The organism is Streptomyces glaucus (assembly GCF_039533365.1).
Classification (GTDB): domain Bacteria; phylum Actinomycetota; class Actinomycetes; order Streptomycetales; family Streptomycetaceae; genus Streptomyces; species Streptomyces glaucus.
In genome coordinates this window covers 1-115,343 of the sequence record NZ_BAAATK010000003.1, presented here as the reverse complement: position 1 = coordinate 115,343, position 115,343 = coordinate 1, and the positions used below count along the sequence as shown (strand labels likewise).

Sequence of the window (115,343 nt, the reverse complement as noted above, 5' to 3'; positions counted from 1 at the left end):
GACCACCCCCGACCGGTGGTCCTACGCGGTCGCCGAGGGCACCGCCGACCTCTCGCCGGTCGCCGCCGACCCGCACGACGCCACGGTCGAGGAGCTGATCCGCCTCTACCGCGACGTCCAGGGCGAGCACCCCGACTGGGACGACTACCGGGCCGCGATGGTCCGCGACCGCCGCCTCGTCCTGCGGCTGCGGGTGGAACGGGTCTACGGGGTCTCCCGGGGTTAGGCCCCCTCCGGCGCACCCCGGGGCCCCGCGGCCGGCACGGCTCACGGGGCCCCGCACGGCGGGCGCGGTCAGGCCGTCGCCGTCTCCGGCCGCGCCGCCTCGGCCCGGTCCCGCTCGCCGAGCCGCTCGGTGGGCACCTCGTGGGTCTCGCGGGCGGAGAGCGCGGCGATCACCGGCGGGACGCACAGGGCCGCCGTGAACAGGGCCACCGCCGACCAGTCGTCGCCGTCGGGGCCGGCGATCCGCGCGGCGAAGGTGACCGCGAACCCGGCCACGGCGAAGCCGATCTGCGTGCCGATCGCCACCCCGGACAGCCGGACCCGGGTGGAGAACATCTCGCCGTAGAAGGCGGGCCACACCCCGTTCGCGGCGCTGTAGACGACACCGAAGGCGACGATGCCCAGGAGCAGGGTCAGCGGGTAGGAGCCGGTCGAGATCGCCCACAGGTACAGGAACATCGTCACCGCGCTGCCGGCGGCGCCGACCAGGAACACCGGGCGGCGGCCGATGCGGTCGGAGAGGGCGGCCCACAGCGGGATCGCGGCCAGCGCGACCAGGTTGGCCAGCGCGCCCACCCACAGCATCGAGGAGCGGGACATCCCCACCGAGTCGCCGGTCGCGTACGCCAGCGCCCACACCGTGAAGATCGTGCTGACCGAGGCGATGAGCGCGCCCGCGACCACCCGCAGCACGTCCGCCCAGTGCTCCCGCACCAGCACCGCCAGCGGCAGCTTCACCACGCCCTCGCGCGAGGCCTGCTGCGCGAAGGCGGGGGTCTCGTCCAGGTTGCGGCGGATGGCGTAGCCGACGACGGCGACCGCGACGCTCAGCCAGAACGGGATCCGCCAGCCCCAGGACAGCAGCTGCTCCTCGGGGAGCGCGGCGATCGGGAGGAAGACCAGGGTGGCCAGCAGCTGGCCGCCCTGGGTGCCGCTGAGGGTGAAGCTGGTGAAGAAGCCGCGCCGGCCCGGCGGCGCGTGCTCCAGCGTCATGGAGTTGGCGCTGGCCTGCTCGCCCGCCGCGGAGACGCCCTGCAGCACCCGGCACAGCACCAGCAGCACCGGCGCGAGGGTGCCGACCTGGTCGCGCGTGGGCAGACAGCCGATGAGGAACGTCGACAGGCCCATCAGGATCAGGGTGAACACCATGATCTTCTTGCGGCCCATCCGGTCGCCGTAGTGGCCGAGGAAGAACGCCCCGAGCGGCCGGGCGGCGTACGCGACGCCGAACGTGGCCAGGGACAGCAGGGTCGCGGTGGCCGGGTCCGACTCGTCGAAGAAGACCTCCGGGAAGATCAGGGCGGCCGCGCTGCCGTAGATGAAGAAGTCGTAGTACTCCAGGGCGCTGCCGATCCAGGCGGCGGTCGCGGCTTTCCTCGGCTGTCCGGGCGGGGCGTCGGGGGCGGGGACGGACACGGCGTGCTCCTTCGGGGGAGTCCGGCGCAGGCGGACGGGGATGCGGGGGAGGGATGCCGGTTCCCTGGGGTGACGGGTCGGCCGTGCCGGGCGCGACCCGGCTAATTAACCCACTGGATAGTTAGTAGGGGTTGGGTAGGGATGTTGCGCCCGCGTTTCCCGGGTGTCAAGGGGCCGTGCCGTGGGCGTGCGGCGCGGCTCAGTCCGCCGCGCGCTCCGCGGTCAGGTAGGCGATCACCATGTCGCCGAGCATGGCGCGGTAGTGCTCGCGCTGGGCGGGATCGACCAGGTCACGGCCGAACAGGGCGCCGAAGGTGTGCCGGTTGGAGACCCGGAAGAAGCAGAACGCGCTGATCATCGCGTGCAGGTCGACGGCATCGACGTCGGCCGTGAACAGCCCCGACCTGCGTCCCTCCGCCAGGATCCGGCGGATCACCTCCAGCGCCGGCGAGCCCATCCTCCCGAGTTCCTCCGAGGCCGCGATGTGCTCCGCCTCGTGGATGTTCTCGATGCTGACCAGGCGGATGAAGTCGGGGTGCTGCTCGTGGTGGTCGAAGGTCAGCTCCGCCAGGCGCCGGATGGCCGCCACCGGGTCCAGGTGCTCGACGTCGAGCTGCTGCTCGGCCTCGCGGATCACGCCGTACGCCCGCTCCAGCACGGCCGTGAACAGCTGCTCCTTGCCGCCGAAGTAGTAGTAGATCATCCGCTTCGTGGTGCGGGTGCGGGCGGCGATCTCGTCGACGCGGGCCCCGTCGTAGCCCGCCCGCGCGAACTCCCGGGTGGCCACGTCGAGGATCTCGGCCTTGGTGCGGGCGGCGTCACGGGTGCGCCCGCCTGGTCGTACCGGTTCGTCGACGCTGGTCATCGGATTCCTTCGGGCAAGGGGCCAGTGCCGGTGATTGTAGAAGCCCGGCTCCGCCGCCGTGCCGGGCGAGGGGTTCCCGGAGGCTTCCCAAGGGCGCGGACTTGCTGCTATGACTAACTCACCAGTTCGTACATAACCGAGCCGCTCTGGAGGTCCGCGGTGGCCAAGGACTCGTATCTCGTCGGCCTGATCGGTTCCGGCATCGGCCCGTCGCTCAGCCCGGCCCTGCACGAGCGGGAGGCCGACCGCCAGGGGCTGCGCTACCTGTACCGGCTGATCGACATCGACACCCTCGGCGTGCCGCCCGAGGCGGTGGGCGACCTGGTGCGCGCCGCCCGCGACCTGGGCTTCGACGGCCTGAACATCACCCACCCGTGCAAGCAACTGGTCGTCGGGCACCTGGACGAGCTGGCCCCGCAGGCCGAGGCGCTGGGCGCGGTCAACACCGTGGTCTTCGACGGCGGCCGGGCGATCGGCCACAACACCGACGTCACCGGCTTCGCCGCCTCCTTCGCCCGCGGCCTGCCCGACGCACCGCTGGAGCGGGTGGTGCAGCTCGGCGCGGGCGGCGCGGGCGCGGCCGTCGCGCACGCCCTGCTCACCCTGGGGGCCGGGCGGATCACCGTCGTGGACGCGCTGCCCGAGCGGGCCGCCGCCCTCGCCGCGGCCCTGAACCGGCACTTCGGCACCGGCCGGGCGGCCTGCGCCGCCCCCGACGCCCTGCCGAAGCTGCTCACCGGGGCCGACGGCGTCGTCCACGCCACCCCCACCGGCATGGCCGCCCACCCCGGACTGCCCCTCGCGGCCGAACTGCTGCACCCCGGACTGTGGATCGCCGAGGTGGTCTACCGGCCGCTGGAGACCGAGCTGCTGCGCACCGCCCGCGCGCGGGGCTGCCCCGTCCTCGACGGCGGCGGCATGGCCGTCTTCCAGGCCGCGGACGCGTTCCGCCTGTTCACCGGGCGGGAACCGGACACCGCGCGGATGCTCGCGGAGTTCGCCGGGCTGGCGGACGCCGTGGGAAGCCCCCGGTGACGCGCGGACCACGGCAGACGACCGCAGAGAAAGGCACCGACGTGCGCACGTCCATCGCCACCGTCTCCCTGAGCGGATCCCTCACCGAGAAGCTCACGGCCGCCGCCCGGGCCGGCTTCGACGGCGTGGAGATCTTCGAGGACGACCTGCTGGCCAGCCCCCTCACCCCCGAGGAGGTCCGTGCCCGCTGCGCCGACCTCGGCCTGACGATCGACCTCTACCAGCCGATGCGGGACGTCGAGGCCGTGCCCGCCGACGTGTTCGCCCGCAACCTGCGGCGCGCCCGGCACAAGTTCGAGCTGATGAACAGGCTCGGCGCCGACACGGTCCTGGTCTGCTCCAGCGTCGACCCGCTCGCCGTGGACGACGACGCGCTCGCCGCCGAGCAGCTGAACCGGCTGGCCGGCCTGGCGCAGGACTTCGGCGTCCGCGTCGCCTACGAGGCACTGGCCTGGGGCCGGCACGTCAGCACCTACGACCACGCCTGGCGGATCGTCGCCGCCGCCGGCCACCCCGCGCTCGGCACCTGCCTGGACAGCTTCCACATCCTCTCCCGCGGCTCGGACCCCCGGGGCATCGAGGACATCCCCGGCGAGAAGATCTTCTTCCTCCAGCTCGCCGACGCCCCGCTGCTCGCGATGGACGTGCTGCAGTGGAGCCGCCACTACCGCTGCTTTCCCGGACAGGGCGGCTTCGACGTGGCCGCCCTGGTGCGGCACGTCCTGCGCACCGGCTACGACGGCCCGCTCTCGCTGGAGGTCTTCAACGACGTCTTCCGGCAGGCCCCCGCCGCCCCGACGGCCGTGGACGCCCGGCGCTCCCTGCTGCTGCTCCAGGAGGCCGTCGGCGCGGCGACGCCGCCCGCGCCCGTGGTGCCCACCGGCGTCGCCTTCGCCGAGCTGGTCACGCCCGACGCCGCGCCCGTCTCCGCGCTGCTCGCCGCGCTGGGCTTCGCCCGCACCGCGCGGCACCGGGGCAAGCCCGTCGACCTGTGGCAGCAGGGCGAGGCCCGCGTCCTGGTCAACACCGGACCGGCCGTCTCCCGCGACGGCACCCGGCTCGCCGCCGTCGGCCTGGAGTCGCCCGACCCCGCGGGCGCCGCCCGCCGTGCCGAGGCCCTGCTCGCCCCCGTGCTGCCGCGCCGCCGCGGCCCCGAGGACGTCCCGCTCGACGCGGTCGCCGCCCCCGACGGCACGGAGCTCTTCTTCTGCGCCACCGGCCGGCCCCGCCTGCCCGACTGGCGGGCCGACTTCGCCGACGTGCCGCACGACCCGCCGGGCGCGGCCGTGTCCCGGATCGACCACCTCGCCCTCACCCAGCCCTGGCACCACTTCGACGAGGCGGCCCTGTTCCACCGCAGCGTGCTCGGACTGCGCGCGCAGGAGAGCGTGGACCTCGCCGACCCCTACGGCCTGCAGCGCAGCCGTGCCGTCACCAACGCCGACGGCAGCGTCCGGATCGCCCTCGGCGTCGGCGCGGCGCCCGCCGACGACACCGTGCACGCCCAGCACGTCGCGCTGGCCACCGACGACGTGGTCGCCGCGGCCCGCCGCTTCCGCGCGGCCGGCGGCCGTCCGCTGCCGATCCCCGGGAACTACTACGACGACCTCGCCGCCCGGTACGAGTTCGCCGACGGGGAGCTGGAGACGTACCGCGAACTGGGCATCCTCTACGACCGGGACGCGCACGGCGTGTTCCGGCACTGCTACACCCACACCGTCGGCCGGGTCTTCTTCGAGCTGGTCCAGCGCGACGGCGGCTACCGCGGCTACGGCGCGCGGAACGCGCCCGTGCGGCTGGCGGCGCAGCACGCCGTGAAGGGGTTCACCGGCGGCTGACCGCCCCCGGCACGCCCGCGGCGGCCGTCGTCACCGGGCGCGCCCGGTGACGACGGCGGGTACGCCGGGACCGGCCGGTCCCGGCGTACCCGTGTCACGCCCTGGTGTTCCACTCCGCGATCACGGGCCGCCCGTGCTCCGTCGACAGGCGGCTGAGGGTGCCCGTCTCCAGCCGGAACAGCCGGCCCTCGGACGGCGGCAGGCCCAGCCGGCGGGCGGTGAGGACGCGCAGGAAGTGGGAGTGGGCGACGAGGACGACGTCGCCGCCGGGGAGCGCCGCGGCCACCCGCGACAGCACCCGGTCGGCCCGCCGTCCGACCTGCTCCGGCGACTCGCCCAGGTGCCCCTCCGGGCCGGGCGGCACCCCGTCGGTCCACAGGTCCCAGTCCGGGCGCGTCCGGTGGATCTCGTCGGTGGTGACGCCCTCGTAGCCGCCGTAGTCCCACTCGTGCAGGTCCGCGTCCCGCACGGCCCCGGTCAGCCCCGCCAGTTCGGCGGTGCGCGTCGCGCGGCGCAGCGGGCTGGTCAGGACGAGCGCGAAGGCGTGGTCGGTCAGCAGCGGGGCGAGCGACTTGGCCTGCGCCTCGCCGGCCGGGGTGAGGGGCAGATCGGTGAAGCTGGTGTGCTGCCCCGATCTGCTCCACTCGGTCTCGCCGTGGCGGACCAGAAGGATGTCCCCCACGGCCGTCACGCCTTCTTCGCCGACTCGACGGCGTGGCCGCCGAACTGGTTGCGCAGCGCGGCGATCATCTTCATCTGCGGCGAGTCCTCCTGACGGGAGGCGAACCGCGCGAAGAGGGAGGCGGTGATCGCGGGCAGCGGCACCGCGTGGCCGATCGCGGCCTCCACCGTCCAGCGGCCCTCGCCGGAGTCCTCGGCGTAGCCGCGCAGCCCCGTCAGGTGCTCGTCCTCGTCGAGGGCGTTGACCGCCAGGTCCAGCAGCCAGGAGCGGATGACGGTGCCCTCCTGCCAGGAGCGGAAGACCTCGCGGACGTTCTCCACGGAGTCGATCTTCTCCAGCAGTTCCCAGCCCTCGGCGTAGGCCTGCATCATGGCGTACTCGATGCCGTTGTGGACCATCTTCGCGAAGTGCCCGGCGCCCACCTTGCCCGCGTGGACGTAGCCGTAGGGGCCCTCCGGCTTGAGCGCGTCGAAGACCGGCCGGAGCCGGTCGACGTGCTCCTTGTCGCCGCCGACCATCAGGGCGTAGCCGTTCTCCAGGCCCCACACGCCGCCGGAGACGCCCGCGTCGACGAAGCCTATGCCCTTGGCGCCCAGTTCGGCGGCGTGCTTCTCGTCGTCGGTCCAGCGGGAGTTGCCGCCGTCGACCACGATGTCGCCGGGCTGGAGCAGCTCGCCGAGTTCGTCGATGACGGACTGGGTGGCGGGGCCCGCCGGGACCATCACCCACACCGTGCGCGGCGCCTGCAGCTTGTCGACGAGGTCGGCGAGGCTCGCCGCGTCGGAGAGCTCGGGGTTGCGGTCGTATCCGATGACGGTGTGGCCGGCGCGGCGGATCCGCTCACGCATGTTGCCGCCCATCTTCCCCAGACCGATGAGACCGAGTTGCGTCGCTGTCATGTCAGTTCACTTCTCCTTGGGCGTTCCCGGTGTTCCGCAGCGAGCGGTAGGCGGCCACGAGGGCGGTGGTGGAAGGGTCCAGGCCGGGGACGTCGGCGCCTTCGGTCAGGGCGGGCTCGACGCGCTTGGCGAGGACCTTGCCGAGCTCGACGCCCCACTGGTCGAAGGAGTCGATGTTCCAGACCGCGCCCTGGACGAACACCTTGTGCTCGTAGAGGGCGACGAGCTGGCCCAGCACGGACGGGGTCAGCTCGCGCGCCAGGACGGTGGTGGTGGGGCGGTTGCCCTGGAACGTCCTGTGCGGCACCAGCTCCTCGGGCACGCCCTCGGCGCGCACCTCCTCCGGCGTCTTGCCGAAGGCCAGCGCCTGGGTCTGGGCGAAGAAGTTGGCCATCAGCAGGTCGTGCTGGGCCCTGAGGTCCTCGCTCAGCTCGCCGGCCGGGCGGGCGAAGCCGATGAAGTCCGCCGGGATCAGCTTCGTGCCCTGGTGGATGAGCTGGTAGTAGGCGTGCTGGCCGTTGGTGCCGGGCGTGCCCCACACCACCGGCCCGGTCTGCCAGCCGACCGGGGTGCCGTCGCGCTGCACGGACTTGCCGTTGGACTCCATGTCCAGCTGCTGCAGGTAGGCGGGGAACTTCGACAGGTGGTGGCTGTAGGGCAGCACCGCGTGCGACTGGGCGCCGAAGAAGTTGGTGTACCAGATGCCCAGCAGGCCCAGGATCAGCGGGGCGTTGGCCTCGGCCGGGGCGGTGCGGAAGTGCTCGTCGACGATGCGGAAGCCGTCCAGCATCTCCCGGAACCGGTCCGGGCCGATGGCGATCATCAGGGACAGGCCGATGGCGGAGTCGTAGGAGTAGCGCCCGCCGACCCAGTCCCAGAACTCGAACATGTTGGCCGGGTCGATGCCGAACCCGGCGACCTTCTCGGCGTTGGTGGACAGGGCCACGAAGTGCCGGGCGACGGCCTTGTCGTCCCCGTCCAGCCCGGCCAGCAGCCAGGCGCGGGCCGCGGTGGCGTTAGTGATGGTCTCGATGGTGGTGAACGTCTTGGACGCGACGATGAACAGCGTCTCGGCCGGGTCCAGGTCGCGCACCGCCTCGTGCAGGTCGGCGCCGTCGACGTTGGAGACGAACCGGACCGTCAGGGAGCGGTCGGTGTAGGCGCGCAGCGCCTCGTAGGCCATCGCCGGGCCCAGGTCGGAGCCGCCGATGCCGATGTTGACGACGTTGCGGATGCGTTTTCCGGTGTGGCCGGTCCACGCCCCGGAGCGCACCCGGTCCGCGAAGTCGGCCATCCTGTCCAGCACCGCGTGCACCCCGGGCACCACGTTGCGGCCGCCGGTCTCGATCACCGCCTCGCGCGGGGCGCGCAGCGCGGTGTGCAGCACCGCCCGGTCCTCGGTGGTGTTGATCCTCTCGCCGCGGAACATCGCCTCCCGCAGGCCGAAGACGTCGGTGGCGGCGGCCAGCTCCCGCAGCAGCCGCAGCGTCTCGTCGGTGACCAGGTGCTTGGAGTAGTCGATGCGCAGATCGCCGACGTGCACGACGTAGCGCTCCGCCCGTCCCGGGTCGGCGGCGAACAGCTCGCGCAGACTCGGCTCCCGCAGGTCGCGGGCGCGGTGCTCTTCCAGGGCGGCCCACTCGGGACGCCGGTTCAGCTGGGGAACGTCAGACATGGGCAACGGCCTCCTTGGCGCCCTCGCCGCGCAGGGCGACGGCGTACATCTCGTCCGCGTCGAGGCGGCGCAGCTCCTCGGCGATGAGTTCGGAGGTGGGCCGGACCTTCAGCGCCAGGGTGCGCGGCGGCTGCCCGGGCAGGGACAGCGTGGCCAGCGGGCCCTCGGGCCGGTCGATGACGATCTCGCCCTGCTCGGTGCCCAGCCGCACCCCGGTGACGACCGGCCCGGCGGTCTCCACCCGGTCCACCGGCACCTGCAGCCGCGCCTGGAGCCAGCGCGCCAGCAGCTCGGCGCTGGGGTTGTCGGCCTCGCTCTCCACGGCCGCCGAGGTGACCGTCAGCCGGGCCTGGTCCAGGGCGGCCGCCAGCATCGAGCGCCACGGCGTCAGCCGGGTCCAGGCCAGGTCGGTGTCGCCCGGCGCGTAGTGCCGGGCCCGGGCCTCCAGCTCCCGCAGCGGCCGCTCGACGGCGTACAGGTCGGTGATCCGGCGCTGGGCGAGGGCGCCCAGCGGGTCCTTCGCCGGGTTCTCCGGCGCGTCCACCGGCCACCACACCACCACCGGCGCGTCCGGCAGCAGCAGCGGCAGCACCACCGAGTCGGCGTGCTCGGACACCTCGCCGTACATGCGCAGCACGACCGTCTCGCCGGTGCCCGCGTCGGCGCCCACCCGGACCTCGGCGTCGAGGTGGGAGCGGGTGCGGTCGCGCGGGGTGCGGGCGTGCCGCTTGATGACGACCAGGGTGCGCGAGGGGTGCTCGTGCGAGGCCTCCTCGGCCGCCCTGATCGAGTCGTAGGCGTTCTCCTCGTCCGTGACGATCACCATCGTCAGGACCATGCCCACGGCCGGCGTGCCGATGGCGCGGCGGCCCTGCACCAACGCCTTGTTGATCTTGCTTGCCGTGGTGTCGGTCAGGTCGATCCTCATGGCCTGCGCCAGCTCCGTCCGTCTCGTGCGAGCATCTCGTCGGCTTCCTCGGGTCCCCAGCTGCCCGCGGCGTACTGCGCGGGCCTGCCGTGGGCGGCCCAGTACTCCTCGACCGGGTCGAGGATCCTCCAGGACTCTTCCACTTCCTGGTGACGGGGGAACAGGTTGGCGTCGCCCAGGAGGACGTCGAGGATGAGCCGCTCGTACGCCTCCGGGCTGGACTCGGTGAAGGACTCGCCGTAGGCGAAGTCCATCGACACGTCCCGGATCTCCATCGACGTGCCCGGCACCTTGGAGCCGAACCGGACCGTCATGCCCTCGTCGGGCTGGACCCGGACGACCACCGCGTTCTGGCCCAGCTCCTCGGTGGCGGTGGAGTCGAACGGCGAGTGCGGGGCGCGCTGGAAGACCACCGCGATCTCCGTCACCCGGCGGCCCAGCCGCTTGCCGGTGCGCAGGTAGAACGGCACCCCCGCCCAGCGGCGGTTGTCCACCTCCAGCTTGATCGCCGCGTAGGTGTCGGTGGTGGAGTTCGGGTCGATGCCCTCCTCCTCCAGGTAGCCGCGCACCTTCTCGCCGCCCTGCCAGGCGGCCGTGTACTGCCCGCGCACGGTGTGCCTGCCCAGGTCCTCCGGCAGCTTCACGGCCTGGAACACCTTCAGCTTCTCGGTGAGCAGCGACTCGGCGTCGAAGGAGACGGGCTCCTCCATCGCGGTCAGCGCCATCAGCTGCAGCAGGTGGTTCTGGATGACGTCCCGCGCCGCGCCGATGCCGTCGTAGTAGCCCGCCCGGCCGCCGATGCCGATGTCCTCGGCCATGGTGATCTGCACATGGTCCACGAAGGACCGGTTCCAGATCGGCTCGAACAGCTGGTTGGCGAAGCGCAGCGCCAGGATGTTCTGGACCGTCTCCTTGCCCAGGTAGTGGTCGATGCGGAACACCTGGTCCGGTTCGAACACGTCGTGCACGAGCGCGTTCAGCTCGCAGGCGCTCGCCAGGTCGTGCCCGAACGGCTTCTCGATCACCGCCCGGCGCCAGGAGCCCTCCGGGGCGTCGGCCAGCCCGTGCTTCTTCAGCTGCTGGACGACCTTGGGGAAGAACTTCGGCGGCACGGAGAGGTAGAAGGCGTAGTTGCCGCTGGTGCCGCGCGCCCGGTCGAGCTGGTCGACGGTCTCCCGCAGCTGCTTGAACGCGGTGTCGTCGTCGAAGTCGCCGGGGATGAACCGCATCCCCTCGGCGAGCTGCTGCCAGACCTCCTCCCGGAAGGGCGTGCGGGCGTGCTCCTTGACCGCGTCGTGCACCACCTGCGCGAAGTCCTGGTCCGCCCACTCCCGGCGGGCGAAGCCCACCAGGGAGAAGCCCGGCGGCAGCAGGCCGCGGTTGGCCAGGTCGTACACGGCCGGCATCAGCTTCTTGCGGGACAGGTCGCCGGTGACGCCGAAGATGACCAGACCGGACGGGCCCGCGATGCGGGGCAGCCGGCGGTCGCGCGCGTCGCGCAGCGGGTTGGTCCAGTCGGTGGCGGGCAGGGCGGGCAGGGTCACGGCGGTCCGCTCCGCCTTCCCCCCGGCCGCCGGGGCGCCCGTCCCGGACAGCTTCTTGTTCATTCCCCGTCAACTCCCTTGCTGGTGAGGGACTTCGTGACCGCGTCCAGCAGGTCCTGCCAGGCCGCCTCGAACTTGGCGACGCCCTCCCTCTCCAGCTGCTCGACGACCTCGGCGTAGGAGATGCCGAGCCGCTCGACGGCGGCGAGGTCGGCACGGGCCCGGGCGTAGCCGCCGGTGACGGTGTCGCCGGTGACGGCGCCGTGGTCGGCGACCGCGTCCAAGGTGGCCTCCGGCATGGTGTTGACCGTGCCGGGCGCGACCAGCTCCTCCACGTACCGGGTGTCCCGGTACGCCGGGTCCTTCACACCGGTGGAGGCCCACAGGGGCCGCTGCTCGGTGGCGCGGTCGCCGGCCAGGGCGCGCCAGCGCCCACCGGGCGGCGTCCGGCCGTCGGCGGAGCCGAACACCTCCTCGTACGCCTGGTAGGCGAGCCGCGCGTTGGCCAGGGCCGCCTTCCCCTTCAGCGCGAGGGCCTCGTCCGTGCCCAGCAGGGTCAGCCGCTTGTCGATCTCGGTGTCGACGCGGGAGACGAAGAAGGACGCCACGGAGTGGATCCGCGACAGGTCGAGCCCGGCCGCCCGGGCCTTCTCCAGGCCGGCGAGGTAGGCGTCCATGACCGCGCGGTAGCGCTCCAGCGAGAAGATCAGCGTGACGTTGACGCTGATGCCGGCGCCGATCACCTCGGTGATCGCCGGGAGTCCGGCCCCGGTCGCCGGAATCTTGATCATCACGTTGGGGCGGTCCACCAGCCAGGCCAGCTGCCGGGCCTCGGCGACGGTCGCGGCGGTGTCGTGGGCGAGGCGCGGGTCGACCTCGATGGAGACCCGGCCGTCCCGGCCGCCGGTCGCCTCGTACACCGGCCCTAGCACGTCGGCGGCGGCGCGGACGTCGGCGGTGGTCATCATGCGGACCGCCTCGTCGACGGTGACGCCCCGCACCGCCAGGTCGGCGAGCTGCTCCTCGTAGCCCTCACCGGAGCCGATGGCGGCCTGGAAGATGGACGGGTTGGTGGTGACGCCGACGACGTTCCTCGTCTCGACCAGGCGGGCGAGGTCGCCGGACTCGATCCGCCGGCGCGACAGGTCGTCCAGCCAGACGGAGACGCCCTCGTCGGAGAGGCGCTCCAGTGCTCCCGCGGTGGCGGTCGCTTCGGTCACAGTGATCATCTTCTTTCGGCGTCTCGATCAACCGCGGGCGGCGGCCAGGGATTCCCGGGCCGCGGCGGCGACGTTCTCGGGGGTGAAGCCGTACTCGGCGAACAGGGTCTTGGCGTCGGCCGAGGCGCCGAAGTGCTCCAGGGAGACGATGCGGCCGGCGTCCCCGACGAACCGGTGCCAGGTCAGGCCGATGCCGGCCTCGACCGCGACGCGGGCCCTCACCGACGGCGGAAGGACCTGTTCGCGGTACTCGCGCGGCTGCTCCTCGAACCACTCCACGGACGGCATCGACACCACCCGGGTGCCGATCCCCTCGGCCTGCAGCTGCTCCCGCGCGGCGACGGCGAGCTGGACCTCCGACCCGGTGGCGATGATGATCACGTCCGGGGTGCCGGTGTCGGAGTCCCGCAGGACGTAGCCGCCCCTGGCCGCGTCCGGGTTCGGCTCGTACGTCGGCACGCCCTGGCGGGTGAGGGCCAGGCCGTGCGGCGCCGGGCTGGCGGCGTGCCGCTTGAGGATCTCGGCCCAGGCGACGGCGGTCTCGTTGGCGTCGGCCGGGCGCACGATGTTCAGGCCCGGGATGGCGCGCAGCGCGGCCAGGTGCTCGACGGGCTGGTGGGTGGGGCCGTCCTCGCCCAGGCCGATGGAGTCGTGCGTCCACACGTACGTCACCGGCAGCTGCATCAGGGCGGACATGCGCACGGCGTTGCGCATGTAGTCGGAGAACACCAGGAAGGTGCCGCCGTAGACGCGGGTGTTGCCGTGCAGGGCGATGCCGTTCATCTCCGCGGCCATGGAGAACTCGCGGATGCCGAAGTGGATGGTGCGGCCGTACGGGTCGGCCTCCGGCAGCGGGTTGCCCTTCGGCAGGAAGGAGCTGGTCTTGTCGATGGTGGTGTTGTTGGAGCCGGCCAGGTCGGCGGAGCCGCCCCACAGCTCGGGGATCACCGCGCCGAGTGCCTGGAGCACCTTGCCGGACGCGGCACGGGTGGCGAGCGCCTTGCCCGCCTCGAAGACCGGGATCTTCTCCTCCCAGCCCGCGGGCAGCTCGCCCTTGCTGATCCGGTCGAACAGCTCGGCCCGCTCGGGGGCGGCGTCGCGCCAGGAGGCGAGCCGCTTGTCCCAGGCGGCGTGCGCCTCGGCGCCCCGGTCCAGGGCCTTGCGGGTGTGGGCCAGCACCTCCGGCTCGACGGCGAAGCTCTGCTCCGGGTCGAAGCCGAGGACCCGCTTGGTGGCCGCGACCTCGTCCTCGCCCAGCGCCGAGCCGTGCGCGGCCTCGGTGTTCTGCGCGTTCGGCGCCGGCCAGGCGATGATGGTGCGCATCGCGATGATCGAGGGACGTTCGGTCTCGGCCTGCGCGGCCCTCAGCGCCGCGTACAGGGCGTGCACGTCGATGTCGCCGTTGCCGGCGGGCTCGATCCGCTGCACGTGCCAGCCGTAGGCCTCGTAGCGCTTCAGCACGTCCTCGGAGAACGCGGTCGCGGTGTCGCCCTCGATGGAGATGTGGTTGTCGTCGTAGAGGAAGACCAGGTTGCCGAGCTTCTGGTGGCCGGCCAGGGAGGAGGCCTCGGCGGAGACGCCCTCCTGCAGGTCGCCGTCGGAGACGATCGCCCAGACGGTGTGGTCGAAGGGGGACTCGCCCGCGGGCGCGTCCGGGTCGAACAGGCCGCGCTCGTAGCGGGCGGCCATGGCCATGCCGACGGCGTTGGCGACGCCCTGGCCGAGCGGGCCGGTGGTGGTCTCCACCCCCGCGGTGTGCCCGTACTCGGGGTGACCGGGCGTCTTCGAGCCGTGCGTGCGGAACGCCTTCAGGTCGTCCAGCTCCAGCTCGTAGCCGGCCAGGTACAGCTGGGTGTAGAGGGTGAGCGAGGTGTGGCCGGGGGACAGGACGAAGCGGTCACGGCCGGTCCACTCGGGATCGGCGGGATCGTGACGCATCACCTTCTGAAAGAGCGTGTACGCGGCGGGAGCCAGGCTCATCGCCGTCCCCGGATGGCCGTTGCCGACCTTCTGCACGGCATCGGCCGCCAGCAGGCGGGCGGTGTCGACGGCACGCCGGTCGAGGTCGGTCCATTCGAAGCTGTCCGATGTCTGCGTGCTCATCTTCAAGAAGTCCTCGATCGAAGCGAAGTGGCTGGTCTGACGTGTTCAAAACTAAAAGTCTGACTTTTTTGCGGGAAGGTCGAGGTGTGCCAGCCTGTGGTGAAAGTGGGACACCCCACCACGGCATGACGCACCAGCAGGACGGCACGAGAAGGACATGGCGGACGAAACCCCCCAGGACGACGGCGATGGCGGCGACGGGATCAGAACGTTCCCCTTCCCGGTCGATCGGAGCGTCCTCGGCGTCGGCATGCAGGTCGGCCCGATGGGCACCGGCCGCACCTGGCCCACCGCGGCCCCGCTGGGCCGGGTGCACCGCATCGACTTCCACGTCGTCATGCTCTTCACCGGCGGCCCGGTCCGGCACATGATCGACTTCGCGGAGCACGAGGCGACGGCCGGCGACCTGCTGTGGATCCGCCCGGGGCAGGTCCACCGCTTCTCGCAGGAGAGCGAGTACCGCGGAACCGTCCTGACCATGCAACCCGGCTTCCTGCCCCGCGCCACCGTGGAGACCACCGGCCTCTACCGCTACGACCTGCCGCCCCTGCTGCGTCCCGACCCGGCGCAGCGGGCCGGCCTGGAGGCCGCCCTCGCCCAGCTGCGGCGCGAGTACGAGGACACCGCGACCCTGCCGCTGGGCCTGCACACCGCGGTGCTGCGGCACTGCCTGACGGCGTTCCTGCTGCGCCTGGCCCACCTCGCGGCGAGTTCCGCGCGGACGGCGGGCGGGCAGACCGACACCGCCTTCACCCGGTTCCGGGACGCGGTGGAGCGGGGTTTCGCCACCAACCACAGCGTCAGCGCCTACGCCGACGCGCTCGGCTACTCCCGCCGCACCCTGGTCCGCGCGGTCCGCGCCGCCACCGGCGAGACCCCGAAGTCCTTCATCGACAGGCGCGTGATCCTGGAGGCCAAGCGCCTCCTCGCCCACACCGACCTGCCGATCGGCCGGGTCGGCGCGGCGGTCGGCTTCCCCGACGGGGCGAACTTCTCCAAGTTCTTCCACCAGCACACGGACATGACCCCGGCGGCGTTCCGGGCGGAGCTGCGCTGAGGGCGGCGGCATGCGAAAGGGGCCCCACGCACGCGTGGGGCCCCAGCCAGACCCGACTTTTCGACGATGTCCTTCTGCAGGGGCCCCACGCACGCGTGGGGCCCCACCGGAGAGGACCGGGCGGGGTTCCGGGGAGCGGGACCCCGCCCGGGCCGGTCAGCGCCCGAAGGTGAACCAGTTGACGTTCACGAAGTCCGCGGGCTGTCCGCTGGTGAAGGTCAGGTACACGTCATGCTTTCCGGTGACCGGGCCGATGTTCGCGGGGATGGTCCGCCACGACTGCCAGCCGCCCGTGCTGCCCACCGCGAAGCTGCCGACGGGCGCGCTGGTGCGGCTGTCCAGGCGCACCTCGACCAGGCCGCTGACGCCGGACGCGGCCCCGCTCGCGACCCGCGCGGAGAACTGCCGGGCCGCGCTGGAACCGAAGTCGACGCCCTTGTACTGGACCCAGTCGCCGTTCGCGAGGGCGCCGATGTTCTGGCCGCCGCCGGAGTCGGAGGTGGCCTCGGTGATCACCCCGGACTGGCCGTCGAACGACTCGGCCTGGATGGTGCCGTAGGCGTCGCGGCTGCCGGTCGGCGGAGGCGTGGTACCGCTCCCACCGGCCGACAGCACCTGGACGTAGTCCACGAGCATCGGGTGGCCGGGCTGGGTGCCGCCGTCCGGGCCGCCGCCGAAGGCGTTCGGGAAGCCGCCGCCCATCGCCACGTTCAGGATGATGTAGAAGCCGTGGTCGGTGGCGTTCGCCCAGGTCGTCGCGTCGACCTGGTTGGCCCGTACGGTGTGGTAGTTGACGCCGTCGACGTAGAAGCGGATCTCCTCCGGGCTGGTCGAGCGGTCCCACTCCATCCGGTAGGTGTGGAAGCCGGCCGTGCAGGCGGTGCCGGGACAGGCGGTGCTGCCGCCGATGCCGCTGGTCTCGTTGCACGGGCCGCCCGGCGAGGTGCCGCAGTGCATCGTGGCCCACACCGTGTTCAGGCCCTGGGTGTTCTCCATGATGTCCAGCTCGCCGACGGCGGGCCAGTTCCAGTAGTTGCCGCGGTAGGGCGCGCCCAGCATCCAGAACGCCGGCCAGTAGCCCTTGGCGGCGGCGCCGGTGACGTTCGGCACCTGGATGCGGGCCTCCACGCGCAGCTTGCCGCCGGCCGGGGGCTGGAAGTCGGCGCGGTTGGTCTCGATGCGGCCCGAGGTCCAGTTGCCGGCCGCGTCGCGCAGCGGCGTGATGCGCAGGTTGCCGTTGCCGTCGAGGGAGACGTTGTTCCTGCTGGACGTCATCGTCTCGACCTCGCCGGTGCCCCAGTTGGCGGGGCCGCCGGGATAGCCGGTGCCGGTCGCGTACTGCCAATCGGCCGTGTCGACGCCGGATCCGGCGGCGCCGTCGAAGTCGTCCAGGAAGACCTGCGTCCAGCCCGACGGGGGCGGGGGAGCGGAGGCGCTCGCGGACGGCGTGGCGACGGTGGCGCCGGCGACCGCGAGGCCGAGGGTGCCGAGTACGGCGACGAGCGCGCGGCGCAGGGGCCGGCGTCTGCGGGGCGTGCCGGAGGTTTCGCTCATGTGGGGATGCCTCCCGGGTACGGAACGGGGTGGTGCGGGTGTCCCAGGAGAGCGCTCCCGGCTGCGTGAGAGCGCTCTCAAAGTGCCGCCAATGTGCTCCGAGCCCATCCGGTCGTCAAGAGGTGAAACCGATGAAGTCCCGCCGCGCCAGGGGAGTTCATCCCGTGAAGGACCCGAATGCGGCAAAGAACGCCGCGCGTCGGGCCGTACGGCCGAAGGCGTGCCCCGCGCCGCACCCGGGGGGCGTGCGTTCCCGTCGCGCGGGCGCGACGGCCGTCGAGGGCCGGCCGGGCGTGCCATGATCGAGGCCGGCGGACGGGGCGTGCCGCGCACCGGCGCGGCGGGGCTCCCGGGCACGGGGACCGCGCGGTCCACGGCCCCGGGACCCGGACGCGGTGAGGACGGACGAGCCGGCCGGCACGGCGCCGCGGGCCTTCCCGCGGGAGGCGGGCGCCGAGGCGGCCGTGGCGGGAAGGGTGCAGAGGTGAAGCTGACGATTCTGGGCGGCGGCGGATTCCGGGTGCCGCTCGTGTACGGGGCGCTGCTGACGGACCGGGCGGAGGGCCGGGTCACCCGGGTCGTGCTGCACGACCTGGACGCCGGCCGGCTCTCCGCGGTGACCCGCGTGCTCGCCGAGCAGGCGGCCGGCGTGCCCGGCGCGCCCGAGGTGAGCGCCACCACCGACCTGGACGAGGCGCTCACCGGCGCCGACTTCGTGTTCTGCGCGATCCGCGTCGGCGGCCTGGAGGGCCGCGCGCACGACGAGCGGGTGGCCCTCGCGGAGGGCGTCCTCGGTCAGGAGACGGTCGGCGCGGGCGGGATCGCCTACGGCCTGCGGACGGTCCCGGTGGCCGTGGACATCGCCCGGCGGGTGGCCCGCCTCGCCCCCGACGCCTGGGTCATCAACTTCACCAACCCCGCGGGTCTCGTCACCGAGGCCATGTCCCGCCACCTCGGCGACCGCGTCGTCGGCATCTGCGACTCCCCGGTCGGCCTCGGCCGCCGCGTCGCCCGGGTGCTGGGCGTCGACCCGCGCGAGGCGTTCGTCGACTACGCCGGCCTCAACCACCTCGGCTGGGTGCGCGGCCTGCGCGTCGACGGCCGCGACGAACTGCCGCGCCTGCTCGCCGACCCCGAGCTGCTGGGCTCCTTCGAGGAGGGCAGGCTCTTCGGCGCCGACTGGCTGAGGTCGCTCGGCGCGATCCCCAACGAGTACCTGCACTACTACTACTTCAACCGGGAGGCCGTCCGGGCCTACCAGCGGGCCGAGAAGACCCGCGGCGCCTTCCTGCGCGACCAGCAGGCCCGCTTCTACGCGCGGATGGAGGACCCCGACGCCCCGGCCCTGGAGATCTGGGACCGCACCCGCGCCGAGCGCGAGACCACCTACATGGCCGAGAACCGCGAGACCGCGGGCGCCGGCGAGCGCGACGAGGAGGACCTGTCCGGCGGCTACGAGAAGGTGGCCCTCGCCCTGATGCGGGCCGTCGCCCGCGACGAGCGCACGACGCTGATCCTCAACGTCCGCAACCGCGCCACCCTTTCGGTCCTCGACGCCGAGGCCGTCGTCGAGGTGCCGTGCCTCGTCGACGCCAACGGCGCGCACCCCGTCGCGGCCGACCCGCTGCCCGGCCACGCCACCGGCCTGGTCTGCGCGGTGAAGGCGGTCGAGCGCGAGGTGCTCGCCGCCGCCGAGTCGGGTTCCCGCGCGGCGGCGGTCAAGGCGTTCGCGCTGCACCCGCTCGTCGACTCCGTGACCGTGGCCCGCCGCCTCGTCGAGGGCTACACCGCCGTCCACCCCGGTCTCGCGTACCTGCGGTAGGGCGTGTCCGGTGCCGCGCCCGGCGGACACCGCCGGGCCGAGGGCGGGCCGGGCCCGCAGACCGCGCCGGCGGTGTTCCCGCGAACCGCCGGGGGAGCGAGGGACGCGCAGGCCGGAGCGCGGCCACGGTGGACGCGGAGGCCGCCGTGACGTGTCGCCCCCGCCCGCCCGGCACCGCGGCCGGCGCGCGTCTACAGCGGCAGCGCCTCGGCGGCGGTCCCGACGGCGCGCACCGGGGCGGGAGGGACCGGCAGCAGCTCCCCCTCCTCCACGGGCCGCGGCGGCGTCGCGGCCCGCAGCGGACGCGGCCCGGACACCACCGTGTAGTCCTGCCCGAGGAACGGCGGCACGATCTCGCCCGGGTCCTCGCCGAGCGCCAGCCGCACCGCGGCCCAGGGGGCGTTGACCCCGCACAGCGACAGCTGGTGCAGCCCGCCGGCCGGGCGGGTGTTGACGTCCATCAGGACCGGCCGCTCGCCGTACATCCGGAACTGGATGTTGGACAGGTGGTGCAGCCCGAAGCCCTCCGCGATCCGCCGCGCGGGCTCCAGCCACCGCTCGTCCAGCGTGAAGCCCCGGCGGCGGCCGTTCTTGGTGCGGCCCACCGCCAGCCGCACCCGGTTGTCGCGCCCGGTGAGGCAGTCCACCGACACCTCCGGCTGCTCCAGCCGCGGCATCACCAGCCAGTCGACCGGCTCCTCGGCCCTCCGCAGCGCCTCGACGACCAGGTCCAGCGGCACGTACGGGCTCGGGAAGCCGCTCAGGTGCACGAGCGAGAAGGGCGCGCGCGTGACCACGCGGAAGCCCACCCCGCCCGCACCGGACACCGGCTTGAAACACGCCTTGTGCCCGCTCGCCTCCAACTCGTCGACGGCGGCGACGAGTTCGTCCGCGTCGCGCACCCGCCACCACGGCGGCGTCGGCACGCCGATCGCCTGGACCGCCTGGTAGGCGATCACCTTGTCCCGGAAGACGGCCACGGCCTCGGGCGGCGGCGCCAGCAGTGCCGTGCCGGCCGCCTCGAACTCGGCGCGGTGCGCCACGATCGCCGCCTGGTGCAGCCGCGGCACGAACACGTCGATGCCGCGCCGCGCGCACTGGTCCAGGGCGTACTCGACGTACGCGGCGGGGGACAGGCCCTCCGGTTCCAGGTCGGCGGTGTCGGCGGCGGCCAGCACGGGGGAGTCCGGGTCGCCGTGCGTGGCGTGGATCTCCACCGCCCGGTCGCTGGGATTTCTCCGCAGCTGATCCATGAAGAACACGTTCTCCGCGTACGTGCGGTTCAGCCAGACGCGTACGCGAGAGACCATGCAGGCCGCCTTTCACGGTTCGCGGGCAGGGCGAAGCAGGCCGTGCCCGGCCAGGGGGGTAGGGAGGGACACCGAACCGCCCTGTGCGAGAGGGGATGCGCGGCGGTGGTGTTGGGGCGATCATACGGCTTCGCGGGAGTGCCGCGTGCAACGCGCGTGTTACGGGTTCCCCGCTCACGCACACCGGTCACGCCTGCCGCTCGCGCCCGCCGCTCGGCGCCCGCGGACCGCGCGGACGCCGACCCGCCGGCCCGGTCCGCCCTTGTCCCCCGGACGCGGATGTGATCTCTTGGACGCGTCGTGTGCCCGCGGGGGCGACGAGCGCGGAGGAGGCGGAGGATGACGTCGACGACCGGCCGTGCCGGGCAGCTGTGGGCCATCAGCGACCTGCACATCGGATACCCGGAGAACCGCGCCCTGGTCGAGGACATGTACCCCGAGTCGGACGGCGACTGGCTGCTGGTGGCCGGCGACGTGTCGGAGACCGTGTCCGACATCCGGTGGGCGCTGAAGACGCTCGCGGACCGGTTCCACCGGGTCGTGTGGGTGCCGGGCAACCACGAGCTGTGGACCCATCCGAGGGACACCGTCGCCCTGCGCGGCGTCGCCCGGTACGAGCACCTGGTCGAGATGTGCCGCGACCTCGGCGTGACCACGCCCGAGGACCCCTACCCGGTCTGGGAGGGACCCGGCGGACCGGCGGTGGTGGCGCCGCTGTTCCTGCTGTACGACTACTCGTTCCTGCCGGCCGGGTGCGCCACGAAGGAGGAGGGGCTGGCGTACGCGCACGGCACCGGGATCGTGTGCAACGACGAGTACCTGCTGCACCCCGACCCCTATCCGAGCCGCGAGGACTGGTGCCGGGCGCGGGTCGCCGAGACCGCGCGCAGGCTCGCCGAAATCCCCGGCGACCTGCCCACGATCCCCGTCAACCACTACCCGCTGGACCGGCATCCGACGGACGTGCTGTGGCACCCCGAGTTCGCCATGTGGTGCGGCACCCGGCTGACCGCCGACTGGCACCGCCGGTTCCGCGTCGACACCATGGTCTACGGCCACCTCCACATCCCGCGCACCACCTGGCACGAGGGAGTGCGCTTCGAGGAGGTGTCGGTGGGCTATCCGCGCGAGTGGCGCAAACGGCCGCAGCCGCCGGGCCGGCTGCGCCGCATCCTGCCGAGGGAGGCCGGGTCCCGGTGATCGAGGAACTGCTGCCGGACACGGTGGTCGCCGTGGAGACGTACGGCCACGACACCGGGGACGCACCGCTGTACCCCGAGGAGGAGGCGCTCGTCGCGCGGGCGGTGCCCAAGCGGCGGCGCGAGTTCGCCGCCGTGCGCGCCTGCGCCCGCCGGGCCATGGAGAAGCTCGGCGTGCCGCCGCAGCCCGTGCTGCCCGGGGAGCGGGGCGCCCCGCAGTGGCCGTCCGGCCTGGTCGGCAGCATGACCCACTGCGAGGGCTACGGCGCCGCCGCCCTGGCCCGCGACGGCGACCTGGCCGCGCTCGGCATAGACGCGGAACCCCACGGGCCGCTGCCGGACGGAGTGCTGTCCGCGGTGTGCCTGCCGACGGAGGCGCAACGGCTGCACCGGCTGGCCGAGCAGCGGCCCGCGGTCCACTGGGACCGGCTGCTGTTCAGCGCCAAGGAGTCCGTCTACAAGGCGTGGTTCCCCCTCACCCGGAAGTGGCTGGACTTCTCGGAGGCCGACATCGAGATCGCGGCGGACGCCGGCGGGGACCACCACGGCACCTTCCGCGCCGCCCTGCTCGTCCCCGGCCCCGAGCTGGCGGGCCGCCGTCTCACCCACTTCGACGGCCGCTGGACGGTCCGACGCGGCCTGGTGGCCACGTCGGTGACGGTCCCGCACGGCTGACCGGCGGCGGCCCCGGCCGGGCGGGCGGGGGAGACCGGCCCGCTCAGCCCCGTGGCCCGAGGTATCCGAGCGACGCCCCGATCCGCCCCGCCAGGTGGTCCCGCTGCACCGGCCCCCGCAGCGACGAACCCGCCAGCCACGTGCGGCACCTGCTCGCCAGCAGCAGGCCGAAGCTCTCGGCCTCCTCCTCGTCGGCGAGGTCGAAGCGGGAGCGCGCGGCGACCGTGCGGACGGTGGCCCGCAGGTCGGCCTCGTCGCCGAGCAGGCGCGCGGCGACCGCGGCGCCCTCGACGTGGTGGCCGTGGTGCCCGGCCTTCATGTGCCACAGCTCGTGCCCGAGGATCACCAACTGGTGGTCGGGCGCGGTGCGTTCCTCGACCACGACGAGGTCCTGGTCGGCCATGTCGAGCCAGAGCCCGCTGGCGGTGCCGGGCGGGAAGGCGGCCGTACGGAAGTGCACGGGGCGGCCCCGGCGTCTGCTCATCGCGGCGCAGAGCGCGGCGTACAGGTCGGCGGGCCGTGCCGGGGCGGGCAGCGTCAGCTCCGCCACCAGCTCGCCGCACAGCCGGCGCATCTCCCTCCCGATGCCCACACCCCTCCCCAGGCTCACGATTCGGGCCGCTTCACGCTCTCCAGGAGCATGTCCAGCCATTCGGCGACCTTGTCGCGGTGCTGGTCGGTGGGCAGCTGCGCGGCCCGCCAGGCGATCCCGCGGACGCCGTGGTCCTGCAGCAGCCGCTCCAGCGGGTCGCCGGCCGCGGCGGCGGCCTCCCGCTCGCGGTCGGCGAGCTTCTGCAGGAGTTCCTGCTCGGTGTGTTGCAGGACGGTCGCGAGCGCCTCGGGGTCCTCGGCCGTGAGGAACCCGGCGTGCACCCGGAAGAACCGCTGGATGGCGTCGCAGTGCTCCATCGTGGGGCGCCGGTCGCCGTTGATGAGGGCGCCCGCCTGCTGGCGCGACATGCCGGCGCCGTCGGCGATCTCCTGCTGGGTGTAGCGGCGTCCGTTCGGCTTCAGCCGGGTGCGGCGCAACAGGTCCAGCCGCTGCACGAACCGCGCCTGCACATCCGGCTCGCCCGCCGGCCGGCCGCTGAGCAGGGCCTTGACCACGGGCTCCGGGACGCCGGAGGCGACGGACAGACGGCCGACGTCGAAGACCTCGGCGTGCGGCACGCCGAGCCGGTCGGCGAGCGCGGTGACACGGGCGACGACGGCCGGCAGCGCGGTCGTCGGCGCGGCGCCCGGACCCTCGACGAAGCCACCCGTCACCGACAGATCTCCTACGTCTCTCACAGGCTTCTCACATGTGGTTGCCGTGAACTTCCCGGAGAGTAGCCCTTCGTCCGAACCCGCATCCAGGTCTCGCCACAACTGTGGCCAATTTCAGCCGTCAACCGGCATGAAATGCCACGATAGTTGACATGCCGCGCGTCCGAGCAGCAGGATCGGGGCGCCGCGGCAGTGCGGCACAGGCAAGAGGGGTGACCTCCCGATGGCATATCAGGCAGGAGGACAGCGGTCGGCACCGCGGTCCGTCCCCGAGACTCCCGCGGCCCAGGCGTACCTGCAGGACTACGCCGCGCTCCTGGAGGCCGTCCCCTTCCCGTCCTTCGTCGTCGACCACCGCTGGGACGTGGTGCTGGCCAACGGCGCCTTCCGGACGCTCTTCCGGGAGGTCGGCCCGCACCCGACGGCGATGCCGGGCGACAACTTCCTCAGGTTCGTCCTGTTCCACCCGGACGCGTCCGCCGTGCTGGGCGAGCACGAGTCGAGCTGGTGCCTGCCGATGCTGGCGCACTTCGCCGCCGCCGTGGAGCGGCACGGCCACGACCACGGGCTGCAGGCCATCCGCCGCGACATCGCCCAGGACCCGATCATGGAGGCCGCCTACCGGCAGGGCCTGCCGCACTGGATCCGCGCGGTCGGCGAGGAGGCCGTCGAGCACGACGGGGCCGTGCGCCCGCTGCACCACCCCGATCCGCGCTGGGGCGCCACCGACTGCCGGGTCGTCGTCGAGACGTCGAGGGCGCTGGAGCGCATGGGCTGCACGCGGCTGACGCTGGTGCTGCGCGAGGCGCGCCGCACCGCCTCCGGCGCCCGCCGCCCCCGCCGTGCCGCCTCCCACCTCCGGGTGGTCCCCGCCGCCGAGTGAGCCGGTCCCGGAACACGCGCCGGACAGTGGCAGCGGCAGCGGCTCCGGGAACGACACCGTCACCCGGCCGGAGGCGGGCGGGAGCCCGTCAGCGCCGCAGCTCCCGGTGCGCGGTCTCCGGCAGCCGCAGGTACACCAGTGAGGACAGCAGGCACACGGCGGCGACGTACCAGGGGAAGAGCCCGGGGTGGCCGAGCTCCTTGACCAGCGTGCCGACGTAGGGGGCCGTGCCGCCGAAGAGCGCCACCGTCAGCGAGTAGGGGAAACCGATGCCGGCCGCCCGTACCCGGGGCGGGAAGATCTCGGCGTTCACGGCCGCGCTGATCGAGGTGAACCCGGTCAGCAGCACCATCCCCGCGCAGCTCACCAGCAGCAGCACGGCGAAGGAGTCGCGCAGGGCGTGCAGCAGCGGCACGCACAGCAGCGCGAAGCCCAGCCCGAAGAAGAGCAGCAGCGGGCGGCGGCCGACGGGGACGCCCCCGCGCGGGCCCGTCCGGGCGCGGGGGAGGTCGGAGAGCAGCCCGCCGAGCGGCTGGAGCAGCCCGAAGAAGGCCAGCGAGATCGTGCCGGCGAGCAGCGCCTCGGACTTCTCGACGCCCGCGTTGAGTTCGGCGTACGTCGGCAGGTACGACGTCCAGGTGTAGTAGGCGAGGGTGCCGCCCGCGGTGATGCCGCAGATCAGCAGGGACTCGCGCGGGTGGCGGCGCAGCGCCTCCAGCAGGCCGGGGCGCGGCGCCCGCCGCTGCTCGGCGCTGCGGGTCTCCTCCGCGCCCCGCCGGATCCACAGGCCGGCCAGGCTCAGTACGGCCCCCAGGACGAACGGGACGCGCCAGCCCCAGCCGTTCATCGACTCCTCGGGGAGCGTGGCGACGAGCAGGGTGGTGAGCCCGGAGGCGGCGAGCTGCCCGGCGGTCGTCGACACGTACTGGAAACTGGAGAACAGCCCGCGCCGGCCGGGCCCGGCCGACTCCACCAGGAAAGTCGTCGACGCCGCGAACTCCCCGCCCACGGACAGCCCCTGCAGCAGCCGCGCGACCACCAGGACCACGGGGGCCAGCACGCCCGCCGCCGCGTACGTCGGCGTCAGGCCCACCAGCAGGCTGCTGCCGCCCATCAGCAGGATGGTGACCGTCAGCGCGGTCCGCCGCCCGTGCCGGTCCGCGACCGCGCCCATCAGCAGCCCGCCCACGGGCCGCATGAAGAAGCCCACCGCGAACACCGCGAACGTCGACAGCAGCGGCACCAGGGAGTCGTCCGCGTCCTCGGGGAAGATCCGGGCGGCGATGTAGGTGGCCAGGAACGTGTAGGCGTACCAGTCGTACCACTCCACCGCGTTGCCCACCGAGGCGGCGAGGAGCTGGCGTACGGGCCGGTGCGTGGGTCGGGCCGAGGTGTCCATACGTGTCATGATCGCGACCATCCCCGGGCGGCGGGCCCGGCACACCTCACATACCGACGACCTTCACACGGCCGTCATCCGGCCCTTCCTCGACGTTCGCCGCTGCTGGAAAACTCGCTCCGCGCGCCATCCGCCGCGTTCCGGCCAGTTCTCCGCCGTCAGGACGAGAGGTCCCTCACCCATGCCCGAAGCCAACCGGCGCCGCTTCCTGCAACTCGCGGGCGCCACCGCGGCGTTCACCGCCCTGTCCGCCAGCATCGAGCGCGCCGCCGCGCTCCCGGCCCACCACCGCACGGGGTCGATCGAGGACGTCGAGCACATCGTCGTCCTGATGCAGGAGAACCGTTCCTTCGACCACTACTTCGGCACGCTGAGGGGCGTCCGCGGCTTCGGCGACCCGCGCCCGGTGACTCTGGACAGCGGCAAGCCGGTGTGGCACCAGGAGCAGGACGGCACGGAGGTGCTGCCCTTCCACCCGGACGCCGACGACCTCGGCATGCAGTTCCTGGAGGGCCTGCCGCACGGCTGGACCGACGGCCAGGAGGCCTACCACGGCGGCAGGTACGACCGGTGGCTGCCCGCCAAGGGCACCACGACCATGGCGTACCTGACCCGCGAGGACATCCCCTTCCACTACGCCCTCGCCGACGCTTTCACCGTCTGCGACGCCTACCACTGCTCGTTCATCGGCTCCACCGACCCCAACCGCTACTACATGTGGTCGGGCCACACCGGCAACGACGGCACCGGCGGCGGCCCGGTCCTCGGCAACGACGAACTCGGCTACGCCTGGACGACCTACCCGGAGCGCCTGGAGCAGGCCGGGATCTCCTGGAAGATCTACCAGGACGTCGGCGACGGCCTGGACGCGGCCGGCTCCTGGGGCTGGATCCCGGACGCCTACCGCGGCAACTACGGCGACAACTCGCTGCTCTACTTCGACCGGTACCGCACCGCCCGGCCCGGCGAGCCCTGGTACGACAAGGCCCGCACCGGCACCGACGTGAAGAACGGCGACGGATACTTCGACCGGCTGCGCGCCGACGTCAAGGCGGGCAGGCTGCCGCAGATCTCCTGGATCGCCGCGCCGGAGGCCTTCTCCGAGCACTCCAACTGGCCGTCGAACTACGGCGCCTGGTACATCGCGCAGGTCCTGGACGCGCTCACCGCCGACCCGGCGGTGTGGGCGAGGACGGCCCTGTTCATCACCTACGACGAGAACGACGGCTTCTTCGACCACGTGGTGCCGCCGCTGCCGCCGGCGTCCGACGCGCGGGGCAGGTCCACGGTCGACGTCTCCCTCGACCTCTACCCGGGCGACGCCAAGCGCCCGGCCGGCCCGTACGGCCTCGGCCCGCGGGTGCCGATGCTGGTCGTCTCGCCGTGGAGCAAGGGCGGGTACGTCTGCTCCGAGACCTTCGACCACACCTCGATCCTGCGGTTCATGGAGCGCCGCTTCGGGGTGCGCGAGCCGAACATCTCGCCGTGGCGCCGGACCGTCTGCGGCGATCTGACCTCCGCGTTCGACTTCTCCCGCAAGGACAGCCGGCCGGCCGCGCTGCCGGACACCGACGGCTACGAGCCGCAGGACCGCGAACGCCACCCCGACTACCGCCCGACGCCGCCGGCGGACCCGCGGATGCCCCGCCAGGAGCGCGGCCTGCGACGTACCCGGCCGCTGAAGTACGCGCCCCGCGTGGACGCCGCGGTGGACCCGTCGGCCGGGAGGGTCACGCTGACCTTCGCCTCGGGCGCCGAGGCCGGCGCCGCCTTCCACGTCACCTCCGGCAACCGCGCCGACGGCCCCTGGACGTACACCACCGGGGCCGGCCGGACCGTCGCGGACACCTGGGACCCGGCGTCCCCGGACGGCGCCTACGACCTCACCGTGCACGGCCCGAACGGCTTCGTGCGCGTCTTCAAGGGCACGGGCCGGTCCGCCGGACCGGAGGTCACCGCCCGGCACACCGGCGACGCCGTGGAACTCGTCCTCACCCACCGGGGCCGCGGCGCGGTCCGGCTGAGGCTCGGCGACGGCTACGGCGGCCGGACCACCACCGTCACGGTGCGCCCCGGCGCCACGGTGCGGCGCACGGTCCGGCTCGCCGTCGGCCACCGCTGGTACGACCTGACCGTCACCTCCGAGTCCGACCCGGCGTTCCTGCGGCGCTTCGCGGGACACGTCGAGAACGGGCGGCCGGGGGTGCTGGACCGGGCGATCCGCACCGCGTACGCGCCGCCCCGCGCCGTGCGGCGGCCTTCAGCGAGCAGCGGTCGTCAGGGGTCCCGGTTCCGCCGGCCGGGGCCCCGGGGCCGGGCCGGGCGCGGCCGCGGACCGCGGGGCCGGAGCCGCGGCCGGCGGACGGCCGCCGGGGGGTCCGGGTTCCGCCCGGCTCAGCAGCGCCACGCCCCACGAGGCCACGGCCGCGCCCGCCAGCGCGAGCAGCACCCCGGCGGGGCCGCCCCGGAGGCGCTCGCCCAGCAGGGACAGCCCGATCACCGCGGCGGCCACCGGATTGGCCAGGGTCACCACGGCGAGCGGGGCGCCGAGGCCGCCCCGGTAGGCGGTCTGCGACAGCAGCAGTCCGCCCGTCGCGAAGGCCGCGACGAGCAGCGCCATTCCGACGACCTGGACACCGAGCACCGGACCGGACCGGTCGGTGGCGGCCACCGTGACGGTCTGGGTGAGCGCCGAGGCCGCTCCGGAGGCGAACCCGGACGCGGTCGCGTGCCGCAGCCCGGGGCGGACGCCCGGCCGCGCCAGCAGGCCGATCAGCGTCGCCGTCGCGCCCGCGACGGCCAGCGCCTCCGGGCCGCTCAGCACGTCGTCGGGCGCCGGCCCGGACGCCGTGACCAGCAGCGCGGCCAGCCCGAGCAGGGTCAGCGCGGTGCCCCGCCACTCGACCGCGCCCACCCTGCGTCCCGCGAGCCGCGCCCCCATCGGCACCGCCGCGACCAGGGTGAGCGCGCCGAGCGGCTGGACCACGGTGAGCGGTCCGTACCTCAGGGCCACCACGTGCAGCAGCGCGGCGAAGGCGTTGAGCGCGACCGACCACCACCACGCCCCGCCGGCCGGCGGCCGCGCCGGGCCCGCGCCGGAGCGGCGGGCGGCCAGCCGTTCCTGGACCACGGCGGCGGCCGCGTAGGCGACGGCGGAGACCAGGGACAGGGCGACGGCGGCCAGGACGGCGCTCACCGTCCCGCTCCCACGAGCGCCCCGCTCCCGGCCGCGGCGATCCCTTCCCGGCCGCGCCCGGCGGCCGTCGCCGTGCGGTGCGGCGCCGGGAGCAGCGCGAGCGCCGGGGTGAGCAGCGCCGCCGCCACGAGCGCGTCGAGCCAGTAGTGGTTCGCCGTCCCCACGATCACCAGCAGGGTCAGCAGCGGGTGCAGCAGCCACAGCCACCGCCACCGCGACCGGACGGCGACGACCAGTCCGACCGCCAGCATCAGCGCCCAGCCGAAGTGCAGCGACGGCATCGCCGCGAACTGGTTCGACAGCTGGTCGTCCGCCGGGGGCCCGTACACCGACGGCCCGTACACCCGCGCGGTGTCCACCAGGCCGGTCACCGCGAGCATCCGCGGCGGGGCGAGCGGAAAGGCGAGGTGCAGCACCAGCGCGGCGGCGGTCAGCGCGGCCAGCGCCCGGCGGGCCCAGACGTAGTGCGCCGGACGCCGCAGCCAGAGCCAGAGCAGGAAGGCGGCGGTGGCGGGGAAGTGGACGGCGGCGTAGTAGGTGTTCGCCAGGTGCACCAGGGTGTCGCCGTGCAGCAGCAGGGACTGCGCCGCGCCCTCGCCGGGCAGCCGGACCGCTCGTTCCAGGTCCCACACGCGGTGCGCGTTGCGGAAGGCCTCGCCGGTGCGGCCCGTCGCCAGTTGCCGGCCGGCCTTGTAGACGAGGAAGAGCCCTGCGACGAGCAGGAGCTCACGGACGAGCGGTGGCCGCGCTGCCGCGTCCGCCTCCGCTTCTGCAGGCTCGGTGCGGGCGTTCATCCCCCGGCCCCTTCGCTGACGGTGGTGCGTCTGTCATCGATACGATCAAGTATCGATACGTCAGTGTACCGATACGATGGAGTATCGATACGGCGGAGTACCGGTACACTGGCGTATCGAGGGACCCGGACGGCCCGGAGGCCCGGCCCGTCCGGGCCGCACCGGAGTGCGGGCCCCCGGCGTCCGTCGAGGGCCCGCCGGAGACGAGCGAGGAGCAGACCCGATGACGTCGCAGGCCGCGCAGGGACCGGAGACGGTCGCCGCCTCGCGCCGTTCCAAGCTCACGCCCGAGCGTGAGCAGGAGTTCTTCGACGCCGTTCTCGACCGGATCCGCGCCTGCGGGTACGACGCCGTCACCATGGAGGGCATCGCCGCCAGCACGCGCTGCAGCAAGTCCACGCTCTACCGGCAGTGGAAGACCAAGCCCCAGTTCGTCGCGGCGGCCCTGCGCTCCCACCGCCGGGTGCGGTTCGCCGGCATCGACACCGGCTCGCTCGCCGAGGACCTGCGGCAGGCGGCCCGTGCCGCGGGCGAGTGGTCGGCCCAGGACACCGTGCTGCTCCAGGCGCTCGGCCATGCCGTGACGCAGGATCCGGAGCTGCGCCGGGCGCTGCGGGAGGCGCTGGTCGACCCGGAGATCGCCGCGCTGAAGGAGATCCTCCGCCGCGGGGTCGAGCGGGGGGAGGTGGCCGCCGGCCACCCGGCGCTGGAGTACGTTCCCGCGCAGATGTTCGGTGTGCTGCGGATCCGGCCCGTCCTGGAGGGCGAGCACGCGGACCCGGAGTACCTGGTCCGGTTCGTGGAGGCCGCCGTGCTGCCGGCGCTCGGCCTCACCCGAGGACCCAGGCCGCCGTCCACGGGATGACCGGACGGTGACCTGCCCGCGCCGCACCGTGGGGACGGGGGCGGCGCGCACCCCCGGCCGGGTGGGGTCCCTCTCGAGCGGAGGGGGACCCCACCCGGCCGGACCGCCTCCCCCGCGCCGGGGAGGGCCCGGTGCCGGGGGTCAGACGTCCTGCCCGCTGCCGCCGCCCGTCGACACCTCGATGCCCTCGGTGATGTCGTCGATGACGGACTGCTCCTCCCCGGCGTCCACGCCGAAGCGGACCACGACGATCTGCCGCGGGTCGGCGGGGGAGGGGAAGGCCAGCGACTGCACGTACCCGTCGGCCCCCTTGCTCGTGACCGCCTTCCAGCGGACCAGGTAGCCCTTCTGCCCGGCCACGGTCACCGCCTTGGAGGCCAGCACGTCGTGCGAGGTGATCCCGCCGTAGCTCCTGCCGCCGTAGGACTCCTCCGCGTTCGCCGCGATGTCCGCCTTCGCGACCTCCTCGGCGGTGCTGCCCTCGGTGCCGAGGGCCGGCGCGGGCGCCGAGTAAGCGCCGCCCTTGGTGCAGGTGGCGGAGGCGTCGCCGGGGCACTCGTAGGAGTCCTCGGACGTCACCTGCGCGCCGACGGTGATCTCCTGGCCGTACCACCCGTCCGGGATGGGCAGGCTGATCCCGCTGACCGCGTCGGTCACCGACCCGCTGTCGATCCTCGGCGGCTCGGACCGCTCCGGCGAGGGCGACGCGCCGCCCGACCCGCCGCCGGAGTCCCCGAAGGGCCCGCCCGGGGTCTCCTGCCGGGCGCCCACGCCGCCGCCCGGGCCGTCACCGTCGATCAGCGCGTACCCGCCGATCCCGATGCTCGCGAGGACCGCGACGGCCGCGGCGACGGCTATGCCGGTCCGCAGCCGGCGCCGCCCGGCCGGCGGCCGGGCGGGATACGGCGGGGCGCCCGGAAAGGGCGGCTGCGTCGGGGGACCCCACGCGGCGGCCGATCCCGCGGGGCGGACCTGGTCCGTCCAGGTCTTGCCGTCCCACCAGCGCTCGGTGGGCGGACCGTCACTTGTCTGCCCGGGGTCGGGGTACCACCCGGGGGGAGTCACCTGCGTCATGACCCCACCGTATGAGGTCTCGGTGAAAGCCGGATGAGAGGCCCGGACCGGATCCGGCCGGACCCGCGCCCCGCTCCCGGCGGCCGTGCGCCGCGGCCGGAACCCGGCGGCCGCGCGCCGCGGCCGCTTCCGGCGGACCGCCGTTCCCGCCACCGGCAAAACCCTTTCTTGGCAAGGTTTTTGACGACCCGTGAGCAACGGGCCGAACGCGGCCCCGCCCCGCGCGCCGGCCCCCTTTACCCGGTGTCGTCCGTCACGGCAACTGCTGCCCCGACCGGGCTCCGCTCCGCCGGCCGGAGGGCTACGCTCGGGATCCGTACGTCGTTCGAGCGACTCGACCCGGGGAGGTAACGGGATGACGGAGGTACGGCCCAGGGCCGCCGCCTCGGCTTCCCTGTGGGAGCGCGACCAGGAGATCGCCGTCCTCACACAGGCGGTCGACACCCTGTGCGCGGACCGCTCGTCCCCCGGCGGCCTGCTGGTCCTGCGCGGCGAGGCCGGCCTCGGCAAGACCGCGCTGCTGGCCGAGGCCCGCCGCATCGCCGAACGGCGCGGCTGCGCGGTGTGGTCGGCCCGCGGCGGCCAGACCCTGCGGTCGGTCCCCTTCCACGTGGTGCGGCAACTGCTGCAGCCCGCGCTGGTGTCGCTGCTGCCGGAGGAGGCGCGCGAGTACCTCGGCGACTGGTACGGCATCGCGGGCCCCGCCCTCGGCATCGCGGACCCCGGTGAACGGCACGCCGACCCGCAGGGCGTGTGCGACGGCCTGGTCGCCGCCGTGCGCCGGCTCGCCCGGCGGGAGTGGCCGCTGGTGCTGCTGATCGACGACGCCCACTGGGCCGACCAGGAGTCCCTGCGCTGGCTCGCCGCGTTCGCCGAGCGCCTCGGCGACCTGTCCGTGCTGGTCGTCGTCGCCCGCCGGCCCGGCGAGGCCACCGGCGCCGCCGCCCGCCACCTGGACGCGATCGCCGCCGCCGCGCACCGCCCCGTCACCACGCTCGGCGCCCTCACCCCGGACGCCACGGCCGGGCTCACCCGCGCCACCCTGGGCACGGACGCCGACGCCCCGTTCTGCCGCGAGGTGTGGGCCGTCACCGGCGGCAACCCCTACGACACCGTCGAACTGCTCGCCAAGGTGCGGGACAGCGGACTGGAACCGGTCGGGTCCCGGGCCGGCGAACTGCGCGCCCTGAACCGCGCCGCCCGCGGCGGCGGCCTCGTCGCCCGCCTGGAACAGCTCGGCGTCGACGCCACCCGGTTCGCCTGGGGCGCCGCCGTCCTCGGCACCGGCATCCGCGTGGACCTGGTGGCCCGGCTGACCGTGATGAGCCACGAGGACGCCGCCCGCTGCGCCGAGCTGCTGCGCGCCGACCGCATCCTCACCGAGCCCGATCCGGCCGCCGGGCAGGTGGCCGACGGCGACCTGGAGTTCGTCCACCCGCTGATCGCCACCGCCGTCTACGAGTCCATCCCGGACGCCCTGCGCCGGGCCATGCACGGCATCGCCGCCCAGCTCCTCACCGACTCCGGCCGCGGCGTCGTCGCCGCCGCCCGGCACCTGATGGAGGTCCACCCGGACGACGACGCCGAACTCGTCGAGCAGCTGCGCGAGGCCGCCCGCGAACACCTCGCCGTCGGCGCCCCGGAAGCCGCCCGCCGCTGCCTGGAACGCGCCCTGCAGGAACCGCCCGGGCCCGACGTCCACGCCCGCGTGCTGTACGAACTCGGCTGCGCCACCCTGCTCACCGCGCCCGCCCGGACCATCGGCCACCTGCGCGCCGCGCTCACCCTGCCCGGCCTCGACGCGGACACGCGCGTGGAGGCCGTCTGGCGCCTGTCCCAGGCCTACCTGCACAACGACCAGCCGGAGGAGGCCGTCCGCACCGTCGCGGCGGAGGCCGCCCGGCACGGACCGGGACCGGCCCGGATGCGGCTGCAGGCGGTGCGCTGCATGTGGGAGGGCCTCCACGCCGGCGAGGACACCTCGCCGGGGCGCTCCGCGCGCCTCGCCGAACTCGCCGCCTCCTGCACCGGCCGGGACAACTCCGAGCGCGCCCTGCTCATCCTGCGCGCCTTCGACGCCATGACCCACGGCGAGAACGCCGAGACGGTCGTCGAACTGTGCGACCGCGCCCTCGTCGACGGCCGCCTCGCCCCCGGCCTCGGCTGGACCGACCCGGAGTGGGGCGTCGAGCTGCTGATGATGCTGGGCAGTGCGTACGCCTGCGCCGACCGGCTCGACCGCGCCGAGAGCCTGTTCGCGGAGGCCCTGCGCGCCTACACCGCCGCCGGCTGGAGCGGCGGCCACCTCGCCCTCGCCCACGCCTTCCTCGGCCTCGCCTACCGCAGGCAGGGCCGCCTCAGGGACGCGGAGCGCGTCCTGCGCGAGGCGCTGCGGCTGGCCGAGCGGGTCGGCCGCGGCCTGCCCCTGTACTGGTCGGCGACCTGCGGCCTGATCGACACGCTGCTCGCCCGCGGCCACGTCGGGGAGGCCTGGAGGGTCGCCGGGCAGTACGGCTTCGCACCGCCGTACCCGTCCACCATCGTCCTGCCGGACACCCGGTCGGTGCGCGGGCGACTGCTGCTGGCCGTCGGCCGCACCGAGGAGGGCGTCGACGAACTGGAGTCCGCCGGGAAGGCGGCGGCGGCCCGCGGCGGCCACAATCCGGTGCTCGCCCCCTGGGCCCTCGACCTCGCCCGGGCCCTCGCCGCTCAGGACCCCGGCCGTGCCGCCCGGCTCGCCGCGGACGCCCGCCGCCACGCCGAGCGCTTCGGCACGGACACCGCCGTGGGGGAGGCCCTGCGCTGCGCCGCCGCCCTGGAGACCGGCCCGCGCGCGGTCCGGCTCGCCGCCCGGGCGGCGGCCCGTCTGGAGGCCTCGCCCTGCCGGTACGAGCACGCCGCGGCCCGCGTCGAGTACGGCATCGCCGCGCGCTCGGTGCCCGAACTCGAACGGGGCCTGGCGCTGGCGCGTTCGTGCGGCGCGGACGGGCTGGCGGCACGGGCGCGCAAGGCCCTGGAGGCCGAGGGCGCGCTGTCCCGCGTCGGGGTGTGAGGGCCTCGGGCCCGCCCCGGCCGGCCCGCCCCCTCCCGCCGGGCGTCGCGCCCCGCGGCCGCGGGCGGCCTCGTGCGCCCGCGCCGGACGCTCAGCCCGCGCCGCCGTCCTCCTCCGCCAGCACCCGCTGCGCCGTGGCGAACGCCGAGTTCGCCGCCGGGACCCCGCAGTACACGGCGGTCTGCAGCAGCACCGCGCCGATCTCCTCCGGCGTGAGCCCGTTGCGCCGGGCCGCCCGTACGTGCATGGCCAGCTCCTCGTAGTGGCCGTGCGCCACCAGCGCGGTGAGGGTGATCATGCTGCGCTCGCGGCGGCTGAGCGTCGGGTCGGTCCAGATCTCGCCCCAGGCGTAGCGGGAGATGAAGTCCTGGAAGCGGGCGGTGAAGGGCGTCTGCCGGGCCTGCGCCCGGTCCACGTGCGCGTCGCCCAGCACCTGGCGCCGCACCTCCATGCCGCGTGCGGCGTCCCCGTCGAAGTGGGCGCGCAGCGCCGTCAGCACGGCCTCGGGGCGCTCGGCGGGCGCCAGGTGCGAGGCGCCGGGGATCTCCACCAGCGCGGCGCCCGGCACGGCGTCCGCGATCTCCCGCAGATGCGCCGGCGGGGTCGCCGGGTCCTCCCGGCCGGCGATCAGCAGCGTCGGCACGGAGATCCGGGCCAGTTCCTCCCGCAGGTCGTAGGCGGCCAGCGCGTCGCAGCAGGCGGCGTACGCCTCCGGGTCGGCGTCCCGGTGGTCGCGGACCAGCCCGGGCACGGTGAAGCCGGGCGTGAACCAGCGCGCGTCCGCGCTGTCCGCGAGCCCGGCCAGTCCTTCGCGGCGGACCAGCGCGGCCCGTTCCCGCCACGGCCCCGCCCCGTTGAAGTGCGCCGACGAGCAGATCACGGCCAGCGACGACAGCCGCTCGGGGTGGTGCACCGCCAGGTGCAGTCCCACCGCGCCGCCCAGCGACACGCCCGCGTACGCGAACCGCTCGACGCCGAGCGCGTCGGCGAGCTCCAGCACCAGCCCGGCCAGGTCGCCGACGGTGGCGCCGGGGCCGATCAGATCGGCCGGGGAGCCGCCGTGCCCGGGCAGGTCCCAGCGGACCACCCGGTGGCGGGCCGACAGCTCGGGCGCCACCTCGTCCCACAGGGCGCAGGAGGTGCCCAGCGAGGGCCCGAGCAGCAGCGGGGGAGCCGAGGCGGGGCCCTCGGCGCGGTGGTTGAGGAGTCTCTCGGTCAACGTCGCTCCAGTGCACGGTCGGTGAGCGCGGGTGCGGCGCCCGTGTAGCGGGCGGGGTCGGTGAGCCCGCCCAGGTCGACGCCCTCCAGCCCGGGCTCCTCGGCGAGGAGGTCGCCCAGGGCGCGGCCCTCGGCGTGGGCGCGCCGGGCCGCTTCGGTGAGCAGGGCCTTGGCGCGGGCCCGGCCGAGCACGGGCGCCAGCTCGGCGGACAGCCGCTCGGACACGATCAGCCCGTGGGTCAGGCCGAGGTTCTCGCGCATCGCCTCCGGGCGCACCCGCAGCCCCTCGGCCAGCTCGGCGGCGTCCCGCGCGGCGCCGCCGGTCAGCCGCAGCAGCTCCCGCAGCGGCTCCCACTCGGCGTGCCAGGCCCCGGCGGGCCGCTCGTCCTCGGCCGCCAGCGCGCCGTACAGCGTCGCCGCGAGCTGCGGCGCGCGCCGGGCCGCCGCCGCGATCAGCGTGGAGCGCACCGGGTTGGCCTTGTGCGGCATGGCCGACGAGCCGCCCCCGCTGCCCTCCGCCACCTCCCGGACCTCGGTCCGGGACAGGGCGAGCACGTCCACGGCGAGCTTGCCGAGCGCCCCGGCGGTGAAGGCCAGGCACCCGGCGAGGTCCGCGACCGGCGTCCGCAGCGTGTGCCACGGCAGCGGCGGCGCCGCCAGGCCCAGTTCGCGGGCGTAGGCCGCCGGCAGCGCGAGCGGGTCGTCCGCGCCGTACGCGGCGAAGGCGGCCAGGGTCCCGGCCGCGCCCCCGAGCTGGGCGGGCAGCGCCTCCCGCACGGCGGTGACCCGGTCGCGCGCGTCGAGCACCAGCGACCGCCACCCGGCCGCCTTCAGCCCGAACGTGGTCGGCACGGCGTGCTGGGTGAGCGTCCGCCCCGGCAGGGCGGTGTCGCGGTGGCCGGCGGCCAGCCGGGCCAGCGCCCGCTCGGTGCGGGCGAGGTCGGCCAGGACCAGCTCCAGGGTGCGCGCGGCGACCAGCATCGCCGCCGTGTCCAGGATGTCCTGGCTGGTGGCGCCCCGGTGCACGTACGGGCCGTACTCCTCGCCGACCGCCGCCGTCAGGTCGGCGACCAGGGGGATGACCGGGTTGCCGCCGGCGCGGGCGCGCTCGGCGAGGGACCGCACGTCGAACCCGTCCTCCCGGGCCGCCTCGGTCACCGCCGCCGCGGCCGGGGCCGGGACGAGGCCGAGTGCGGCCTGGGCGCGGGTCAGCGCGGCCTCCGCGTCCAGCAGCGCCCGCAGGTAGGCGGTGTCGCTCGTCGCCGCGGCGGCCGGCGAGCCGGCCCACCCGGGGGCGAGCAGGCCGGCGTCGTCGGAGCCGGCCGCCGTCACCGGAACTCCAGGAAGACCGTCTCGCCCTCGCCCTGGAGGCGGATGTCGAAACGGTAGGTGCGGTTGCCCTCGTCCGCGGCGATCAGCGTGGAGCGCCGCTCGGGCGCCAGTCGCGCCAGCAGCGGGTCCGCGGCGAGCGCGGCCTCGTCGCCCGGCAGGTAGATCCGGGTGAACAGGTGCACGAGCAGCCCGCGCGCGAACACGCACACGCTGATGTACGGGGCGCTGCGCCCGCGCGCGCCGGGCCGCAGCGTGCGCGCGTACCAGTGGCCGTCGGCGTCGGTCTGGATGCGGCCCCAGCCGGTGAACTCCACGCCGTTGCGGCCCAGGTAGCCGCCGGTCGCCGGGTCGCGCCGGAGCGAGCCGTCCACCTGCGGCAGGTCGCCCTCGGGGTCCGGGCCCCACAGCTCCACGAACGCGTCCGGCAGCGGCTTGCCCTCGCCGTCGGTGATGTACCCGCGCACCGTGATCGTGTCCGGGTGGCCGAGCGGCGCGATCTCCTCGCCGCCGCGGAACGGCAGCGCGTACCCGTAGAAGGGGCCGACGGTGTGCGAGGGCGTGGGCAGCACGTTCTCCGGCCTGCTGGTGTCGATCTTCGTCATGGCGGTCAGCGCCCTTCTTCCATCCAGGTGGCGTTCGGGCCGTCCAGCACGATGTCCCAGTGGTAGCCCAGCGAGAACTCGGGCACGGACAGGCTGTGGTCGTAGGTGGCGACCAGCCGCTGCCGGGCCGCGTCGTCCGTCACGGACTGCAGGATCGGGTCGTACGGGAACAGCGGGTCGTTCGGGAAGTACATCTGCGTCACCAGCCGCTGGGTGAACGCCGTGCCGAAGACCGAGAAGTGGATGTGCGCCGGGCGCCAGGCGTTGACGTGGTTGCGCCACGGGTACGGGCCCGGCTGGATCGTGGTGAACCGGTAGCGGCCCTCGTCGTCGGTGAGGGTGCGGCCCACACCGGTGAAGTTCGGGTCCAGCGGCGCGTCGTGCTGCTCGCGCTGGTGCGCGTACCGGCCCGCCGAGTTGGCCTGCCAGATCTCGATCAGCTGGCCGCGCACCGGGCGCCCGTCGCGGTCCAGCAGCCGGCCGGAGACGGTGATCCGCTCGCCGATCGGCTCGCCGGTGTGCTGCCGGGTGAGGTCGTTGTCGATCCCGGTGATGTCCCGCTCCCCGAACGCGGGGGAGGACAGCTCCACCAGCTCCGGATCCTGGGTGACGTCGATGGCGACCGGCGGCTGCTTCGGGTGGCGCAGCACCGAGGAGCGGTAGGGGGCGTAGTCCCGGCGCGGGTGGTGCTCCACGGGCGCGCCGTCGGCCACCCGCTTCTCGTACGCGGCGTGCTCGGCCGCGATCTCCTGGTCGATGTCGTGCTGGGTGAGAGTCATGGGGGTTCCTAACGCTTCCTAGCGCTCGAGGACGAGGGCGAGGCCCTGGCCGACGCCGATGCAGAGGGTGGCGACGCCGACCCCGGCGCCCCTGCGGGCGAGCTGGTGGGCGACGGTGCCGGCGAGGCGGGCGCCGGAGGCGCCCAGGGGGTGTCCGAGGGCGATGGCGCCGCCCTGCGGGTTGAGGATCGCGGGGTCGAACTCGGGCCACTCGGCCACGCAGCCGAGCACCTGGGCGGCGAACGCCTCGTTGAGCTCCAGCACGTCCAGGTCGGCGAAGGTCTTCCCGGCCCTGGCCAGGGCGCGGTGGACGGCTTCGACGGGCGCGAGGCCGAAGTAGTGCGGATCGGTCGCCGACACCCCGGTGGCGCCGACGCGGGCCAGCGGCTCGCGGCCGGTGGCCTTCAGGCCCTCCTCGTCGACGAGCAGCAGCGCGGCGGCGCCGTCGTTGAGGGGGGAGGCGTTGCCCGCCGTCACGGTCCCGCCGTCCTTGCGGAAGGACGGCTTCAGCTTGGCCATCGCCTCCAGCGAGGCGTCGGCGCGCACGGACTCGTCGGCGCCGACGACCACCGGGTCGCCCTTGCGCCGCGGGACCGGCACGGGGGCGAGCTCGGCGTCGAACAGGCCCTCGGCCTGCGCCTTGGCCGCCTTCCGGTGGCTGTGCAGCGCGAACTCGTCCTGCTGCTCGCGGGTGATCCCGTGCTTGTCGGCGATCAGCTCGGCGGACTCGCCCAGCGGGATCGTCCACTGCGGGTCCATCCGCGGGTTGACCATGCGCCAGCCCAGGGTGGTGGAGTACAGCTCGGCGTGCCCGGCCGGGAAGGGCCGGTCGGACTTGGGCAGCACGTACGGCGCGCGGGTCATCGACTCCACGCCGCCGGCCAGGACGATCGAGGCGTCCCCGACCGCGACGGCGCGGGCGGCCTGGATCACCGCCTCCAGGCCGGAGGCGCACAGCCGGTTGACGGTCACGCCCGGCACGCTGGTGGGCAGGCCCGCCAGCAGGGCGGCCATGCGGCCGACGTTGCGGTTCTCCTCGCCGGCGCCGTTGGCGTTGCCGAAGTACACGTCCTCGATCCGCGCCGGGTCCAGCTCCGGGGTGCGGGCGAGGAGCGCGCGGACGGCGTGGGCGGCCAGGTCGTCGGGGCGCACGGCGGCCAGCGCGCCGTTGTAGCGGCCGATCGGGGTGCGGACCGCGTCGACGATGTAGACGTCCTTCACGACTGGATCTCCTCGGGGATGCGGACCTCGGCGGCGGTCCTGGCGACGATCTCCTCGGCGCGCACGCCCGGCGCGCACTCGATCAGGACGAGTCCGTCCGGCGTGACGTCCAGGACGCCGAGGTCGGTGATGATCCGGTTCACGCACGCCTTGCCGGTCAGCGGCAGCGCGCACTCGGCGAGGATCTTCGGGCTGCCGTCCTTGGCGGTGTGGGTCATCACCACGATGACCGTGCGGGCGCCGTGCACCAGGTCCATCGCCCCGCCGATCCCGGTGATCATCTTGCCGGGGACGGCCCAGTTGGCCAGGTCGCCGCGGGCCGAGACCTGCATCGCGCCGAGCACGGCGACGTCGATGTGCCCGCCGCGGATCATGCCGAAGGAGAGCGCGGAGTCGAAGAAGGAGGCGCCCGGCAGGACGGTGACGGTCTCCTTGCCGGCGTTGATCAGGTCCGGGTCGACCTGGTCCTCGGTGGGGTAGGGGCCGGTGCCCAGGATGCCGTTCTCCGACTCCAGCACCACCTCCACGCCCTCGGGCAGGTGGTTCGGGATCAGCGTCGGCAGGCCGATGCCGAGGTTGACGTAGGCGCCGTCGGGCAGCTCGCGGGCCGCCCGCGCGGCCATCTCCTCCCGTGTCCAGGCCATCAGCCGCTCACCCTCCCTGCCGCCTCGGGCGCGGAAACCGTCCGCTTCTCGATCTGCTTGTCGGCGGCCTGCTCCGGGGTCAGGGCCACCACCCGCTGCACGAAGATCCCCGGCAGGTGCACCGCGTCCGGGTCGATCCCGCCGGGCTCGACCAGCTCCTCCACCTCGGCGATCGTGACCCTCCCGGCCATCGCGGCCAGCGGGTTGAAGTTCCGCGCGGACTTGTTGAAGACCAGGTTGCCGTGCCGGTCGCCCCGGGCGGCCCGCACCAGCGCGAAGTCGGTGCGGATGCCGCGCTCCAGCACGTACTCCACCCCGTCGAACTCGCGGACCTCCTTCGGCGGGGAGGCCAGCGCGACCCCGCCGGAGCCGTCGTAGCGCCAGGGCAGCCCGCCCTCGGCGACCTGCGTGCCCACCCCGGCCGGGGTGTAGAAGGCGGGAATGCCGGCGCCGCCGGCCCGCAGCCGTTCGGCCAGCGTGCCCTGCGGGATCAGCTCCACCTCCAGCTCTCCGGCCAGGTACTGCCGGGCGAACTCCTTGTTCGCCCCGATGTAGGAGCCGGTCACCCGCGCGATCCGGCCCGCGGCCAGGAGCACCGCCAGGCCCGAGTCCATCGCCCCGCAGTTGTTCGACACCACGCTCAGGTCCGTCACCCCGCGCTCGTACAGCGCCTGGATCAGCACGTTGGGCACACCGCTCAGCCCGAAACCGCCCACCGCCAGCGACGCGCCGTCCGGAACATCGGCCACCGCCTCCCCGGCCGTGGCGACCACCTTGTCCATCCGAGAAGCCCCATCTCTTCCAAGCGCCCGAAGGTGCCGACCGATCGGCAAATTAATCAGGGCACTGAGTATTTCAGCGAGGTTTCCCGCACACTGCCATCGGACGGCTGAGGCGTCAAGACCTATGCTGATCAGGTATCTCTCACCAGAGGAGCAGGAGACGGGATCGCTGCCGCCCGGTATCGTTCAGTGCACCGACAAATGGCAACCTCAGGAGCGCACATGGCCGCGGTGGACCTCACCACCCACCCCGGGCACCTGGCCCGGCGGCTGCAGCAGGCCCACTACCTGCTGTGGAACACGATGGTCTCCGAGGAGATCACCTCACCGCAGTTCGCGGTCCTCAACGCGCTCGTCGCCGAGCCGGGCCTCGACCAGCGCACGGTGGGGGAGCGGGTGGGACTCGACCGCTCCACCATCGCCGAGGTGATCAGCAGGCTCAGCCGGCGCGGGCTGCTCGACAAGGTGCGCGACCCGCAGGACGGCCGCCGCTCCCTGCTGCGCCCGACCGACGAGGGGCTGCGCACCCACCGCAAGCTGACCGTGCGCACGGCCCGGATGAACCAGGTCTTCCTGGCCCCGCTCTCCGCCGAGGAACAGCGCCTCTTCTTCGACCTGATCCGGCGGGTCGCGGACGCCGCGGAAGGGCTCCGCAACCCGGCCGAGCCGGTGGCGGCACCGCACTGAACCCCTGACGCGCCGCGCCCGCTCCGCCTCGCGGCGGACGCACCCGCACGGCACGCCCCGCCCGCCGCCTCCCCGCGGCGACCGGCGCGGGGCGCGGTTCGGCGGGAACCGGCCCGGGTACCCGGGCGCCACCGTAGGACCGATGTGCACGGGCGACGGAGGGAGCGCGAGGCGATGAAGGCAGTGACCTGGCAGGGCAAGCGGGACGTGCGCGTGGAGGACGTGCCCGATCCCACGATCCAGGAGCCGACGGACGTGGTCATCCGCGTCACCTCCGCCGGACTCTGCGGCTCCGACCTGCACCTGTACGAGGTGCTCACCCCGTTCATGACGCCCGGCGACATCCTCGGCCACGAGCCGATGGGCATCGTCGAGGAGGTCGGCGCGGCCGTGCCGGACCTGCAGGTGGGCGACCGGGTCGTCGTGCCGTTCCAGATCGCCTGCGGCAACTGCTGGATGTGCCTCAACGCCCTGCAGACCCAGTGCGAGACCACCCAGGTCCACGGCGAGGGCATGGGCGCCGCCCTGTTCGGCTACACCCGCCTGTACGGCGCGGTGCCGGGCGGGCAGGCCGAGTACCTGCGCGTGCCGCAGGCGCAGTACGGCCCGATCAAGGTGCCCCAGGGGCCGCCCGACGACCGCTTCGTCTACCTCTCCGACGTGCTGCCCACCGCGTGGCAGGCGGTGGCCTACGCCGACGTCCCGCCGGGCGGCAGCGTCGCCGTGCTCGGCCTCGGCCCCATCGGCGACATGGCCTGCCGGGTCGCCCAGGTCAAGGGCGCCGGCCGGGTGTTCGGCGTGGACCTGGTCCCGGAGCGGCTGCGGCGGGCGCGCGAGCGGGGCGTGGAGACGTACGACCTGCGCGCCTTCGACAACGAGAAGGAACTCGTCGCCGCGATCCGCGACGAGACCGACGGCCGCGGCCCCGACGCCGTGATCGACGCCGTCGGCACCGAGGCGCACGGCAGCGCCGCCGCCAAACTCGCCCAGCAGGCCGCCGGGATGCTGCCCCGCAAGATCGGCGGCCCGCTGGCCGAGCGGTTCAGCGTCGACCGGCTGGCCGCCCTCTACACCGCCATCGAGCTGGTGCGCCGAGGCGGCACCATCTCCCTGTCCGGCGTCTACGGCGGCATGGCCGACCCGCTGCCGATGCTCACCCTGTTCGACAAGCAGATCCAGCTGCGGATGGGACAGGCCAACGTGCGCCGCTGGACCGACGAGATCCTCCCGTACCTCACGGACGAGGACCCGCTCGGCGTCGACGACTTCGCCACGCACCGGGTGCCGCTGAGCGAGGCGCCGCACGCCTACCGGATGTTCCAGCGCAAGCAGGACGGCGCGGTCAAGGTGCTGCTGAAGCCCTGACCCGGGCCCGGCCCGGGGCTCCGGCCGCCGGGCGGGAGCGCGGCCGCGGGTTCGGTGACCCGCCGTGCCCGCCCGGGGGTCCGGGCGGGCACGGCGGGGCCGGGGAGCGGCCCTCTACAGCTCCCTGATCCGGACGTCCCGGTACGACACCACGTCCGTCGTGCCGTGCACCTGGAGCCCGATGTAGCCGGCGGCGAACCGCCGCCCGTCCGTGCCCGGGTCGTCCGCGCGGGGCGGGGAGAACTCCTGGCCGCCGGCGTTGTCGAACTCGTTGATCAGCACGCCGTTGCGGTAGACCGAGTAGTGCTGGCCGACCACCCGGATCTCGTAGTCGTTCCAGGTGCCCTTCTGCGTGACGCCGGCGCCGGCGAGCCCCACCCGGTCGAAACCGTAGACCGAGCCCGTCTTGTACGGGTCGCCGTCGGGCCGGTCGAACACCTGCACCTCGTGCCCGTACTTGATGGCGGCCCACTCCGGCCGCGGCTCCTCCGGATGGTCGTGCACCCACGGGAACCGCACCAGCACCCCGGAGTTGGCGTTGCCGGCGCCGGGGGCGTCGTCACGCCACTGCAGTCGCAGCGAGAAGTCGCCGTACTTGCGCTGCGGGAACCACAGCATGCCCAGGCCCGGTTCGGTGGTGCCGCTGGTGATCGACCCGTCCGGGTTCAGCGCGAACGAGCCGCCGCCCACCTGCTGCCACCGCGCGAACGACTCCGCGCTGCCGTCGAGGATCGTGCGGTAGCCCTCGGTCTGCCCGGGCTTGCCGATCCCGGACCGGCGGGCGGCCTCCCGGACGGCGTCGTACTCGCGCCGGTCGACGACCCCCTCCTTCAGCAGCGCGTCCAGGACGCCCTTGACGTGCTTGAGGAACAGCGCGTGGGACGTCCACTCCTTCTCGTCCTCGATCAGCTCGTTGATGCGGCAGCGGCTGTCGGTGAGCCGGTTGGGCACGCCCGAGTCGACCGTGCCGACGATCACCGTCCGCCGCTCGTCGTACTCGGGGCAGGCCGGCGCCGGGACCTGGCCGGACACCACCGTGAAGCTCACCGTACGGGCCGGGGAGGTGTTGCCCGCCTCGTCGGTCGCGCGGTACGCCATGATGTGCGCGCCCGCGCGGTCCACCACCACCGGGGCGGTGTACGCCAGGTACGGCCCCCCGTCGAGCGCGTACTCGATCCGGTCGACGCCCGAGCCGTCCCCGTCGGTCGCCGTGACCGTCACCCTGGCGCTGTTGACGTACGCGCCGTCGGAGTTCCGCGTGCCCTCGACGGTCACCCCCGTCACCGGCGGGGTCGTGTCCTGCGGGGGCGCCGCGACGACCGTGAACTGCACGCTCCGCTCCGCCGAGACGTTGCCCGCCCGGTCGGCGGCGCGGTAGCGCACGGTGTGCGTGCCGGGCTGGTGGACCATCACCGGCGTGGTGTACGGCTGCCAGGCGCCGGAGCCGACCGCGTACTCGATCCGGTCGACCCCGGAGCCGGTGTCCGAGGCGCTCACGGTGACCGTGGCCATGTCGACGTAGGCGCCGTCGGCGTTCCGCTCGCCGCTGACCGTGGCGGACGTCTCGGGCGGGGTGGCGTCGTCCGACGGCGGCGCCACCACCGTGAAGCGCACGCTCTTCTCGGCGGAGACGTTGCCCGCCCTGTCGAACGCGCGGTAGCGGACCGTGTGGCCGCCCACCTGGTCGACGACGACCGGGGCGGTGTACGGCAGCCACTCGGCCGCGTCGTCCACCGCGTACTGGATCCGGTCGACCCCGGAGCCGCCGTCGTCCGTGGCGCTGACCGCGACGGACGCCGAGCCGACGTACGCGCCGTCGGCGTTCTGCGCACCCGTCACCTGCGCCGAGGTCTCGGGCGGCGTGCTGTCCTCGCCGCCGCCCTCGGTCACCACCAGCACGCCCTTCATCTCCCCGTGGCCGGGGATCGTGCAGTGGTAGAGGTACCGGCCGGGGGAGAGGGTGACCTCGGCGGTGTGCCGGCCGCCCAGGTCGTCGCCGGGGTTGGCGAGGATGTTCAGCCGGACGTCGTCGTTGTACTCGGGGTCGCTGGTCACGAACGTCAGCGTGTGCGGCATGCCGGTGGTGTTGCCGGTCGCCGCGCTGTTCTCGAAGACGATGGTGGCCGGGCCCGCCACCGCCGTCGCGGGGGCCGACGTGTAGCGGGTGATGTCGTCGCCGGCGGTCCAGGTGAGGACCTGGGCGGCGGCCCGGGCCGGCGGGTCGTCCTGCCCGGCGGCCGTCGTGGGCACGCCGAGCGTCATCAGCACGGCGGCCAGCAGGGCCGCGAGGACTCCTCGTCGGTGTTTCACCGCACTCCCCTCGCCAGTTGGCCGGCGGCCGGGGTCGGCCCGCCGCCCGTGTAGGTGACGCGCCACAGCGCCGACCGGGAGTCCGAGGTGAAGAAGCCGCGGCCGTAGTCGAGGACGTACAGCGCGCCGTCCGGACCGAACTTCCAGTCCATGAGGTTCCTGATGCCGTCGTCGCCGACCGGCACGATCTTCTTCAGCGACTCCGAGTGCACCGGCAGCCCGCCGTCGCCCTGCGTCGCCGGGTCCATGAGCACCGCGTTGCGCGGCTGGTCGCCGTCGTAGAAGTCACCGACGAACCACTTGCCGTCCCAGTACGCCGGCCACTTGACGCCGCTCGTGCTCGCGGCGTCGTAGCGGTAGACGGGTCCGTTCATCGCGGCCTGCCCGCCGCCCTTGAGCCAGGGCAGCCGGTAGGTGGTCTCCTCCGCCCGGTAGGAGGGGACGCCGTCCGCGGTGCGCGGGAAGTCCGGGGCGCCGCCCTGCGGGGAGTACCAGATGTTGTTGCCGGTGACCGGCGGCAGGTTGACCAGGCCGTCGTTGTTCGGCGACTCGTTCTTCGGGTGGTCGCAGTCGTACCAGCCCAGCGGCTTCGACGGATCGGGCAGGTTGCGGTCCCGGTAGGGCTGCTTGTTGCCCATGCAGTAGGGCCAGCCCCGGTTGCTCGCCTCGGTGATCACCGCGAACGTGTCGTACTTGGCCGGACCCCAGGTCGGGGAGGGGGCGGAGGCGTCCGGGCCGACCCAGCCCGCGTACAGGACGTCGGTCGACTTGTCGACGAAGATGCGGGCCGGGTTGCGCACGCCCATCACGTAGATCTCGCCGCGCGTCTTGCCGCCGCCCTCGGCGGTCTCCTTGCCGGTGAAGAGGTTCCCGTCCGGGATCGTGTAGGTGCCGTCGGGCTCCGGGTGGATGCGCAGGATCTTGCCGTTGAGGTTGTTGGTGTTCCCGGCGGTGCGGCGCGCGTCGGCGAACGACACGCCCTTGAAGGCGGGCTCGGGGTTGTTGCCCGAGTAACCGTCGCTGAACCCGCTGGAGTTGTTGTCCCCGGTGGCGATGTACAGGTTGTCCTCGGAGTCCCAGGCCATCCCGCCGCCCGCGTGGCAGCAGCTGTGGATCTGCACCGGCCAGGCCAGCAGCACCTTCTCGCTGCCCGGGTCCAGCCTGTTCGTGGCGTGGTCGAGGGTGAAGCGGGAGACGCGCCGCTCGGCCATGCGGGTGTCGCGGTCGATCCGGGAGTGGGGCGTGTAGTGCAGGTACACCCAGCCGTTCTGCTCGAACCGCGGGTCCAGTTCGATGCCGAGCAGGCCCTCCTCGACCTTGGTCAGCTCGTCGCCGCCGCCCTTGTTGCCGAAGACCGTCAGCTCGCCCGCGAGCGTGACCTTCCCGGTCTCCGGGTCGTAGACGTGGACCTGGCCCGTGCCCTTGCCGACGTCCGGGTCGTTCCAGTCGGTGACCACCGGCCGGGAGGCGTCGGCGCCGCCCCGGCCGATGTAGAACACGCGGCCGTCGGGCGCGGTGACCAGTCCGTGCGGTTCGCCGATCTGGTCGTTGCGCCCCGGCTGGTTGGGCCGGGTGAGCCGTTCGGCCCGGTAGTTGCCGGTGATGGTCGCCGTGCAGTCGGCCTGCGCCAGACGGGTGGTCCACAGCAGGGCGCCGCGCAGGTGCGCGCGGAAGTCGGTCTCGTCGTACGACGACACCGTGCCGCCCATGCCGGTGTAGAAGGAGCGCCCGCCGTCGTAGTCCCGGCACCAGCTCACCGGGTGGTCCCAGCCGCCCGCGCCCGCCCCGGGCCGGTACGTCGACTCGCGCACCCGCGCCACCGTGTGCACCTCGCCCGACGGGTTCTTCACCCAGTTCAGCCACTTGTCGGGGCGCTTCCACTGCACCGGCAGGTCCCGGGTGGCCGGATGGCGCCGGTCCCCGACCTCGACGGTGGCCCGCTGCACGTCCGCCGGGCCGGAGGCGGCCGGGCGGGCGCCGATCAGGCCGGTGAACCAGTCCGAGTACGGTTCCGCGCGGGCCGCGTCGTGGATGCCGAGGAAGCCGCCGCCCGCCTCCATGTAGGCCTCCAGGCCCGCCTCCTGGTCCGGGTCGAGGACGTCGCCGCCGCCGGTCAGGAACACGACCGCGTTGTACCGGCCGAGCTGCGCGCCGTCGGTGAACACCGAGGCGTCGTCCGTGGCCTCGACCCGGAAGCGCTCGTCCGCCGGGCCGGACAGCCCGATCCGCTCGATCGCCTCGATCCCGGCGTTCACCAGCGGGGACTCCTGCCCGGCCGCCGCGGAGCCGTGGAAGACCAGCACCCGGACGTTCGCGCCGCCCGGCGGCGACTTGATCGACATCGTTGTCACGGGCGGATCGGGGGCCGGGTGCGCGCTCGCGGCGGGAGCGGCCAGCAGTCCGGCCACGACCGCGGCGGAGACGGCGGCCGCCCGGCCGCGTCTTCTCGTGCTCGGCCCTCTTGTCGCGCTCAACCTTCGTAAGTGCATGGGCACCTCCTCGGTCACGGCAGCAGCGCCAAGGAAGCTAGACCTCTTTGCGTCACCCGCCAATAGGTATGACCGCAATGGAACGAACTTTGTCCTGAGTGTGGATAAACAGGAGGGTGGCCGGTACCGTCTCACCGGCTCATCACAGCCACGTCTTCGCTCCGTCCCTCGCAACACGTTCTTCGCGGTTCCCGTACCAGGGTGGGGAGTTCGGCATGGACAGACGCAGTTTCAACCGACGGGTGCTGCTGGGCGGCGCGGCCGTCGCGACGTCGTTGTCGCTGGCCCCGGAGTCCGCCGGCGCCGACGGCCCGGCGAGGACGGCCCCGGCCGGCGGCGAGGTGAGACACCTCAAGCTGTACGCCGAGAAACTCCCCGACGGGCAGATGGGCTACGGCCTGGCGAAGGGCGAGGCGACGATCCCCGGACCGCTCATCGAGCTCAACGAGGGCGACACGCTGCACATCGAGTTCGAGAACACGATGGACGTGCCGGTGAGCCTGCACGTCCACGGCCTGGACTACGAGATCTCCAGCGACGGGACGAGACTCAGCAGGAGCGACGTCGAGCCCGGCGGCACCCGCACCTACACCTGGCGCACCCACGCCCCCGGCCGGCGCAAGGACGGCACCTGGCGGGCGGGCAGCGCGGGTTACTGGCACTACCACGACCACGTCGTCGGCACGGAGCACGGCACGGGCGGCATCCGCAAGGGCCTGTACGGACCGGTGATCGTCCGCCGCAAGGGCGACGTCCTGCCGGACCGCACCCACACGATCGTCTTCAACGACCTGCTCGTCAACAACAAGCCCGCGCACTCGGGGCCGGACTTCGAGGCCACCGTGGGCGACCGCGTGGAGTTCGTGGTGATCACGCACGGCGAGTACTACCACACCTTCCACCTGCACGGTCACCGCTGGGCGGACAACCGCACGGGCGCGCTCACCGGGCCCGACGACCCCAGCCAGGTCATCGACAACAAGATCGTCGGCCCGGCGGACTCCTTCGGCTTCCAGGTGATCGCGGGCGAGGGCGTCGGGGCGGGCGCGTGGATGTACCACTGCCACGTGCAGAGCCACTCCGACATGGGGATGGTGGGGCTGTTCCTGGTGAAGAAGGCGGACGGGACGATCCCCGGGTACGACCCGCACGAGCACGCGTCCGGCGACACGGGGGAACACGCGCACGGGTAGGGGCGCATCATGGGCGGGTGACCCTCGTCCTGACCCGGAGCGACCTGGAAGCCGTCCTGGACCCCGCCGACTGCATCGCCGCCCTGCGCGAGGGCTTTTGCCGCGCGGACGCCGCACCGGTCACCGGGCAACGGGTGCGCACCGACCTGCCGTTCCCCGGTACGGCCACGGCGCTGATCCCCGGGGTGCTGCCCGGCGTCGAGGCGTACACCGTGAAGGTCAACGCCAAGTTCCCCGGGGCGCGGCCCGCGCTGCGCGGGGTGATCTGCCTGCACAGCGGCCGGGACGGCGAGTTGCTCGCCCTGCTGGACTCGGCGACGGTGACCGCCTGGCGCACCGGACTGGCCGCCGCGCTGGGCACGCACGTACTGGCGGACCCGGCCGAGGACGGCGCCGTCGGCGTGGTCGGCGCCGGCGCGCAGGCGGAGCTGACGGTGCGCGGACTGGCCGTGCTGCGCGGACGGCGCGAACTCGTCGTGCACGACACGGACGGCGGCCGCGCCGCCGCGTTCGCCGCACGGCACGGCGGCCGGGTGGTGGACTCCGCGCCGCAGGTCGCCGCCCGGGCCGGCCTGGTGCTGACGGCGACCTGGTCGCGCGTGCCGCTGCTGGGGCTCGCGGACATCAGGCCGGGGCAGCACGTCACCAGCCTCGGCGCCGACGAGCCCGGCAAGCGGGAACTCGCCGCCGACCTGCTGGAGGCGTCGCTGCTCGTCGTCGACGACCGTGAGCTGGCGGTGCGCACGGGCGTCCTGGGGGCCGCCGGCCTGGACGCGGGGGCCGCCCACGCGACGCTCGGCGAGGTGCTGCGGGGCGAGCGTCCGGGGCGGACCGGTCCCGAGGCCCGCACGGTCTACGCCCCCGTCGGCCTGCCCTGGCAGGACCTGGCGCTCGCCTGGCTCGCGTACGGGCGGGCGGAGCGCGCGGGGAGGGGACGGCGGATCGACCTGCTGGCCTGACGGCCGGGCGGAGGGAGCCGGGACGCGGACCCCTCGCCGGCCGGGAGTCCGGTGCTCCGCCCGGGGCGTGCCCGCACGGGCCGCTCCCGGGCCCGAGAGCGCTCTCTCCCGCCCGTCCCGCCGGGGCTATCCTGATCCGCAGCCGCCGAGGAGGAGCCCCGCAGTGACCGAGACAGCGCCGCGTCCCACGCTGGAGGCCGTGGCCGCGCGGGCCGGGGTCTCGCGGGCCACCGTGTCCCGGGTGGTCAACGGGTCGGACGGGGTCCGCGAACCCCTCGCCGAGCGGGTCCGCAGGGCGGTGGAGGAGCTCGGGTACGTCCCCAACCAGGCCGCCCGCAGCCTGGTGACGAAACGGCACGACGCCGTCGCCGTCGTCGTCGCCGAACCGGAGACCCGGGTCTTCGCCGACCCCTACTTCGCGCTGCAACTGCGCGGCATCAGCCAGGAGCTGACCGCCCACGACAACCAGCTCGTGCTGCTGCTCACCGAGGGCCGCGAGGACTACGCCCGCGTCGGCCGCTACCTGGCCGGCGGCCATGTCGACGGCGCGCTCGTCTTCTCGCTGCACCTCGACGACCCGCTGCCCGGCCTGATCCAGCGCGCCGGCGTGCCGACCGTGTTCGGCGGGCGGCCCGGCTGGAACGACGGCAGCCGCGACGTGGTGTACGTGGACAGCGACAACCGGGGCGGCGCCCGCGAGGCGGTACGCCACCTCGCCGGCCTCGGCCGCACCCGCGTCGCCCACATCACCGGCCCCCTCGACCAGACCTCGGCCGTGGACCGGCTGGACGGATTCCGGGACGTCATGGCCGACGCCGATCCGCGGATGGTGGTGACGGGCGACTTCACCCCGGGCGGCGGGGAGCGGGCGATGCGGGAGCTCCTCGACCGGTGCCCGGACCTGGACGCCGTGTTCGCCGCCAACGACCTCACCGCCTCGGGCGCCCTGCGGGTGCTGCGCGAGCGCGGGCGGCGCGTGCCCGACGACGTCGCCGTGGTCGGCTTCGACGACATGCTGCCCGTCGCCGAGCAGACCGACCCGCCGCTGACGACGGTCCGCCAGGGCATCGAGGAGATGGGCCGCCTGATGGCCCGCCTGCTGCTGCGCGGCCTCGACCGTCCTGCCGACGACCCTGGTGCGCCGCGCCTCCGCGTGACGCGCCCCGCCGGCCCCGGTGCGCGGCTCAGTCCTCCCGCGACGCGGGCCTGAGCACCGCGAACCGGGCCCCGTACGGGTCGGTGAGCCTGGCGACGCGGCCGACGTCCGGCAGGTCCGTGGGCGGCATGCGGACCGTGCCGCCCAGCTCCCGGGCCCGGGCGGCCACGGCGTCGGTGTCGGTGACCTCGAAGTACGGCAGCCAGTGGGCCGGTTCCTCGGCCGGGGCGTCGGCCAGCGGCACGATGCCGCCGAACCCGGCGTCCGCTCCCGTGCCCGGAGGACTCACCGTGGTGTACGTGCCGCCCGGGAAGGTCACGCCGTGGGTCTCCATGCCGAGCACCGCGTGGTAGAACGCGGCGGCCGCCGCCTCGTCCGCCGTGTACAGCTCGGTCCAGCACAGCGCGCCGGGCTGCCGGACGACGTCGAGGCCCTGACTGCGGGCGGCCTGCCACAGACCGAAGGGCACGCCCGCCCGGTCGGCGAGGACGGCCGTGCGGCCTTGGTCCAGCACGTCCACGGGCCCGAGCAGCACCGAGCCGTGGGCCTGCTCGGCCGCCTCCGCCGCGGCCTGCGCGTCCGCCGTTTTGAAGTACACCGTCCAGGAGGACCGGCCCTGCTCCGGCGTGAGCTGCATACCGCCGGCCGCGATGTTCCCGTCGAGCCGGAAGAAGCCGTAGCCACCGGTCTCCGGGCCGCCCGGCTGGAACCGCCAGCCGAACAGGGCGCCGTAGAAGGACGCGGCGCCGTCCATGTCGGGTGTGCCGAGGTCGACCCAGTTCGGGGCGCCGTCGGCATGACGGGTGGTGAGCATCTGGGCCCTCCTCCGCGGGATCCCGTTGCCTGCTCTGCCGAGTCTCGCACCCCCCGCCGGCACCCGCCGCCGAAGCGCGGCCGCGGACCACGGCGCCGGACGCGGTGACGCCCGGTGGGCGGCGGGGTCCGCTCCGGTCCGCTGTCGCCCGCGCCTGCCGCGCGCCGCCGTGCGTTCCGGCACGGGGCGGGGGAGCATCGGAGCGGCCGCGGCCCCGGGCCGCGGCGTTGATCCCGCGTTGAGCGAACGTTTTTCACCGTCCGGCACGCTCGGGGCCATGCACATCGAAACCATCGCGCCGCCCGACCTCGACTGGCAGGAGGAGGCGTTGTGCGCGCAGACCGGGAGCGACTTCTTCTTCCCCGAGCCCGGCAGCTCCGTACGGGAGGCCAAGCGGATCTGCGCCCTGTGCCCCATCCGCTCCGCCTGCCTGGAGTACGCGCTGGACCACGACGAACGCTTCGGCGTCTGGGGCGGCCTGTCGGAGAAGGAACGCCTGGAACTGCGGCGCGCGGCCCACTGACCGCGGAGCGGCCCCGTCGCGCCGGCGCCGCCGGTGATCACGTGCGCCGTGCCCGCCGTACCCGGCCCGCCCGGCGGGACACCCCCGCACCCCGTGCCGCCGTCCCGCCGCCGGCACACGCGCCGCGGGATCGGGGACGGCGGACGAGCGCGAGGCGCCGGGGAGGGCGTCAGCCGGCGGGGAGCGGCGCCGTGAGCGGCGGGTGACGGCGGGGGGTCGGGGCGGCGGCGTCCGCCGCCCCGAGCCCCCGCCCGCCGTGTCTCAGCCGCCGGCCCGCGCCGCCATCCGGGCCTTGCGGGCCGCCAGCTTCTCGTCGAACTTCGCGGCCTCCGCGTCCAGCCCGGTCATGAACAGGCCGAGCTCCTCCTGCGCCCGCAGCCCGTCGGGGCCGAGGCCGTCGATCTCCATGACCTTCAGGAAGCGCAGCACGGGCTGCAGCACGTCGTCGTGGTGGATGCGCAGGTTGTAGACCTCGCCGATCGCCATCTGCGCGGCGGCCCGTTCGAAGCCGGGCATGCCGTGCCCGGGCATGCGGAAGTTCACCACCACGTCCCGCACCGCCTGCATGGTCAGGTCGGGCGCGATCTCGAAGGCCGCCTTGAGCAGGTTGCGGTAGAAGATCATGTGCAGGTTCTCGTCGGTGGCGATCCGGGCCAGCATGCGGTCGCAGATCGGGTCGCCGGACTGGTGGCCGGTGTTGCGGTGCGAGATGCGGGTCGCCAGCTCCTGGAAGGCGACGTAGGCCACCGAGTGCAGCATCGAGTGCCGGTTGTCCGACTCGAAGCCCTCGCTCATGTGGGCCATGCGGAACTGCTCCAGCTTGTCCGGGTCGACCGCGCGCGAGGTGAGCAGGTAGTCCCGCATCACGATGCCGTGCCGGCCCTCCTCGGCGGTCCAGCGGTGCACCCAGGTGCCCCAGGCGCCGTCGCGGCCGAAGAGGGTGGCGATCTCGTGGTGGTAGCTGGGCAGGTTGTCCTCCGTCAGCAGGTTCACCACCAGCGCGATCCGGCCGATCTCGGTGACCTTGGACTGCTCCTTGTCCCAGGCCTCGCCGTCCTCGAAGAAGCCGGGGAAGTTGCGGCCGTCGCTCCACGGCACGTACTCGTGCGGCATCCAGTCCTTGGCGACCTTCAGATGGCGGTTGAGCTCCTTCTCGACCACTTCCTCCAGGGCGTACAGCAGCCGGGCGTCGGTCCATGCGGAGGAAGGGCTGCCGAGGTGCGGGGAAGTGATCGTCATGGGTACTCCAGGGGGACGTGCGGTACAGCGGAAGGGTCCGGCGAGCGGCGCCGGGAACCTACGGAATCGTAGGCTACGAGACCGTAGGTTACGAGACCGTAGGTTAAATGTGTTGTAAAGACCCCTGTTCATGTGACCCGGGACACCGGCCGACGGGGAGTACGAGAGCACGGAAAAGCCCCGGGACTCCAGGTCCCGGGGCCGGACGCGGGCGCGCGTCACCCGGTCAGGCGTACAGCTCCCCCGGCCGCGCCGACGGACGCGTCACGCGGCCCCCGAGCTTCCCGAACGCGCCGATGGCGCCGACGACCGGCGCGTGGCCGGGGCCGACGGGCCGTCATGCGGCGCGGGCCGGTGCGGGCGAAAACCCGCGCGGCCGGGCCACGGCCCGCCGGAGGTGTTCCGCCGTGACCGAGTCCGGGGCGTCGAGGAGCTGCCGCGGGGTCCCCTCGAAGACCACCCGGCCGCCGTCCCGGCCCCCGCCGGGGCCGAGGTCGACGATCCAGTCGGCGTGCGCGACCACATCGAGGTTGTGCTCGACGACCACGACCGTGTTGCCGGCGTCGACCAGCCGGTCCAGCAGGGCGAGCAGCCCGTCGACGTCCGACATGTGCAGCCCGGTCGTCGGCTCGTCCAGCACGTACACCGCGCCGGTCCGGTGCAGCCGGGTGGCCAGCTTCAGGCGCTGCCGCTCGCCGCCGGAGAGCGTGGACAGCGGCTGGCCGAGGGTGAGGTAGGTCAGGCCGACCTCGCGCAGGGCGCGCAGCCGGCGGCGTACGCCCGGGTCGTCGAAGAAGCCGAGCGCCTGATCGGCCGTCATCCCGAGGACGTCCGCGATGCAGTGCCCGCCGACCGTCAGCCGCAGCACCTCGTCCTTGAAGCGCCGCCCCCCGCAGTCGTGGCAGGTCGTCGTCACCGGGTCCATGAAGGCGAGGTCGGTGTGGAGGACGCCGCGTCCCTCGCAGGTTCCGCAGGCGCCCGCGGAGTTGAAGCTGAAGAGGCCGGGGTCGGCGCCCGTCTCGCGTGCGAAGACCTTCCGTACCGTGTCCATGATCCCCAGGTACGTCGCCGGGGTGGACCGCGCGGAGATGCCGATCGACGACTGGTCGACGACCACGGCGCCGGGGTGCGCGTCGGTGAGCTCCGCGACCAGCGTGCTCTTGCCCGAGCCGGCGACCCCGGTCACCGCGGTCAGCACCCCGGTGGGGAACCGGACGGTCACCTCCCGCAGGTTGTGCCGGCCGGCCCCTTTCACCCACAGCCCGCCGTCCGCCGTCCGCGTCCGTTCCTTCACCGCCGTCCGCCGGCGCAGGCACCGCCCGGTCGGCGTGTCCGACCGGGCCAGCTCGCCCGGCGCCCCCTCGAACACCACCCGCCCGCCGTGCACCCCGGCCCCCGGCCCCATGTCGACGACGTGGTCGGCGAGCGCGATCACGTCCGGGTCGTGCTCGACGACCAGCACGGTGTTGCCCTTGTCGCGCAGCCGCAGCAGCAGGTCGCCGAGCCGGCCGACGTCGCGCGGGTGCAGGCCGGCGCTGGGCTCGTCGAAGATGTACGTCATGCCGGTCAGGCTGGAGCCGAGGTGCCGGACCGTCTTCAGCCGCTGTCCCTCGCCGCCCGACAGCGTGGCGGTCTCCCGGTCGAGGCTGAGGTAGCCGAGACCGATCGCCTCGATGCGCTCCAGCGCGGCGACGGCGGCCCCGGCGACGGGCCGGGCGACCGGGTCGTCGATCTCCTTCAGCACGGCGATGAGGTCGGTGACCTGCATCCGGGTGCAGTCCGCGATGGTCCGCCCGCCGATCCGGGTCGCGAGCGCCGCCGCGTTCAGCCGCGCGCCCCGGCAGTCCGGGCAGACGTCCTCGACCAGGAACTCCCGTACCAGGTCCCGGGTCTTCTGGCTCATGCCGGACAGGTCCCGCTTCAGGTACAGCCGTTCGAAACGGTCCGCGAGGCCCTCGTACTCCGTGGTCCACGTGCCGCCCGAGCCGCTCACGGTGACCTTGCTGCCGGGCCGCCCGCGCATCAGGAACTCCCGCTCGGCCGCGGTGAACTCGCCCACCGGCTTGTGCGGGTCCAGCTCCTCGCTGTTCGTGTACGCCTGCCCCTGCCAGGTCCCCGCGGCGAACGGCGGGAAGCGGACCGCGCCGTCCGCGAGGGACCTGGCCGGGTCGAGGATGCGGTCCCAGTCCGGCCGGACCGCCCGGCCGAGCCCGTCGCAGCCGGGGCACATGCCCGACGGGTCGTTGAACGAGTACGCCGTCGCCGGGCCGGCGCTCGGGGTGCCGTGCCGGGAGAACAGCACCCGCAGCACCGAGTAGACGTCCGTCATCGTGCCGACGGTGGACCGCGAGTGGCCCCCGACCGGCCGCTGGTCGACGACGATCACGGGCGTGAGGTCCTCCAGGGCGTCCGCGTGCGGCCGCTCGTACTTGGGCAGCCGGTTGCGGACGAACCAGGTGAACGTCTCGTTCAGCTGACGCTGCGACTCGACGGCGATCGTGTCGAAGACGATCGAGGACTTCCCCGATCCCGAAACGCCGGTGAACACGGTCAGCCGGCCCTTCGGGATGCGGAGCGTGACGTCCTTGAGGTTGTTCTCCCGGGCCCCGGTCAGGGTGATGAAATCGGTCATGCGGTCGAAGCTAGGCGGGAAACCCGACAGCTCCCGGCGTGATTTCCCGCAGTTCCCCGTCCAGCAGCAGCCAGCGCGTGATGCCGATCGACTCCAGGAACGGCAGGTCGTGGGAGGCCACGATCAGCGCCCCCTCGTACGACTCCAGGGCCGTGACGAGCTGCCGGACGCTCGCGATGTCCAGGTTGTTCGTCGGCTCGTCCAGCATCAGCAGCTGCGGCGCGGGCTCGGCCAGCATCAGCGCGGCCAGCGTCGCCCGGAAGCGCTCGCCGCCGGAGAGCGTCCCCGCCGCCCGGTCGGCCCGGGCGCCCCGGAACAGGAAGCGGGCCAGCCGCGCCCGGATCCGGTTGCCGGTGGCGCCCGGCGCGAACCGGGCCACGTTCTCGACGACGGTCAGACGGTCGTCGAGGACGTCCAGCCGCTGCGGCAGGAACCGCAGCGGCACGTGCGCGACGGCCTCGCCCGACACCGGTTCCAGCTCGCCCGCGATCGTGCGCAGCAGCGTCGTCTTGCCCGCGCCGTTGCGCCCGACCAGCGCCACCCGCTCCGGGCCGTGCAGGTCGAGGCCGCCGGCCACGCGGGTGCCGTACGCCGGCTCCAGGTCCCGCAGGGTGAGGACGGTGCGGCCCGGCGGTACGGCGGTGTACGGCAGGTCGACGCGGATCTCGTCGTCGTCCCGCACGGCCTCCACCGCCTCGTCGAGCCGCTCCCTGGCCTCGGCGAGCTTCTCCTCGTGCAGGATGCGGTGCTTGCCCGCGGACTCCTGCGCCGCGCGCTTGCGCGCCCCCATGACGATCTTCGGCTCGCGCTTGCTGTCCCACATCTTCTGCCCGTACCGCTTGCGACGGGCCAGCTTGACCCGGGCGTCGGTCAGTTCCCGCTTCTGCTTGCGCAGGTCGGCCTCGGCGACCCGCACCATGCGCTCGGCCGCCTCCTGCTCGGCGGCCAGGGCTTGTTCGTACGCCGAGTAGTTGCCGCCGTACCAGGTGATCGAGCCGGCGTGCAGATCGGCGATCCGGTCGACGCGTTCGAGCAGTTCCCGGTCGTGGCTGACCACGATCATCAGCCCGGGCCAGGACTCGACGGCCGCGTACAGCCGCCGGCGCGCGTACAGGTCGAGGTTGTTGGTCGGCTCGTCGAGCAGCAGCACGTCCGGGCGGGCCAGCAGCAGCGCCGCCAGCCGCAGCAGCACCGACTCGCCGCCGGAGACCTCGCCGACGGTGCGGTCCAGCCCGACGTGCCGAGGCCGAGTTCGCCGAGCGTGGCGAGGGCACGCTCCTCGACGTCCCAGTCGTCGCCGACGGTCTCGAAGTGCTCCTCGGCCGCGTCGCCGGCCTCGATGGCGTGCAGCGCGGCCCGCCGCGCGGCGATGCCGAGCGCCTCGTCGACCCTGAGCGTGGTGTCGAGGGTGACGTTCTGCGGCAGGTAACCGGCCTCGCCCGCGATGCGGACGGCGCCGTCGGCCGGGGCGAGCTCCCCGGCGATCAGCTTCAGCAAGGTGGACTTTCCCGACCCGTTGACGCCGACGAGCCCGGTCCTGCCGGGGCCGAAGGAGACGTCGAGACCCTCGAAGACGGGGGTGCCGTCGGGCCAGGAGAAGGAGAGGGAGGTGACGGTGACGGTGACGGACTGGGCCATGGGGGCCTCCGCGATTGCGTGATGCGGTCAGGGGCAGACGCGTATCGAGACACCGGGAGGCGACGACCCGCCGCCGGGCGGGGAAGGGAGGCACCGGGCACGGGAAAAGCCCTGCTCCGCGAGGACGGCTCCAACGCCGAGGTCGCACGCCACGCCGGCACCCCACGGGTGCGACGCGGTGTCTCGGGACCTCAGAGGAGCAACGTCCTTCTCCCATCGACGGCAACAGGACCGCTGTAGACCGTACGAGGGGGCCCGGCCGCCGTCAACGCATTATTCGGGTCCGCCCCGACCGCCGAAGGAGATCACGTGCCCCACGGCCCGCTCTCGCTGCCGACCCGGCTCTGCCTGCTGGCCTGGGACACCTCCCGGCCCGAGGCCGGCACCGCCGCGCGGCTCGCGCACCTGGTGCGGGCCGGCGCCCTCACCGAACTGGCCCAGCGCGGCCTGCTCGTCGACGACGACGGCATCGTCACCCCCGTCGACCTGGACTCCCGCACCGGGGACGCGGTCCTCGACGGGCTGCTGGAACTCGTCCACGAGTCCCTGCCGCACCGGTGGCGGGCCTGGGTGCGGCTGCGGGCGCGGGTCACCCTCGACGCCGTCCGGGAGCAGCTGGTCGCCGAGGGGTACGTGCGGGCCGAGAAGAAGCGGGTGCTCGGCGTGTTCCCGTCCGTCACGCACGTCCTGGCGCGGACCGCCGCCGCGGCCGCCCTGCGCGAGGAGGCGCGACGGATCCTGCTGGGGCCGGTGCCGGTCGCGGAGGTCGGCGCACGGGACGCGGCCGTGGTGGCCCTCGCGTCCGCCGCCGGACTGCGCACCCTGGCGACCGCTCAGGAGCACGCGCGCTCGGCGGGGCGCGTGGCCGAGCTGACCGAGCGCGGCGGGGCGTCCCCCGCGCTGCGAACGGCCGTCCGCGAGGTGCGCACGGCGGTGGGCGCACCCGCCCGGACGGCCGCCCCCGCGGGCGGCTGACGCCTCGGCGGGCGGTGCCGCCCCCACCGGGGCCGGCGCCTCAGCGGGCGTCGCGCATCAGTTCCGCCAGGTCGCGGTCGAGGTCGAGCTGCAGGTGCTCCAGGCCGGCGGGCACCAGCTCGCTCGTGGCCCGCAGGAACCGGCGCACGTCCCGGGAGTGCACGTGCACGACGGCCGTTCCCTCCGGGGCGTGGAACTCCAGCACGGTGCGGTCGTACCCGTACGGCCGCACCCGGACGTCGCCGTGGCCCTCCGGACCGTGGAGGCCGGCGGTGAGCAGCTCGCGGGAGAAGGTCCAGCAGACCTCCACGCCCTCCAGGGTGGCGGGGGCCGGGAAGGTCATGCGGACCGCGAACGGGTCGCGCCGGTCGTAGTGCAGGGTGGCGGGAATGCTCGGCATCCGCGGCGCGGCGGCGACGAGGCGGGCTTCGACGGGCTGCTCGATGACGGTGGACAACGCCTTGCTCCCTCGTGACGGCTGGACGGACTTCCGGGGCGGACGGGCCGGGCACTGGAAGAGACGCCGGAATCAGCCGATCCGTGCACACGGGTGTCGAGTGACCTCTGTCACCGTCTTCATTCCCGGACGTTCCCCGGCGGTCCGGGGCGGCGTTCCCGGCCCGGGAGCCGACACCGCGCGACGCGCCGTGTTTGTCCGTAACGTAGGTATCCGTTCGCTGAGCGTGAGAGGAAGTGAGCGGACATGCCACGCGGATCGAACCCCAAACGGGAGCGGCAGTACGAGCACATCGAGCGGAGCGCCGAGGAGCGGGGCGCGAACACCGGGCGGGCCAAGGAGATGGCGGCCCGGACCGTGAACAAGGAGCGCGCCCGGTCCGGGGAGTCGAAGACCGCGAGCCGCAGCTCGAAGCAGGACGCGCCGTCCGGCAAGCGGGGCGGGCGGCGGTCCGGCGGCTCCGGGAGCCCCACCTACGACCAGCTGTACCAGGAGGCCAGGCGCCGCGACATCCACGGCCGTTCGGCCATGAACAAGAGCGAGCTGCAGCGCGCGCTGGGCAAGTGAGCCCGAACGCCCCGCCGGGCGTCCTTCGGTGCCGTGCCGGGAGCGGCACCGCCGCGGCGGCGGACCCCGTGCCGCGGCGCGCGCACGCCGGCGGCGAGGACGGATCCCCCGCGGCGGCCTCCGGTCCGCGCGGCTCTTCGCGACGGCGGCGAACGGACCGCCGCGCCGTCGCGGAGAACCGCCCCGCCCCGGCGCGTAGGCTCGGGGCCACCATGACGACCGTACGCATTCCCGCGGGCCGGCCCGCGACCGAGGAGGAGGCCCGCGCCGTCCAGGACGAGCTGCGGGCGCGGGTGGTGCTCGACGAGCCGGGGCCGCCGCCCGGGACGGGCCGCGTCACCGGGGTCGACGTGGCGTACGACGACGAGCGCGACGTGGTCGCCGCGGCGGCCGTCGTGCTGGACGCGGCGAGCCTCGACGTCGTCGCCGAGGCCACGGCCGTCGGCCGGGTCTCCTTCCCGTACGTGCCCGGCCTGCTCGCCTTCCGCGAGATCCCCACCGTGCTCGCCGCCCTGGACGCCCTGCCCCACGACCCCGGCCTGGTCGTCTGCGACGGCTACGGCCTCGCCCATCCGCGCCGCTTCGGCCTCGCCAGCCACCTCGGCGTCCTCACCGGTCTGCCCACGATCGGCGTCGCCAAGAACCCCTTCGCCTTCACCTACGACGACCCGGACACGCCGCGCGGCAGCACCTCGCCGCTGCGCTCGGGCACCGAGGTGGTCGGCCGCGCCCTGCGCACCCGGGACGCCGTCAAACCGGTCTTCGTCTCCGTCGGCCACCGGGTGAGCCTCGACAACGCCTGCGCCCACACCCTGGCCCTCACCCCCGCCTACCGTCTGCCGGAGACCACCCGCCGGGCGGACGCGCTGTGCCGGCGGGCGCTGCGGGCGGCCGTCGGCGCCGGGCCGGAGCGTGCCGTCGGCGGGACCTGAGTCCGGGCTGCGAGGACCCGTGCCGGGCCCGGGCTCCGAGGACCCGTGCCGAGCGCGGGCTCCGAGTACCGGTACCGGGAGCGGGTTCTGAGTACCCGTACGGATGCGGCGCCGCCGCCCCGGTCGGCAGGCTGGGCCGCATGACGACGCACCGTGCCTCCGAGTCCGCCGCCCACCCCGACCGGCCCGTCGGGCGGGCCGTGGCCGCCGGGCTGGTCCTCGCCCTGCTGGCGGGGCTCGGCTGGACGGCCGGGATGATCTACACCGTCGCGGGGTGGTAGCGCCGCGACCCGCCCGTGCCGTCGCCGCGACCCGTCCGCGCCGTCACCGGCGGGCGGCGACCCGGAAGGTGATCCCCGCCCTGCGCAGCCGCCCGATCAGCGCGTCGCCCATCGCCACCGCCGTCGTGACCTGCCCGGCCGTCGGCGGCAGCGCGTCGAGCGCCAGGGACAGCGCCGACTCGGCGAACATCTTCGCCGTCTCGCCGTATCCCGGATCGCCGCCAGCCACTTCGGTGAACACCCGCCGGCCGCCGCCCTCGCCGACGAAGCGCACCGAGAACCAGCTCCTCGCCCGCCGCTCGGGACTGGGCCCCTCCCCGGCCTCGAGCAGGCCCGACAACCAGCGCCGGGCGGGCGGCAGCCGGGCGGCGGCGAACACCGCGCCCACCGCCGCCGCCCCGCCCACCGCGACCGGCAGGTGCCGCACGGCCGCGTAGTGCCGGTAGCGGAAGTCGGGGCCGTAGCGCTCCAGCGCCCTCGCCGAGCGCCGCACGATCCGCGGGTCGAGGGTCGGCAGCGGCAGTGCCCAGGCGCCCACCTCCCGGGCGAACCGCGGCGCGCCCGCCGGCGTCGCCACCCGGCGGCCCACCAGTCGCGGCTCGTGCCGCCCGCGGTCCAGCGCCGCGGCCCGCATCTGCCGCCCGCGCGCGAACTGGCCCAGCGCGGAGGCCAGCGTACCGCCCGAGAGGGCGCCGTCGGCGGTCACGAACCCGTCCACGGCCAGCGGCACGCCCTCGGGGAGCAGGCCGACCGTGAAGTACACGCCGAGGTCGTGCGGGACGGAGTCGAAACCGCAGGCGTGCACCAGCCGCGCGCCGGTCTCCCGCGCGCGTGCGTCGTGGCGGACGTACGTCAGGTCCACGAACTCGGGCTCGCCGGTGAGGTCGAGGTAGTCCGTGCCGGCGTCCGCGCACGCGGCGACGAGTCCCTCGCCGTGGGCCACATAGGGGCCCACCGCCGTGGCCACCACGCGCGCGTGCCCGGCGAGTTCGCGCAGCGACGCCGGCTCGGACGCGTCCGCCCGCAGCACCCCGACGCCCTCGCCGCCGGGCAGCCGCTCGCGCAGCCGCTCCAGCTTCGGCCCGCTGCGGCCGGCGATCGCCCAGCGCAGCCCGTCGGGCGCGTGCGCGGCGAGGTACTCCGCGGTGAGCCGCCCGACGAAACCCGTGGCCCCGAAGAGCACGATGTCGTACGGACGGTCCGTCCTGTTCAGCCTGCTCATGACACCCCTTGCTCCGCAGCACGCGCCGTTGTCGGTGGCTGAGGCTAGCGTGAGGGGTGCGGAGCCCGACGACGAGCCCGGAGGCGGACAGGTGACCGTGCCCAGAAGTGCCCCGGAGAAGGAGCGCGGGGCCGCCCGCGGGCTGCCGGGCGCGCCCGGAGGGCCCTCGCGGACCGGCGTCCCCCGGGCCGGCGGGACGCCCCGGCCGCCGTCCCGGGGTACGGCCGGACGGGGGAGAGGCGCCACGCCGTCGCGTCCGGGTGCCGCGCGGCGGAGCCGGACGCGCGCCGAGCCGGAGCCGCCCCGCCGTCCGCCGGACGGCCTGGCCAAGCGCTTGCTCGCTCGACTCTTGTGTCGGCGGGGACCCGTTCCTAGCATCGCTGGCGTCACCACACTCGTGTCATGAACCTTGGGAGCTGCATGGCAGCGGCGACGACGCCCGGGCACGGCCCGCTCGGCGGTGTGCGCGTGGTCGAGCTGGCCGGCATCGGCCCCGGCCCCTTCGCCGCGATGCTCCTCGCCGACCTGGGCGCCGACGTCGTGCGCGTCGACCGCCCCGGCGGCAGCGCGCTCGCCCCCGATCCCGCCCACGACGTCACCCACCGCAACAAGCGCTCGGTGATCGTCGATCTGAAGTCCCCGGACGGCCCGGCCCGCGTCCTCGACCTCGCCGCACGCGCCGACATCCTGATCGAGGGATACCGCCCCGGCGTCGCCGAACGCCTGGGCGTCGGCCCCGGGCCCTGCCACGCCCGCAACCCCCGGCTCGTCTACGGCCGCATGACCGGCTGGGGCCAGCAGGGGCCGCTCGCCCGCCGCGCCGGGCACGACATCACCTACCTCGCGCTCACCGGCACCCTGGGCCTGATCGGCCGCCCGGACGAGCCGCCCCCGCCCCCGGCCAACCTGCTCGGCGACTACGCGGGCGGCTCCCTCTACCTCGTCGTCGGCGTCCTCGCGGCCCTGCATCATGCGCGCGCGACCGGCACCGGCCAGGTCGTCGACGCCGCCATCGTCGACGGCGCCTCGCACCTCGCCGCGATGCTCCACGGCATGATGGCCGCCGGCCACTGGCAGGACCGCCGCGCCGCCAACCTCCTCGACGGCGGCTGCCCCTTCTACGGCGCGTACGAGACGGCCGACGGCCGGTACATGGCGGTCGGCGCCCTGGAGCAGCGGTTCTACGACGAGTTCCTGGACCTGCTCGGCGTCGGGGACGACGTCCCCGCCCGCGAGGACACCGCCCGCTGGGGCGAACTGCGCGAGGCGGTCGCCGCCCGCTTCAAGACCCGCACCCGGGACGAGTGGGCGGCCGTCTTCGAGGGCTCCGACGCCTGCGTGGCCCCGGTGCTGTCGCTGCGCGAGGCCCCGCGCCACCCGCACCTGGCCGCCCGCGGCACCTTCACCGACCACGGCGGCATCACCCAGCCCGCCCCCGCCCCCCGCTTCTCCGCGACCCCCGCCGCCGTCCGCACCGGCCCCGCCCGCCCGGGGGCCGACACGGCGGACGTGGCCCGCGACTGGGGCGTGCCCGCGCTCCTGCGGGACGCCGCGGCCGACGCCCCGCCGGACGGCGGCCCTCCCGAGGCCCACCCGGACGGCGCCTCCCCGGGGAACGCCGGCCGTCAGGGCGGCGACCCCCCGCCGGACCCCCTCCCGGGCGGCCGCCCGTTCCCCGCCCACCCTCCGCGAAAGGCCTGACCGTGAGCACCGAAGCGTACGTGTACGACGCGATCCGCACCCCGCGCGGACGCGGCAAGGCGAACGGCGCCCTGCACGGCACCAAGCCCGTCGACCTGGTCGTCGGCCTCATCCACGAGATCCGGGCCCGTTTCCCCGGCCTGGACCCCGCCGGGATCGACGACGTCGTCCTCGGCGTCGTCGGCCCGGTCGGCGACCAGGGCTCCGACATCGCCCGGATCGCCGCCGTCGCCGCGGGACTGCCGGACACGGTGGCGGGCGTGCAGGAGAACCGCTTCTGCGCCTCCGGCCTGGAGGCCGTCAACCTGGCCGCCGCCAAGGTGCGCTCGGGCTGGGAGGACCTGGTCCTCGCGGGCGGCGTCGAGTCGATGTCGCGGGTGCCGATGGCCTCCGACGGCGGCGCCTGGTTCAACGACCCGATGACCAACCTCGCCACCAACTTCGTGCCGCAGGGCATCGGCGCCGACCTGATCGCCACCATCGAGGGCTTCTCCCGCCGGGACGTCGACGAGTACGCGGCCCTGTCCCAGGAACGGGCGGCCACCGCCTGGAAGGAGGGCCGCTTCGAGCGGTCCGTCGTACCGGTGCGGGACCGCAACGGCCTGGTCGTCCTCGACCACGACGAGCACCTGCGCCCCGGCACCACCGCCGACTCGCTGGCCCGGCTGAAGCCGTCCTTCGCGGACATCGGCGAACTCGGCGGCTTCGACGCGGTCGCCCTGCAGAAGTACCACTGGGTCGAGAGGATCGACCACGTCCACCACGCGGGCAACTCCTCCGGCATCGTCGACGGCGCGGCACTGGTCGCGGTCGGCTCCCGGGAGGCGGGCGAGCGCCACGGACTCACCCCGCGCGCGCGGATCGTCTCCGCCGCCGTGTCCGGCTCCGAGCCGACCATCATGCTCACCGGCCCCGCGCCCGCCACCCGCAAGGCGCTCGCCAAGGCCGGGCTGACCATCGACGACATCGACCTCGTCGAGATCAACGAGGCGTTCGCGGCGGTCGTGCTGCGCTTCGTGAAGGACATGGGGCTCTCGCTCGACAAGGTCAACGTCAACGGCGGCGCGATCGCCCTGGGCCACCCGCTCGGCGCGACGGGCGCGATGATCCTCGGCACGCTCGTCGACGAACTGGAACGCCAGGACAAGCGCTACGGCCTGGCCACGCTGTGCGTGGGCGGGGGCATGGGCATCGCCACGATCGTCGAGCGCGTCTGAACGCCCCGGCGGAACCACGAGACCTCAACGGAGACCCCTGTCATGACGACCGAGCCCACCACCATCCGCTGGGAGCAGGACGACACCGGTGTCGTCACCCTCGTCCTCGACGACCCGGACCAGTCCGCGAACACCATGAACCAGGCGTTCCGCGCCTCGCTCGCCGCGGTCGCCGACCGCCTGGAGGCCGAGCGGGACTCCGTCCGGGGCGTGATCGTCACCTCCGCCAAGAAGACCTTCTTCGCCGGCGGCGACCTGCGCGACCTGATCCGGGTCACCCCCGGGACCGCGCAGGAGCTGTTCGACGGCGGCATGGCGGTCAAGCGCGACCTGCGCCGCATCGAGACCCTCGGCAGGCCCGTGGTCGCCGCGATCAACGGCGCCGCCCTCGGCGGCGGCTACGAGATCGCCCTGGCCTGCCACCACCGCGTCGCCCTCGACGCGCCCGGATCCAGGATCGGCTGCCCCGAGGTCACCCTCGGACTGCTCCCCGGCGGCGGCGGAGTCGTCCGCACCGTCCGCCTGCTCGGCGTCGCCGACGCGCTGCTGAAGGTCCTGCTCCAGGGCACCCGGTACAGCCCGCGCCGGGCCCTGGAGAACGGCCTGGTCGACGAGGTGGCCGACACCCCGGAGGAGCTGCTGGCCAAGGCCCGCGCCTTCATCGACGCCCACCCCGAGTCCGCCCAGCCCTGGGACCGGCCCGGCTACCGCATCCCCGGCGGCACGCCCGCGAACCCGAAGTTCGCGGCGAACCTGCCCGCCTTCCCGGCCACCCTGCGCAAGCAGACGGGCGGCGCCCCCTATCCGGCGCCGCGCAACATCCTCGCCGCCGCCGTCGAGAGCTCCCAGGTCGACTTCGAGACCGCGCAGGTCATCGAGGCCCGCTACTTCGTGGAGCTGGCGGCCGGACAGACGTCGAAGAACATGATCCAGGCCTTCTTCTTCGATCTCCAGGCCGTCAACTCCGGCGCCAACCGCCCCCGGGGCGTCGAGCCCCGCCGGGTCCGCAGGGTCGCCGTCCTCGGCGCCGGGATGATGGGCGCGGGCATCGCCTACGCGTGCGCCCGCGCGGGGATCGACGTGGTGCTCAAGGACGTCTCCCTGGAGGCCGCCGTCAAGGGCAGGGGCTACTCCGAGAAACTGTGCGCCAAGGCCGTCGCCAAGGGCCGCACGACCCAGGAGAAGGCGGACGCGCTGCTCGCCCGGATCACCCCCACCGCCGAGACGGCCGACCTCGCCGGCTGCGACGCGGTCATCGAGGCCGTCTTCGAGGACACCGCCCTCAAGCGCAAGGTGTTCCAGGAGGTGCAGAACGTCGTCGCCCCCGACGCGCTGCTGTGCTCCAACACCTCCTCCCTCCCCATCACCGCCCTCGCCGAGGGCGTCGAGCGGCAGGCCGACTTCATCGGGCTGCACTTCTTCTCGCCGGTCGACAAGATGCCCCTCGTCGAGATCATCAGGGGGAGGCGGACCGGTGACGAGGCCCTCGCGCGCGCCTTCGACCTGGTCCGGCAGATCGGCAAGACGCCGATCGTCGTCCACGACAGCCGCGGCTTCTTCACCTCCCGCGTCATCGGCCACTTCCTGAACGAGGGCGTGGCCATGGTCGGCGAGGGCATCGAGCCCGCGTCGGTGGAGCAGGCGGCGGCCCAGGCGGGCTACCCGGCCAAGGTGCTCTCCCTGATGGACGAGCTGACCCTCACCCTGCCGCGCAGGATCCGCGACGAGACGAAGCGGGCCGTGGAGGAGGCGGGCGGCACCTGGACGCCGCACCCCGCCGAAGCCGTCGTCGACCGCATGGTCGACGAGTTCGGCCGCACCGGCCGCAGCGGGGGAGCGGGCTTCTACGACTACGGGGAGGACGGCAGGCGCATCCGGCTCTGGCCCGGCCTGCGTGAGCACTTCACCGAACCGGGCCGCCGGATCCCGTTCGAGGACATGCAGGAGCGCATGCTGTTCTCCGAGGCCCTGGACACCGTCCGGCTGCTGGAGGAGGGCGTGCTGACCTCCGTCGCCGACGCCAACATCGGCTCGATCCTCGGCATCGGCTTCCCCGGCTGGACCGGCGGCGTGCTCCAGTACATCAACGGCTACCGGGGAGGGCTGCCCGGTTTCACCGCCCGCGCGCGGGAGCTCGCCGAGCGCTACGGCGAGCGGTTCGCCCCGCCCGCGCTGCTGGTGGAGAAGGCGGAGCGGGGGGAGACGTTCACGGACGGCCGCTGAGGCGCCCGCCGTCCGCCCGGGCCCCGTCGCTGCCGTGGGCGCCGGCGGCGTCCGCGCCGGCCTTCCGCCGCGCGCCGCCGTCCCCGCGACACCCCCGCGCGCCCCGGCCGGTGACCCCGGTGTGAACGGCCGGTGACCGAGATGGACACCCGGAATGGATCATGTGAGAAGTAACGCTCTGTGACATGGGTCATCGCGCGTGGCCGAAACGTTGTGGGAAAGTGCCGACCTGGTCTGTGCCGCGCGCGACAGAGGGTGGTGCGGGCCGAGACACGTACGGACGACCCGGACGCATCCCGCCCGGGCGCACCAGGAAGTGGAACCACCCGTGAGCAAGGACGCCGTGGACACGGCACAGGTCGCCGCCCACCCCCAGGCGACCGGGACGCCCGCGGACGCGGGCGACGCCGGTTACAGCAAGGGCCTCAAGGCCCGCCACGTCAACATGATCGCCATCGGCGGCGCCATCGGCACCGGACTCTTTCTCGGCGCCGGCGGCCGCCTGCACAACGCGGGCCCGGCGCTCGCGCTGGCCTACCTCGTCTGCGGCGTCTTCGCCTTCTTCGTCGTCCGGGCGCTCGGCGAGCTCGTCCTGTACCGGCCCTCCTCCGGGTCCTTCGTGTCGTACGCGCGCGAGTTCCTCGGTGAGAAGGGCGCGTACGTCGCCGGCTGGATGTACTTCCTGAACTGGTCCACGACCGGTATCGCCGACATCACCGCGATCGCGCTCTACACGCACTACTGGAGCCTGTTCACCGACATCCCGCAGTGGGCGCTCGCGCTGGCCGCGCTCGCGGTGGTGCTGGCCGTGAACCTGATCTCGGTGAAGATCTTCGGCGAGATGGAGTTCTGGTTCGCGATCATCAAGGTCGCCACCCTCGTCGGCTTCATGCTGATCGGCGTCTTCCTGCTGGCCACCCAGCACGAGGTGGGCGGCCGGACCCCCGGCCTGAACGTGATCACGGACCACGGCGGCGTCTTCCCGCACGGCCTGATGCCCGTCGTCCTCGTCATGCAGGGCGTGATCTTCGCGTACGCCGCCCTGGAGCTGGTCGGCGTCGCCGCCGGCGAGACCGCCGAGCCGGAGAAGATCGTCCCGCGCGCGGTGAACTCGATCATGTGGCGGGTGGGCCTGTTCTACGTCGGCTCGGTCGTCCTGCTGGCCCTGCTGCTGCCCGGCTCGGTGTACTCGGCCGACGAGAGCCCCTTCGTGACCGTCCTGTCGCGGATCGGCGTGCCGGCGGCCGGCGACGTGATGAACCTCGTCGTCCTCACCGCGGCGATGTCGTCGCTGAACTCGGGCCTGTACTCCACCGGCCGCATCCTGCGGTCCATGGCGATGGCGGGCTCCGCGCCGAAGTTCACCCGGGTGATGAGCCGCAGCCAGGTCCCCTACGGCGGCATCCTGCTGACCTGCGCGGTGTGCGTGCTCGGCGTGGTGCTGAACTACCTGGTGCCCAGCCAGGCCTTCGAGATCGTGCTGAACGTCGCCTCCCTGGGCATCATCAGCACCTGGGTGATCATCATGATCTGCCACCTGATCTTCGTCCGCCGGGCGAAGGCGGGCCTGGTCGCCCGGCCGCACTTCCGGCTGCTCGGCAGCCCCGTCACCGAGCTCGCCACGATCGCCTTCCTGCTGGCCTGCCTCGGCATGATGTGGAACGACCCCGAGGTCGGCCGCAGGACGCTCCTGCTCGTCCCGGTGATCGCGGTCCTGCTGGTCGCCGGCTGGTTCGGCGTCCGCCGCCGGGTGGCCCGGGAACAGGCCGGGAAGTGACCGGGCCGGCGGAGGGGGCCGCGGGCGGCGGCCCCCGGCCGGGGGACGGCGTCCACGGCGGCCCCGGGGACCGGATGATTCCGGCCTGACGCCACCACGCCACCACGCCGCCGGGCCCGCCCCGGCGGCCGGGGCGGGGCCCGCGCCCCGGCGGAGCGGGGCGGCACCGCGACGGTGCACGACCGCGGGGGCCGGGGCCCCGCTCCCGCGGCGGACCGGCCGCGCGTCCGGCGCCGCCGGGCGGACGCGTCAGTCCTCGTGCGCCCCGTGCGCCCGCCCGTGCCCGTCCTCGTGCTCCCGCGTCCCGTGCTCGTGCACCCCGTTCGTCGCGGCGATCTTCCGCCAGGACCTCGGCGGCACGGACGCCTCCCGCGTCTGCGCGACGGACGCGGCGCGGGCCGCGGGCGCGGCCGGCTTCGACGGCTGGAACAGCCACGTGTCGAAGAGCGCGGCCAGCGGCTTCCCGGACACCCGCTCGGCGTACCTCCGGAAGTCGGCCACCGACGCGTTGCCGTGCGCGTACGCGCGCGGCCAGCCCTCGAGGACCGCGAAGAACGCCTCGTCGCCGATCTCGTTGCGCAGCGCCTGCAGGGCCAGCGCGCCCCGGTCGTAGACCGCGGTGTGGAACTGGTTCTCGGGCCCCGGGTCGCCGGGCGGGACCGTCCAGAACGGGTCGTCGGCGGGGTGCGAGGCGTACACGTGGTCGGCGAGCTCCTGCGCCGTGCCCTCGCCCTCGTGCTCGGACCACAGCCACTGCGCGTACCGGGCGAAGCCCTCGTTGATCCAGATGTCCTTCCAGCCCGCCACGGACACCAGGTCCCCGTACCACTGGTGGGCCAGCTCGTGCACGACCAGGGAGGTGTTGGACCCGTTCGCGAAGTTCCGCGGGCTGTAGAAGGGCCGCGTCTGCGTCTCCAGCGCGTACCCGGTGTCGGTGTTCGGCACGTACCCGCCGAGCGCGTCGTACGGGTACGGGCCGAAGAACCCGCTCAGCCAGTCGGCGATCTCCCCGCTCCGCTCGAGGCTGGCCCGCGCCGCCCCGTAGTGCTCGCCCAGGTCCTTGCTGTAGGCGTTGAGGACCGGGATGCCGCTCTCGGTCGTGCCGCGGGTGACGTCGAACCGGCCGATCGCGAGCGTGGCGAGATAGGTGGCCTGCGGCTTGTCGGAGCGCCAGTGGTACCGGGTCCAGCCGAGCCGCGAATCGGTCGACTGCAGCGTGCCGTTGGAGATGGCCTGGGTGCCGTCCGGCACCTGCACCGACACGTCGTAGGTGGCCTTGTCCAGCGGGTGGTCGTTGCCGGGGAACCACCACGCCGCCGCCTCGGGCTCGTTGGCGGCGACGCCGCCGTCCGGGGTGCGGTGCCAGCTGGTGAAGCCGTACGCCCGCTTCGACGACGGCACGCCGCGGTAGCGCACCACCACGGAGAAGGACGTGCCCTTCGCCAGCGGAGTCCGGGGGGTGATCTCCAGTTCGTGCTCGCCGGAGGCGGCGAACGACGCCTTCGCGCCGTCCACCCGCACCTCGCCGACGTCCAGCAGGAAGTCCAGGTTGAACCGCGACAGGTCCTGCGTGGCGCGGACCAGCAGGGTGGCCGTGCCCTCCAGTTCGTCGGTGGCCGGCCGGTACTTCAGCCGCAGGTCGTAGTGGGAGACGTCGTATCCGCCGTTGCCGTAGGCCGGGTAGTAGGGGTCGCCGATGCCCGGCGCGCCGGGGGAGTGGCTCGCGGCCGATGCCGGGATCGCCAGCAGCAGGGAGGCCGAGGCGAGCGCGCCCGGTGCGATGAGTCTGCGGTGCACGAGAGCTCCAAGTCGTAGGGGACCGAAGTCTGTCGGGAGCCTATTGACCCCCTGTGTCCTCGGGCATGTCCATGGCCCCCGCTGTCACACGATCGCCATCCGGCCGTCACGGGACGGGCGGACGGGAGCGCTCACCCGCCACGCCCGCACCGGATCGCCCTCTTCTGCACGGGAGTTGACCGATGTACGGTCCGCGCATGCCGACACGCATGCGCTTCACGATCTGGAGACCGCTCGCGACGGCGGCCACGACCGCCCTGCTGGCCGCCTTCCTCACGCCCGCCACGGCGCAGGCCGCGCCGCGCGTGAGCCAACCCGTCCACTCGTACGAGAACGCCATCCGCGAGGCCGTCTGGGTGGACACCGGGCTCGACGGGGACGGCGACGGGAAGGGCGACCGCGTCGCCGTCGACATCGTCCGCCCGCGCGAACCCGCCCGGCAGGGCCGCAAGGTCCCCGTCATCATGGACGCCAGCCCGTACTACTCCTGCTGCGGGCGCGGCAACGAGAGCCAGAAGAAGACGTACGACGCCGACGGGGACGTCGTGCAGATGCCGCTGTTCTACGACAACTACTTCGTGCCGCGCGGCTACGCCTTCGTCGGCGTCGACCTCGCCGGCACCAACCGCTCCGACGGCTGCGTCGACGTCGGCGGCCGCTCCGACATCCAGTCCGCGAAGGCCGTCGTCGACTGGCTCAACGGCCGCGCCAGGGCGTACACCACCCGCACGGGCACGCAGCGCGCCGGGGCGGACTGGACCAACGGCCGCACGGGCATGATCGGCAAGAGCTGGGACGGCACCATCGCCAACGGCGTCGCCGCCACCGGGGTCGAGGGCCTGGAGACCATCGTCCCGATCGGCGCCATCTCCTCCTGGTACGACTACTACTTCTCCCAGGGCGCCCCGCTGTACGGCACCGGCCCCGACTGGCTGTCCGGCCACGTCAACAGCCCCGACGCCCAAGCCCGGTGCGCCGCCGTCCAGCAGAAGCTGGCCGACGGGGCGCCGCGCACCGGCGACCTGACGCCGCTGTGGACCGAGCGCGACTACGTGCGGGCCGCGAAGAAGGTCAGGGCCAGCGTCTTCCTGGTCCACGGCATGCAGGACCTCAACGTGCGGATGCAGCACGTCGGACCGTGGTGGGACGCCCTCGCGGAGAACGGCGTCGAACGCAAGATCTGGCTCTCCCGGACCGGCCACGTCGACCCCTTCGACTTCCGCCGCGCACAGTGGGTCGACACCCTGCACCGCTGGTTCGACCACGAACTCCTCGGCTACGACAACGGCATCGACCGCGAGCCCATGGCCGACATCGAACGCCACCCCGACCAGTGGGTCACCTCGGAGGTCTGGCCGCCGCGCGACACCCGGACGGCCGTCCTCCGCCCCGGCCAGGGCGCCCGGCCGGGCGTCGGCACCCTCGGCCTGGGCCGGGGCGGCGGCACCGAGACGTTCACCGACGACCCGGCGCTCGGCGAGACCGACTGGGCGGCGCGGATCGACACGCCGACACCGGACAAGGCCGGCTTCGTCACCCGGCCGCTCACCCGCGACCTGCGCCTGTCCGGCTCCTCCGCGGTGACCGTCACGGCGACCCCGACCACTGCCACGGCCCACCTGTCCGCCGTCCTGGTCGACCTCGGCCCCGCCACCATCCGTGACTACGCCGACGCCGCCGAGGGCATCACCACGCTCACCGACCGCACCTGCTGGGGCGCGAGCACCGCGGGCGACAGCGCCTGCTTCAAGGACACCCGGGCCAGGACGGCCGACGTGGAGCACACGATCGTCAGCCGCGGCTGGGCCGACCTGGGCCACCGCGCCGCGACCGGCAAGGGCGCCCCGCTCACCCCGGGCCGGGCCTACACCGTCACCCTCGACCTGGCGGCCACCGACCACGTCGTGCCCGAGGGCCACCGCCTGGCGCTGATCGTCGCGGGCACCGACAAGGACCTCATCGACCCGCCCGCCGACACCCCGACGCTCACCCTCGACCTGTCCCGCACCTCGGCGCGCGTCCCGTTCGCCGGCGGAGCCGCCGCCTTCGCCCGCGCCACCGCCGGCCCGGCGTCCGCCGTGCCCGAGGCCACGGTCCTGGACGGCGTGCGCGCGCCGCACACCCCCCACCGCGTCCCGGAGGGAGGCCGGTGATCCACCTCACGGCCGCGGCCCCCGTCACCGGCTGCTGAGCCCGCCGCGGGGAGGCGGCCGGACCGCCTCCCCGCGCGGCCCCCGGGCCGCCGCGGCCCGGCAGCCGTCCGTCCGGCGGCGGTCCGCGCTCCGGCCGCGCCCCGGGTCCAGCCCGGTCCCGCCCGGTCCCCCTTCGACCATCCGTACGCCGGGCCGCCCGGCCCGCTCCCCGTACCCCTCCGGCGCCCGGCCGCCGCGGGTCCCCGCGACCGCCGAGGCGGCCCGCCCCACGGGCCGCGCGGCCACGCCCGGACCCGCCCGCCGCGCCCGGCGGGAACGCCGGCCGTCGTCCGCCCGGCGGCCCCGCCCCGGCCACGACGGTCCCGGCCCCCGGCCCGGTCCCCGCGCGCGGACGGTAGCGGAATATGTCATGCCGTGCCCGCGTCCGTCCCGCTCCGGGAATACTCGGGGCATGTCTGCCGAGTACGCGACCTTCGCCCTGGCGCCGGCGATGCGGGCCGGCGGGGTCCTCGCAGGTGGTGACCACCAGGTTCACCGGGACTTCGTGGACTTCGTCGTCGACGGCCGTCCGCTGCTGTTCCGGCTCGCCGACCTGGACGCCGTCTCCCCGCTCGCCTCCGACGTCCCGCCCGCGATCTTCACCGCGCAGGTCCGCAGCCTGCTCCTGGAGACCGAGGCGCCCCTGCCCGGCGGCCGGCACATCGTCTACGGCTGCCCCGAGTGCGAGGCACTGGCGTGCGGCGCCGTGACCGCCGTCATCGAGCGGGACGGCGAGGACTTCGTCTGGCGGGACTTCGCCTGGCAGACGGACGAGCGCGCCGACCTGGAATTCAACGGCTACCGCGGCATCGGCCCGTTCCGCTTCCGCGGCGCCGAGTACCGCGCGGCGCTGGCCGCCCTGCTCGACGGCGGTTCCCCGGCCGCCCGCCGCCGGGTCCTCCTGGTCGGCGCCCGCGTCGCCGTCCTCGCCAGGCTCGCCGCCGCGCTGCGCACCATCGGCATCGGCGCCGACATCACCCACGACACCGGCGGCGTCCCCGCCGACGAGCTGCGCGGCTACGGCGCCGTCGCCTTCGGCGAGGCGGTCACCGAGGAGGAACGCCGCGCCGTACGCCGCGCCTTCGACCGCGCCGGAGCCGACGTGGCCTACGTCGACGGCCTCGCCCCGATCGTGCCGGTCCTCGTCGCCCAGATCGAACACGCCCTGGACCGCGGCCCGCGGGCGCGGCGCCGCCTGGCCGGCCTGGCCGCCACCGACGGCGAGGCGGGCGTCGAGGTCACCTCGCCCTGCCGGGTGCGGCTCACCGCCTACCGCCTGGACCGGCTGCGGCGCACTCGCGGCCATGAGGTCTTCGACGGCGTCCTCGGGCCGGGCCGCCACCGCATCGCCCTGGACGCCGGAGCCGTGCGGGGGCGGGCCTTCGTCGTGGCGCGGGCGTCGGAGAGCGTGCTGGTCGCGGCGGTGGCGCGGGGAAACCGGGCGGCCCCGGAGGGAGGCGGGCCGTTAGGATCGGCGGTCTGATGACTGCCACCCTCGTCGCCAAGAATCTCGCCGCCGGCCACGGCGACCGCTCCCTGTTCACCGGACTCGACCTCGTCGTCGCGCCGGGCGAGGTGATCGGGCTGGTCGGGGCCAACGGCGCGGGCAAGTCCACCCTGCTGCGGATCCTCGCCGGGCTCACCCCGCCGGAACAGGGCGACCTGCGGCTCTCCCCGCCGGCCGCGACCGTCGGCCACCTGCCGCAGGAGCCGGAGCGCCGGGAGGGGGAGACCGTACGGGCGTTCCTGGCCCGGCGCACCGGCGTGGCCGAGGCCCAGCGGGCGATGGACGCGGCGGCCGAGGCCCTGGCCGCCGGCGCTCCCGGCGCCGACGACGCCTACGGGACCGGTCTGGAGCGCTGGCTGGCGCTCGGCGGCGCCGACCTCGACGACCGAGCCGAGGAGGTCGCCGGCACGCTCGGCCTGGCCGTGGACCTGGACCAGCCGATGACGTCCCTGTCCGGCGGCCAGGCGGCACGGGCCGGTCTGGCGTCCCTCCTGCTCTCCCGCTACGACGTCTTCCTGCTCGACGAGCCGACCAACGACCTCGACCTGGACGGCCTGGAGCGGCTGGAGCGCTTCGTGGCGGGCCTGCGCGCCGGGACGGTGGTGGTCAGCCACGACCGCGAGTTCCTCGCCCGCACCGTCACCAAGGTCCTCGAACTCGACCCGGTCCAGCGGCGGACCACCCTCTACGGCGGCGGCTACGAGGCCTATCTGGAGGAGCGCGAGACGGCCCGCCGGCACGCCCGCGAGGAGTACGAGGAGTACGCCGACAAGCGGTCCGCCCTCCAGGAACGGGCGCAGATGCAGCGCGCCTGGATGGACAAGGGCGTGAAGAACGCGCGCCGCAAGGCCGGCGACAACGACAAGATCGGCCGCAAGTTCCGCAGCGAGGCCAGCGAGAAGCAGGCCGCGAAGGCCCGCCAGACGCAGCGCATGATCGAGCGCCTGGAGGTCGTCGAGGAGCCGCGCAAGGAGTGGGAACTGCGCATGGAGATCGCGGCGGCCCCGCGTTCGGGCGCGGTCGTCGCCACGCTCCGGGACGCCGAGGTGCGGCGCGGCGGCTTCGTGCTCGGCCCGGTCTCCCTGCGGATCGACTGGGCGGACCGGGTGGCGGTGACCGGCGCGAACGGCGCGGGCAAGTCCACGCTGCTGGGCGCCCTGCTGGGCCGCGTCCCGCTCGACGCCGGACACGCCTCCCTCGGCTCCGGCGTCCTGCTCGGCGAGGTCGACCAGGCCCGAGGGCTGTTCCACGGCCCCGAGACGCTGCTCGACGCCTTCCGCGCGGCGGTCCCCGGCACCGAGCCGGCCGAAGTCCGCACCCTGCTGGCGAAGTTCGGCCTGAAGGCCGACCACGTGCTGCGACCGGCGTCGACCCTCTCCCCGGGGGAGCGCACCAGGGCGGCCCTGGCCCTGCTCCAGGGCCGGGGCGTCAACCTGCTGGTCCTGGACGAGCCGACCAACCACCTCGACCTGCCCGCCATCGAACAGCTGGAGTCCGCCCTCGACGCCTACGAGGGCACCCTGCTCCTGGTCACCCACGACCGGCGCATGCTGGACGCGGTCCGGGTGACGCGGCGCCTGGACGTGGCGGACGGCAAGGTCACCGAACGCCGGGCTTAGCACGGGCGGGCGTCCCTCGGCACCGGGCCGCCGGGTGCCCTTCCGCGCCGGACTGCCGGGGCAGCGGCGCCGGGCGCCCTCCCGCGGGGGCACCCGGCGCGTTTCACCCGTTCACGCCAGCCCGGCCCGCCGCAGGGCGTCGGCCATCGCGCTGTTGGCGGGCGGCGGCGCCTGCCGGGCGCCCCGGTCACCGCCGCGCCCCTGCCGCTGCTGCGGACGCTGCTGCCGCTGCTGCGGCGGCCGTCCGCCCCGCTCGCGCTGCTGCCCCTGCGGGGCGGCCTCGTCGTCCAGACGCAGCGTCAGCGAGATCCGCTTGCGCGGGATGTCGACGTCGAGGACCTTCACCTTGACGATGTCGCCGGGCTTCACCACGTCCCGCGGGTCCTTGACGAACGTCTTCGACATCGCGGACACGTGCACCAGCCCGTCCTGGTGCACCCCGACGTCGACGAACGCCCCGAAGGCCGCCACGTTCGTCACGACGCCCTCCAGGACCATCCCCGCCGACAGGTCGGAGATCTTCTCCACGCCCTCCTTGAAGGCCGCCGTCCGGAACGCCGGACGCGGGTCGCGCCCCGGCTTCTCCAGCTCCCGGAGGATGTCGGTGACGGTCGGCAGACCGAAGGTGTCGTCCACGAAGTCCTGCGGACGCAGCGAGCGCAGCACCGTCGTGTTGCCGATGAGGGAGGCCACCTCCTGCCCGGTGGTCTTCACCATCCGGCGCACCACCGGATACGCCTCGGGGTGGACGCTGGAGGCGTCCAGCGGGTCGTCGCCGCCGCGGATCCGCAGGAAGCCCGCGCACTGCTCGTACGCCTTCGGGCCGAGCCGCGGCACCTTCCTCAGCTCCGCCCGGGACCGGAACGGCCCGTTGGCGTCCCGGTGCGCCACGATGTTCTCGGCGAGGGAGGAGGTGATGCCGGACACCCGGGCGAGCAGCGGCGCGGAGGCCGTGTTGACGTCCACGCCGACGCCGTTCACACAGTCCTCGACCACCGCGTCCAGCGAGCGGGACAGCTTCACCTCGGACAGGTCGTGCTGGTACTGGCCGACGCCGATCGACTTCGGGTCGATCTTCACCAGCTCGGCCAGCGGGTCCTGGAGCCGGCGGGCGATGGAGACCGCGCCGCGCAGCGACACGTCCAGGTCCGGCAGTTCCTGCGAGGCGAAGGCGGAGGCCGAGTACACGGAGGCGCCGGCCTCGGACACCATCACCTTGGTCAGCTTCAGCTCCGGGTGCCGGGCGATGAGTTCACCGGCCAGTCTGTCGGTCTCGCGGGAGGCGGTGCCGTTGCCGATCGCGACCAGCTCGACCGCGTGGTCCCGCGCCAGCCGGGCCAGTGCGGCGATCGCCTCGTCCCAGCGGTTGTGCGGCACGTGCGGGTGGACGGTGTCCGTGGCGACGACCTTGCCGGTGGCGTCGACCACGGCGACCTTCACGCCCGTGCGGAAGCCCGGGTCGAGGCCGATCGTCGCGCGCGTGCCGGCCGGGGCGGCGAGCAGCAGGTCGCGCAGGTTCGCCGCGAAGACGTTCACGGCCTCGTCCTCGGCGGCCGTGCGCAGCCGCAGCCTCAGGTCGATGCCGAGGTGCACCAGGATGCGGGTGCGCCAGGCCCAGCGGACCGTGTCCAGCAGCCACTTGTCCGCGGGCCGCCCCCGGTCGGCGATCCCGAACCGGGCGGCGACGATCCCCTCGTACGACGACGGCCCGTCCGTGGGCTCCTCGGGCTCCAGGACGAGGTCGAGGACCTCCTCCTTCTCGCCGCGCAGCAGCGCCAGCACCCGGTGCGAGGGCAGCGCGGTGAACGGCTCGGCGAAGTCGAAGTAGTCGGCGAACTTGGCGCCCGCCTCCTCCTTGCCCTCCCGCACCTTCGACACCAGCCGCCCGCGCACCCACATGCGTTCGCGCACCTCGCCGATCAGGTCGGCGTCCTCGGAGAACTTCTCGGTGAGGATGGCCCGGGCGCCGTCCAGGGCGGCCTGCGGATCGGCCACGCCCTTGCCGGCGTCGACGAACGCGGCGGCCGCGGCGAGCGGTTCGACGGACGGGTCCGCGAGCAGCCCCTCCGCCAGCGGTTCGAGACCGGCCTCCCGCGCGATCTGCGCCTTGGTGCGCCGCTTGGGCTTGAACGGCAGGTAGATGTCCTCCAGGCGCGCCTTGGTCTCGGCGCCGCGGATCCGGGCCTCGAGCTCCTGGGTGAGTTTGCCCTGTTCGCGCACCGAGTCGAGGATCGCCGTCCGCCGCTCCTCCAGCTCCCGCAGGTAACGCAGCCGCTCCTCGATCGTGCGCAGCTGCGCGTCGTCGAGCATCCCGGTCGCTTCCTTGCGGTAGCGGGCGATGAAGGGCACCGTCGAACCGCTGTCGAGCAACTCGACCGCGGCCTTCACCTGCCGCTCCCGTACGCCGAGCTCCTCGGCGATCCTGCCTTCGATGGACCCTGCGTCGATGGATCCGCTGGACCCGGGTGTCGTCACGATCCCGTACCGCCTTCTCACTGAGGTTGCGCGGCAATTGTGGCAGGTGACCCCGACACCCGGGGATCAGGGCGGTGCCGCGGCGGTGCGGGACCGGACGGGACCGGGTCAGACCCGGTGGCCGCGGGCCGTGCCGGACGCCCCGCCGAAGAGCCGGGCCAGGGCCCGGAAGGGCAGGGTCACCACGGTGGCGACGGCGCCGCCGATCTGGCGCAGCACATCCGCAATGGCTCGTAACACGTGATTCTCCTCTCCTGTGCCGGCCGCTCCGGCCGGTACAGGAACGGGTACCTCGGGAGCGCCGGGACATGCTCCGCCGCTCCCGCCCGGCGCGTCAGCGCTCGCCGATCGGGCCGGCCGGGAAGGCCCCCGCGGCGACCGCGGCGCGGGCGAGGGCCGTACCGGGTTCCGTCAGCCGCGCGAGGACCGCGCCCGGACGGTGCGGCCGACCGCGGAGCACGACCCGCGGCCGCCGTACGACGCCGGCTCCCCGGAAGAAGGCCCCGGCGCACCTCGTCGAACGGCTCCGCGCCCGCGGCCGGTTCATCCTGACGTCGGCACGCTCCACGTGAACCGCGGCGGCCTGCGCTCCAGGAACGCGGCGACGCCCTCCGCGGTGTCGCCGCTGCCGCGGGCCTGCCCGGCCCAGTACGCGTCACGGTCCCTGCGCCCGTCCGCGAACTCCTTGGCCGCGGCCTGCGTCAGCTGCGAGCGCGCGACCAGGGTCCGGGTGAACTCCGCGACCCGCCTGCCGAGTTCCCCCTCGGGCAGCACCTCGTCGACCAGGCCCGTCCGCAACGCCCGCTCGGCGTCGATCAACTCGCCGGAGAACAGCAGGTACTTGGCGGTGGCCGGACCCACCAGCGACACCAGCCGCCGGGTGGCGGACGCCGGGTAGACCACACCGAGCTTCGCCGGCGTCACCCCGAACAGCGCCCCTTGCTCGGCGAACCGCAGGTCGCAGGCGGCCGCCAACTGCGTCCCGCCGCCCACGCAGTGCCCGCGCACCGCCGCCAGCGCCGGCTTCGGGAAGGCCGCGAGGGCCTCCTCGGCGCGTACGGCGAGCCGCTGCGCCTCCTCCGGCGAGTCCCGCAGCGTCGCGATGTCCGCCCCGGCGCAGAACGTCCCGCCCTCGCCGGTGAGCACCAGCGCCCGCACCGCCGGGTCGGCCGCCAGCGCGCCGAGCAGCGGCGGCAGTGCCCGCCACATCGCGGCCGTCATGGCGTTGCGCTTGGCCGGATGGCGGATGACGACGGTGGCGACCGAGTCGGTGACGCTGTGCAGCAGCTGCGGCTCCATGCGGCGGATGCTATCCGCCGCGGCCGGACGGCCGGCCGGCGCGTACCGGGGAGCCACGGCACGGCGGCCGCGGGGACCGGGGCCCGCACGGGAGCGGGAGGCGGCCCGCCGGAGCGGCGGAGGGACTCGGGGCCGCGGCCGCCCGCACCGCCCGGACCGTCCGCCAGGGCGGCACAACCCCGACAGGAACGGTCCCTCACTTGACCGTGTCATACGCCAACGGTCATAAGCGTTCGATACCGGCTGACTTCTGTTCAGTTCTGGGGCGCAGTGCGATGCGTTACCAACACTCGGAGTGTGGTGACAATCGAGTGCAAGGGTGGCGACCGGACGATGGACGACCACGGGCGCGGGCCCGGCCCACGCCCCGAGGGCGCGGACGCGCCCCTCGACAAGGAGCCCGGGGAACCCGCGGAGCGCGCGGGGACCCTGCCGTACGAAGGCGTCTGGCGGTTCACGGCCCCCGCCGTCGACCTCTCGGTCCCGCGGGCGCGGCACGCCGTACGGGACCTGCTGCTGCGCCAGGGGGTGCCCGTCTCGGACGACGTGGCGCAGGGACTGCTGCTGATCGTGTCGGAGCTGGTCACGAACGCGGTCCGGCACGCGGCGGTGCTCTCGCCGACGCTCGCCGTGGAGGTCGCCGTCGGCGCCGAGTGGGTCCGGGTGTCCGTGGAGGACGACCACCCCTACCGCCCGACCGCCCTGGAGGCCGATCCCGGCCGGACGGGCGGCCGGGGCCTGCTCCTGGTGAACGAGATCGCCCGGGAGGCCGGCGGAACCTGTGACGTCCAGCGCACCGCGAGCGGCGGCAAGGTGATCCGGGCCGCCCTGCCGCTCAAACCCGCCCGGCCGCGCTGACCGCCCTCACCAGCCGGCGGACGGGCCCGTCAGTTCCCTGACCGCGGGCCGGGCCGCGTCCAGCACGGTCATGAACCACGCCGAGAACGGGTCGTTCGCGTGCCGCTGCGCGAGCTCCGCCGGGGTCACGAAGGCCGTCGCCGCCACCTCGTCCTCGTCCGGCCGCAGCGGGGACTGCGCCAGACCGACGAAGAGGTGGTTGTACTCCTGCTCCACCAGGCCCGAGGCCGGGTCCGGGTGGTTGTAGCGGACCGTGCCCGCCTCGGCGAGCAGCGACGGGGAGATCCCGAGCTCCTCGTGCGTCCGCCGGGCCGCCGCCGCGAAGGGCGCCTCGCCGGGGTAGGGGTGACCGCAGCACGTGTTGGACCACACACCGGGGGAGTGGTACTTGCCGAACGCCCGCTGCTGCAGCAGCAGCCGGCCGCGCTCGTCGAAGAGGAACACGGAGAACGCCCGGTGCAGCCGGCCCGGCGGCTGGTGCGCGGCGAGCTTCTCCGCGGTGCCGATCGTCACGCCGTTCTCGTCGACCAGTTCCAGCAAAATGGCGTCCGCGGTGCCGTTCGACGCGGTCTGCGTCGCGGCGGCAGGTGTGATCGGCATACCCATCCTTCGCATCGGTCTTCGCGCCCAAGTGTGCCGCACGAATCCGGCACTCCCGGCACTTCGCGGCGCGCCCGCATGTTCCGTGCGCGGTGGCCCGGCTCACGGCCGTCCCCGCCCGGACGGCGGAAGGGACCGGCCGGACACCGGGGGCGGGGCCCGGCGGCCCCGCCCCCGGAAGGGGAACCGGCCGGGGCGGGGCCGCCGGAGCCGGGACGCGGGGCGCGGGGCCGTCCGGCCCCGCGCCCCGCGCACCTCAGTGGCACAACCGCGCCTCGTGCGCCGCGTGCCCGCTCGGCTCCAGCTGGAAGGTGCAGTGCTCCACGTCGAAGTGGTCGCCCAGGCAGCCCTGGAGCTCGTGGAGCATCTTCTCGTGGCCGATCGCGCTCAGCACGTCGGAGCGCACCACCACGTGCGCGGACAGCACCGGCAGCCCGGAGGTGATCGTCCAGGCGTGCAGGTCGTGGACGTCCTCGACGCCGTCGAGGGCCAGGATGTGAGCCCGTACCCGGGCCACGTCCACGCCCTTGGGAGCGGCCTCCAGCAGGACGTCCAGGGTCTCGCGCAGCAGCCGCCACGCCCGCGGCACGATCATCAGGGCGATCACCAGGGAGGCGACCGGGTCGGCGGCCTGCCAGCCCGTGACCAGGATCACCAGCGCCGAGACGATCACCGCGAGCGAGCCCAGGGCGTCCGCCGCCACCTCCAGGAAGGCGCCGCGCACGTTCAGGCTCTCCCGCCGGCCGCGCATCAGCAGGGCCAGCGACACCGAGTTCGCCGCCAGACCGATCAGACCGAACACGACGGTCAGCTCGCCCGCGGTGCCGGCCGGCACCAGGAACCGCTGGACCGCCTCGTACAGGACGTAGCCGCCGACGCCGAGCAGCAGCAGACAGTTGGCCAGGGCGGCGAGGATCTCGGCGCGGGCGTACCCGAAGGTGCGCTTCTCGCTCGGCGGGCGGTTCGCGAAGTGGATCGCCAGCAGCGCCATGCCGAGACCGAGGGCGTCCGTCGCCATGTGCGCCGCGTCGGCGATCAGCGCCAGGGAGTCGGCGAGCACCCCGCCGACGATCTCGACGACCATCACGGCGAGCGTGATCGACAGCGCCACCCGCAGCCTGCCGCGGTACGCCGCGCTCGCCGTACCGCCGGCCGGCACACCGTGCGCGTGCCCGTGATCGTGCCCAGCCCCCATGAAAGCCGCCTCCTGCCCCGTCCGGGATCCTCCGCCAGCGAGCACAGTGAACTACGGCCGGAGTGATCCGGCAACGCGGCAGTGAACACCGTTGTCACTGTCCTGACCTGCGGAAACGTTCCGGGAGGTCAGGGGGTGCGGACTCGGTCGCCGTGGTGCAGCAGCCACCCCCGCCACGCCGACTCGACCATCTCGCGCACCCCGCGCCGCGCGGTCCACCCGAGCTCGGCGGCGGCCCGGGCGGCCGAGGCGACCGCGCGCGGCGCGTCCCCGGGCCGCCGCCCCTCGACGACGGGCGGACGCCGGTCACCGGTGACCTCGCCGATGACGGTGATCAGCTCCCGGACGGAGACGCCCTCGCCGCGCCCGACGTTGACCGTCAGGTCCCCGGCCACGCCGCCCGCGGCCAGCCGCCGGGCCGCCGCGAGGTGCGCCTCGGCCAGGTCGGCGACGTGGATGTAGTCCCGGACACAGGTGCCGTCCGGCGTCGGATAGTCGTCGCCGAAGATCCGCGGCGCCTCGTCGCGGGTGAGCCGGTCGAAGACCATGGGGACGATGTTGAAGACGCCGGTGTCGGCCAGCCCGGGCGCGGCGGCCCCGGCCACGTTGAAGTACCGCAGGCACACCGTCGCGATGCCGTGCGCCCGGCCCGCCGCCCGCACCAGCCACTCCCCGGCGAGTTTGGTCTCGCCGTACGGGTTCACCGGGGCGCAGGGCGTGTCCTCCGTGATCAGTTCCACACCGGGGTCGCCGTACACGGCCGCCGACGAGGAGAACACGAACCGTTCGATCCCGGCCTCGGCGACCGCGTCCAGCAGCGTGGCCAGACCGCCCACGTTCTCCCGGTAGTAGTACGCCGGCCGCGCCACCGACTCGGCGACCTGCTTGCGCGCGGCGAGGTGCACCACACCCGTCACCGCGTGCTCGGCCAGCACCCGCCTCAGCAGCTCCCCGTCCAGCGACGAGCCCCGCACCAGCGGGACCCCGGCGGGCAGCCGCGCGGGAACCCCGGCCGAGAGGTCGTCCAGGGCGACGACCCGCTCCCCGGCGTCGGCCATGGCCCGCGCCACGTGTGCCCCGATGTATCCGGCGCCGCCGGTGATCAGCCATGTCATGGTCGCCCACCCTATGCCGACGCCGTCCGGGCGGGCGCAAGGTCCTCGTCGCCCGGTCCGGGGGGCGCGGTTTGTGGGCGGGGCCCCGGATCCCCGATGATGATCGCGGCAGAGGCCAGGGCGAACTGCTTCGGTCAAGCCGCCCAACGGGTGGTGAACGCGAGGTTCCCGCCATCCGATAGCCTCTGCCGACATGCCGCCCGGGTGCCGCAGGCACGGGCGCCCCCACCGTGTACACGGCCGGCGCGCACGCGCCGGCATCCAGGGAGTGAATTCGGTTGCCGACCGCCATCCTCACCGGTCAGCCGGTCCCCGGTTCGTCGATCGAGGGCGATCTGCGGTCGCTCGGCTTCGAGGTGCGCCTCGCCTCCGGCACCGCCGACGCCGAGACGCTGCTCGCCCAGGTGCCCGCCGGGGAACGGGTCGCCGTGGTCGACGCCCGGTTCGTGGGCCATGTGCACGCGCTGCGCCTCGGCCTCACCGACCCCCGCTTCCCGCTCGCCGCGATCCCCGGCGCCGTGACCGCCCAGCCGGCCGGCCGCCGCGCCCTGACCCGCGCGATGGCCCGCGAGAACTCCGCGGACGCCGGCACCGCCGACGCAGACACCGCCACCGACGGCGGCATCGCCCTCGCCGAGGGCCTCGCCGACCGGATCGCCGACGCCCTCGACACGGACGGCGCCGAGGTGCACCGGCCCGAGCTCGGCAGCCTCGTCGCAGCCGTCCCCGCCGACCCGCAGGCCCGCAACGAGGCGCGGCAGGCCGTCTCCGCCGTCGACGACGAGGCCGTACGCCTGAAGTCGGCCGTCAAGGCCCGCGACGGCTTCTTCACCACGTTCTTCGTCAGCCCGTACTCCCGCCACCTCGCCCGCTGGTGCGCCCGCCGCGGTCTGACCCCGAACCAGGTCACCACCGCCTCGCTGCTCACCGCGCTCATAGCGGCCGCCTGCGCGGCCACCGGCACCCGCGGCGGCTTCGTCGCGGCCGGCGTCCTGCTCATCGCGTCCTTCGTCCTGGACTGCACCGACGGGCAGCTCGCCCGCTACTCCCTGCAGTACTCCACGCTCGGCGCCTGGCTGGACGCCACCTTCGACCGGGCCAAGGAGTACGCCTACTACGCCGGCCTCGCCCTGGGAGCGGCCCGCGGCGGCGACGACGTCTGGGCGCTCGCCCTCGGCGCGATGATCCTGCAGACCTGCCGGCACGTCGTGGACTTCGCCTTCAACGAGGCGAACGCCGGAGACCCCGCCGCCACCGCCAACACCAGCCCCACCGCCGCCCTCTCCGACCGGCTGGACAGCGTCGGCTGGACGGTGTGGGTGCGCCGGATGATCGTCCTGCCGATCGGCGAGCGCTGGGCGATGATCGCGGTCCTCACGGCGGTCACCACCCCGCGCGTCACCTTCTACGCCCTCCTCGCCGGCTGCGCCTTCGCGGCGACGTACACCACGGCGGGGCGCGTGCTGCGGTCGGTGACCCGCAGGGCGCGGCGCACGGACCGGGCGGCGAAGGCGCTCGCGGACCTCGCGGACAGCGGGCCGGCCGCCGAGGCGCTGGCCCGGGTGCTGGGCAGGCTGCCCGCCAGGCCTCCCCTCGGCGCGCGCACCCTCGTCGCGCTCCCCGGCGGCGCCCTGCTCGTCCTGGCGGCGGCGTTGGAGCCGTACGGCAGCGCGCTGCCCGTCGCCGCGGCCGTCCTCTACACGGTCACCTCGGCCGCGGCCGTCGCCCTGCCCCTCAAGGGCGCCCTCGACTGGCTCGTGCCCCCGCTCCTGCGCGCCGCCGAGTACGGCACCGTGCTGCTGCTCGCGGCCAAAGCGGAGGTGAACGGAGTCCTTCCCGCGGCTTACGGGCTGGTGGCGGCCGTCGCCTACCATCACTACGACACGGTCTACCGCATCCGCGGCGGTGCGGGCGCGCCCCCGCACTGGCTGGTGCGGGCGATCGGGGGACACGAGGGCCGCACGCTGGTGGTCGTCGCACTGGCCGCGCTGCTCACCGCCGCGCAGTTCGAGGTCGCGCTCACGGTCCTCGCCGTGGCCGTGGCCCTGGTGGTGCTCGCCGAGAGCATCCGCTTCTGGGTGTCCGCCCACCGGGCCGGGGCACCTGCCGTACACGATGAAGGAGAACCCGCATGATCGGCCTCGTGCTGGCGGCCGGCGCCGGACGGCGTCTGCGCCCCTACACCGACAGCCTGCCCAAGGCGCTGGTGCCGGTGGGGCCCGCGGGCATAGACGGCGAACCGACGGTCCTGGACCTGACCCTCGGCAACTTCGCCGAGGTCGGCCTGACCGAGGCGGCGATCATCGTCGGCTACCGCAAGGAGGCCGTGTACGCGCGCAAGGACGCGCTGGAGAAGAAGTACGGCCTCGAGCTCACCCTCATCGACAACGACAGGGCCGAGGAGTGGAACAACGCCTACTCCCTGTGGTGCGGCCGGGGCGTCCTCGAGGACGGTGTGATCCTCGCCAACGGCGACACCGTGCACCCGGTCTCCGTCGAGAAGACGCTGCTCGCCGCCCGCGGCGAGGGCAAGCGGATCATCCTCGCCCTCGACACGGTCAAGCAGCTCGCCGACGAGGAGATGAAGGTCGTCGTCGACCCCGAGCGGGGCATGACGAAGATCACCAAGCTGATGGACCCGGCGGAGGCGACCGGCGAGTACATCGGCGTCACCCTCATCGAGGGCGACGCCGCCCCCGAGCTGGCCGACGCCCTGAGGACCGTCTGGGAGACCGACCCGCAGCAGTTCTACGAGCACGGCTACCAGGAGCTGGTCAACCGCGGCTTCCGCATCGACGTGGCGCCGATCGGCGACGTCGAGTGGGTCGAGATCGACAACCACGACGATCTCGCCCGGGGACGGGAGATCGCGTGCCAGTACTGACCCGGCTCATCCCCTCGCCGCTCGTCGTGGACATCCGCCCGGGCGCCCTCGACGACCTGGCGTGCGTCCTCGCCGACGAGCGCATCTCGCACTCCGGCCGCCTCGCCGTCGCCGTCAGCGGCGGCTCCGGCGCCGCGCTGCGCGAGCGGATCACCCCCGGCCTGCCGGGCGCCACCTGGTACGAGGTCGGCGGCGGCACCCTCGACGACGCGGTCCGGCTGGCGGGCGACATAAAGGCCGGCCACTACGACGCGGTCGTCGGGCTCGGCGGCGGCAAGATCATCGACTGTGCCAAGTTCGCCGCGGCGCGCGTCGGCCTGCCGCTGGTCGCCGTCCCCACGAACCTCGCCCACGACGGCCTGTGCTCGCCGGTCGCCACCCTCGACAACGACGCGGGCCGCGGCTCGTACGGCGTGCCGAACCCGATCGCGGTCGTCATCGACCTGGACGTCATCCGCGAGGCCCCGGTGCGCTTCGTGCGCGCCGGCATCGGCGACGCCGTGTCCAACATCTCCGCCATCGCGGACTGGGAGCTCGCCAACCGCGTCAAGGGCGAACGCATCGACGGGCTCGCCGCCGCGATGGCCCGCCAGGCCGGCGAGGCGGTGCTGCGGCACCCGGGCGGCATCGGGGACAACGACTTCCTCCAGGTGCTGGCCGAGGCGCTGGTGCTCAGCGGCATCGCCATGTCGGTGTCCGGCGACTCGCGGCCGTCCTCCGGGGCCTGCCACGAGATCAACCACGCCTTCGACCTGCTGTACCCCAGGCGGGCGGCGGCCCACGGCGAGCAGTGCGGCCTGGGCGCGGCCTTCGCGATGTGGCTGCGGGGCGCCCACGAGGAGTCGGCGTACATGGCCGAGGTGCTGCGCCGGCACGGCCTGCCGGTCCTGCCGGACGAGATCGGCTTCACCACCGAGGAGTTCGTCAAGGTCGTGGAGTTCGCCCCGGAGACCCGGCCCGGCCGCTACACGATCCTCGAACACCTCGACCTGACCACCGAACAGATCAAGGACATCTACGCCGACTATGTCAAGGCCATCGGTAGCTGAACTCCGTCCGGTCGTCCACCCCGCGGGGGTGAAGGACCGGCGCAGCGGTGAGCACTGGGCGGGACGCCTCTACATGCGCGAGGTGTCCCTGCGAGTCGACCGCTATCTGGTGAACACCAGGGTCACGCCCAACCAGCTCACGTACCTGATGACCGTCTTCGGCGTCCTGGCGGCCCCGGCCCTGCTGGTGCCGGGGATCGCGGGCGCCGTCCTCGGCGTGGTGATGGTGCAGCTGTACCTGCTGCTGGACTGCGTCGACGGCGAGATAGCGCGCTGGAAGCAGCAGTTCTCGCTCGGCGGGGTCTACCTGGACCGGGTCGGCGCCTACCTGACCGACGCCGCCGTCCTGGTCGGCCTCGGCCTGCGCGCCGCCGACCTGTGGGGGCCCGGCCGGATCGACTGGCTGTGGGCCTTCCTCGGCACCCTCGCCGCCCTCGGCGCGATCCTGATCAAGGCCGAGACCGACCTCGTCGGCGTCGCCCGCCACCAGGGCGGGCTGCCCCCGGTCAAGGAGGCCGCGTCCGAGCCGCGCTCCTCCGGCATGGCGCTGGCCCGCCGGGCCGCCGCCGCGCTCAAGTTCCACCGGCTCGTCCTCGGCATCGAGGCGTCCCTGCTGATCCTCGTCCTGGCGATCGTGGACGCGAGCCGGGGCGACCTGTTCTTCACCCGGCTCGGCACCGCCGTGCTCGCGGGGATCGCGCTGCTGCAGACCCTGCTGCACCTGGTGTCCATCCTCGCCTCCAGCAGGCTCCGGTGAGCGCGGCCCTGAAGGTCGGCGCGGTCGTCATCACCATGGGCAACCGCCCCGACGAGCTGCGCGCCCTGCTGGAGTCGGTCGCCAAGCAGGACGGCGACCCGGTCGAGGTCGTCGTGGTCGGCAACGGCTCGCCCGTCCCGGACGTCCCCGAGGGCGTGCGGACCATCGAGCTGCCGGAGAACCTCGGCATCCCCGGCGGCCGCAACGTCGGCATCGAGGCCTTCGGCCCCGGCGGCCGGGACGTCGACATCCTGCTGTTCCTCGACGACGACGGCCTGCTGGCCCGCACCGACACCGCCGAGCTGTGCCGCCGGGCCTTCGCGGCCGACCCCCGGCTCGGCATCATCAGCTTCCGCATCGCCGACCCCGACACCGGCGTCACCCAGCGCCGCCATGTGCCGCGGCTGCGCGCCTCCGACCCGATGCGCTCCTCGCGGGTGACCACCTTCCTCGGCGGCGCCAACGCGGTCCGCACCCGGGTCTTCGCCGAGGTCGGCGGTCTGCCGGACGCGTTCTTCTACGCGCACGAGGAGACCGACCTGGCGTGGCGGGCCCTCGACGCGGGCTGGATGATCGACTACCGGTCCGACATGGTGCTGTACCACCCGACGACCGCGCCCTCGCGGCACGCGGTCTACCACCGCATGGTCGCCCGCAACCGCGTCTGGCTGGCCCGCCGCAACCTCCCCGCCCCGCTCGTCCCCGTCTACCTCGGCGTCTGGCTGCTGCTCACCCTGGTGCGCCGCCCCTCCCGCCCGGCCCTGAAAGCGTGGTTCGGCGGGTTCCGCGAGGGCTGGACCACCCCCTGCGGACCGCGCAGGCCCATGAAGTGGCGTACGGTGTGGCGGCTGACCCGACTGGGCCGGCCCCCGGTGATCTGACAAGCTCGTGTCCGAGACCGGGAGCCGTTCCCAGGCCCCCGGCTCATGCCCTGCCCGCACAGGCTGCGCATCCGAAGACGAAAGTTTCCACTAGTGAGTGAGACAACGCACGACGGCTCGGTCGCGGTGACCACGCCGCCGTCGCCCGACGAGGGCCTCACGGCGGCGCAGCTCGCCGCCAAGTACGGGCTGACCGTGAGCGGCGCCCGCCCCTCCCTGGTCGAGTACGTCCGTCAGCTCTGGGGACGGCGCCACTTCATCCTCGCCTTCTCCCAGGCGAAACTGACCGCTCAGTACAGCCAGGCCAAGCTCGGCCAGCTGTGGCAGGTGGCCACCCCGCTGCTGAACGCGCTCGTCTACTACCTGATCTTCGGCCTGATCCTGGACGCGGGCCGGGGCATGCCGAGGGACGTGTACATCCCGTTCCTGGTGACGGGCGTCTTCGTCTTCACCTTCACGCAGTCCTCGGTGATGGCGGGCGTGCGCGCGATCTCCGGCAACCTGGGCCTGGTGCGCGCGCTGCATTTCCCGCGGGCCTCCCTGCCGATCTCGTTCGCGCTGCAGCAGCTCCAGCAGCTGCTGTTCTCGATGATCGTGCTGTTCGCGGTCGCGCTGGCCTTCGGCAGCTACCCGGACCCGTCCTGGCTGCTGATCGTCCCGGTGCTCGTCCTGCAGTTCCTCTTCAACACCGGCCTCGCCCTGGTGGTGGCGCGGATGGGCGCGAAGACCCCCGACCTCGCCCAGCTGATGCCGTTCGTGATGCGGACCTGGATGTACGCCTCCGGCGTCATGTTCTCCATCCCGATCATGCTTCAGGACAAGCCGGCCTGGATCGCCGACGTCCTGCAGTGGAACCCGGCCGCCCTCTACATGGACCTCATGCGTTTCGCGCTGATCGACGGATACGGCTCGCAGAACCTGCCGCCGCACGTGTGGGCGGTCGCGCTGGGCTGGGCGGTGCTCGTCGCCGTGGGCGGCTTCGTGTACTTCTGGAAGGCCGAGGAGAGGTACGGACGTGGCTGAGCGGAACCAGGGGGAGCGGGACCAGGGGGAGCGCGTCCCCACCGTCATCGCGGACGACCTGCACATCGTCTACCGGGTCAACGGCGCCAGGACCGGCAAGGGCAGCGCCACCGCCGCTCTGAGCCGGATACTGAGGCGCGGCGAGGAGCGGGGGGTGCGCAAGGTGCACGCCGTGCGCGGGGTCTCCTTCGTCGCCTACCGCGGCGAGGCCATCGGGCTGATCGGCTCCAACGGCTCCGGCAAGTCGACCCTGCTGCGCGCCATCGCCGGTCTGCTGCCCGCCGAGCAGGGCAAGGTCTACACCGACGGCCAGCCCTCGCTGCTCGGCGTCAACGCGGCCCTGATGAACGACCTGACCGGCGAGCGCAACGTCATATTGGGCGGGCTCGCCATGGGCATGTCCCGCGAGGAGATCAAGGCCCGCTACCAGGAGATCGTCGACTTCTCCGGCATCAACGAGAAGGGCGACTTCATCACCCTGCCGATGCGCACCTACTCCTCCGGCATGGCGGCCCGCCTGCGCTTCTCCATCGCCGCCGCCAAGGACCACGACGTCCTGATGATCGACGAGGCGCTGGCCACCGGTGACCGCAAGTTCCAGAAGCGCTCCGAGGAGCGCATCCGGGAGCTGCGCAAGGAGGCCGGCACGGTGTTCCTGGTCAGCCACAACAACAAGTCGATCCGCGACACCTGCAACCGCGTCCTGTGGCTGGAACGCGGCGAACTGCGCATGGACGGCCCGACCGACGAGGTCCTCAAGGAGTACGAGAAGTTCACGGGGAAGTGACCCGCCCCGCGACGGGCCCCGCCGGAACGCTCCCGGCGGGGCCCGCCGCCGCGAAGGAGACGCCAACTCCGGTGCGGCGCAGGAATCCTGGGGCCGATCGGTGTGTTGTCGTGATGCGCAGGACACCCTGGCGGACCCCGACGAGTTGTACAACGTAAGCTGTACCGGTCCCGAAACGCGGCAAGCAGGGAGATACTGCCCCGCACCCTGCTCAGGGCGGCCGCACGGAGGGCCGGGCGGCGTGTCCGAAATAGTGCGTATCGGGTCGGCAGTGTAGAACGGGAGATGTGACGGCGATGGCTACGGAAACTCCCCGGCTCCGCACAGCATGTGCCGTCCCCGCCCGGGGCAGCCGGCGGTGACGGGAACCGGTACGGCGCGCCCCGTGGACCCGGAGCGCGCCACGCTCGGCAAGGCCGCGGGCGAGAACTTCCCCGTGGCCCCGTTCTTCCTGCCCGGGGCCTGGCGCGACGACCTGATGGCCGTCTACGGCTTCGCCCGCCTGGTCGACGACATCGGCGACGGCGACCTGGCCCCCGGCGGGGCCGACGCCCGCCTCCTCGGCGTCCCGCCCGAGCGGGCCGGGGACCCGCTGGTGCTGCTGGACGCCTTCGAGGCCGACCTGCGCCGGGTCTTCGACGGGGAGCCGCGCCACCCGCTGCTGCGCCGCCTGCGGCCGACCGTCCGCCGCCACGCGCTGACCCCGGGGCCGTTCCTCGACCTGATCGCCGCCAACCGTCAGGACCAGCTGGTCAAGCGGTACGAGACCTACGACGACCTGCTGTCCTACTGCGCGCTGTCCGCCAACCCGGTCGGCCGTCTGGTCCTCGCCGTCACCGGCACCTCGACACCCGAACGGATCCGCCGCTCGGACGCGGTCTGCACGGCCCTGCAGATCGTCGAGCACCTCCAGGACGTCGCCGAGGACCTGGCCCGCGACCGCGTCTACCTGCCCGCCGAGGACATGCGGCGCTTCCACGTCCGCGAGGCGGACCTCGCCGCGGCGAGCGCCGGCGCATCGGTGCGCGCCCTGGTCGCGTACGAGGCGCAACGCGCCCGCGAGCTGCTGGGCGAAGGCATCCCCCTGGTGGGCAGCGTGCACGGCAGACTGAGGCTGCTGCTCGCGGGCTTCGTCGCGGGGGGACGGGCGGCCGTCGAAGCGATCGCCGCCGCCGGCTACGACGTACTTCCCGGCCCGCCCAAGCCCGGCAAGCTCCGGTTGCTGCGCGAGGTGGGCGTGACTCTGCGAGGAGAGGGGTGATCCGGACCGTGGAGTCTGCGCCGCGCATGTCCGCACCGGTGCTCGCCGCCTACGGCTACTGCGAGACCGTCACCGGGCAGCAGGCCCGTAACTTCGCCTACGGCATCCGCCTGCTGCCGGCGCCCAAGCGCCGCGCGATGTCGGCGCTGTACGCCTTCTCGCGCCGGGTCGACGACATCGGCGACGGCACGCTCGGCGCCGACGTCAAGGCCGCCCGGCTGGAGCAGACCCGGGCGCTGCTCACCCGGATCCGCGAGGGCGCGGTCGGCGAGGACGACACCGACCCGGTCGCGGTCGCCCTCGCCCACGCCGCCGCGCACTTCCCGATCCCGCTCGGCGGCCTGGACGAGCTCATCGACGGCGTGCTGATGGACGTCCGCGGCGAGACCTACGAGACCTGGGACGACCTGAAGGTGTACTGCCGCTGCGTGGCGGGCGCCATCGGGCGGCTCTCGCTCGGCGTGTTCGGTACCGAGCCGGGAGCGCGCGGCGCCGAGCGCGCACCGGAGTACGCCGACACGCTCGGGCTCGCGCTCCAGCTCACCAACATCCTCCGGGACGTCCGCGAGGACGCCGAGGGCGGGCGGACCTATCTGCCCGCCGACGACCTCGCCAAGTTCGGCTGCTCGGCCGGATTCGCCGGACCGACCCCGCCGCGGGGCTCCGACTTCGCGGGCCTGGTGCACTTCGAGGTGCGTCGGGCCCGCGCCCTCTTCGCCGAGGGCTACCGGCTGCTCCCCCTGCTCGACCGGCGCAGCGGCGCCTGTGTCGCCGCCATGGCCGGCATCTACCGCCGCCTGCTCGACCGCATCGAGCGGGACCCGGAGGCCGTGCTGCGCGGCCGGGTCTCCCTGCCCGGGCACGAGAAGGCCTACGTCGCCGTGCGCGGCCTGTCCGGGCTGGACACCCGGCACGTCACCCGGCGTACCGTCAGGAGGCGCGCCTGATGGACACACCGGTCCGTGACGACGCCCCCGGCGCGAAACGGCGGGCAACCCTTCGGCGGCGCGCGGCGTCCCCGGCCACGACGGCCCGCCGGGCGGCGCCGCACCCGCACGGCGGTCGCACGGGGGAGGGCGCGCCATGACCCACGGCACGCGGTCCGGGGGACCGCTCACGGAGGTCCCGGCCCGCTCCGGCCGGCACGCGGTCGTGGTCGGCGGCGGGCTCGCCGGCATCACCGCCGCGCTCGCGCTCGCCGACGCCGGGGTGCGCGTCACCCTGCTGGAGGGCCGGCCGCGCCTGGGCGGACTCGCCTTCTCCTTCCGGCGCGGCGACCTGACCGTCGACAACGGCCAGCACGTCTACCTGCGCTGCTGTACCGCCTACCGCTGGTTCCTCGACCGCATCGGGGGCACGGCGCTCGCTCCGCTGCAGGACCGTCTCGACGTGCCCGTGGTCGACGTGGCCAGGCCCGAGGGACGGCGGCTCGGCAGGCTGCGGCGCGACGCGCTGCCCGTCCCCCTGCACCTGGGGCGCAGCCTCGCCGCCTATCCGCACCTGTCGCTCGCCGACCGCGCCCGGGTCGGCCGGGCCGCGCTCGCCCTCAAGGGGCTCGACCCCGCCGATCCGGCCCTGGACGCGCAGGACTTCGGCAGCTGGCTGGCCGCGCACGGCCAGTCGGCACGTGCCGTCGAGGCCCTGTGGGACCTGGTCGGGGTCGCCACCCTCAACGCGGTCGCGGACGAGACCTCCCTGGGGCTGGCCGCGATGGTGTTCAGGACCGGTCTGCTGTCCGACCCGGGCGCGGCCGACATCGGCTGGGCGCGCGTCCCGCTGGGCGACCTGCACGACCGGCTGGCCCGCAAGGCGCTCGACTCCGCGGGCGTGCGCACCGAGCTCCGTACCCGCGTCACCGCCGTCTCCTCCGACGGCGACGGGGGCTGGAGCGTCCGGGTGCCCGGCGAGACGCTCCGGGCGGACGCGGTCGTGCTGGCCGTGCCGCAGCGCGAGGCGCACGGCCTGCTGCCCGCGGGCGCGCTCGACGCCCCCGAGCGGCTGCTGCGGATCGGCACCGCCCCCATCCTCAACGTGCACGTGGTCTACGACCGCAAGGTGCTCGCCCGGCCCTTCCTGGCGGCCCTGGGCACCCCGGTGCAGTGGGTGTTCGACCGGACCGAGGCCTCCGGGCTGACGGACGGCCAGTACCTCGCGCTGTCCCAGTCGGCCGCGCAGGACGAGATCGACGAACCCGTGGCCGCGCTGCGCGCGCGGTACCTGCCCGAACTGCGGCGGCTGCTGCCCCGTACGCGCGACGCCGCGGTGCTGGACTTCTTCGTGACCCGGGAGCGCGCGGCGACGTTCGCTCCCGCACCCGGCGTCGGACGGTTCAGGCCCGGCGCCCGCACCAAGGCACCCGGCCTGTACCTGGCCGGAGCGTGGACCGCCACCGGGTGGCCCGCGACCATGGAGAGTGCGGTCCGCAGCGGTGTCGGTGCGGCGGGCGCCGCGCTCGGCGCGCTCGGCCGGTCCCGCGATCGCCTCCCCGGCTTCTTCGAGGAGGCGGCATGAGAACCGATCCGCGTGGCACGGGCTCCCGCACCTTCGGTACCGCAACAAGAGGAGAGACTGTGCCCACTGTGCCCCCGGCCTCGAAGGCTGCCGACGCGGTGGACGTGACCGCACTGCTGGAGCGCGGCCGGACCCTGGCCACGCCGGTGCTGCGGGCGGCCGTCGACCGCCTGGCGCCGCCCATGGACACCGTGGCGGCCTACCACTTCGGGTGGATCGACGCCGAGGGCAACCCCGCGGACGGCGACGGCGGCAAGGCCGTGCGCCCCGCGCTCGCCGTGCTCTCCGCGGAGGTCACCGGCGCCGCGCCCGAGACGGGCGTGCCCGGGGCCGTCGCTGTCGAGCTGGTCCACAACTTCTCGCTGCTGCACGACGACCTGATGGACGGCGACGAACAGCGCCGGCACCGCGACACCGTCTGGAAGGTGCACGGCCCCGCCCAGGCCATCCTGGTCGGCGACGCCCTGTTCGCCCTGGCCAACGAGGTGCTGCTGGAACTCGGCACCGTCGCGGCGGGCCGCGCCGCCCGCCGCCTCACCACCGCGAGCCGGGCCCTGATCGACGGTCAGGCCCAGGACATCTCCTACGAGCACCGCGACCGCGTCAGCGTCGAGGAGTGCCTGGAGATGGAGGGCAACAAGACCGGCGCCCTGCTGGCCTGCGCCAGCTCCATCGGCGCGGTGCTCGGCGGCGCGGACGAGAGCACCGCCGACGCGCTGGAGAAGTACGGCTACCACCTGGGCCTGGCCTTCCAGGCCGTCGACGACCTGCTCGGCATCTGGGGCGACCCGGAGGCCACCGGCAAGCAGACCTGGAGCGATCTGCGCCAGCGCAAGAAGTCCCTGCCGGTGGTGGCCGCGCTCGCCGAGGGCGGCCCCGCCTCCCGGCGGCTCGGCGAGATCCTCGCCGCCGACGCCAAGAGCAGCGACTTCGCGACCTTCTCCGAGGAGGAGTTCGCGGCCCGCGCCGCCCTCATCGAGGAGGCGGGCGGCCGGGAGTGGACGGCGAAGGAGGCACGCCGTCAGCACGCCATCGCCATCGAAGCCCTCGACGCCGTCGACATGCCCGACCGCGTACGGGCGCGGTTCAGGGCGCTCGCCGACTTCGTCGTCGTACGAAAGAGATGATCACTATCGGCCGAATAACCCTCGCGTAGTCGCCGGCCGGTGCCACGGGGAGAAGGACACCGGCCGACGGCGGACCCACAGCAGACGCACGACTTGCAGGACTGCACGAAGGGGAAGCCATGACAGCGACGACCGACGGAAGCACCGGGGCCACCCTGCCGCCCCGCGCAGCCGCGGCCAGCGAAACGGACACCGACACCCCCGTGGCGGCCGGGGCGCACGACGCCGCCGTACGCGCCGTCCGACGCGCGACCGACTTCCTGCTGGCCCGGCAGGACGCCGAGGGCTGGTGGAAGGGCGACCTCGAGACGAACGTCACGATGGACGCCGAGGACCTGCTGCTGCGGCAGTTCCTCGGCATCCTGGACGAGGAGACCGCGCGGGCCGCCGCCCTGTTCGTCCGGGGCGAGCAGCGCGAGGACGGCACCTGGGCCACCTTCTACGGCGGCCCCGGCGAGCTGTCCACCACCGTCGAGGCCTACGTCGCCCTGCGCCTGGCCGGCGACGCGCCGGACGCGCCGCACATGGCGAAGGCCGCCGCCTGGATCCGCGAGCAGGGCGGCATCGCCGCCACCCGCGTCTTCACCCGGATCTGGCTCGCCCTGTTCGGCTGGTGGAAGTGGGAGGACCTGCCCGAACTCCCGCCCGAGCTCATCTACTTCCCCACGTGGATCCCGCTCAACATCTACGACTTCGGCTGCTGGGCCCGCCAGACCATCGTCCCGCTGACCATCGTCTCGGCGAAGCGGCCGGTGCGGCCCGCGCCCTTCCCGCTCGACGAACTGCACACCGACCCGGCCCGCCCCGCCCCTCCGAGGCCCCTCGCCCCGGCGGCGAGCTGGGACGGCGCCTTCCAGCGCCTCGACCGGGCGCTGCACGTCTACCACAGGATCGCCCCGCGCCGGCTGCGCCGGGCCGCGATGAACACCGCCGCCCGCTGGATCATCGAACGACAGGAGAACGACGGCTGCTGGGGCGGCATCCAGCCCCCGGCCGTGTACTCGATCATCGCACTGTACCTGCTCGGCTACGACCTTCAGCACCCCGTGATGCGCGCGGGACTGCAGTCACTGGACCGGTTCGCCGTCCGGCGCGAGGACGGCGCCCGGATGATCGAGGCCTGTCAGTCCCCGGTGTGGGACACCTGCCTGGCGACCATCGCGCTGGCCGACGCCGGGCTGCCCGCGGACCACCCGCAGCTGGTGAAGGCCGCGGACTGGATGCTCGGCGAGCAGGTCGTGCGGCCCGGCGACTGGTCCGTACGGCGGCCCGGGCTGCCGCCCGGCGGCTGGGCGTTCGAGTTCCACAACGACAACTACCCCGACATCGACGACACCGCCGAGGTGATCCTCGCGCTGCGCCGGGTCAGGCACCACGACCCGGAGCGGGTCGAGAGGGCGATCGGACGCGGGGTGCGCTGGAACCTCGGCATGCAGTCCAGGAACGGCGCCTGGGGCGCCTTCGACGTCGACAACACCAGCCCCTTCCCCAACCGGCTGCCCTTCTGCGACTTCGGCGAGGTCGTCGACCCGCCGTCGGCGGACGTCACCGCGCACGTCGTGGAGATGCTGGCCTACGAGGGACTCGCCCACGACCCGCGCACCCGGCGCGGCGTCCAGTGGCTGCTTTCCGAACAGGAGCCGGACGGCTCGTGGTTCGGGCGCTGGGGCGTCAACTACCTCTACGGCACCGGATCCGTGGTGCCCGCCCTGGTCGCGGCCGGGCTGCCCGGCGCGCACCCGGCGATCCGCCGCGCGGTGGCCTGGCTGGAGTCCGTCCAGAACGACGACGGCGGCTGGGGCGAGGACCTGCGCTCCTACCAGGACGCCCGGGGATGGAGCGGCCGGGGCGCCTCGACCGCCTCGCAGACCGCGTGGGCGCTGATGGCGCTGCTGGCGGCGGGGGAGCGGGAGTCGGGGGCCGTCGAACGCGGCGTCGCGTGGCTGGCCGCCACCCAGCGGGAGGACGGCTCCTGGGACGAGCCGTACTTCACCGGCACCGGCTTCCCCTGGGACTTCTCCATCAACTACCACCTCTACCGGCAGGTCTTCCCGCTCACCGCCCTGGGCCGGTACGTCAACGGAGAGCCCTTCGAGCGGCAGCCCCCCGCCGGGGGACAGCTCGCCCAGCCGTCCTCCGCCGGAAAACCCCTCGCCGGGGCCGAGGAGGGCTGATGAGCGCCCAGCCCGCCGCGGCCCCGCTGCTGATCGCCTGCGCGCTCGGCATCGAGCGGCTCGCCCTGCGCACGGGCGGTCGCGGCGGGGCCGGCGGGCCGGTCACCGTCCTGCGGACGGGCATGGGCCCCCGGGCGGCCGAGCGCTCCGTCACCCGGGCCCTCGCCGGTCCGGCGCTCGGCGGCGCCGCCGTGCTGGCCACAGGCTTCTGCGCGGGCCTCGCCCCCGGTATGCACCCCGGCGACCTGGTCGTCGCCGACGAGACCCGCGATCCGCGCGGCACCGTCCCGTGCACCGGGACCGCACTGCTCGTCGAGGAGCTCGGGCGCGCCGTGCCCGGGCGCACCGTCCACACCGGACCGCTCACCGGGTCCGGTCACGTCGTCCGCGGTCACGAACGGCCGAAGCTGCGCGCGACCGGCGCCGTCGCCGTCGACATGGAGTCCGCGGCCACACTCCTGAGCGCCGTACGGGCGGGCGAGCGCCCGGTTGCGGCCGTCCGGGTGGTCGTGGACGCCCCAGAACACGAACTCGTCCGGATCGGCACGGTGCGCGGTGGAATATCGGCCTTCCGTGTCCTTCGTTCCGTGCTTCCCGCCTATCTCGAATGGCACCGTTCTTTGCCGCTCCCCCGGAGGTGAGCCAGATGGCCATGCCGTTGCGCCAGTCCATCAAGGTCGCTACATACCTGGCCGAACAGAAGCTCCGCGGGCGGGACAAGTTTCCGCTCATCGTCGAATTGGAACCGCTCTTCGCCTGCAACCTCAAGTGCGAGGGCTGCGGCAAGATCCAGCATCCGGCGGGCGTGCTCAAGCAGCGGATGCCGGTCGCGCAGGCCGTGGGCGCGGTGCTGGAGTCCGGTGCGCCGATGGTGTCGATCGCCGGCGGCGAGCCGCTGATGCACCCTCAGATCGACGAGATCGTGCGCCAGCTGACGGCCAAACGGAAGTACGTCTTCCTGTGCACCAACGCCGTACTGCTGCGCAAGAAGATCGACAAGTTCACGCCGTCCCCCTACTTCGCCTTCGCCGTGCACATCGACGGGCTGCGCGAGCGGCACGACGAGTCCGTCGCGAAGGAGGGCGTCTTCGACGAGGCCGTGGCGGCGATCAAGGAGGCCAAGCGGCGCGGCTTCCGGGTCACCACCAACTCCACCTTCTTCAACACCGACACCCCCCAGACCGTCGTCGAGGTCCTGAACTACCTCAACGACGAACTCGGGGTCGACGAGATGATGATCTCGCCCGCCTACGCCTACGAGAAGGCCCCCGACCAGGAGCACTTCCTGGGCGTGGAGCAGACCCGCGAGCTGTTCAGGAAGGCGTTCGCCGGGGGCAACCGGCGCCGCTGGCGGCTCAACCACTCCCCGCTGTTCCTGGACTTCCTCGAAGGAAAGATCGACTTCCCGTGCACGGCCTGGGCGATCCCGAACTACTCGCTCTTCGGCTGGCAGCGGCCCTGCTACCTGATGAGCGACGGATACGTGCCGACGTACCGGGAGCTGATCGAGGAGACCGACTGGGACAAGTACGGCCGCGGCAAGGACCCGCGCTGCGCCAACTGCATGGCGCACTGCGGCTACGAGCCGACCGCCGTCCTGGCCACCACGGGGTCCCTGAAGGAGTCCCTGCGCGCCCTGCGCGAGACGGTCTCCGGGAACCGGGGCTGACGTCGTGGTGCCGGCGCCGGGCGACGCCGACGTGCCCGTGCGGCGGTTCGGGGCCCCGGAGCGGTTCCTCGCGCACGCCGAGCGCGCCGAGGTGCTCGCCGGCGTCGGCCTCACCCCCGTCGGGATCGCCGGGCGGATCGGCGCGAGCCGGGCCGCCGGGGAACAGCGGCCGGAAGGCGTCCGGGCCGTCCTGCCAGTGCAAGGAGAGACCTGAATGACCACGGAGTTCGACCTCGGCGCCCTCCTGGCCGAGCGCGGAGCCGAGCGCTACGAGCTGCACGCCCGGCACCTGAACCACCAGCTCCCGCGCATGCTGCGCACCATCGGCTTCGACAAGGTCTACGAGCGCGCCGAGGGCGCGTACTTCTGGGACGCGGACGGCGAGGACTACCTGGACATGCTCGCCGGGTTCGGGGTGATGGGCCTGGGCCGCCACCACCCCGTCGTGCGCAAGGCGCTGCACGACGTCCTCGACGCCTCCCTCGCCGACCTCACCCGCTTCGACTGCCCGCCGCTGCCCGGGCTGCTGGCGGAGCGGCTGCTGTCGTACAGCCCGCACCTGGGCCGGGTGTTCTTCGGCAACAGCGGCACCGAGGCCGTCGAGACCGCGCTGAAGTTCGCCCGGTACGCGACCGGCCGGCCCCGCGTCCTGTACTGCGACCACGCCTTCCACGGGCTGACCGCCGGTTCCCTGTCCGTCAACGGCGAGTCCGGCTTCCGCGACGGCTTCGCCCCGCTGCTGCCCGACACCTGCGTCCCGCTCGGCGATCTCGACGCCCTGGCCCGGGAACTGGCGCGGGGCGACGTCGCCGCCCTGATCGTCGAGCCGATCCAGGGCAAGGGCGTGCACGAGGCCCCGCCGGGCTATCTGCGCGCCGCCCAGGAGCTGCTGCACCGGCACAAGGCGCTGCTGATCGCCGACGAGGTGCAGACGGGTCTGGGCCGCACCGGCCGCTTCTACGCCTATCAGCACGAGGACGGCGTCGAACCGGACCTGGTGTGCGTGGCCAAGACGCTCTCCGGCGGCTACGTGCCGGTGGGCGCCACCCTCGGCAGGGACTGGATCTTCCAGAAGGTCTACTCGTCGATGGACCGGGTGCTGGTCCACTCGGCCAGTTTCGGGGCCAACGCGCAGGCCATGGCGGCCGGGCTCGCCGTGCTGTCGGTCCTGGAGAACGAGCGGCTCGTCGCGAACGCCGCCGCCACCGGCGAGCTGCTGAAGTCCCGGCTCCAGGCGCTGACCGACAAGTACGAACTGCTCGCCGAGGTCCGCGGCCGGGGCCTGATGATCGGCATCGAGTTCGGCCGCCCCCGGTCGCTGAAGCTGCGCGGCCGCTGGGCCGTGCTGCAGGCGGCGCGCAAGGGGCTGTTCGCGCAGATGGTGGTCGTCCCGCTGCTGCAACGGCACCGGATCCTCACCCAGGTCTCCGGGGACCACCTGGAAGTGATCAAGCTGATCCCGCCGCTGATCATCGGCGAGCGGGAGGTGGACCGGTTCGTGGACGCCTTCACCGAGGTGATGGACGACGCCCACGGCGGCGGCCTGATGTGGGACTTCGGCAAGACCCTGGTCAGGCAGGCGGTGGCCCACCGGTGACCGCGGCTTTTGCCTCTGGGGCAAGGAAATTGCCGCAGAGGCAAAAATCGGGCTCAATGGAGGCATGAACCCCGCCGAGTCCGAGCCCTCGGACGGGCCCGTCGAAGCGGTGCCCGCCGTGGCCCCGCAGCTGCGCGCCCTGCGGCGCCGCGCCGCCCTCACCCTGGAGGCCGCGGCCCGTGCCGCCGGGCTGTCGCCCGCCCACCTCTCCCGCCTGGAGACCGGGCAGCGCCAGCCCTCCCTGCCGATGCTGCTCGCCCTCGCCCGCATCTACGGTACGACCGTCTCGGAACTGCTCGGCGAGACGGTCGCCGACCGGGACGCCGTCGTACGCGCCGCCGAGATGGAGCCGACCGCCGCGGGCGGCTGGACCTACTGGCAGGCCGGCGCGTCCGGCCGCGGGATGCAGGCGCTGCGGGTCCACGTGCCGTACGGCTCCCAGGGCGACATCGTGCGCGTGCATCCGGGGGAGGAGTGGCTGTACGTCCTCAGGGGGCGGCTTCGGCTGCGGCTCGGGGACGCGGCGCACCGGCTCGGCCCGGGCGACAGCGCGCACTTCGACTCGCTGACCCCGCACCGCATCGCGGCCCAGGACCCCGGCGGGGTCGAGCTGCTGTTCGTCCACACCCTGTTGCAGAGTCCCACGGCCACGCTGTGCCTGGGCCCGACCCCCGGAGACGCGCCATGAGCGACATGGAGGAGAAGTTCCCCCGCGGCCTGTGGATACGGCTGATCGTCTACATCGCCGTGGGCCACCTGTTCGCGGCCTTCATCTACCTGCTGTTCGAGGTGGGCGCGAAGTAGTCCCGGCGGTTCAGTCGAGCAGGCGCTCGCGCAGCCGCTCCCGGGTCCGCGGGGTGATGCCCAGTCCCCTCTCCAGGTAGGCGTCGACGCCGCCCCACGTCTGCTCGACGGTCTCGAAGGCGGCCGTCAGATACTCGGCACGCGCGTCGAACAGCGGGCTGAGCAGCTCCATCACCTCGGGGGAGTAGGCCGAGGGGGAGCTGGAGCTGCGGTGCACCTTGTAGCGGCGGTGCTTGGCGTTGGACTTCAGGTAGTCGTCGAGGATCGCCTCGCGCTCGACGCCCAGGGCCAGCAGCGTCACCGCGACGGACAGGCCCGCGCGGTCCTTGCCGGCCGCGCAGTGCATCAGCGCGGGCACGCTGTCCTCGGCGAGCGCGTGCAGCACCCGGGAGTGCTCGGCGGTGCGCTCCTTGACGATCGTGCGGTACGAGGTGATCATCCGCTGCTCGGCCCTGCCGTCGGCCAGGATCTCCCGCAGCTGGTCGAGGTCGCCGTCGCGGACCATCCTCCAGAACTCGGCGCCGTCGGCCGGGTCGGTCAGCGGCAGGTTGACGTTGCGCACGCCCGGCAGCTCGACGTCCGGCCCCTCCAGCTTCTGGTCGGCCGCGTTGCGGAAGTCGAAGATCGTGTGCAGGCCCAGGGAGGCGAGGAAGGCGGCGTCCGCCGCGGTCGCGTGCGCGAGGTGGCCGCTGCGGAACAGCACCCCGTGCCGCACCCGGCGGCCGTCCACGGTCGGCAGTCCGCCCACGTCGCGGAAGTTGCGCACGCCGGCCAGTTCGGGCTCGGTCGACGGGACCTGCTGCGTCACGGGGGACTCCTCCCACTCCCTCCCGCCGACGCGGCTCGTCGGCGGGCGCCACTCGACGATACGCCATGGCTTCCCGGCGCCACGGGTTGTCCACAGGCGTTGCCGAACCGGCGGACGGCCCTCGATGATGTCGGGACGTGGGTGGACCTGTTCGTGCTCGGGGGGCTGCATGCTGGAAATCTCGGAAACCGGCCGTACCTGGGTCCTCTCCGGGCCGGCCAGCAGCTACGCCCTCCACCTCACCGCACGCGACGAACTCGTGCACCTGCACTGGGGCCCGAGGATCGCCCTCGCCGACGCCGAGGCGCTCGCCGTGCGCCCGCTGCCGGACTACTGGCCCTTCGAGTCCCCGCTCGACGGACGCGAGGAGTACCCGGTCGAGGGCGGTCCCCGCTTCGTCCGGCCCGCCCTCGCCGTGCGCACCGGGGAGCGGCGCGGCACCGAATGGACCTTCGAGCGGGACGAGCGGGACGAGAGCGACGGCGGCGAACTGCGGCTGCTGTTCCGCGACGGCGGACTGGGCGTCACGCTGCACTACCGCATGCGGGGCGACGTCGTGGAGCGCTGGGTGACCCTGGAGAACCGGGGCCCGGCGGTCGAACTGCTGCGCGCCGACTCCGCCACCTGGACCCTGCCCGACCGCGACGGCTGGCGGCTGTCCCAGCTGCACGGCCGCTGGGCCGCGGAGTCCCGGCTCGCCCGCTTCCCGCTCGCCCACGGCGAGCAGGTCATCGGCAGCCGCCGCGGCCACACCGGGCACCAGCACCTGCCGTGGGTCGCGCTCGACACCGACGCCACCGAGGAGCGCGGCGAGGTCTACGGCTGCGCGCTCGGCTGGTCGGGCTCCTGGCGGATCTGTGTCGCCCGGCTCCCGGACGCGCGGGTGCAGATCACCGGCGGCGCCGGCCACGACGACTCCGGCCTGCTGCGGCTGGCCGCCGGGGAGACCTTCACCACACCCGTCTTCGCCGGCCTGTGGAGCGACGGCGGCTTCGGCGGCGCGAGCCGCGCCTGGCACGCCTACCAGCGCGCGTACGTCGTCCCGGACGCGGACCGGGACCGGCCGGTGCTGTACAACTCCTGGGAGGCCACCGGGTTCGACATCTCCGAGGAGCAGCAGCGGGCGCTCGCGCGGCGGGCCGCGGAGCTGGGCGTCGAACTGTTCGTGGTCGACGACGGCTGGTTCGGCGCGCGCACCGGAGACCGGGCCGGCCTCGGCGACTGGACGCCCAACCCCGACCGCTTCCCCCGCGGCCTGGCCCCGCTCGCCGCGTACGTGCACGGCCTCGGCATGCGGTTCGGCATCTGGGTCGAGCCCGAGATGGTCAACCCGGACAGCGACCTGTACCGCGCCCACCCGGACTGGGTGCAGCACCAGAAGGGACGCAGGCGGACGGAGTTCCGCCATCAGCTCGTCCTCAACCTCGCCCGCGAGGACGTCCGGGAGTACCTGTGGGAGCAGCTCGACGGGCTCCTCTCCAGCGCCCCGATCGACTACGTCAAGTGGGACTTCAACCGCTGCTTCACCGACGCGGGCTGGCCCGGCGACCCGTATCCGCAGCGGCTGTGGGTCGACCATGTGCGCGCCCTGTACGCGCTGCTGGACCGGTTGCGGGCGGCCCACCCGGGGGTCGCCTTCGAGTCCTGCTCGGGCGGCGGCGGCCGGATCGACCTCGGCGTGCTCGCCCGCACCGACCAGGTGTGGACCTCGGACAACACCGACCCGCTCGACCGGCTCGCCATCCAGGAGGGCTTCAGCCAGATCCACCCGGCCCGCGTGATGGCCGCCTGGGTCACCGACAGCCCGAACGCCATGCTCAACGGCCGGAAGAGCTCCCTGCGGTTCCGGTTCGTGAGCGCCATGGCCGGGGTGCTCGGCATCGGCGGCGACCTCACGAAGTGGACCGGGGAGGAGCTCGCCGAGGCCCGGGAGTGGGTGAGCCGTTACAAGGAGATCCGGCCCCTGGTGCAGCGCGGGGAGCTCCACCGGCTCAGGCCGCCCCGGGGCGGCCTGAGCGCCGTGCAGTACGTGCTCGGCGACGAGACCGCCGTCCTCGCCTGGCTCCAGGCGCAGCACCACGGCGAGCCCGTCCCGGCGCTCCGGCTGCGTGGTCTCGACCCGGCAGCATCGTATGAATGCCGCGAAACGGGCGAAGTGCACCGGGGGGCGGTGCTGTTGCACCACGGGCTGCGGACCGGGTTGCGAGGCGACCTCGATGCGACGGTCATCCACTTGCGTCGCCTCTGACCCTTCTGTCCGTATTGGCGGCTTTTGCTGTAACTCCCTGCGCGCTGAGGGGAGCTGGAGCGGCGTCACGTGAGGAGCGTCATACCCGTGACCGTCCGTTGCCCGTCATGCTCACGTAATTCGCGTGACCCACAAGGGATTTCCGGAAAGGAAACAGGGCCGAAATCGACGGAGGGTGACCGGGGATTCCAGTAGTGGATCAAGTCGATCCGCAATTCCGCACAACCTTCGCTTGTCCCTGTGCGTCCTGGTCGCTTACGTTCGCCACCGATCCGGACGGACGCCGAATCCTGCCGCCGACCGGAGCCCGCACACCCACCCACCCGTGTACGGCAGGAGCGGGGGACCCACAGGTACGACTGCCTGTTCCGGTTCCCGGACCAGGCTTGGGGTAAAGCCGCGCCCCTCGGCGCGACCGGACATCTCCAGTCCGCACCCGACAGCTCACCTCGCAGGCGCCGGAGAGGAATGCGCCATGCCCGCGAAGGGTAAGCACCGCCGCAGCAAGACCCAGCGTTTCACCCGTTCCATCGCCGCCGCCGGAACCGGCGGCGCCGCGCTCGCCCTCCCGCTCCTGGGAGCCACGGGTGCCCACGCCGCGCCCGCCCAGTCCGTCCCGGAAAAGGCCGTCCAGTCCCTGCCGGCCGCCGAGAGGACGACCGCGGACGAGAACACGGGCACGCGGACCTACACCGTGAAGGCCGGCGACTACCTCTCGAAGATCGCCGACGAGGAGAACGTCAGCGGCGGCTGGAAGAAGCTGTACGCGGACAACCGCGAGGCCGTCGGTGACGACCCGTCGCTGATCCACCCCGGCCTGAAGCTCGCGCTCGGCAAGAAGGCCGCGACGAGCACCGCCGAGTCCTCCTCCCCGTCGGAGTCCCCCGAGTCCTCCGCGGCGCAGCCGTCGGCGGAGCCCGCGCAGCCCTCCGAGTCCACGCAGTCCGCCCCGTCGAAGCCCTCGTCGGCCGCGTCCCCCGAGCAGGACGCGGCCGCCGGGCAGTCCGCCGGCACCACGAACGCCTCCAGCGGCTACACCCTCCCGGTGAGCGGCGCCGGCGTCGGCACCGCCTACCGCGTGGCCGGCAGCATGTGGTCCAGCGGCTACCACACCGGTGTCGACTTCGTCGTCCCGACCGGCACCTCCCTCAAGGCGGTGGCCGCGGGCACGGTCGTCTCCGCGGGCTGGGGCGGCGCGTACGGCAACCAGGTCGTCATCAAGCTCGACGACGGCCACTACGCCCAGTACGCCCACCTGTCCTCGCTGTCGGTCTCGACCGGTCAGACCGTGACCGCCGGTCAGCAGGTCGGCCTGTCCGGCGCGACCGGCAACGTGACCGGGCCGCACCTGCACTTCGAGATCCGCACCACGCCGAACTACGGCTCGGACGTGGACCCGGTGGCCTACCTCCGCTCGCACGGCGTCTCCATCTGACACCGGCCGGCACCGCCCGCCCGACGAGCCGCCGAAGGCCGGACCCCGATCCCCGGGTCCGGCCTTCGGTCTTCGGTCCCCGGATCCGGCCGCCGTGCTCCGCGAGCAACGGGTCCGGGGCGCCAACACCCCTGGACAAAGCCCTATTCCGGAATTGGCCAACACTTTAGGAGTGGCTTATCTCACCGCCCGTCAACCCCTCCTTACGGTCGCGTAGGTCACATTCCACGGTGAATCATGGTCATGTGGCAGACGATTCGAAGAGTGACAGCAGATCAGTGATCGGGTCGTACGTTGCGGTGGGGGACAGCTTCACCGAGGGCGTCGGCGACCCCGGCCCCGACGGGGCGTTCGTCGGCTGGGCCGACCGGCTCGCCGTGCTGCTCGCGGACCTCAGGCCGGAAGGCGACTTCACCTACACCAACCTCGCCGTACGCGGCAAGCTGCTCGACCAGATCGTGGCGGACCAGGTGCCGCGGGCCGTCGAACTGGCGCCGGACCTGGTCTCGTTCTGCGCGGGGGGCAACGACATCATCCGGCCCGGCACCGACCCGGACGACGTGGCCGAGCGCTTCGAACGGGCGGTCGCCGCGCTCACCGAGGCGGCCGGCACCGTCATGGTGACGACCGGCTTCGACACCCGCGGGGTGCCCGTGCTCAAGCATCTGCGCGGCAAGATCGCCACGTACAACGGGCACGTGCGGGCCATCGCCGACCGGTACGGCTGTCCGGTGCTCGACCTGTGGTCGCTCCGGAGCGTCCAGGACCGCAGGGCCTGGGACGCCGACCGGCTGCACCTGTCGCCCGAGGGGCACACGCGCGTGGCGCTGCGCGCCGGGCAGGTCCTCGGCCTGGAGGTGCCGGCCGACCCGGAGCAGCCCTGGCCGCCGCTGCCGCCGCGCGGCACCCTGGAGATCCGCCGGGACGACGTGCAGTGGGCGCGCGACTACCTGGTGCCGTGGATCGGGCGCAGGCTGCGCGGGGAGTCGTCCGGGGACCGGGTGACGGCGAAGGGGCGGCTGGCGCTGGAGGACATCAGGATGCGGATCGCTTCGGTGGCCTGAGCCGGGGCTGAGCAGGAGCGGGGGCAGCCCGGATCTCCCGGGTCCGTGACCGCCCGCAGAACCCCGGCCCCGGTTCCCGGACGGCGCCCGCCCCTTCCGCACCCGGCACCAGGCCCGGGTGCGGCGTCGGCCCCCGGCGGGCCCGCCGGGGAAGCGACCGGCCGCGGCACCGCACCTCCGGGCGGGACCGAACCGGTCCCGCCTCGCCACGGGGACCGCTCGAGCCACAAAGCGCGCGGGTGGTGGCCCAGCGCCCGCCGGGGCCGGGGACCTCGCCGCAGGTGCGCCCGGAGGACCACGCCACCAGGCGGAGGAAGAGGGGCCGGGGCGGGGCGGGCGGGGGCACGGGCCGTGGGACCACTCCCCGGATGCCGCCACGGCGCCGCGCACGGGCGCCCTCACGGATACGGCGCGCGGGCGGCCCGGACGCGGCAGCGGCGGGAACGGCGAAGCGGGCCGGCGGATCGAAGGGGGCGGCCATAATGGAGAGCCTGATCGACTCCACCTGGAGGTACCGTGGCCGGTTTCCGTTCCCTGAACTCGGGGGTCAGCGCGCTGCGGCCCGCGGCCTTCGGCGTGGACCCGAGCGGGGAGCGCATGGCGCGCATCCGCAGATCGCCCCACTTCGCGAACGGGGTGTTCCAGAACCCCGGCGGCCCCGCCCGGACCCGGCCCTCCGGCTCGGGGAAGGACCTCGCGAAGGTCTACCTCGACCGGGAGGCGCGCGCCCGCCGCGCCCCGCGGGGCGCCGTCCCGGTGCACGCCACCACGCTCGCCGACATATCCCGGCCCCCCGCCACCGGGCTGCGCCTGACCTGGATGGGCCACTCCAGCGTGCTGGCGGAGATCGACGGGCAGCGGGTGCTGTTCGACCCCGTGTGGGGCGAGCGCTGTTCGCCGTTCGCCTTCGCCGGACCGCGCCGGCTGCACCCGGTTCCGGTGCCGCTCGCCGCGCTCGGCCCGGTCGACGTCGTCGTCGTCTCGCACGACCACTACGACCACTTGGACATGCCCACGATCAAGGCGCTGGCCGGCACGGACACCCTGTTCGCCGTGCCGCTCGGGGTCGGCGCCCACCTCGAGCACTGGGGTGTCTCCGCCGGCCGGCTGCGCGAGCTGGACTGGCACGAGACGACGGAGGTCGGCGGCCTCACCCTGACCGCCACCCCGGCCCGCCACTTCTGCGGCCGCGGCCTGCGCAACACCCAGCACACGCTGTGGGCCTCCTGGGTCGTCGCCGGTGAGGAGCACCGGGTCTACCACAGCGGCGACACCGGGTACTTCGAGGGCTTCAAGGACATCGGCGCCGGGCACGGCCCGTTCGACGCCACGATGATCCAGATCGGCGCGTACAGCGAGTTCTGGCCCAAGGACCACACGGACTCCACGCCGCTGCCCGGGCCGTGGCCGGACATCCACATGACGCCCGCCCAGGGGGTGCAGGCCCACCTCGACCTGCAGGGGGGCGGTCCGGGCGGGGTGCTGCTGCCGATCCACTGGGGGACGTTCAACCTCGCGTCGCATCCCTGGGCCGAGCCGGGGGAGTGGACGCTGGCCGCGGCCGACGCGGTCGGACAGGCGATCGCCGTCCCGGTCCCGGGCCGGCCCTTCGAGCCCGCCGGAGACCTCCCCACGCACCCCTGGTGGCGGGAGGTGTCCCTGCCGCTGAACCGCAAGTGGCCCGTCCCGGAGATCACCCCGGAGACGTCCCGTGACGGCCTCGACCTCGTGGGCGAGGGCTGACCGCGGACGAGCTGAGGCGCGTGCCGGCATCCCGGCAGCCCCGCCGGAAGCCGGACGGCCGCCCCCGGACGTCGCCGGACGCGGCGCGCGGTCCGGCCGGACAGCAGGGCGGAACTCCTTCTTCCCCGGACCGCGCGGGAGCGGCGCTCGACGGACGACCGGGTGCCGCCCCCGCATCCCGCCGCCGTCAGCCCGCGGCGGCGACCGCCTGCGCCGACGAGTCGCGGACCGCGCAGTAGTACGCCGTCATGTCGGCGCCGCTGCCCCGGTAGCGCCAGGGCAGCGCGTTCACATGACCGTCCACGAGCCGGAACTGCTCGATCGCCATCTCGTCCCGGTCCTGGAGCGAGAGGTAGTACGCCAGCAGGTGGCGCAGCTCCGGCAGCCGCGGATGGGTCGGGTCGGCCGCGGCGGCGTCCGCCAGGCCCGCGTCGACCCGCGCCACCATCTCGGGCGTGCGGTCGCCCTCGGCGTCGTCGGACTCGTCGTGCTCGAAGTGGGCGACCAGCGGGAGCACGGTCAGCAGGCTGCCCAGCGGCGCCTTCGCCGCGGCCTGTTCGGCGAACTCCATGGCCAGCCGCTCCGAGCCGCGCCACTTCTTGCACCAGTACTGGAGCGCCCGCCAGTGCCCCTCGTAGTGGTGCGGGGCGCGTGCGGTGATCTCCGCCCACAGCTTGTCCATCTCGGCGTGCGGGTAGCCCAGGCCGAGCGCCACCGAGATCTCCGTGACGTACGGCGTGGGGTCGTCGGGGCTGAGCGCCGCGGCCCGCGCGATCTCGTCGCGGGAGCGGTGCAGCATCCGGTGGAAGCCGGCGAACTGCTCCTGCGTCGTGTACTCGGCCCGCTTGGCGCCGCGGAGCCGCCCGGCGAGGGTGATCGTGCTGCTGGCCCGGACCACGGCGGCGTCCGGGTCGTCGGGGCGGGCGGCCTCCCAGGCGAGCAGCCAGGTGTCGTCCTCCGCCGCCAGCCCCGCCAGCTCCCCGACGGCCATCGACCGCCGGTCCCAGTCCCGCCCGATGCCCCGCAGCAGCTCGGCCGCCGCCTGCCAGTCGCCGCCGCTCACGCGGCTCAGCGCCGCTTCCCAGCCCGCAGGCAGCGGGCCGGCGTGCTCGGTGTTCTGCCGGTCGGCGGGCAGCAGGCCGAGCTTCTCGGCCGCCTCGGCGGCGGCGTCCTCGTCATGGCTCGGGGAGAAGAACTCCCTGAGGAAGACCCAGGCCAGCCATCCGAAGAAGAGCAGCGTGGGGACGGCCAGGATCACCAGGATCCACAGCACTACGGTCATCGGGGAGTGTCCGTTTCTCGGTTCGCGGGGTCGGTCGGAGTGAGGGGCAGCAGGGCGCGCAGCGGGCCGGTGTCCGGGTGGTCGGCGACCGCGGCGACCACGGCGGGGCCGATCAGGTCGTTCAGCGTCGTGTCGGACGGCGGCGCCGGTTCCCCCGGCGCGGGCAGCAGCCGCGCGGTCGCCGCCCGCTCCCAGGAGAACTCCCAGCGCAGCCGGGCGCGTGCGCTGAACTCGGCCAGCACCATGCGGTGCAGCGACTCGGCCAGGGCCGGCCGCGCGAACTCCCGGAAGACGCGCCCCTTCGCGGCCGCCGCCTCGTCGGACAGCGGCAGCCGCCGGGCCAGTTGCCACAGCCGGCCGTCGTCGATCAGGTCGAGCAGGGCGGGCAGGGTCGGGCGCGTCCTGGTGTACAGGGCCAGGGCCCGGTGCAGGGGGGTGTCGAGGTTCGCGAGCTGGACGGTCATCGAGCCGTCGAGCAGCTCCGGCCAGTCGGCCGTGCGCCGGAACCGCCGCACCTCCTCGGTCAGGACCGCGTCCTCCAGGGCCGCCAGGGTCCGTCCGGGGTCGGACAGCAGGCCGATGGCTGCGCCCCTGCCCTCGTCGGTGCGGTGGTCGGCGGGCAGTTCCTCGATGCGGCGGACGCGGTCGGCGATCGGCGGGTGGGAGTCGTACGGCGAGGCGGGCTCGGCCGGCAGCTCGGTGCGCAGCCCGGCCAGTTCCAGCTGACGGGCGCTCAGCATCCGGCCGAAACCGCCGAACGTCTCACCGCGCGGCGGCAGCAGCTCGGCGTTCTCGCCCAGGGTGACGTAGTGGCGCAGGTAGAAGCCGAACGCGGCGTCCAGCACGGGGATCTCGCGCAGGGCCGAGGCGGTGGCGTCCCGGCCGGCGATCCGGGCGGCCGCGGCGTCGGCGGCGTACTCCTGGCTGCGGGCGCCGGCCAGCGTGGCGCGGAGGTACAGCTTGGCGTACGCGGTGTAGATCCGGGCCATCGCGCGGTACGTGACGCCCCGGTGCCGGGTGTCGACCTCGCTCGTCTTCTTGCCCTTGGCCGCGGCCTTGGCGTTCTTCTTCTCCTGCCGGGCCCGTTCGCGTGCCGCGCTCTTCCCGGCGAGCTCCTCGAAGTGCCCGACGGTGCGCAGGATCTGGGCGCGGCCGCGCAGGGTGACGGCGGCCAGGCGGGTGTCGGCGTGCGAGTAGTGGCCCAGTTCGTGTGCGAGGACCGACCTGAGCTGGGCCTCCGTCAGCCCCTGGAGGAGGGGCACGCCGAGGTGGAGGCGGCGCGGGCCGGGCAGCAGGCCGAGCAGACGGGCGTCCTCGGCGACGGCCGCGTTGACGTCCGGCGTCAGCAGGATGCGGGACGGCGCGCGCGTGCCGATCCGGTCGGCCAGCTCCCGCACGGTGCGCCACAGGGCGGGCTCGTCGGCCTCCGTGACGGGCAGGCCGGGAACTTCCTCCGCCTTCGGCGTGCGCAGCATGAACAGGCCGCGGACCAGCGGAATCGCCAGCAGCACGGAGACGAGGTACAGCTTCGCCGCGACGCCCGAGGGGGCGTGCAGGTACAGCAGGTAGTCGAGGCCGGCGAGCACCGCCAGCAGCAGGACGCCGAGCAGGTAGAAGCCGGCGAGCAGCAGGAGGGCGCGCAGCGCGCGCAAGGTCACGCCCATCGGGCAGGGGCCCCCACGGGATATCGGGTTGACGGCGTCGGGTGCGGCGACACGGGTGCCGCGGCTGGTCGCGGCCGGGGCGAGGGGGGCTCGCGGACGGTCGTGATCAGTGGTTGTGGGGGGAAGCGGAGTATGACCCACCAGGGGGTTGACGTGCAAGACGTGTTCATGGCAGGCCGGTCGGTGGCGGTCCGGGAGCGGGCGCGGCCGAGCCGCCGGCGAGCCGGTACGGGCGGAACCGGCCGGCCCGGCCGCTGCGCGGCGGCGAGACCGTGCCGCCTTCGCAGCTGACGGAGACAGCTCAGGCCAAAGCCGATACGCTCAGTGACGATCCGGGGAATGCGGTCGAGGGCGCCAGGGCGCCCGAAACCGTTCCGGCGGACTGACCGAGGGGGATCGGACGCCGGGTGGCGGGGCGGGAGGGTGAGGGGCTTCCCGGCACTCGCCCCCTGTTCATGACTACTCCTGATCAGGGACGATCGTTTTCGGCCTGTTTCAGAGCGAGCGTCTGAACGGCTTATCGGCCGGTCGTACGAAACCTCATACCAGAGCGGGACGCCCGCCGGGCGAGTTTGTCAACTGCCTCCCGCACATGATGCGCTGACGACTACGGTGAGTGCCGGTCGGGCGGCGCAGGGTCGCACGCACGCCCGCTCGACGGCATCGCGACGCCCCGTGCCCGGCACGCCGGCCGCACCGGGCCGCGTCGAAGGGACCACCGCCGTGGAGCACGGCGGATCACAAGGATCAGGGAGTGGGGTCTGGCCAGGTGCAGGCGCAAGGCGGACGAGCGAGCGGAGGCGACGGGGCTCCCCGCCGCCCGGGCCCGACGACCGGAAGCCCGGCGGCGTCCGTGCCCGCCGAGCACGCCGTGGAACCGGCGGATCCCGGACACAGCCGCACGTTCCGGGTGATCCCGGCCGGGAGCCGTGAACCCGGCCGGACCGCACCGGACCCGGCCGGCGCCCGGACCGGCCCGGGGACACCGACGGCTCACCCGCGTGCCCCGGCCCGCGCGGACCGCCGTGAGGGCGAGCGGCACGGCCGGCCGGCCCTCCGCGCCGCCGCCGCGCCGCCCGAGGTCCCGGTACGGTCCCGCCTGCTGCGCCTGGCCGTGCTGCCGCCCGTCGCGGTCGCCCTCAGCGGCTGCGCGGCCGTCCTGTTCACGGTCCGCTCCGCCGCAGTCCGCCCGGGGCCGGCCCTGTGGGCGGTGCTCGCCGGCGCGGTCGCGGTGACCCTCGCGGGCATCCTGGTCGCCGCCGTGGCCGCGCACCGCGCCGCGCGGTCCGTGCACGAACGCGTCGGCGCCCTGCGCCGCTCCACCGCCCGCCGCGAGGACGAACTGCGCGCCCTGGCCGAGTCGTTGCGCCGTGGCGACGGCCCGCCGCAGCGCGGGCCGCGCCCCGGCCCGGAGGGGAACGCCGATCCGGCGGAGAACACCGATCCGGCGAGGAACGCCGACCAGGCCGGGAACGCCGACCAGGCCGGGAACGCCGACCAGGCCGAGGACACCGAGGACGCCGACGCCTTCGAACTGCTCGCCGCCGACCTGGCCCGCGCGCACGACGGCGCCGTCACCGCCGTCGTCCGGGCCGCCCGGCTGTCCAGCCGGGCGGACAGCGAACAGAAGCTGGAGGTCTTCGTCAACCTCGCCCGGCGCCTGCAGTCGCTGGTGCACCGCGAGATCTCCCTCCTCGACGAGCTGGAGCACCAGATCGAGGACCCCGACCTGCTCAAGGGCCTCTTCCACATCGACCACCTCGCCACCCGCACCCGCCGCCACGCCGAGAACCTCGCCGTGCTCGGCGGCGCCGTCTCCCGCCGCCAGTGGAGCAACCCGGTCCCCGTGACCGAGGTGCTGCGCTCGGCCATCGCCGAGGTCGAGCAGTACGCGCGGGTCAGACTGGTGCCGCCGGTCGAGGGCACCCTGCGCGGCCACGCCGTCGCCGACGTCATCCACCTGCTGGCCGAACTCGTGGAGAACGCCACGGTGTTCTCCGCCCCGCACACCCAGGTGCTGCTGCGCGTGAACCCCGTCGCCTCCGGACTCGCCGTCGAGGTCGAGGACCGCGGCCTGGGCATGCCGCCCGACGAGCGGAACCGGATGAACGCCCTGCTCGCCGACCCCGACCGGGTCGACGTCGGCCGCCTGCTGGCGGACGGCCGCATCGGGCTGTTCGTCGTCTCCCAGCTGGCCCGGCGGCACGGCATCGCCGTGCGGCTGCAGGCCACCGTCCACGGCGGGGTGCGGGCGGTCCTGATGGTGCCGCGGGCGCTGCTGGGCACGGACCCGGCGCAGCCGCGGGACACCGCCGGCACCGGCCCGGCGCCCGCACCGCAGCCCCGGCCGCCGCAGCCCGCGGCCGGCCCGGACACGCGGACGACGCCCGCCGCCCCCGCGCCCACG

The 115,343-nt window shown here is 74.1% G+C and carries 92 protein-coding genes, 3 pseudogenes and 1 riboswitch (1 of these 96 running past the window's edge); of the genes and pseudogenes, 53 read left to right on the top strand and 42 right to left on the bottom strand.

Features of this window, described 5'->3' with window-relative positions; all coding sequences use genetic code 11:
• On the top strand, positions 1-226 hold the 3' portion of the coding sequence (locus tag ABD363_RS03375; protein ID WP_344599829.1) for a PPOX class F420-dependent oxidoreductase. The gene continues 212 nt to the left of window position 1, outside the view; 226 of the gene's 438 nt are visible here — the last part of the coding sequence; its start codon lies beyond the left edge, outside the window; the stop codon is at positions 224-226.
• A gap of 68 nt (positions 227-294) precedes the next feature.
• On the opposite strand, the gene ABD363_RS03370 is transcribed toward ABD363_RS03375, so the two are convergent.
• Positions 295-1,641: an MFS transporter gene (locus ABD363_RS03370; protein ID WP_344599828.1), complete on the bottom strand. Its 1,347-nt coding sequence runs from the start codon at positions 1,639-1,641 to the stop codon at positions 295-297.
• Positions 1,642-1,840: 199 nt separating this feature from the next.
• Positions 1,841-2,506, bottom strand: coding sequence for a TetR/AcrR family transcriptional regulator (locus ABD363_RS03365; protein WP_344599827.1), 666 nt, complete (start codon positions 2,504-2,506; stop codon positions 1,841-1,843).
• 159 nt (positions 2,507-2,665) lie between these two features.
• Here ABD363_RS03365 and ABD363_RS03360 point away from each other — a divergent pair, with 159 nt between their 5' ends.
• Both ABD363_RS03360 and ABD363_RS03355 read left to right on the top strand, forming a co-directional pair.
• On the top strand, positions 2,666-3,541 hold the full coding sequence (locus tag ABD363_RS03360) for a shikimate dehydrogenase (RefSeq protein WP_344599826.1): 876 nt from the start codon (positions 2,666-2,668) through the stop codon (positions 3,539-3,541).
• Between the two features lie 41 nt (positions 3,542-3,582).
• Positions 3,583-5,379, top strand: coding sequence for a bifunctional sugar phosphate isomerase/epimerase/4-hydroxyphenylpyruvate dioxygenase family protein (locus tag ABD363_RS03355; RefSeq protein ID WP_344599825.1), 1,797 nt, complete (start codon positions 3,583-3,585; stop codon positions 5,377-5,379).
• A 94-nt stretch (positions 5,380-5,473) separates the two neighbouring features.
• On the opposite strand, the gene ABD363_RS03350 is transcribed toward ABD363_RS03355, so the two are convergent.
• The 7 genes from ABD363_RS03350 to tkt are packed head-to-tail and all read right to left on the bottom strand — an operon-like array spanning position 5,474 to position 14,430.
• Positions 5,474-6,061, bottom strand: coding sequence for a histidine phosphatase family protein (locus ABD363_RS03350; protein ID WP_344599824.1), 588 nt, complete (start codon positions 6,059-6,061; stop codon positions 5,474-5,476).
• A gap of 5 nt (positions 6,062-6,066) precedes the next feature.
• On the bottom strand, positions 6,067-6,960 hold the full coding sequence (gene gnd / locus ABD363_RS03345) for a phosphogluconate dehydrogenase (NAD(+)-dependent, decarboxylating) (RefSeq protein ID WP_344599823.1): 894 nt from the start codon (positions 6,958-6,960) through the stop codon (positions 6,067-6,069).
• A gap of 1 nt (position 6,961) precedes the next feature.
• Positions 6,962-8,635, bottom strand: coding sequence for a glucose-6-phosphate isomerase (gene pgi, locus ABD363_RS03340; RefSeq protein WP_344599822.1), 1,674 nt, complete (start codon positions 8,633-8,635; stop codon positions 6,962-6,964).
• Positions 8,628-9,563, bottom strand: coding sequence for a glucose-6-phosphate dehydrogenase assembly protein OpcA (opcA, locus tag ABD363_RS03335; RefSeq protein WP_344599821.1), 936 nt, complete (start codon positions 9,561-9,563; stop codon positions 8,628-8,630). The genes pgi and opcA overlap by 8 nt, the downstream gene beginning before the upstream one ends.
• A complete protein-coding gene (gene zwf, locus ABD363_RS03330; protein WP_344599820.1) occupies positions 9,560-11,170 on the bottom strand; it encodes a glucose-6-phosphate dehydrogenase in 1,611 nt (536 codons plus the stop codon). The genes opcA and zwf overlap by 4 nt, the downstream gene beginning before the upstream one ends.
• On the bottom strand, positions 11,167-12,336 hold the full coding sequence (gene tal, locus ABD363_RS03325; protein WP_344599819.1) for a transaldolase: 1,170 nt from the start codon (positions 12,334-12,336) through the stop codon (positions 11,167-11,169). Before tal ends, zwf begins: the two co-directional genes overlap by 4 nt.
• Before the next feature lie 18 nt (positions 12,337-12,354).
• Positions 12,355-14,430, bottom strand: a complete 2,076-nt coding sequence (gene tkt, locus ABD363_RS03320; protein WP_344599818.1) for a transketolase — start codon at positions 14,428-14,430, stop codon at positions 12,355-12,357.
• Positions 14,431-14,587: 157 nt separating this feature from the next.
• Between tkt and ABD363_RS03315 the strand changes: the two genes are divergently transcribed.
• Entirely contained in the window at positions 14,588-15,487 is a 900-nt protein-coding gene (locus ABD363_RS03315; protein ID WP_344599817.1) for a helix-turn-helix domain-containing protein, read from the top strand.
• A gap of 156 nt (positions 15,488-15,643) precedes the next feature.
• On the opposite strand, the gene ABD363_RS03310 is transcribed toward ABD363_RS03315, so the two are convergent.
• Positions 15,644-17,041 (bottom strand): glycoside hydrolase family 16 protein, encoded by a 1,398-nt coding sequence (locus ABD363_RS03310; protein ID WP_344599816.1) that lies wholly within the window; start codon positions 17,039-17,041, stop codon positions 15,644-15,646.
• 484 nt (positions 17,042-17,525) lie between these two features.
• Here ABD363_RS03310 and ABD363_RS03305 point away from each other — a divergent pair, with 484 nt between their 5' ends.
• Positions 17,526-18,863: a 6-phospho-beta-glucosidase gene (locus tag ABD363_RS03305; protein WP_344599815.1), complete on the top strand. Its 1,338-nt coding sequence runs from the start codon at positions 17,526-17,528 to the stop codon at positions 18,861-18,863.
• A 191-nt stretch (positions 18,864-19,054) separates the two neighbouring features.
• Here ABD363_RS03305 and ABD363_RS03300 read toward each other — a convergent pair whose 3' ends face one another.
• Positions 19,055-20,173: an ATP-grasp domain-containing protein gene (locus tag ABD363_RS03300; protein WP_344599814.1), complete on the bottom strand. Its 1,119-nt coding sequence runs from the start codon at positions 20,171-20,173 to the stop codon at positions 19,055-19,057.
• A 339-nt stretch (positions 20,174-20,512) separates the two neighbouring features.
• Between ABD363_RS03300 and ABD363_RS03295 the strand changes: the two genes are divergently transcribed.
• Together ABD363_RS03295 and ABD363_RS03290 are read left to right on the top strand one after the other, a co-directional pair.
• A complete protein-coding gene (locus ABD363_RS03295; RefSeq protein ID WP_344599813.1) occupies positions 20,513-21,373 on the top strand; it encodes a metallophosphoesterase family protein in 861 nt (286 codons plus the stop codon).
• Positions 21,370-22,047, top strand: a complete 678-nt coding sequence (locus ABD363_RS03290; protein ID WP_344599812.1) for a 4'-phosphopantetheinyl transferase family protein — start codon at positions 21,370-21,372, stop codon at positions 22,045-22,047. Before ABD363_RS03295 ends, ABD363_RS03290 begins: the two co-directional genes overlap by 4 nt.
• A gap of 43 nt (positions 22,048-22,090) precedes the next feature.
• Here ABD363_RS03290 and ABD363_RS03285 read toward each other — a convergent pair whose 3' ends face one another.
• Both ABD363_RS03285 and ABD363_RS03280 read right to left on the bottom strand, forming a co-directional pair.
• Entirely contained in the window at positions 22,091-22,621 is a 531-nt protein-coding gene (locus tag ABD363_RS03285; protein ID WP_344599956.1) for a toxin-antitoxin system, toxin component, read from the bottom strand.
• A 32-nt stretch (positions 22,622-22,653) separates the two neighbouring features.
• Positions 22,654-23,313 carry a helix-turn-helix domain-containing protein gene (locus ABD363_RS03280; protein WP_344599811.1) on the bottom strand — a complete coding sequence of 220 codons (660 nt, stop codon included), beginning with the start codon at positions 23,311-23,313 and terminating at the stop codon, positions 22,654-22,656.
• Positions 23,314-23,536: 223 nt separating this feature from the next.
• Between ABD363_RS03280 and ABD363_RS03275 the strand changes: the two genes are divergently transcribed.
• Positions 23,537-24,196 (top strand): MmyB family transcriptional regulator, encoded by a 660-nt coding sequence (locus tag ABD363_RS03275; RefSeq protein ID WP_344599810.1) that lies wholly within the window; start codon positions 23,537-23,539, stop codon positions 24,194-24,196.
• Positions 24,197-24,284: 88 nt separating this feature from the next.
• Here ABD363_RS03275 and ABD363_RS03270 read toward each other — a convergent pair whose 3' ends face one another.
• Positions 24,285-25,616, bottom strand: coding sequence for an MFS transporter (locus ABD363_RS03270; RefSeq protein ID WP_344599809.1), 1,332 nt, complete (start codon positions 25,614-25,616; stop codon positions 24,285-24,287).
• A 160-nt stretch (positions 25,617-25,776) separates the two neighbouring features.
• Between ABD363_RS03270 and ABD363_RS03265 the strand changes: the two are divergent.
• Positions 25,777-27,822, top strand: a pseudogene (locus tag ABD363_RS03265) (phosphocholine-specific phospholipase C); the annotation flags it as partial.
• A gap of 33 nt (positions 27,823-27,855) precedes the next feature.
• Here ABD363_RS03265 and ABD363_RS03260 read toward each other — a convergent pair.
• Positions 27,856-28,791 (bottom strand): DMT family protein, encoded by a 936-nt coding sequence (locus tag ABD363_RS03260; RefSeq protein ID WP_344599955.1) that lies wholly within the window; start codon positions 28,789-28,791, stop codon positions 27,856-27,858.
• Positions 28,788-29,585, bottom strand: a complete 798-nt coding sequence (locus ABD363_RS03255) for a phosphatase PAP2 family protein (protein WP_344599808.1) — start codon at positions 29,583-29,585, stop codon at positions 28,788-28,790. Before ABD363_RS03255 ends, ABD363_RS03260 begins: the two co-directional genes overlap by 4 nt.
• 223 nt (positions 29,586-29,808) lie before the next feature.
• Between ABD363_RS03255 and ABD363_RS03250 the strand changes: the two genes are divergently transcribed.
• Positions 29,809-30,450: a TetR/AcrR family transcriptional regulator gene (locus ABD363_RS03250; protein WP_344599807.1), complete on the top strand. Its 642-nt coding sequence runs from the start codon at positions 29,809-29,811 to the stop codon at positions 30,448-30,450.
• Between the two features lie 141 nt (positions 30,451-30,591).
• Here the strand turns inward: ABD363_RS03250 and ABD363_RS03245 are convergent, their stop codons facing one another.
• Positions 30,592-31,524 carry a DUF2510 domain-containing protein gene (locus ABD363_RS03245; RefSeq protein ID WP_344599806.1) on the bottom strand — a complete coding sequence of 311 codons (933 nt, stop codon included), beginning with the start codon at positions 31,522-31,524 and terminating at the stop codon, positions 30,592-30,594.
• A gap of 355 nt (positions 31,525-31,879) precedes the next feature.
• On the opposite strand from ABD363_RS03245, the gene ABD363_RS03240 reads away from it, so the two are divergent.
• Positions 31,880-34,576, top strand: a complete 2,697-nt coding sequence (locus ABD363_RS03240; protein ID WP_344599805.1) for an ATP-binding protein — start codon at positions 31,880-31,882, stop codon at positions 34,574-34,576.
• A 91-nt stretch (positions 34,577-34,667) separates the two neighbouring features.
• On the opposite strand, the gene pcaDC is transcribed toward ABD363_RS03240, so the two are convergent.
• Genes pcaDC through ABD363_RS03205 form a run of 7 tightly spaced genes read right to left on the bottom strand, consistent with a single transcriptional unit; the run spans position 34,668 to position 41,154 of the window.
• Positions 34,668-35,795, bottom strand: a complete 1,128-nt coding sequence (gene pcaDC / locus ABD363_RS03235) for a bifunctional 3-oxoadipate enol-lactonase/4-carboxymuconolactone decarboxylase PcaDC (RefSeq protein WP_344599804.1) — start codon at positions 35,793-35,795, stop codon at positions 34,668-34,670.
• On the bottom strand, positions 35,792-37,126 hold the full coding sequence (pcaB, locus tag ABD363_RS03230; RefSeq protein ID WP_344599803.1) for a 3-carboxy-cis,cis-muconate cycloisomerase: 1,335 nt from the start codon (positions 37,124-37,126) through the stop codon (positions 35,792-35,794). Before pcaB ends, pcaDC begins: the two co-directional genes overlap by 4 nt.
• Positions 37,123-37,728 (bottom strand): protocatechuate 3,4-dioxygenase subunit alpha, encoded by a 606-nt coding sequence (gene pcaG, locus ABD363_RS03225; protein ID WP_344599802.1) that lies wholly within the window; start codon positions 37,726-37,728, stop codon positions 37,123-37,125. Before pcaG ends, pcaB begins: the two co-directional genes overlap by 4 nt.
• A 5-nt stretch (positions 37,729-37,733) precedes the next feature.
• The gene (pcaH, locus tag ABD363_RS03220) at positions 37,734-38,507 is read right to left on the bottom strand and encodes a protocatechuate 3,4-dioxygenase subunit beta (RefSeq protein WP_344599801.1); all 774 of its coding nucleotides are present in this window, start codon (positions 38,505-38,507) and stop codon (positions 37,734-37,736) included.
• Between the two features lie 18 nt (positions 38,508-38,525).
• Positions 38,526-39,728 carry a thiolase family protein gene (locus ABD363_RS03215; RefSeq protein WP_344599800.1) on the bottom strand — a complete coding sequence of 401 codons (1,203 nt, stop codon included), beginning with the start codon at positions 39,726-39,728 and terminating at the stop codon, positions 38,526-38,528.
• A complete protein-coding gene (locus ABD363_RS03210) occupies positions 39,725-40,372 on the bottom strand; it encodes a CoA transferase subunit B (protein ID WP_344599799.1) in 648 nt (215 codons plus the stop codon). Before ABD363_RS03210 ends, ABD363_RS03215 begins: the two co-directional genes overlap by 4 nt.
• Entirely contained in the window at positions 40,372-41,154 is a 783-nt protein-coding gene (locus ABD363_RS03205; RefSeq protein ID WP_344599798.1) for a CoA transferase subunit A, read from the bottom strand. Before ABD363_RS03205 ends, ABD363_RS03210 begins: the two co-directional genes overlap by 1 nt.
• A gap of 222 nt (positions 41,155-41,376) precedes the next feature.
• Between ABD363_RS03205 and ABD363_RS03200 the strand changes: the two genes are divergently transcribed.
• A complete protein-coding gene (locus tag ABD363_RS03200) occupies positions 41,377-41,841 on the top strand; it encodes a MarR family winged helix-turn-helix transcriptional regulator (RefSeq protein ID WP_344599797.1) in 465 nt (154 codons plus the stop codon).
• Positions 41,842-42,015: 174 nt separating this feature from the next.
• Complete coding sequence (locus ABD363_RS03195; RefSeq protein ID WP_344599796.1) at positions 42,016-43,206, top strand: zinc-dependent alcohol dehydrogenase; 1,191 nt, start codon at positions 42,016-42,018, stop codon at positions 43,204-43,206.
• Positions 43,207-43,320: 114 nt separating this feature from the next.
• On the opposite strand, the gene ABD363_RS03190 is transcribed toward ABD363_RS03195, so the two are convergent.
• Both ABD363_RS03190 and ABD363_RS03185 read right to left on the bottom strand, forming a co-directional pair.
• Entirely contained in the window at positions 43,321-45,468 is a 2,148-nt protein-coding gene (locus ABD363_RS03190; RefSeq protein ID WP_344599954.1) for an OmpL47-type beta-barrel domain-containing protein, read from the bottom strand.
• 44 nt (positions 45,469-45,512) lie between these two features.
• Positions 45,513-48,005: a ThuA domain-containing protein gene (locus ABD363_RS03185; protein WP_344599795.1), complete on the bottom strand. Its 2,493-nt coding sequence runs from the start codon at positions 48,003-48,005 to the stop codon at positions 45,513-45,515.
• 215 nt (positions 48,006-48,220) lie between these two features.
• On the opposite strand from ABD363_RS03185, the gene ABD363_RS03180 reads away from it, so the two are divergent.
• The 3 genes from ABD363_RS03180 to ABD363_RS03170 all read left to right on the top strand — a co-directional run bounded on the left by ABD363_RS03180 (position 48,221) and on the right by ABD363_RS03170 (position 51,367).
• The gene (locus tag ABD363_RS03180; RefSeq protein WP_344599794.1) at positions 48,221-49,198 is read left to right on the top strand and encodes a multicopper oxidase domain-containing protein; all 978 of its coding nucleotides are present in this window, start codon (positions 48,221-48,223) and stop codon (positions 49,196-49,198) included.
• A 17-nt stretch (positions 49,199-49,215) separates the two neighbouring features.
• Positions 49,216-50,157, top strand: coding sequence for an ornithine cyclodeaminase family protein (locus ABD363_RS03175; protein WP_344599793.1), 942 nt, complete (start codon positions 49,216-49,218; stop codon positions 50,155-50,157).
• Positions 50,158-50,320: 163 nt separating this feature from the next.
• Positions 50,321-51,367: a LacI family DNA-binding transcriptional regulator gene (locus ABD363_RS03170; RefSeq protein ID WP_344599792.1), complete on the top strand. Its 1,047-nt coding sequence runs from the start codon at positions 50,321-50,323 to the stop codon at positions 51,365-51,367.
• Here ABD363_RS03170 and ABD363_RS03165 read toward each other — a convergent pair.
• Positions 51,342-52,127, bottom strand: coding sequence for a VOC family protein (locus tag ABD363_RS03165; RefSeq protein ID WP_344599791.1), 786 nt, complete (start codon positions 52,125-52,127; stop codon positions 51,342-51,344). The two genes, ABD363_RS03170 and ABD363_RS03165, sit on opposite strands and share 26 nt — an antisense overlap.
• A 277-nt stretch (positions 52,128-52,404) precedes the next feature.
• Between ABD363_RS03165 and ABD363_RS03160 the strand changes: the two genes are divergently transcribed.
• Positions 52,405-52,650 (top strand): WhiB family transcriptional regulator, encoded by a 246-nt coding sequence (locus tag ABD363_RS03160; RefSeq protein ID WP_344599790.1) that lies wholly within the window; start codon positions 52,405-52,407, stop codon positions 52,648-52,650.
• A 261-nt stretch (positions 52,651-52,911) separates the two neighbouring features.
• Here the strand turns inward: ABD363_RS03160 and ABD363_RS03155 are convergent, their stop codons facing one another.
• The 3 genes and pseudogenes from ABD363_RS03155 to ABD363_RS03145 all read right to left on the bottom strand — a co-directional run bounded on the left by ABD363_RS03155 (position 52,912) and on the right by ABD363_RS03145 (position 58,159).
• Positions 52,912-53,889 carry an acyl-ACP desaturase gene (locus tag ABD363_RS03155; RefSeq protein ID WP_344599789.1) on the bottom strand — a complete coding sequence of 326 codons (978 nt, stop codon included), beginning with the start codon at positions 53,887-53,889 and terminating at the stop codon, positions 52,912-52,914.
• Positions 53,890-54,226: 337 nt separating this feature from the next.
• On the bottom strand, positions 54,227-56,521 hold the full coding sequence (locus ABD363_RS03150) for an ATP-binding cassette domain-containing protein (protein WP_344599788.1): 2,295 nt from the start codon (positions 56,519-56,521) through the stop codon (positions 54,227-54,229).
• Positions 56,522-56,531: 10 nt separating this feature from the next.
• Positions 56,532-58,159: pseudogene (locus tag ABD363_RS03145) on the bottom strand (ABC-F family ATP-binding cassette domain-containing protein).
• A 309-nt stretch (positions 58,160-58,468) separates the two neighbouring features.
• Here ABD363_RS03145 and ABD363_RS03140 point away from each other — a divergent pair.
• Positions 58,469-59,134, top strand: coding sequence for a GOLPH3/VPS74 family protein (locus tag ABD363_RS03140; RefSeq protein WP_344599787.1), 666 nt, complete (start codon positions 58,469-58,471; stop codon positions 59,132-59,134).
• A gap of 40 nt (positions 59,135-59,174) precedes the next feature.
• Here the strand turns inward: ABD363_RS03140 and ssgD are convergent, their stop codons facing one another.
• The gene (gene ssgD / locus ABD363_RS03135; protein WP_344599786.1) at positions 59,175-59,591 is read right to left on the bottom strand and encodes a spore wall synthesis regulator SsgD; all 417 of its coding nucleotides are present in this window, start codon (positions 59,589-59,591) and stop codon (positions 59,175-59,177) included.
• Between the two features lie 246 nt (positions 59,592-59,837).
• Here ssgD and ABD363_RS03130 point away from each other — a divergent pair, with 246 nt between their 5' ends.
• From ABD363_RS03130 to mmpA, 3 genes are all read left to right on the top strand, one after another.
• On the top strand, positions 59,838-60,158 hold the full coding sequence (locus tag ABD363_RS03130) for a plasmid stabilization protein (RefSeq protein WP_344599785.1): 321 nt from the start codon (positions 59,838-59,840) through the stop codon (positions 60,156-60,158).
• Positions 60,159-60,370: 212 nt separating this feature from the next.
• The gene (locus ABD363_RS03125; RefSeq protein WP_344599784.1) at positions 60,371-61,090 is read left to right on the top strand and encodes an endonuclease V; all 720 of its coding nucleotides are present in this window, start codon (positions 60,371-60,373) and stop codon (positions 61,088-61,090) included.
• Between the two features lie 140 nt (positions 61,091-61,230).
• Positions 61,231-61,371, top strand: coding sequence for a morphogenic membrane protein MmpA (mmpA, locus tag ABD363_RS03120; protein WP_344599783.1), 141 nt, complete (start codon positions 61,231-61,233; stop codon positions 61,369-61,371).
• Positions 61,372-61,414: 43 nt separating this feature from the next.
• Here the strand turns inward: mmpA and ABD363_RS03115 are convergent, their stop codons facing one another.
• Entirely contained in the window at positions 61,415-62,593 is a 1,179-nt protein-coding gene (locus ABD363_RS03115) for a saccharopine dehydrogenase family protein (protein WP_344599782.1), read from the bottom strand.
• A 420-nt stretch (positions 62,594-63,013) separates the two neighbouring features.
• On the opposite strand from ABD363_RS03115, the gene ABD363_RS03110 reads away from it, so the two are divergent.
• The 4 genes from ABD363_RS03110 to ABD363_RS03095 all read left to right on the top strand — a co-directional run bounded on the left by ABD363_RS03110 (position 63,014) and on the right by ABD363_RS03095 (position 69,511).
• On the top strand, positions 63,014-64,294 hold the full coding sequence (locus ABD363_RS03110) for a CaiB/BaiF CoA transferase family protein (protein WP_344599953.1): 1,281 nt from the start codon (positions 63,014-63,016) through the stop codon (positions 64,292-64,294).
• A 2-nt stretch (positions 64,295-64,296) separates the two neighbouring features.
• Positions 64,297-65,511 (top strand): acetyl-CoA C-acetyltransferase, encoded by a 1,215-nt coding sequence (locus ABD363_RS03105; protein WP_344599781.1) that lies wholly within the window; start codon positions 64,297-64,299, stop codon positions 65,509-65,511.
• Positions 65,512-65,553: 42 nt separating this feature from the next.
• Positions 65,554-67,734, top strand: coding sequence for a 3-hydroxyacyl-CoA dehydrogenase NAD-binding domain-containing protein (locus ABD363_RS03100; protein WP_344599780.1), 2,181 nt, complete (start codon positions 65,554-65,556; stop codon positions 67,732-67,734).
• 328 nt (positions 67,735-68,062) lie between these two features.
• Positions 68,063-69,511 (top strand): amino acid permease, encoded by a 1,449-nt coding sequence (locus tag ABD363_RS03095; protein ID WP_344599779.1) that lies wholly within the window; start codon positions 68,063-68,065, stop codon positions 69,509-69,511.
• A gap of 249 nt (positions 69,512-69,760) precedes the next feature.
• Here ABD363_RS03095 and ABD363_RS03090 read toward each other — a convergent pair whose 3' ends face one another.
• Positions 69,761-71,308, bottom strand: a complete 1,548-nt coding sequence (locus tag ABD363_RS03090; RefSeq protein ID WP_344599778.1) for a M1 family metallopeptidase — start codon at positions 71,306-71,308, stop codon at positions 69,761-69,763.
• A gap of 197 nt (positions 71,309-71,505) precedes the next feature.
• Between ABD363_RS03090 and ABD363_RS03085 the strand changes: the two genes are divergently transcribed.
• The 3 genes from ABD363_RS03085 to ABD363_RS03075 all read left to right on the top strand — a co-directional run bounded on the left by ABD363_RS03085 (position 71,506) and on the right by ABD363_RS03075 (position 76,626).
• A complete protein-coding gene (locus tag ABD363_RS03085) occupies positions 71,506-73,461 on the top strand; it encodes a Xaa-Pro dipeptidyl-peptidase (RefSeq protein ID WP_344599777.1) in 1,956 nt (651 codons plus the stop codon).
• A gap of 451 nt (positions 73,462-73,912) precedes the next feature.
• Positions 73,913-74,983, top strand: coding sequence for an oxidoreductase (locus tag ABD363_RS03080; RefSeq protein ID WP_344599776.1), 1,071 nt, complete (start codon positions 73,913-73,915; stop codon positions 74,981-74,983).
• Positions 74,983-76,626, top strand: a complete 1,644-nt coding sequence (locus tag ABD363_RS03075; protein WP_344599775.1) for an ABC-F family ATP-binding cassette domain-containing protein — start codon at positions 74,983-74,985, stop codon at positions 76,624-76,626. Before ABD363_RS03080 ends, ABD363_RS03075 begins: the two co-directional genes overlap by 1 nt.
• 111 nt (positions 76,627-76,737) lie before the next feature.
• On the opposite strand, the gene ABD363_RS03070 is transcribed toward ABD363_RS03075, so the two are convergent.
• The 3 genes from ABD363_RS03070 to ABD363_RS03060 form a co-directional block, all read right to left on the bottom strand.
• Positions 76,738-79,101: a Tex family protein gene (locus tag ABD363_RS03070; protein ID WP_344599774.1), complete on the bottom strand. Its 2,364-nt coding sequence runs from the start codon at positions 79,099-79,101 to the stop codon at positions 76,738-76,740.
• Positions 79,102-79,209: 108 nt separating this feature from the next.
• On the bottom strand, positions 79,210-79,341 hold the full coding sequence (locus tag ABD363_RS03065; RefSeq protein WP_344599773.1) for an LPFR motif small protein: 132 nt from the start codon (positions 79,339-79,341) through the stop codon (positions 79,210-79,212).
• A 303-nt stretch (positions 79,342-79,644) separates the two neighbouring features.
• On the bottom strand, positions 79,645-80,400 hold the full coding sequence (locus tag ABD363_RS03060) for an enoyl-CoA hydratase/isomerase family protein (protein WP_344599772.1): 756 nt from the start codon (positions 80,398-80,400) through the stop codon (positions 79,645-79,647).
• Between the two features lie 333 nt (positions 80,401-80,733).
• Between ABD363_RS03060 and ABD363_RS03055 the strand changes: the two genes are divergently transcribed.
• A complete protein-coding gene (locus tag ABD363_RS03055) occupies positions 80,734-81,258 on the top strand; it encodes an ATP-binding protein (RefSeq protein WP_344599952.1) in 525 nt (174 codons plus the stop codon).
• Between the two features lie 6 nt (positions 81,259-81,264).
• Here the strand turns inward: ABD363_RS03055 and idi are convergent, their stop codons facing one another.
• The 3 genes from idi to galE form a co-directional block, all read right to left on the bottom strand.
• Positions 81,265-81,858 carry an isopentenyl-diphosphate Delta-isomerase gene (idi, locus tag ABD363_RS03050; RefSeq protein WP_344599771.1) on the bottom strand — a complete coding sequence of 198 codons (594 nt, stop codon included), beginning with the start codon at positions 81,856-81,858 and terminating at the stop codon, positions 81,265-81,267.
• A 256-nt stretch (positions 81,859-82,114) separates the two neighbouring features.
• Positions 82,115-83,053, bottom strand: a complete 939-nt coding sequence (locus tag ABD363_RS03045) for a cation diffusion facilitator family transporter (protein WP_344599770.1) — start codon at positions 83,051-83,053, stop codon at positions 82,115-82,117.
• A gap of 128 nt (positions 83,054-83,181) precedes the next feature.
• A complete protein-coding gene (gene galE, locus ABD363_RS03040) occupies positions 83,182-84,168 on the bottom strand; it encodes a UDP-glucose 4-epimerase GalE (protein WP_344599769.1) in 987 nt (328 codons plus the stop codon).
• A gap of 278 nt (positions 84,169-84,446) precedes the next feature.
• On the opposite strand from galE, the gene ABD363_RS03035 reads away from it, so the two are divergent.
• The 19 genes and pseudogenes from ABD363_RS03035 to ABD363_RS02950 all read left to right on the top strand — a co-directional run bounded on the left by ABD363_RS03035 (position 84,447) and on the right by ABD363_RS02950 (position 102,692).
• Positions 84,447-86,303, top strand: a complete 1,857-nt coding sequence (locus ABD363_RS03035) for a DUF5941 domain-containing protein (RefSeq protein ID WP_344599768.1) — start codon at positions 84,447-84,449, stop codon at positions 86,301-86,303.
• The gene (locus ABD363_RS03030) at positions 86,300-87,052 is read left to right on the top strand and encodes a phosphocholine cytidylyltransferase family protein (protein ID WP_344599767.1); all 753 of its coding nucleotides are present in this window, start codon (positions 86,300-86,302) and stop codon (positions 87,050-87,052) included. The genes ABD363_RS03035 and ABD363_RS03030 overlap by 4 nt, the downstream gene beginning before the upstream one ends.
• On the top strand, positions 87,040-88,101 hold the full coding sequence (locus ABD363_RS03025) for an iron-containing alcohol dehydrogenase family protein (protein WP_344599766.1): 1,062 nt from the start codon (positions 87,040-87,042) through the stop codon (positions 88,099-88,101). Before ABD363_RS03030 ends, ABD363_RS03025 begins: the two co-directional genes overlap by 13 nt.
• Positions 88,079-88,858, top strand: a complete 780-nt coding sequence (locus ABD363_RS03020; RefSeq protein WP_344599765.1) for a CDP-alcohol phosphatidyltransferase family protein — start codon at positions 88,079-88,081, stop codon at positions 88,856-88,858. Before ABD363_RS03025 ends, ABD363_RS03020 begins: the two co-directional genes overlap by 23 nt.
• A complete protein-coding gene (locus tag ABD363_RS03015) occupies positions 88,855-89,739 on the top strand; it encodes a glycosyltransferase family 2 protein (protein ID WP_344599764.1) in 885 nt (294 codons plus the stop codon). Before ABD363_RS03020 ends, ABD363_RS03015 begins: the two co-directional genes overlap by 4 nt.
• A 93-nt stretch (positions 89,740-89,832) precedes the next feature.
• Complete coding sequence (locus ABD363_RS03010) at positions 89,833-90,762, top strand: ABC transporter permease (protein WP_344599763.1); 930 nt, start codon at positions 89,833-89,835, stop codon at positions 90,760-90,762.
• Positions 90,755-91,549 (top strand): ABC transporter ATP-binding protein, encoded by a 795-nt coding sequence (locus tag ABD363_RS03005; RefSeq protein ID WP_344599762.1) that lies wholly within the window; start codon positions 90,755-90,757, stop codon positions 91,547-91,549. Before ABD363_RS03010 ends, ABD363_RS03005 begins: the two co-directional genes overlap by 8 nt.
• Positions 91,550-91,877: 328 nt before the next feature.
• Positions 91,878-92,810, top strand: coding sequence for a squalene synthase HpnC (gene hpnC / locus ABD363_RS03000; RefSeq protein WP_425577931.1), 933 nt, complete (start codon positions 91,878-91,880; stop codon positions 92,808-92,810).
• The gene (gene hpnD / locus ABD363_RS02995; protein ID WP_344599760.1) at positions 92,807-93,757 is read left to right on the top strand and encodes a presqualene diphosphate synthase HpnD; all 951 of its coding nucleotides are present in this window, start codon (positions 92,807-92,809) and stop codon (positions 93,755-93,757) included. The genes hpnC and hpnD overlap by 4 nt, the downstream gene beginning before the upstream one ends.
• Complete coding sequence (locus tag ABD363_RS32525) at positions 93,757-93,897, top strand: DUF6380 family protein (RefSeq protein ID WP_425577930.1); 141 nt, start codon at positions 93,757-93,759, stop codon at positions 93,895-93,897. Before hpnD ends, ABD363_RS32525 begins: the two co-directional genes overlap by 1 nt.
• Positions 93,894-95,321 carry a hydroxysqualene dehydroxylase HpnE gene (hpnE, locus tag ABD363_RS02990; protein WP_344599759.1) on the top strand — a complete coding sequence of 476 codons (1,428 nt, stop codon included), beginning with the start codon at positions 93,894-93,896 and terminating at the stop codon, positions 95,319-95,321. Before ABD363_RS32525 ends, hpnE begins: the two co-directional genes overlap by 4 nt.
• Positions 95,318-96,448 (top strand): polyprenyl synthetase family protein, encoded by a 1,131-nt coding sequence (locus ABD363_RS02985; protein WP_344599758.1) that lies wholly within the window; start codon positions 95,318-95,320, stop codon positions 96,446-96,448. Before hpnE ends, ABD363_RS02985 begins: the two co-directional genes overlap by 4 nt.
• Before the next feature lie 119 nt (positions 96,449-96,567).
• Positions 96,568-98,622, top strand: coding sequence for a squalene--hopene cyclase (shc, locus tag ABD363_RS02980; RefSeq protein ID WP_344599757.1), 2,055 nt, complete (start codon positions 96,568-96,570; stop codon positions 98,620-98,622).
• Positions 98,622-99,263 (top strand): phosphorylase family protein, encoded by a 642-nt coding sequence (locus ABD363_RS02975; RefSeq protein ID WP_344599756.1) that lies wholly within the window; start codon positions 98,622-98,624, stop codon positions 99,261-99,263. The genes shc and ABD363_RS02975 overlap by 1 nt, the downstream gene beginning before the upstream one ends.
• 5 nt (positions 99,264-99,268) lie before the next feature.
• A complete protein-coding gene (gene hpnH, locus ABD363_RS02970; RefSeq protein WP_344599755.1) occupies positions 99,269-100,291 on the top strand; it encodes an adenosyl-hopene transferase HpnH in 1,023 nt (340 codons plus the stop codon).
• Positions 100,269-100,505 (top strand): annotated as a pseudogene (locus ABD363_RS02965) (1-deoxy-D-xylulose-5-phosphate synthase); the annotation flags it as partial. The gene hpnH and the pseudogene ABD363_RS02965, both read left to right, overlap by 23 nt.
• The gene (locus ABD363_RS02960) at positions 100,506-101,888 is read left to right on the top strand and encodes an aspartate aminotransferase family protein (protein ID WP_344599754.1); all 1,383 of its coding nucleotides are present in this window, start codon (positions 100,506-100,508) and stop codon (positions 101,886-101,888) included.
• 64 nt (positions 101,889-101,952) lie between these two features.
• Positions 101,953-102,576: a helix-turn-helix domain-containing protein gene (locus ABD363_RS02955; RefSeq protein WP_344599753.1), complete on the top strand. Its 624-nt coding sequence runs from the start codon at positions 101,953-101,955 to the stop codon at positions 102,574-102,576.
• Positions 102,573-102,692, top strand: a complete 120-nt coding sequence (locus ABD363_RS02950; protein ID WP_344599752.1) for a DUF6126 family protein — start codon at positions 102,573-102,575, stop codon at positions 102,690-102,692. The genes ABD363_RS02955 and ABD363_RS02950 overlap by 4 nt, the downstream gene beginning before the upstream one ends.
• Positions 102,693-102,702: 10 nt before the next feature.
• On the opposite strand, the gene ABD363_RS02945 is transcribed toward ABD363_RS02950, so the two are convergent.
• Positions 102,703-103,500 (bottom strand): tyrosine-protein phosphatase, encoded by a 798-nt coding sequence (locus ABD363_RS02945; RefSeq protein WP_344599751.1) that lies wholly within the window; start codon positions 103,498-103,500, stop codon positions 102,703-102,705.
• 169 nt (positions 103,501-103,669) lie between these two features.
• Here ABD363_RS02945 and ABD363_RS02940 point away from each other — a divergent pair, with 169 nt between their 5' ends.
• From ABD363_RS02940 to ABD363_RS02925, 4 genes are all read left to right on the top strand, one after another.
• Positions 103,670-105,748: an alpha-galactosidase gene (locus tag ABD363_RS02940; protein ID WP_344599750.1), complete on the top strand. Its 2,079-nt coding sequence runs from the start codon at positions 103,670-103,672 to the stop codon at positions 105,746-105,748.
• 310 nt (positions 105,749-106,058) lie between these two features.
• Positions 106,059-106,219: riboswitch (cyclic di-AMP (ydaO/yuaA leader) on the top strand.
• A gap of 4 nt (positions 106,220-106,223) precedes the next feature.
• Entirely contained in the window at positions 106,224-107,183 is a 960-nt protein-coding gene (locus ABD363_RS02935; protein ID WP_344599749.1) for a M23 family metallopeptidase, read from the top strand.
• Between the two features lie 278 nt (positions 107,184-107,461).
• Entirely contained in the window at positions 107,462-108,247 is a 786-nt protein-coding gene (locus ABD363_RS02930) for an SGNH/GDSL hydrolase family protein (RefSeq protein WP_344599951.1), read from the top strand.
• A 516-nt stretch (positions 108,248-108,763) separates the two neighbouring features.
• Positions 108,764-109,990, top strand: coding sequence for an MBL fold metallo-hydrolase (locus tag ABD363_RS02925; protein ID WP_344599748.1), 1,227 nt, complete (start codon positions 108,764-108,766; stop codon positions 109,988-109,990).
• 187 nt (positions 109,991-110,177) lie between these two features.
• Here ABD363_RS02925 and ABD363_RS02920 read toward each other — a convergent pair whose 3' ends face one another.
• Both ABD363_RS02920 and ABD363_RS02915 read right to left on the bottom strand, forming a co-directional pair.
• Positions 110,178-111,272 (bottom strand): hypothetical protein, encoded by a 1,095-nt coding sequence (locus ABD363_RS02920; protein WP_344599747.1) that lies wholly within the window; start codon positions 111,270-111,272, stop codon positions 110,178-110,180.
• Positions 111,269-112,936: a M48 family metallopeptidase gene (locus tag ABD363_RS02915; protein WP_344599746.1), complete on the bottom strand. Its 1,668-nt coding sequence runs from the start codon at positions 112,934-112,936 to the stop codon at positions 111,269-111,271. Before ABD363_RS02915 ends, ABD363_RS02920 begins: the two co-directional genes overlap by 4 nt.
• An 853-nt stretch (positions 112,937-113,789) precedes the next feature.
• Here ABD363_RS02915 and ABD363_RS02910 point away from each other — a divergent pair.
• On the top strand, positions 113,790-115,343 hold a 1,554-nt coding region (locus ABD363_RS02910; RefSeq protein WP_344599745.1), incomplete at its 3' end, for a sensor histidine kinase.

Bases quoted from the DNA above. Each gene is read 5' to 3' on its own strand.
- ABD363_RS03200 (WP_344599797.1), top strand. From the start codon at position 41,377: ATGGCCGCGGTGGACCTCACCACCCACCCCGGGCACCTGGCCCGGCGG.
- ABD363_RS03250 (WP_344599807.1), top strand. From the start codon at position 29,809: ATGACGTCGCAGGCCGCGCAGGGACCGGAGACGGTCGCCGCCTCGCGC.
- idi (WP_344599771.1), bottom strand. From the start codon at position 81,858: ATGCCGATCACACCTGCCGCCGCGACGCAGACCGCGTCGAACGGCACC.
- galE (WP_344599769.1), bottom strand. From the start codon at position 84,168: ATGACATGGCTGATCACCGGCGGCGCCGGATACATCGGGGCACACGTG.
- ABD363_RS02975 (WP_344599756.1), top strand. From the start codon at position 98,622: ATGAGCGCCCAGCCCGCCGCGGCCCCGCTGCTGATCGCCTGCGCGCTC.
- ABD363_RS02960 (WP_344599754.1), top strand. From the start codon at position 100,506: ATGACCACGGAGTTCGACCTCGGCGCCCTCCTGGCCGAGCGCGGAGCC.
- ABD363_RS03205 (WP_344599798.1), bottom strand. From the start codon at position 41,154: ATGGACAAGGTGGTCGCCACGGCCGGGGAGGCGGTGGCCGATGTTCCG.
- hpnH (WP_344599755.1), top strand. From the start codon at position 99,269: ATGGCCATGCCGTTGCGCCAGTCCATCAAGGTCGCTACATACCTGGCC.
- ABD363_RS03185 (WP_344599795.1), bottom strand. From the start codon at position 48,005: ATGCACTTACGAAGGTTGAGCGCGACAAGAGGGCCGAGCACGAGAAGA.
- pcaH (WP_344599801.1), bottom strand. From the start codon at position 38,507: ATGACTCTCACCCAGCACGACATCGACCAGGAGATCGCGGCCGAGCAC.
- ABD363_RS02940 (WP_344599750.1), top strand. From the start codon at position 103,670: ATGCTGGAAATCTCGGAAACCGGCCGTACCTGGGTCCTCTCCGGGCCG.
- ABD363_RS03210 (WP_344599799.1), bottom strand. From the start codon at position 40,372: ATGGCCTGGACACGGGAGGAGATGGCCGCGCGGGCGGCCCGCGAGCTG.
- ABD363_RS03045 (WP_344599770.1), bottom strand. From the start codon at position 83,053: ATGGGGGCTGGGCACGATCACGGGCACGCGCACGGTGTGCCGGCCGGC.
- ABD363_RS03165 (WP_344599791.1), bottom strand. From the start codon at position 52,127: ATGCTCACCACCCGTCATGCCGACGGCGCCCCGAACTGGGTCGACCTC.
- ABD363_RS03295 (WP_344599813.1), top strand. From the start codon at position 20,513: ATGACGTCGACGACCGGCCGTGCCGGGCAGCTGTGGGCCATCAGCGAC.
- ABD363_RS03125 (WP_344599784.1), top strand. From the start codon at position 60,371: ATGACGACCGTACGCATTCCCGCGGGCCGGCCCGCGACCGAGGAGGAG.
- ABD363_RS32525 (WP_425577930.1), top strand. From the start codon at position 93,757: ATGGACACACCGGTCCGTGACGACGCCCCCGGCGCGAAACGGCGGGCA.
- ABD363_RS03080 (WP_344599776.1), top strand. From the start codon at position 73,913: ATGTCTGCCGAGTACGCGACCTTCGCCCTGGCGCCGGCGATGCGGGCC.
- ABD363_RS03310 (WP_344599816.1), bottom strand. From the start codon at position 17,041: ATGAGCGAAACCTCCGGCACGCCCCGCAGACGCCGGCCCCTGCGCCGC.
- ABD363_RS03190 (WP_344599954.1), bottom strand. From the start codon at position 45,468: ATGACGCTCGGCGTGCCCACGACGGCCGCCGGGCAGGACGACCCGCCG.
- ABD363_RS03240 (WP_344599805.1), top strand. From the start codon at position 31,880: ATGACGGAGGTACGGCCCAGGGCCGCCGCCTCGGCTTCCCTGTGGGAG.
- ABD363_RS03275 (WP_344599810.1), top strand. From the start codon at position 23,537: ATGGCATATCAGGCAGGAGGACAGCGGTCGGCACCGCGGTCCGTCCCC.
- tkt (WP_344599818.1), bottom strand. From the start codon at position 14,430: ATGAGCACGCAGACATCGGACAGCTTCGAATGGACCGACCTCGACCGG.
- ABD363_RS03100 (WP_344599780.1), top strand. From the start codon at position 65,554: ATGACGACCGAGCCCACCACCATCCGCTGGGAGCAGGACGACACCGGT.
- ABD363_RS03130 (WP_344599785.1), top strand. From the start codon at position 59,838: ATGCCACGCGGATCGAACCCCAAACGGGAGCGGCAGTACGAGCACATC.
- ABD363_RS03115 (WP_344599782.1), bottom strand. From the start codon at position 62,593: ATGAGCAGGCTGAACAGGACGGACCGTCCGTACGACATCGTGCTCTTC.
- ABD363_RS02985 (WP_344599758.1), top strand. From the start codon at position 95,318: ATGAGAACCGATCCGCGTGGCACGGGCTCCCGCACCTTCGGTACCGCA.
- ABD363_RS02950 (WP_344599752.1), top strand. From the start codon at position 102,573: ATGAGCGACATGGAGGAGAAGTTCCCCCGCGGCCTGTGGATACGGCTG.
- ABD363_RS03030 (WP_344599767.1), top strand. From the start codon at position 86,300: ATGATCGGCCTCGTGCTGGCGGCCGGCGCCGGACGGCGTCTGCGCCCC.
- ABD363_RS03150 (WP_344599788.1), bottom strand. From the start codon at position 56,521: ATGACCGATTTCATCACCCTGACCGGGGCCCGGGAGAACAACCTCAAG.
- ABD363_RS03180 (WP_344599794.1), top strand. From the start codon at position 48,221: ATGGACAGACGCAGTTTCAACCGACGGGTGCTGCTGGGCGGCGCGGCC.
- ABD363_RS02935 (WP_344599749.1), top strand. From the start codon at position 106,224: ATGCCCGCGAAGGGTAAGCACCGCCGCAGCAAGACCCAGCGTTTCACC.
- ABD363_RS03245 (WP_344599806.1), bottom strand. From the start codon at position 31,524: ATGACGCAGGTGACTCCCCCCGGGTGGTACCCCGACCCCGGGCAGACA.
- ABD363_RS02915 (WP_344599746.1), bottom strand. From the start codon at position 112,936: ATGGGCGTGACCTTGCGCGCGCTGCGCGCCCTCCTGCTGCTCGCCGGC.
- ABD363_RS03085 (WP_344599777.1), top strand. From the start codon at position 71,506: ATGCCGACACGCATGCGCTTCACGATCTGGAGACCGCTCGCGACGGCG.
- ABD363_RS03110 (WP_344599953.1), top strand. From the start codon at position 63,014: ATGGCAGCGGCGACGACGCCCGGGCACGGCCCGCTCGGCGGTGTGCGC.
- ABD363_RS03055 (WP_344599952.1), top strand. From the start codon at position 80,734: ATGGACGACCACGGGCGCGGGCCCGGCCCACGCCCCGAGGGCGCGGAC.
- ABD363_RS02955 (WP_344599753.1), top strand. From the start codon at position 101,953: ATGAACCCCGCCGAGTCCGAGCCCTCGGACGGGCCCGTCGAAGCGGTG.
- ABD363_RS03060 (WP_344599772.1), bottom strand. From the start codon at position 80,400: ATGGAGCCGCAGCTGCTGCACAGCGTCACCGACTCGGTCGCCACCGTC.
- pcaG (WP_344599802.1), bottom strand. From the start codon at position 37,728: ATGACGAAGATCGACACCAGCAGGCCGGAGAACGTGCTGCCCACGCCC.
- hpnC (WP_425577931.1), top strand. From the start codon at position 91,878: ATGTGCCGTCCCCGCCCGGGGCAGCCGGCGGTGACGGGAACCGGTACG.
- tal (WP_344599819.1), bottom strand. From the start codon at position 12,336: ATGATCACTGTGACCGAAGCGACCGCCACCGCGGGAGCACTGGAGCGC.
- pgi (WP_344599822.1), bottom strand. From the start codon at position 8,635: ATGTCTGACGTTCCCCAGCTGAACCGGCGTCCCGAGTGGGCCGCCCTG.
- zwf (WP_344599820.1), bottom strand. From the start codon at position 11,170: ATGAACAAGAAGCTGTCCGGGACGGGCGCCCCGGCGGCCGGGGGGAAG.
- opcA (WP_344599821.1), bottom strand. From the start codon at position 9,563: ATGAGGATCGACCTGACCGACACCACGGCAAGCAAGATCAACAAGGCG.
- ABD363_RS03270 (WP_344599809.1), bottom strand. From the start codon at position 25,616: ATGGTCGCGATCATGACACGTATGGACACCTCGGCCCGACCCACGCAC.
- shc (WP_344599757.1), top strand. From the start codon at position 96,568: ATGACAGCGACGACCGACGGAAGCACCGGGGCCACCCTGCCGCCCCGC.
- mmpA (WP_344599783.1), top strand. From the start codon at position 61,231: ATGACGACGCACCGTGCCTCCGAGTCCGCCGCCCACCCCGACCGGCCC.
- ABD363_RS03300 (WP_344599814.1), bottom strand. From the start codon at position 20,173: ATGGTCTCTCGCGTACGCGTCTGGCTGAACCGCACGTACGCGGAGAAC.
- hpnE (WP_344599759.1), top strand. From the start codon at position 93,894: ATGACCCACGGCACGCGGTCCGGGGGACCGCTCACGGAGGTCCCGGCC.
- ABD363_RS03020 (WP_344599765.1), top strand. From the start codon at position 88,079: ATGTCAAGGCCATCGGTAGCTGAACTCCGTCCGGTCGTCCACCCCGCG.
- ABD363_RS03365 (WP_344599827.1), bottom strand. From the start codon at position 2,506: ATGACCAGCGTCGACGAACCGGTACGACCAGGCGGGCGCACCCGTGAC.
- ABD363_RS02920 (WP_344599747.1), bottom strand. From the start codon at position 111,272: ATGACCGTAGTGCTGTGGATCCTGGTGATCCTGGCCGTCCCCACGCTG.
- ABD363_RS03160 (WP_344599790.1), top strand. From the start codon at position 52,405: ATGCACATCGAAACCATCGCGCCGCCCGACCTCGACTGGCAGGAGGAG.
- ABD363_RS03155 (WP_344599789.1), bottom strand. From the start codon at position 53,889: ATGACGATCACTTCCCCGCACCTCGGCAGCCCTTCCTCCGCATGGACC.
- ABD363_RS03195 (WP_344599796.1), top strand. From the start codon at position 42,016: ATGAAGGCAGTGACCTGGCAGGGCAAGCGGGACGTGCGCGTGGAGGAC.
- ABD363_RS03255 (WP_344599808.1), bottom strand. From the start codon at position 29,585: ATGAACGCCCGCACCGAGCCTGCAGAAGCGGAGGCGGACGCGGCAGCG.
- ABD363_RS03285 (WP_344599956.1), bottom strand. From the start codon at position 22,621: ATGCGCCGGCTGTGCGGCGAGCTGGTGGCGGAGCTGACGCTGCCCGCC.
- ABD363_RS03075 (WP_344599775.1), top strand. From the start codon at position 74,983: ATGACTGCCACCCTCGTCGCCAAGAATCTCGCCGCCGGCCACGGCGAC.
- ABD363_RS03315 (WP_344599817.1), top strand. From the start codon at position 14,588: ATGGCGGACGAAACCCCCCAGGACGACGGCGATGGCGGCGACGGGATC.
- gnd (WP_344599823.1), bottom strand. From the start codon at position 6,960: ATGACAGCGACGCAACTCGGTCTCATCGGTCTGGGGAAGATGGGCGGC.